The organism is Nonomuraea sp. NPDC003707, assembly GCF_053587055.1.
In genome coordinates this window covers 55832-169959 of record NZ_JBSFNK010000019.1, presented here as the reverse complement: position 1 = coordinate 169959, position 114128 = coordinate 55832, and the positions used below count along the sequence as shown (strand labels likewise).

Here is a 114128-nt window from a genome sequence, read left to right as displayed (position 1 = left end):
ACGCCACGAGGGCGGGTAGGTCGTCGACCAGCTCAGCACGGCCGTACAGCACCTCGAAGGCGCCCAGATCGCGGGTCCTGGCGGCCAGGTCGTCGTAGGCGCGGTAGGTCCAGGCGCGGAGGCGCGCGGTAGCGTAGGCCAGTTCGGCCTCCTCGGGTCCACGCCACGCTAGGTCGTCGAGTTCGTCGTCCAGGACGCCGAGCACGTCCTCCGGCGCGGTGCTCCGCGGATGCGTGCTCACCATCAGGAACACGTCGGGGTCACGCGCCTGGAACGCTCCGAAGAGCCCGCAGCCGGTCCGCGCGTCGATGGTGAGCCGGTCCTCGTGCACCAGCCTGCGAACGAGCCTCGCGCCGTCGCTGCCGGTCAGGATCGAGCTGAGCACCATGTGCGCCAGGTACTCGTGCGGGGCCTGGGCGGGGTCGGGCAGCCGATAGCCGACGGCCAGTGCGGGCAGGGGCGCGTGGGCGTCGTGATGCTCGCCGTACCGTTCAGCGGTCGGGTACGCCTCGGCGAGCGCGGGAGGCGGCGGCACGGGCCTGGCGGGCACGTCACCGAACCAGCGATGCACCCAGTCGGCGGCGGTGTCCTGATCGAAGCCGCCGGCGATGGTCAGGACGGCATTGCTGGGGGTGTAGTAGGTGTCGAAGAACGACTCGCAGTCGGCCACCGTAGCCGATTCCAGGTCTTGGGGGGCGCCGTAGCCGTTGTGCGCGTTGGCGTAGTTGGAGAAGAGCACGCCGGGGAGCACCGTCCAGGGGAATCCGCCGTAGGGGCGGTTGGCGACGTTGAGCCGTATCTCCTCCATGACCACCTTGATCTGGGTGGCAAGGGTCTCGCGGGTGAACTCGGGGACCAGCATCCGGTCGGATTCGAGGAACAGCGCCAGCTCCAGCGCCGACGACGGAACCACCTGGTAGTAGTCGGTGTAGTCCTGGTGGGTCGAGCCGTTGGCCCGGCCGCCCGCCGTCTCGATGTGCCGGAAGTGCTCCAGCCTGGCGACGTTCCTGCTGCCCTGGAACATGAGGTGCTCGAACAGGTGAGCGAAGCCCGACCGGCAAGGGGGTTCGGAGCGGAAGCCGACGTCATAGTGCACTCCTACCCCTACGACGGGCCGGTCGGGAATGGGTTGAAGGACCACACGTAAACCGTTGGGCAGTGTTATGCGATGGAGTGGATAAATCACGACGCATTTCCTTGATGACGAACCGGGTGAAGGGACGGCCTGCCGCCGTGGATTGTCCCGCCGGCAAGACAATCATGCATTCGCTAATTGCCGGTGCCGCCTCCACCGAACAGTACGGCATCATGCCATCGCCGGCGCTGTCAAGAACCGCGGTTGACGGGAGAACGCGGACATGGAAAAAAAGGTTCCCCACAGAATTCCCGTCCTGCCCCTCTGCCTTTGATTGGAGTGGCCCTGTGACCGGTGCAGCGACTCATGACCTCGCATCCGCCGCGCCGCCGGAGATTGACAGACTCGTACGGCGGCTGGGGCTCGGGCGGTTCGACGACGACGGCGGCACAGCCCCTGCCGGCAGGAACGACGCATGGACCGGCACCACAGGTGACGGCACCCGCGTCTTCGTCAAGCGTGTCGGCGACGGCTCTGACGCGTGGTTGCCGCAGTTCCGGCGGATCCTGACGTTCGGCGCACTGTCCGCGCGGCCCGAGCTGGCCGATGTCCGCATGCCCAGGCTGTTCGGCCACGACATCGAGTCCCGGCTGGTGGTGTTCGAGTTGCTGGCCGACGGCTCCTCCGGGGCGGAGCTGGCTGGCGAGGACGCGTTCGGCGCGGAGTTGTCGCGGCAGGCCGGGCGGCTGGTGGGCATGGTGCATGCCTGCCATCCCGAGGTGGCGCCCGGGTGGGTGGACGCCTCGCCGCCACCCTCGCCGGTGGTGTCCTTCCTGGATGCGCTGCCACAGCCCGTGTTCCAGGCGCTGACCGGAGCCGAGCTGGAGTTGTGGCGCATGATGCAGGCCGACGAGGCCCTGGCCGAGGCGCTGCGCGAGCTACGGCGGGCTGAGGCGACGGCGCCACACACGTTCTGCCACTGCGATCTGCGCCTGGATCAGTTCCTCCGTAGCGACGGCGTGCTGTATCTCACCGATTGGGAGGAGTTCCGGCTGGCCGATCCGGCGCGAGACATCGGTGGTTTCGCCGGGGAATGGCTGTACCGCGCCGTTCTCGGCATTCCCGACCCCGGGGGCGAGCTCACCGATCCGCTGACCCACGAGAAGGTGGTGGACCGCGGCGTGCGCAAGCTCGAACAGCTGCGTCCCAACATCCGGGCGTTCTGGGAGGCGTATCGGCTGGCCTGCCCCGACGCCGACGACGGGCTGGCCGTCCGGGCCGTGCGGTTCGCCGGGTGGCATCTGCTGGACCGGGCGCTGGCCCGCGCCGGGCAGGCGGTCAGGCTCTCGGCGCTGGACCGGGCCGGTGCGGGCATCGGCAGGAACGCCCTACTTGAGCCGGAGTCCTTCGTCTCCGTCCTGGGATTGGACGCGCCATGACCGTGCTTCGCCTCTCCCCGGCGCTCGTCGAAGCCCTGAAAGATATTAGTGTCGCGCCCGGCGGGCTCGGCGCCGCCGTCGGCGAGTGGCGCCTGGAGGCGGGTTCCGCGGTCGAGCTGCGCCGATTGCTCGCCTCCGCACTCTACGACCGCGCCCACTCAGGCGGGAACACGAGCCTTCCACGGACCGGACGCGATCCCGCGTTCGAGAAACAACTGGCCGCAGCGCTCCCACACGACACCACTCCGGTACGCGCCCGCCTGGTGGAGGCCGGCCGCGGCGTGTCGGCCATCGTGATGATCGACGGGCTGCGGGTCAGGGTGGACTCCGCTGCGTACGGCGAGGCCGTCCTCAACGAGACCGCCAGAAGCGAGACCTCCCGAAGTGAGCTGCCGCTGCGCCTGCCTGCCGCCCGGCAGTCGCTGTCTCCGGGGTTCTTCCTGGCCGACGGCTCGGCCGGCGGGATCTCCGGGCGGCCGATCCTGCGCGTGTACGTCCATATCACCGAGCCGGAGGCAGCCCCGCGAGTCTGGCGGGGGGTGTTGCGCCGTCTGGAGGCGGCGAGCGTGCCGTACCGTGCCAAAGTCGGCTCGACGCGGCAGATGTTCCCCAGGAATGACGCCCTGGTCGTGTACCTCGGCCCGGACAACTGGCACGCGGCCTCCCACGTGATGGAGGCCAGTCGGCGAACGGCCGGAGTCGGCGCGACGACGTCGGCCTTCGCGCATCCCGTGGCGCGCGGAGTGGGACTGGCGTGGGATCCAAAGGATCGCCGTCCCGGCATGAAGGGGCTGAGCTTCGGCCAGCACCGCGCATGGATCGTGGCCGAAGCCCTGGTCGCCCATGCAATGCGCGGGGACGATCGCACGCGCGAGTCGGCGCTCGCCGACGCGCTCACCGCCGCCGGCGTGGACCCGGTGCGGCCCGGCCGCGACCTCACCTCTCCTCCTCTGCCCGGATTCGGCCTGTGATCTCGTGGAAGGGAGGCTGCCATGCCACGTCCCCCGGCTCTGCCGGTCAGTGACAAATTGACCCTCGTCCTGGGGGTTCTGGCGGGCGAGTGGACGGTCGCCGAGGCCGCCAGGCGTGCCGACGTGTCCGAGCAGTCCATTCTCAATTGGCGCAAGCAGTTCATCGAAGGCGGCCGCATGGGCCTGCGGGCCGGCGCGGCCAACCGCCACACCGAGCGGGAGGCGGACCTTCTGGCCGAGGTCAACCGGCTGAAGACGGCGCTCGGCGAGACGTACCTGGAGCTGAACACCTGGCGGAAGCTGGTCCTTCACGGCAGAGGCGCGCTCGCCCCAGAAGCGGACGGCTTCAGCGCAGACCCCTACAAGAAAGAAGTTCTCGATGAGCGATTCCCATGACAGGCTGGTCCCGCCCCCGCCCGGCTTCGAAATCACGCGACTGCTCTACGTCGGGACGGGCTGCCTCTGCGTGGCGTTCATGCCCTACTGGCTCAACTGGCTCCGCATGGCCTGCCCTGGCACAGAGGTGAGGACGATCATCACCCGGAGCGCGGAGCGGTTCGTCTCCCGTGCCGCGCTGGCTGCGCTGAACAGCCGGGACATCTCTCTCGATGTCTGGTCCGACCAGCCCGAGCCTCGTGCGCCCCACGTGGAGCTGGCCCGCTGGCCGGAGGCGATCGTCGTACATCCGGCGAGCATGCATTTCGTCTCCCGGCTGGCGCTGGGCATCGCCGACACCCCGGTGCTCCTGGCGCTGCAGTGCACCGACACGCCGATCGCGGTGGCGCCGGCGCTGCCGCCGGGTGGGGTCACCTCGGCCGTCTACCGCCGTCACCGCGACGCGCTCGCCGAACGCGGTAACGTCGTCGTAGTGCCGCCGATACCTGGGTACAGCGTGACCAGCAGGACTCAGGACGCCACCGTGGCGGCGCCTCTGCCGGAGGTCCTGGCCGCGCTCGGCTCCCCTCTGGACCTGGCCGGGCAGGCGGCGGGGTCGGCCTCATGACCGGCCTGGTCGCCCGCTTCGCGACCGGATACCTGGAGACCGAGATCCATCGGGACGGCGGGGCGTACCTGTGGGTCCGCCGCGCCGGGCCGGACCGGGACGAGCCCTTCCGCGCAGTGCCCCCGCGAATCGCCGAGGCCATTGCGGCGGTCCCGACCGGGGCGGTCGCCTGGTGCTTGCCGGAGAGCGACACCCCGGTCCGCCGCTACCGCGCGCCAGGAGCACGGCTGGTCGCCGACATCGCCCTGACCCAGGAGAGCCCGGCTGTGTGGGAGCACCTGTACGGGATACTGCGCAACACCGGCCGGGCGCTGCGTGCGGTGCACGACGCGCTGACGCCGGAACCGACCGCCGAGCCGCCGTCCGGCCTGTCCAGGCTGGCCACCTGGATGGCGGGCGGCCCGGGACCGGCGGGGGCCGCGCGGCTCCGCGAGGCGGCACTGCGGCGCCTGGGTGACCGGCGCTGGGAGCGTGTGCGGAGGTGGAACAGGACGAACGGCTCCGCTGACCGTTTCCTCCACGGGGCGCCTGGCCTGGGCGGCATCGTGCTCGGCCGGGACCTCGACGCGGGCGTGCTGTTGTCGGGCGAGGAGCTGGCCCGCGGACCGGCCGAGCTGGATGTCGGCTGGCTGCTGGGCGACCTGGCCGAACTGCGCGCCCTGGGCACGGCCATACCGGCTCTGGCCTGGATGTCCGACCGGGCCACCGCCGGGACGTTGGCCGTGCTGGACGGCTACGGCCCTGGTCTCGACCCGGCGGCTCTCGGGCGGGTCGCCACCCAACGGGTCTTCACTCACGTACACGACTTCGCCGCGTTCGTGGGCTGGCAGGACCAACTCTTGGTCTACCTCGATCTCCTGGCCGGGCTCATTGACGATCAGGACGGATGAGGGCCGGCCAGGAGATGGCAGAAATCAGGCGGCGCTGTGGTAGCAGCCGATCGAGACGCAGCTTGAGATGTTCGACGGATTGCAGCAGCCGGCGCTGAAGTTGCTCGAGATCGAAATCGACACTTGGTTCGCCGGCCCGCTGAGCGCGTTGCCCAGGCTCTGAAGGTCGTACACCGACATGTGGACCATCTCCTGAAGATGAGTGGCGGCCTGACGCGGCCACCACGGTCGTATTGGTCGTCAATCACGTAGCTCTGTCACAGCGATGTTCTTCTCACCTCCCGTTCTGTCGCTGGGAGCAGGAACGGCAATGACAGGCGTCGCTTCGGCTCCGTTGTCGCCGCCTGGGCGGCGGCCAACGCCAACAGGACGCCGGCGCTGCCGGTCGCCAGGTCCATCGACAGCCGCAACGAGTGCGATCCGGGAAAAGCGATGTGACCGCGCCAATCGAGGACCTGCCAGTCGAGCCCGGCCACCTGTTCCGCCACGACTTGCGCGTCGCCGGAGCCGTGACTGGCGTTGCACAGCACCATGCCGGCGGTGCCATGGAACAATCCCGATAAGAGGTACAACGATGACCTCGTCGCCTGCAGGATCGCCGCCAGGTCCGCTTCGAGTTCCGAGTCGGGACGGCAGGCGAGATACCGGTCCAGCACGATCCCGATGCCGGCGCTTCCCCCGGCCAGATAGGGCATGCGACGAAATCCCTCGTTGACCTGCAGCGTGCCCTCCTCGTCCCGGATGCAACGCCGCAAGTCCTGACGCAGGGCGGTCTCGGCCGCGTCGAGATAGCGTATGTCACCGGTTTCCTCGAAAGCCGCCGTAAGGAACAGAGCCGGTCCCGAGGAGCCGTGCATCAAACCGGCGTAGGGCTGGCCGCCGCCGCTGGTCTCGGGGATATCGGTCACCTGCTCGAGCCGGTCCCGAATCGAGTCCGCGATCCGCAATGCCCGTCCTAGATAGCGGTCCTCGCCGGACTCCCGGGCGAAATGAAGCCAGTTCAACCCCATTCCGGAAAGTCCACTGAACAGGCTGACATCTGCTTTGTTCGCCTCGTGCTCGAGCAGTCCGTTCAGTGTTTCCAGCGCGGCTTCGCGTCGGCCCAGATCCCATAACGCGTAGGCGATTCCGTGCCGGCCGTTGTAGAAGCCGGGTGGAATGTCGCGGCGGTCCTGCATTCGGTCGAGCAACCAGCGTTCCCCGCCCTCGACGTCGTTCTCGCCCGTCCTCCGCAGGGCCCACAGCACGCCGGCCGCGCCGTATGCCATGCTCAGTTCTGCTCCCGACTCGGTGAACTGTGCGATATCTCCGGGGAAGAGTCGGTCGTTCCGTTCCGGGGTGGCACTGGCCCGGATCCCGGCGGCGATCGACGCTCTGACAGCCGGCCACCTCTTGGCGCCCGGATCGCTCACGACATGGACGATCGGCGCCCAAGGCCGCGCTCCTTCACCCAAGACCGCGACTGCGCCCGCGAGCCATTTCTCCGGCACGCCGAACCGGTCGCCGATGACCCGGGCGAGGTGTGCGGCCTTCCCCCTGTTCATGGGGATCGTCGCGGTCAACGGGGCGAAGACGGCGAGTTTGAGGGCGGCGAGCGCGTACTCGTCCACCTCCGTTCCGGTGCAGCGCGGCGGTGCCGCGAAGCCGGTGCTGGCCATCAACTGCCGGCCATCCTCAGCGACGAACCAGCCGCCCTCGAAGTCGATCAAGTAGACCTGCTCACGCTCAGCGGAGTAGAGGACATTGCTCATGTGCAGATCCCCGAACACCACGCCGCGATCATGCATGAGCCGGACGGCATCGGCGACGGATTGCCACAGTGCCATCGCCCACCGTCGATATTCGTCCACCTCCCGGCGTCCCACCGAGACCGTCGACAGCAGCGGGTTGCGAATAGCGCAAGCCTTGTAGAGCGGAAGCCCTTCGATGAACTCCTCGACCAGGAACTCGTAGTCGGCCACGCTGTGATATCCCATCAACGCGGGCACTCCCGGAAGCCCGCGCAGACGTTCCAGGAAATCTCGCTCCCGCCGCAGCCGGGTCACCGCATCCCGCCGAGCGCCGTCCAGGCCGGCGTGGGGCCGTGCCTCTTTGATGACCACCTTGGCACCGGTGTCCTTCTCCCGGCCCTCGTACACTCCACCGCCGTTGGAATAGTGCAGGGCACCGACGAACTCGACTGGCAGGTCGTCGATGTGAGTGGCATTACGACGCGCCAGGTGCGGTCGCAGGAACTCGGGCATCGATATCCATTCCGGCACTGAGAACACCGGTCCCCGCGCGTCAGGTACGAGATTGCCGTCGGCGTCCTCGACGGCCAGCACTTCGCGTCCGTCGGCTGTCGCGACCGTGCGCGCCTGGAAGGCTCCGTAGCGGACGTATACCGGCCCGTCCATCCAGCGGAGATCGCTCAATATATAGGGGCCGGAGACGCCGCGGAGCAGGTCCCCCAATTCGCGGACGAGCGTCTCCAACTGTCGCTCATCCCGTGGATAGATCGTGGCGAGCTTGCCGCTGCCCGCCCGATCCGCGTATTTCGCGTTACGCCGGTGGTGCTCCCGGCTGCCGGGAACCAGCTTGAATGTCGTGACGCGGCCAACACAATAGTCGAAGACTTTCTGCACCACCTCTTCCGCCTGTCCGATCGCCGCCGAGACGTGGATCTTCCAGCCCTGGGTAGGGATACGAACTCCTGGAGGCTGGTAATTCACCCAGCCCGCCGTCAACCTCCGCCGCCAGCCTGCCGGAGTAGCGGCCTCGCGTACGGCTGGGAACAGGCGCTCTTCCGAGACACCGAAGTCGGGCTGCTCATAGAAATCCGGATCGGCCAGGCAGAACAATTCGTACTCGGCTTCGGACGGAATCTCCATTCCGCTCCCTCCTATGATCACCAGCGCTCACACGCCCATCGCGTGAGCGCCTCCGTCCACGTGCACGATCTCGCCGCTGGTGGCGGGGAACCAGTCCGACAGCAGGGCCACGCAGGCGCGAGACACCGGCTCGGCGTCGTTCGCGTCCCAGCCCAGCGGCGCGTGCGCCGCCCAAGCCGCCGTCGTCTGCCCGAACCCCGGTATGCCACGCGCCGCCCGCGTGCTCAACGGCCCGGCCGCCACGAGGTTCACCCTGATCCCGTACGGACCCAGATCCCTGGCCAGATAGCGGGCGCACGACTCCAGACCCGCCTTGGCCACGCCCATCCAGTCATAGCCGGCCCACGCCACCGTCGCGTCGAAGTCCATGCCGACGATCGAGCCGCCCTTGCCCATCAGCGGCAGCACGGCCGCGGACACGGCCTGCAACGAGTACGTGGACACGTGCAGGGTCCGCGCCACGTCGGGCCAGGCGGTGACCAGGAAGTTGCCGCCGATGGCCTCCGGCGGGGCGAAGGCGATCGAATGCAGCACGCCGTCCAGCCCGTCCAGGTGCGTGTTCACGCGGTCGGGCAGGGTGGCCAGGTGGCGGTCGTCGGTCACGTCCAGCTCGATCACCGGCGGCGCGTCTGGCAGCCGCCGGGCAACCCGCTCGACCAGCCCGAGGCGTCCGAAGCCGGTGAGCACCAGGCTCGCGCCCTCCTCCTGGGCGAGCCTGGCCACATGGTAGGCAATGGAGGAGTCAGTGATGACGCCGGTGATGAGAAGGCGTTTCCCCTCAAGGAGACCCATGCGCCCGCCCCTCAGTGTCCCATGCCGCTGCCGCCGTCCACCGGGACGACCGCGCCGGTGATGTACGCGGCGTCGTCCCCGGCCAGGAAGCGCACCACACGTGCCACCTCGGCGGGCTCGGCGAAGCGGCGCAGCGGGATGTCGGCCAGGTAGGAGGCCTTCCTGTCCTGCGGCAGCACGTCGGTCATGTCGGTGCGGACGAATCCCGGGGCCACAGCGTTGACGGTGATGCCGCGCGAGCCGAGCTCCCGGGCCAGGGAACGGCACATGCCGATGAGCCCGGCCTTGGAGGCGGCGTAGTTGGCCTGGCCGGCCGAGCCGTACAGGGCGACGACCGAGGACATCATGATGATCCGGCCGCCACGCATCCTCATCATGCTCCGTACGGCGCGCCGCGCCACCCGGTAGGCGCCCGTCAGATTCGTGTCCATCACGGAAGTGAACTGCTGCTCCGTCATGCGGGGCAGGATCTGGTCGTCGGTGACGCCGGCGTTCACCACCACCACAGAGACAGGCCCGTGCTCGGCCTCCGCGTTGGCGAACGCCTCGTCGACCGAGGCGGTGTCCGTCACATCGCAGGGCACCGCGAACAGTCCTGCGGGTGGCGGCCCGGTCCGGTAGGTGGCGGCGACGGTATACCCCGAGGCGGCCAGTTCCCTGGCCGTGGCCAGCCCGATTCCCCGGGAGGCGCCGACGACCATGGTGGAGGCTGACATGTGTTCTGTCCCTTTCTGTTGTCAGAGATCCCGGGGAAGCCGGGCGTCCGCAGCCGCCTGGTAGAGCCGGACGTGGTCGGCGGTGCAGGCCGGCACGTTCTCGTGCTCGATCTCGACCGCCACGCCGAGGGTGAGCTCCAGGTACCCGCGCGGCCGCAGCCTGGCCCTGCGCAGCGTGGCCCCCGCCCGCACCCGCACGCCCACCCGGACGGGGGCACGGAAGCGCACGTTGTCCAGCCCGTAGTTGACGCCGAGTTCGGTCCAGTCCAGGTCGAGCAGGTCCGAAGTGAGGTACGAAATCAGTGCCAGGGTGTGGAAGCCATGCGCAACCGGGCCACCGTAAGGTCCCTCGGCGGCTCGGTCCGGGTCCACGTGGATCCATTGCCCGTCCCTGGTGAGCTCCGCGAAAGCGGTCACGTCGGCCTGGGTGACCTCGAACCAGCGGCTGTGGCCGAGGTGGCGGCCCACACGGGCGGCGTACCAGGCGGAGATGTCCTCGACGGTGACCCGGGTGCCGGGTCCGGCGCTCATGACGACTTCCCCTGCTCGGTGAGCAGGGCGTCAAGATACCTGGCGAGCGCGTCCACGGTGGGGTGCTCGAAGATGACCGGCGAGGGCAGGTCGACGTCGAGCGCGGCCAACAGCCGCCGCTGGATCATCACGCTGGAGATCGAGTCGATGCCCAACTCGATGACGTCCTGGTGCACGTCGAGCGCTTCCGGCGGGGAGATGTCCATCACCTTCGCGATGACGGCGCGGATCTGGCGGGTGAGCAGGTCGTGACGTTCGGCCGGGGTCCCGGCGGCCAGCGCGGCAGCCAGATCGCCGTGGGCCTGGCCGTGGTCGGCGGGCGGCGGGGCGACCAGGTCGGCAATGGCGAGCGCCGTACGGGTGCGGTAGGCGGCCGTCATCGCGTCCCAGTCCACGTCCGTGACGACGTGCTGGACGTCGGCACCGCCCACCACGTGCGTCAGCGCCCGGCTGGCCACCTGTCCGGGCATCAGCCTCAGCCCCCAGGCGGCGGCCTCCGTATGACGCGAGTCGCCCTCCAACCCGTCCAGCCAGCCGCCCCAGTTGACGACGTGGGCCGGAAGCCCGCGAGCTTTGCGGTCGTGGGCCACGGCGTCCACGAACGCGCTGGCGGCGGCGTAGTGGAGCAGCATGCGAGAACCAGTGAGCGCCGCGGTGGAGGAGTAGCACAGGAACTCCCGCACGTCGTGCCCGGCCGACAGCCGGTCCAGCAGGTCGACTCCAGTGACCTTGGGACGGAAGATGCCGGTCAGGATCTCGTCGGTCACGTCGGCGAGATCGGCGACGCTCTCCTCGTACGCGGCGTGGTAGATGCCGCGCAGCGGAGGCAGGTCGGCGCCGAAGCGGGCCATGAGGGCGGTCATCGCGCGCTCGTCGGCCACGTCGGCGGCCACCCCGGTAAGGGTCGCGCCGCGTTCGCGCAGCTCGGCGACCACCACGGGGACGGGCTCCGGCAGGCCGCGTCTGGAGACCAGGACGAAGTGCCGCGCGCCCAGGTCGGCGAGCCTGCGCAGCAGGTGATGCCCGATGCGGCCGGTCGCGCCGACGACGAGGTGCGCGCCGTCAGGGTCGAGCGGCGGCCGGGGGCGCGGCTCGGGCAGGGGGGCGCGCTCCAGCCTGGGCACATGCCGACGCCCACCGCGGTAGGCGGCCTGGTCGTCCCGCCCGGCGTACGCGATCTCGCGCAGCAGGAGCGTGGCCTGCTCGGCGGAGTCTCCCGGATCCAGGTCCACGATGCCGCCCCAGATCTCGGGCTTCTCCAGGACGAGACTGCGGCCGAGCCCCCACAGGGTGGCCTGCGCGGCATCGATGCGACTCTCGCCACTCACGGACTGGGCGAGCCTCGTCACCAGTCGCAGCCGGGGCGGCTTCGCGCCCATCCCGGCCAGGTGCTGCGCCAGTCGTGTCACCTGCCCGGCCAGGCCCCGGGCGGCGGCGGCACGTTCCGCTCCCCCGTCGAGCGCGCCAAGATGGACCACCTGGGTCACGCCTTCCAGGTCCTGCTCGAGCGCGGGCGCGGCGTCCGCGGGGACGACGCGGCAGCGGGCGCCATGTGCGGTCAGCAGGTCGGCGAGAGCCTGGCCGACCCCTTGCCGGTCAGCGAAGATCAGCCACCTGCCGTCGATGGCGAAAGGGATGTCCTGAAGTAGCGGCGCGGGGTGCCAGGCGAGCCGGTAGTGCCAATCGGCGGGCAGCTCGTCCGCTCCCCCGCCGCGCGGCCCGGGGACCGGCGGGCGGGCGGGCTCGCCGTCGGTCTTCAGCCAGTGCCTGTGGCCCTTCCACGGCGCGGTGGGCAGGTCGGCGAGCCGGGCCCCGGGGAACAACCGCGCGGACGGCACGTCCCGTCCCCGGCTGACGAGCGCTGCCAGCGCGCTCAACAGGCTCGCCTGCTCGTCCTGCCGCCGCCGCAACGTGGGCAGGACCAGCGGGTCCTTGACGCCGGCGTTCTTCAGTGTGTCAGCGACCGCGCGCCCCAGGATCGGGTGCGGCCCGATCTCCATGAACACGCTGTGGCCGTCCTCGGCGCAGGCGCGTACCGCCTCCATCAGCCTCACGGGCCTGCGCAGGTTGCCGGCCCAGTACGCGGGGCCGAGCAGCGGAACCGCGCGCGGGTTCGACGTCACCGTGGAGTAAAAGGGCACGTTCGGCGGCTCGGGCGTGAGGTCGACCAGCGCGGAGCGCACGTCGTCGAGCAGCGGCTCCATCAGCGGCGAGTGCGAGGCGACGAGGTTCTGCAACAGCCTGGTGTCACCGCCGTCGAACTCAGCCGTGAACCGTTCGACCGCTTTGACCGCGCCCGAGACCACGGTCGTGGCGGGACCGGACGTGACCGCCACCCCCATCTCCCCGGACAGGCCCGCCCGCTCCAGGAACTCTTCCACGTCGGCTGCGGCGGCCTGGGCCACAGCCATGGCGCCGTCGCCCGCGGCCTCGGCCAACAGCCGGGCCCGCCGGCAGATCACCCGCGCGCCGTCGGCCGGCTTCAGCGCGCCCGCGACGACCGCCGCGGCCACCTCCCCCATCGAGTGGCCGACCACGGCGGCCGGCTGCACCCCGTACGACTTCAGGACGGCGCCGATCCCGAGCTGCATCGCGAACAGCAGCGGCTGCGCATCCGCCGTCTCCAAGATCGCCTCGTCGGCCAGCGACAACGCCTCCAGCACGGAAAAGCCGGACTCCTGGGTGATCACTGGTTCCAGCTCCGCGAGCGTCTCGGCGAACGCCGGCTCGGCGGCCAGCAGGCCCCGTCCCATGCCGGCCCACTGGCCACCGTGCCCGGAGAAGACCCAGACGGGCTGGTCGGGGCCGGTCATCCCGGTCATCACGCCGGGGACGGCCGCCCCGCGCGCCAGCCCGTCCAGCCGTTCCGCCAACTCCTCGCGGGTACGCGCGACGATCGCGGCACGAGCCGGGCCCGACTGCCCGGCCGAACGACGGGCCAGCGTCTCGGCGACGTCGTCGAGCCGGGTCTGGGCACCCTCCTCGCGCAACCAGCCGGCCAGCACGGCCGCCATGTCGCGCAGCCGCTTTCCGGAACGCGCGCTGAGAGGGAACACGCCAGGCCGGTCCGTCGCCAACCGCTCCGGCTCTGGAGCGGCCTGTTCGACCACGGCATGCGCGTTGGTGCCGCCGAGTCCGAAGGAGGACACGGCCGCCCTGCGCGGGCCGTCTGCCACAGGCCACTCGCCAGCCTCGGTGGGCACGAACAGTCGTGTACCCGACGCGTCGATGGCCGGGTTCCAGGCGCGGAAGTGCAGGTTCGGCGGGACGAGACCGTGCCGTACCGCCAGGATCGCCTTGATCAGGCCGGCCACGCCCGCGGCGCCCTCCAGGTGGCCGATATTGCTCTTGACCGCGCCGACCGCGCAAGTGCCCGGCTTGCCGTCGCCGTAGACCGCCGCCAGCGCCTCGAACTCGATGGGGTCGCCGATCGGGGTGCCGGTCCCATGCGTCTCGACCAGGCCGATCGACTGCGCCGGGATGCCAGCCTGCCGTACCGCCTCGGACAGCACCGCACGCTGCGCCAGCCCACTCGGCGCAGTGATGCCCTGGGAGCGGCCGTCGGAGTTGACCGCGGTGCCGCGGATGACCGCGTGCACACGATCGCCGTCGGCGAGCGCGTCGGTGAGCCGCTTGAGGAGCACGACGCCGCAGCCTTCGCCCCGTACGAGCCCGTCGGCCGAGGCGTCGAAGCTCTTGCACCGGCCGTCCCGCGCGAACGCGTCACCCTGGGCGAGGGCGAACTGCACCTGCGGACTGATGATGACGTTCACCCCGCCGGCGAAGGCGAGGTCGCTCTCCCTGAGCCGCAAGCTCTGCACCGCTAGGTGGACTGCCACAAGCGAGGAGGAGCAGGCCGTGTCGACCGGTACGCTCGGGCCCCGCAGGTCGAGCAGGTATGCCAGCCGGCCCACGGTGATGCTGCGCAGGTTGCCGGTAACGGTGTACGCCTCCAGCCCGGCGTCCTGGACAACCGTCTGCTGGTAGTCGGTACCGACGGTGCCGGCGAAGACGCCGGTGCGGCTGCCTTTGAGCGTCGCGGGGGCGAGCGCGGCGTCCTGCATCGCCTCGTACGCCACCTCCAGCAGGATGCGCTGTTGCGGGTCCATGGCGGCCGCCTCGCGAGCCGGGATGCCGAAGTAGGCGGCGTCGAAGCGGGCGATATCGTCGAGGAACCCGCCCCACCGGCCGCTGCCGATGGCCACGGAGCGGTCGGAGTCGTTCCACGCGTCCACGTCCCAGCGGGCGGAGGGCACTTCGCCGATGGCGTCACGCCCCTCCAGCAGCAGCTTCCAGTACGCCTGCGGGCTGTTGCCGCCGCCCGGGAAGCGGCACGCCATTCCGATGACGGCGATGGGCTCCGACTCCACCACGCGTACGGCCTGTCTCGCACGAGCGGCGATGTCCGTCAACTGTGCCTGCGATAGGCGAGCGAGCCGCTCACTGATGCTTGTCACTGTGCTCCTCCGTGTGCCAGTGCGGGCCGGATTCCACGGCTTTCAGCAGTTCGTCCCACGGGTTGCCCTCGTCCGGCGCCGGCCAGGCGGACTCGGCAGAGCCACCGAGCAGGTCGGCGAGGTGCCCGGCGAGCGCCAAGGGAGTCGGGTAATTCCACAGGGTCGTGGCGGACAGCTCTACGCCGGTCACCTGGCGCAGCCGGTTCCGGATGGTCAGCCCCATAATCGAGTCGAGGCCGGACTCGGCCAGAGCGCGGGCCGGGTCGAGCTGCCCTCGGCCCAGGCCCATCTCCCTGGCGATGATCTCGATCACCTGGTCCAGAAGCAGTCGCCGTCGTTCGTGCTTGGGCATCGCCGCCCAGCCCGGGCCAGAGCCCGGGTCGACGATGAGGCGGGACACGCCGGTCCTGGCCTCGGGCGGGAGCGGCGGCAGGGCCAGCGCCCAGGACACGGCGCACCGGCGGGCGTGATCCCAGGCGAGCAGGGCATCCCTCGGCCGGGTGACGACGCCGCCGCACGGATCGCCCAGCGGCAGGCCGACGCAGGTAGCGGGCCGTCCGTCCCGCCGTACCGCGTCCGCGAGGGCTTCGGCAAAGGCCGCCTCGGCCGCGGCCTCGGCCGTCCCCTGTTCGGCCAGCGCCCCGGACGCCGGGGTCAAGAACGTCAGGAAGTCCAGAGAACGCCCGGCCAGGGCGCGTTCCACCGCCCACGCCGTGGCCAGGCGGCTCTGCAATGGCGTATCCGGCGCTCCGCCGACCACGTGGACCGCTCCCCGGATGGGAGGCCAGCCCTCCCGTTCGAGCCCACGCAGGAGATCGCGCAGCGCCTCCGGGTCATCGGTGAGGTGGTCGAGCGTGCGAACCATGACCCCGGTCCTGGCCAGTTCCCGCACCAGCCGCAGGTGCCGTCCCGGCGGGTCGTCGTCGGGCGAGTCCGGCCACGCGTCGCGGGGCGGCAGCGCGGGCGCGCCGGTGAACACCAGAAAGCGGGCGCCGCGGGCGGACAGCATCCGCGCCACCTCGTGCCGCGCCTCCAGGTCGTGCCCGGTCAGCAGGTAGGCGCCGTCGGGGCTGCAGGACAGCGGCGATGCCACCAGCGGACGGGCGACCGGGACGAGCCTGGCCTCCAGCCGTTCGCCGTCACGCAGGGCGGCCAACGGCGTGTGCTCCCCTCGCACGAGCGCCGCCAGACCGCGCGCGTCGGCCGCGTGCACGACGCCGACCGCAATGGCGGGGTGCGCAGCCTCGAATGTCCGCGCCCACCCCGCCACAGGGGCGTGGACAGGCGCGGGCGACTCGCCGGGCAGCACCAACCAAAGCCGGGGCAACCCGGCGTCGGCCACGTGCCGAGCGGCTGCGGCGACCCTCTCCAGCACGCGGTGGGCGGCCTCGCCGGCGTGCGGCGCCGTACCGCTCTCGGGCGCGACGACCACGGCCGCGACGGGGCCGTCCCCCGCGAGCCCTTCCACGACGGGGCGGTCCAGGGGGGTGCGCGCGAAGTGGACCTTCTCCGCGCGCAGATCGTCCGCCAGCGCGTCGGCCAAGGGGCCCGTGGGCTCGGCCACGAGCAGCACCGATGCGATGAGCGGCGGGGCAGGGGGCGCCGGGCCCCAATCCATCTCGTAGAGGACCGGCTCCCGGTCGCACACGTCGCCGGCGGAAACGCGCAGCCCGGTCATCGTCAGGACCGGCTCGCCGCCCCCGGAAGCGGCGGCAACGTCCGCGGCAGCGCCCGGACGCCGGGTCAGCCGGAGCGCCACGTCCTCGGCCTGCTCCGCGTGCAGGGTGAGGCGATCGATCGCGAGCGGCTCGCGTCGCGTCGCGCCCGTGACGTCCAGCATGGCCGCGAGAAGTCCCACGTCGGAGCCGGGAGCGGGTCCCGGGGCGTTGCCTGGCTCGGAGGGAAGCGTGGCCGTGAGGACGGGCAGCGGCGCACCGCCTTCCCCGGTCACGCGGGCCTCGATGCCGCCGCTGCCCGCGCTCACCTCGAATCTGGCCCCGTCTCCGTTGCGCGGCGGGCCAAGCACGCGCAGATCGGTGACGTCAGCCCTGCCGGTCAGTTCGTACGCGACGTGCAGCGCGGTGTTGAGCAGAATCTCGGTCACCGCGGCCGGCGGCTCGGCGGGCAGATCGGCCCACCACACGGTGGATCCCGCGATCTCGAAGGAGGACAAGCCCAGGAACGTCCCCGGCCTCGCGGCACTGGCGGGCTTCGGCGCGGCGGGCCGCCGTTCGGCCCAGTGCCGTGTGTGCCGCCAAGCGATCGGCGGCAGATCCCGTACCCGGCCACCCGGATGGGAGCCGGTCAGGTCCTCGGGCAGGCCGTGCGCGTGCGACTCGGCGAGCCGGGTGCGGAAGCAGTCGTTGTCGTCCAGATTGCGCAGCAAGGTGAACTGGACGAAGGGGTCCTCCACACCCGCGGTCTGAAGCGTGTCCAGGGCGGGCTGGGTGAGCAGTGGATGCGGGGAGATCTCGGTGAAGCAGGTGAACCCGTCAGCGGCCGCGGCCTCCACCGCCTCACGGAAACGTACGGGTCTGCGTAGGTTGTCGGCCCAGTACGCGGAATCGAAGGAGGGTGCCTCGCGGGGGTTGGCAGTGACGGTCGAGTAGAAGGGGATGGCGGGTAGACGACCGCGCAGTCCGGCCAGCTCTGCGCCCAGGTCGTCCAGGATGGGCACCACCTGGGCGGAGTGGGAGGCGACGTCCACCCGGACCAGCCGTGCTTCGACCCCATCGGCGGTCAGGCGCTCCATCAGCATGGCCACCTGACCCGAGTCGCCCGAGACGATCGTCTGCGCCGGAGAGGAGATCACGGCCACCTCAACGCCGGGCAGGCCCGCCAGGCGGCGGCGCAGCTCGACGGCCGGCAACTCGACGGCCGCCATCGAGCCCTGGCCCGCGATCCGGGCCAGCAGCCGGGATCTGCGGGCGATGACCGCCAGACCCTCCTCCCTGTTCAGGGCGCCCGCCACGACGGCCGCCGCGGCCTCGCCCATGGAGTGGCCGATCACGGCGGCCGGTGATACGCCATGGGCGCGCCAGAGGGCGGCCAGGCAGATCTGCAGGCCGTACAGGACGGGCTGGACCCTGTCGATGTCCGTGACCTTCAGCCCGCCCTCGATCACCTCGCGGAGTGAGAAGCCTGTCTCCTTGAGGAAGATCGGCTCCAGCTCGTCCACGGCCGCCGCGAAGGCGGGCTCAGCCCGCAGGAGGCCTCGGCCCATGCCCGGCCACTGCGAGCCCTGCCCAGAGAACATCCAGACCGGGCCGTGCCACCGGCCCGGAGACGGGGCGGCCACGCCAGGCGCCGGCTCCCCTTCAGCCAGGGCACGCAGCCCGGACAGCAGATCGGCATGAGAGGCGGCGACCACGGCTCCGCGCACGGTCCCCGGCTGCCTGGACAGCGTGTATCCGATGTCGGCCAAAGCGGGGCTCGCGCCCGCGGGTGCGTGCGCGGCGGTGGTTTCGAGCCATTCGGCCAACCGGGCGGCCTCGTCGGCGACGCGCTCGACCCGTGCGGAGGGGATCGCGAACACGCGTGCGCCGCCGGGCTCAGGAGCTGTATGGAGTGCGTCCGGGGGCGGCGCCGCGACGATCACATGGGCGTTCGTGCCGCCGAAACCGAACGACGACACGCCGGCGAGCCCGGCGCCAGACGGCCAGGGGGTGGGTTCGGTGACCACACGCAGGCCCGCCTCGGCGAAGCGGATGCTCGGGTTGGGCTGGTCGAAGTTGAGGCTGGGCGGCACCACCCGGTGCGACAGCCCGAGGATCGTCTTGATCAGCCCCGCGACGCCCGCCGCCGCCTCCAGATGGGCCAGGTTGGTCTTGACCGAGCCGATCAGTAGCGGACGTCCCGGCGGGCGGCCCTCGGCCAGCACTGCGGCCAGCGCCGACGTCTCGATCTCGTCACCCAGCACGGTCCCGGTGCCGTGGGCCTCCACGTAGTCGATGTCCAACGGCTCCACGGCGGCGTCGGCGCAGGCGGCGCGCAGCACGTCCTGCTGGGCACGGGGATTGGGTGCCATCAGCCCGTTCGACGCGCCGTCCTGATTGACGGCGCTTCCCCTGATCACCGCGAGGACGCGGTCCCCGTCCCTCAGCGCGTCGGACAGCCGCTTGAGCAGTACTACCCCGCACCCCTCGCCCCGCCCGTACCCGTCGGCCGCCGCGTCGAAGGTCTTACACCGGCCGTCGGGCGCCATGGCGCCGCTCTGCTGGAAGTTGATGGTGACGGCGGGGGAGATCAGCAGGTTGACGCCGCCCGCCATGGCGAGGTCCGATTCGCCCATACGCAGGCTCTGGACGGCCAGGTGCACCGCGACCAGCGAGCCTGAGCAGGCCGAGTCCACCACCAGGCTCGGACCGTGCAGCCCGAGGAGGTAGGAGACGCGGTTGGCGATGATGCTCAGCGACGATCCCGTGGACATCCACGGATTGATCGTCGCAAGGTCGGACATCTGGAGGTTCGCGTACTCAGCGGCGGACGCGCCGATGAACACCCCGGTGCGCGAGCCGGCCAGGACGTGCGATGGGATCGCCGCGTGCCGCAGCGCCTCCCACACCACCTCCAGGACAAGGCGCTGCTGCGGGTCCATGGCCGCCGCCTCACGGGGCGCGATCGTGAAGAAGTCTGCGTCGAAGCCCGCGATGTCGTCGAGGAATCCGCCGCGTGCCGGAACACCGCCGAGCAGGGCGGCGACCGCCGGAGATTCTTCGGCGAAGGAATCCCAGCGGCCCGGCGGCACCTCGTGGGTGGCGTCATGCCCCTCAGCCAGCAGGCGCCAGAACTCCTCCGGCCCCGCGGCCCCCGGCAGCCGGCAGCCCACGCCGACCACCGCCACGGGCTCACGTCCCAGGACCGGGGTCGGGGCCGCCAGGCCGGACGAAGACATGCCGGGCCCTGCCGTGCTCGTCGCCGTGCACCGTGCGGCCAGGGCGTTGATCGTCGGGAATTCGTAGAGCAGGCTGGCGGGAACCGTTTGGTCAAGCAGTTCCTCCAGTTCGCCCGCGAGCTGCACGGCGTCCCGAGACGTCAGGCCGTACGAGTCGAAGGTGCGCTCTGGGTCCACCTCCCCGACGTAGTCGGCCAGCTTGGCGACGAGCCACCGGCGCAGTTCAGGCATGGTGATCAAGGCCGCTCCCGACATCCGCCATCGCCGGGACGCCAGCCCGGCGCAGCGTGCCCGCCAGGTACCGGTCCCGGCACTCGGCCCGGCGGATCTTGCCGCTGGTCGTCCTGGGCAGCGATCCCAACGACACCACCACCAACTCGTCCACGCCCAGGTCGTGTCCCGCGCTGACGGCGCGGCGCACCTCGACGGACAGTCCCGGCGGCACGGTCCCCGCGATCTCGAGGGCTATGACCAGGCGTTCCCGTTCCTCGTCGTCCACGGCGAAAGCCGCCACCCCGCCGACGCGGAGGCCCACGCACGCCTGCTCGACCGTCACCTCCAGGTCCGCCGGGTAGTGGTTGCGGCCGTCCACGACGATGGTGTCCTTCAGCCGGCCGGCGATGTACAGCTCACCGTCGCTGAGGAACCCGCAGTCGCCGGTACGCAGCCAGGGCCGGCCATCCGGGTCTCCTGCCGGGTGGGCGTCGAAGATCTCGGCGGACAGTTCGGGCCGCCGCCAGTAGCCGTCGGCCACGTTCGGCCCGCGTACCCAGATCTCGCCCAGCTCGCCTTCGCCGGTGACGGTGAGCGAGGACAGATCGACGATCGACACCTCGATGCCGGGCAGCGGCGTGCCGCAGCTGACAAGTTTGCGCGCGGCGGGATCGCGCACGCAGCGCACCGCTCGGCCTCGCGACAGCGCAGCCCGGTCGAACTCGCGGACCTGAGCACCGCGCATGGCCGAGGTCACCGCCAGCGTCGCCTCGGCCAGCCCGTAGCCGGGGGCGTGGGCTATGGGGCGCAGCCCACATGGGCCGAACGCCTCCTGGAAGCGGGCCAGACTGGCGGCCCGTACCTGCTCGCTGCCGTTGCACAGGGTGTGCAGGCTGCCGAGGTCGAGGCTCCTGCGCTGTTCGGCGGAGATCCTGCGGACGCACAGGTCGTAGCCGAAGTTGGGAGTGGCCGACCAGGACGCTCTGTAGTCGGTGGCCAGGCGCAGCCACCGGTAGGGCTGCTTCAGGAACGCGGCCGCGCTCAGGTGCACGGCGTGTGCGCCTGCGGCGAGCGGCATGGCGATCCCACAGATGAGCCCCATGTCGTGGAAGTACGGCAACCAGGACAGCACCACGGAACGCCCGCCGAACACCTCGGTCTGCTCGTGGATCTGGCGCACGCCGGCCATGAGGTTCGCATGGGTGACGCGAACCCCGGTGGGGACGCGGGTGGAGCCGGAGGTGTACTGGAGATAGGCCAGGCCGGACTCGGGCGGCTCGGCCGGGCTCCAGCCGTGGCCCGCTGCCTCGGGGATTTCCTCCACACAAAGGAGCTCGCGCCCGGACAGCAGCGGGGTGACGGCCTCGCGGGCCGCGACCGTGGTCAGGACGACGGCGGGGTCGCTGTCGGCGATGATGGCCGACAGTCCGCGCTCGTCTCGGTACGGCGTCGGCACGGGCAGCGGCACGGCGAGCGTGCCGGAGTACAGGCAGGCCAGGTAGGCCACCACGAATTCAGGGCCCTGGGGGCACATGACGGCGACGCGGGCGTCCGGATCGTGCCCCTGTGCCAGCGAGGCCGCGAGCGTGGCGGCCACCGCGCGACCTCGCCTGTCCAGTTCGGCGAAGGTGAGCTCGACGGTCAGCCCCGAACGGTCGACGGTGTAGTCGACGAAGGTCAGGGCAGGGTCGTCCGGTATGGTCGCGGCCCAGTGCCGGACGGCCGCCGTGAGCGTGCCCGGCGGGTCCGGCGTGGGCGTCATCGGTCCATCACCGCCGTCTTGCCGGTGCTGCCGACCAGCATGCGGCGGGCCTCGCGTTTGTGCTCCTCGGGGATGAGGTCGACCGCCAACCCCGCTTCCGGGGCGGCCGCGGCCAGCGCGTAGTACTCGTGGCGCAGCACCGAGTAGACCGCGGCGTCGCAGTAGGCCCCGTCGAGGTAGAAGTAGTCGCGCAGGATGCCTTCCAGCACGAAGTACCCGCGCGTTGCCATCTGGATCATCTGCCGGTTGTAGAGACCGACGGGCATGTGCACGCGGTGCGCGTTGCGCTGCTGGAACAGGTAGCCGAGCAGCAGGATGTTGGCCTCCATGCCGTACCCGTGGGCCCACAGCCGCGGGTCGCCGATCCGGGACGCGCCCGTATAGCTGTCCGGATAGGCCATCGTGGTCCAGCTCACCACGCCGATCTTGCGGCCGGCGAGGGAGGCGACCATGAAGTAGCCGCTGCGGCTGCCGGCCGTCATCGGCGACTCGACGCCCTCCCTGATGCTGTCGGGCGATACAAAGACGGGCGTGCCTTGGCCCAGCACGCCGGCCGACTCCCCCGACCAGCGGGCGATCAGCTCGTAGTCCTCCTCCGACACGGGCTCCAGCGAGACCAGGTTGCCTCTCACGGGCTCTCCTTCCATTTCTTCACGACCAGGACCGCGTTGTGACCGTTGAACCCGAAGGAGTTGCTGACCGCCACCTCGACGCCCTGCTCCCTGGCCGCGTGCGGCACGTAGTCCAGGCCGGGGTCCTCCGGGTCGTCGCAGTTCACGGTGGGGGGGACCACCCCGAGGCGGACGCAGTTCACTGTCGCCACCGCCTCCGCCGCGCCCGATCCCGCGATCATGTGCCCGGTCATCGACTTGATGGAGCTGACGGCCAGTTTCGCGGCGTGCTCGCCGAAGACCGTCCGGATCACCAGGCTCTCGGTGCGGTCGTTCAGCGGCGTGCTCGTGCCGTGGGCGTTGACGTAGCTGACTCCGGAGGGGTCCACTGCGGCGTCGTCGAGGGCGAGCCTGAGCGCCCGCATAGCCTGCTTGCCGTCCGGATGCGGGGCGGTCAGATGGTGGGCGTCAGTGGTGGCGCCGTATCCGGCGATCTCCGCCAGGACGCTCGCGCCGCGTCGGCGGGCATGCTCGCTGTCCTCAAGCACGAGGATTCCAGCTCCCGCCGCCGCCACGAACCCGTCCCGGCCGCGGTCGAAGGGACGGCTGGCACGTTCGGGCTCGTCGTTGCGCCGCGACAGGGCTCCGACCTTGGACAGAGCGGCAATGTCCACAGGGTGCAGCGGGTCGTCGGCGCCGCCGGCCACGACCACGTCGGCGAGGCCGTGCCTGATCAGGCGCATGCCCTCGCCGATGCACGTGGTGCCGGTCGCGCAGGCGGTCTCCATGGCCGCCGACGGCCCGGTCGCGCCCAGGCGCAGCGCGATCTCTCCGGCTGCGCCGTCGGCCGAGCCGCTGACGGCGTAGTGCGGCGGCACGGCCCGCATGCCGTGCCGGTCCATCGCCACGGCAGCCGCCGCCGCATGGTGGTTGGGCCCGTACCCGGTGCCGACCAGCACGCCGACTCGCGGCGAGACCCGCTCGTCCACGACCAGCCCGGACTGGCCGACCGCCTCCATTGCGGCGGCCAGCGCGTACTGCGCGAACCTGTCCAGACGGCGGCTGACGGTACGTGGCATGGCCACGCCGGGATCGAAGCCCTTGACCTCACCGCCGATCCTGGTGGGCATCCCGGTGGTGTCGAACCCGGTGATCGGGCCGATCCCGCTCTCGCCACGGAGCAGGGCGCTCCAGAATGCCGTCGCTGTCACTCCGATCGGGGTCACCGCGCCCACACCGGTCACCACCACGCGCCGCACCATCACCGCTCCCTTCCACTGTCGTCACGCCCGGCGACCATCCCCTTGAGCGCGAGCAAGTCGGTCTTCCCCGTACGGCCGAGCGGCAGGCGCTCGACCACGACGATCCGGCTGGGCCGCTCATGCGGGGCCATGACGGAGCAGATGCGCCGCCACCACTCGCCCACGTCGCCTTGGGCGGGGTCCTCGACGACGTGGCAGAGCAGGTCGTCACCGTTGCGCCCGCTGATGGGGATCACGGTGATGGGCAGCCCGTGCTCGCGTCCCTTGCGTTCGACAGCGCCCGGGTAGACGGTGTGCCCGAGCCGATGTACCGCGGACTCCCTGCCGATCACGTGCAGCACCTCGTCCGCGTCGAAGAAACCCAGGTCTCCGGTCCGGCGCGGCCCGCCTGGCATGGGGGTGAACGTGCCGTCCGCGTTCAGATGGCCCGCCATCAGGTCGGGCGTGCGCACCCAGATCTCCCCCGTCTCGCCGACGGCGACCTCGACGTGCGCCGGCGATCGCACGTTCACCTCCACCCCGTCGAGGGGGCGGCCGCAGCCGTGCGGCTCGGCGGGAGTCGCCACGCAGATGTTGCCGGCCTCGGTGCTGCCGTAGCCGTCCAGCAGCGGCGAGCCGATGACGGCGGCGAAGCGTCCGGCCAGCGCGGGGTCCAGCGGCGCTCCTCCCGCGCACCACATGCGCACCGACCCCCACTCCGTCCGCAGGCTCGGCCGTCGCTCGGCCATGTTGAGCAGCGTGCGGTACGTCGAGGGCGTCGCGTCCACGACCGTCGTCCGCGCGGGCAGGGACCGCATCACCAGGTCAGGCCGCCGGTACGGAGCGACCACGAGCGCGCACCGCGACAGGTGTGCCAGCAGGACCACGGAAAGCCCGTATTGGTGGGAGAACGGCAGTAGCGGCAATATCACGTCGCTGGGCAGGTAGCCGATCCTGGCTCGGGTGCGCTCCAGGTTGTCGAGGAACGCACGCCCCGACCGGACGATGGCCTTGGGAGCGCCGCTCGTCCCGGATGTCCACATGATCAGCGCGTCCTCGCGTTCCCGCCAGGCCGCGAGGGAGAGTCCGAGGCGGCTGCGGTCTTCAGCGGACTCAGCGGCCAGCTCGCTGAAATTCTGGAGGTCGGCGAGGCGGATCGAGCTGTCAGAGCCGTCGTCAGTGATCGTCACATGTGCCCGCGCCATGCGGGCGGCCTGCTCCCGGTCGTGCGCGGGCAGGCGCGGGTCGAGCAGCGCGATGGAGACGTCCAAGTCCAGCAGAGCCAGCAGCACGAGCACGAATGCGGCCGAGTTGCCTGCGCACAGGAGCACCCGTTGCCCGGACTGGACGCCGCGTGCCCGCAGATCGCGCCGCGCCGCGGACACGCCCAGCGCCACGCGCCGCGCGTCCACCTCGTATTCCATAGTCACCAACCGCATAACTAAATTCTCCGTATCGCCGCCTCAGGGCCACCGCCCCGTTCTCATCCCAATAATTGACCGTCCGGCTCCCCAGTTTCCGAAGCAGCCTATGGACTGTCAACTCTCTTGACATGTCCGCCGATTCTTAGTGCCGTTTGATGACTACAATCCGCTGCACTGTTCAGCCATTTCGACATCCAAGGAGATCTCATGATCGAAACAACCGCGTGGGTGCTTCACCGCGGCCCGGACGACGCCATTGCAGGCGGCGTCGCCGGCGAACTCCGAATGGAGACGCTCCAACTGCCCGACCCCGTCGGCGACGAGGTGGTGGCCGAGCCTCTCTACGGCTGCTGGGAGGCGAACATGAGCCATGCGCTGGAGCGCAGCCCCGTCGACATCTGCCGGCAGCGCGGCGAGGACCGCATCGTCCTGGGCAACGCCGGAGTGGTCCTGGTCACCGACGTCGGCCCGGACGCCGTACGGGTGAAGCCGGGAGATATCTGCATGGTGGTCTGCGCCGGACGCACCGACCCCCACGGCTATATCGAGCTGGTCCACGGCTACGACATGCCGGGCTCGGTCGGCGTGCTGACCCAGCGCATGACCGTGTCGGAGCGGCTGCTCCAGCCGGTACCTCCCGCGGACACCGACCTGAGGCAGTGGGCGACGTATGCGAGGTACTGGACTGCCTGGGACAACTGGCAGGTGGCCAGAACGTGCTGGAGCAGCCAGGTCACGCCGAGCGAGCAGCCGGACGCGCTGGTCTTCGGGTGGGGCGGCGGCGTGACGTTCGCCCAGCTCACGCTGGCCCAGCGGGAGGGCTTCCGGGTCGCGATGACCGCCTCGACGCCCGAACGGCTGGAGATGCTGGCCAGAGCCGGCATCACCCCCGTGGACCGCAGGAACTTCCCCGACCTGGCCTACGACAGCGCTCGCTACCGCTCCGACCCCGACTACCGCGAGCGCTACCTGGCCTCGGAATCGACCTTCCTCGCCACGATCGCCGAGCTCAGCGACGGCCGCGGCGTGGCCGTCTTCAGCGACAACATCGGCGGCCCGCTGACCAGGGCGGCATTCAAGGCACTCGGCAGGCAAGGCGTGCTGACGACGGCGGGCTGGAAGCACGGCATGCGAATCTCCAGCGTGCGAGCGATCGAATGCATCACCCGGCACATCCACATCCACACGCATGCCTGCCGGGTCACCGAGATCCCCCGCGTCGTGGCCTACCAGGAGCGCACGGGGTGGCTGCCCGACCTCACCGGCGACCCGATCTACGACTTCGAGGACATCCCGCAGCTCGCCAAGGACTACGCCGCCGGCGACGTCACAAGTTACTTCCCCATTTTCCGAGTGAATGCGGACTAGCATTCTCCCAAAAAAGCTCCCGGCGGTCGCCGGGAGCTTTTTCATATCTTCGGATCAGCGGTCCAGGATGCTTGCCAGATAATTGGCCGGCTGCTCTCTCAGATAGGCCAGCAGAGAGCTGCGCGCCTCGTCCTTCTCAACGGCCGGCACGAGGTCCCGTCCCGACTGCCGCGCGTAATACTCCTCGCGCAGCACCGAGCAGAGCACCGCGTCGTGATATTCGCCGTCCACGAACAGATAATCGCGCAACAGCGCCTCCGGCGTCAGGTGCCCCTCGGTCACCAGCTCCATGAGGTGCTTGTTGTGCAGCCCGATTGTCATCTGCACGCGGTGGGCGTTCTTGGCATGGAAGAGGTAGTCCAGCAGGAGCAGCACGGCCTGGACCACGTTGTTGTCCCGCCACAGCTCGGGCCCGCCGATGCACATGTCGATCAGGTGGTTCTTGGCGTGCTCGATGGTGTGCCAGGTGAAGGCGCCGATCGCGGACCCGTCGCCGGCCTGCACCATCAGGCAGCTGACCCCTGGGCGGGCCAGGCTCTCCCTCGTCTCCCGTAGCGAGGTGAACGCGGTGATGCCCACGCCCTGCGTGTAAACCATGCCCTGGCTGTAGGCGCCTGTGGGAGCGAATGACCACTTGGCCAGGGACGCGTGGTCGCCTTCCGTGAGCTGCTGCAACCGTAGCTCGCCTTGAGCGTTGTCTGCCATGTTCATTCTTCCTTCCAACGATTCGTTCCGGCCGCCGCGCCCGCCGCGCCGGCGCTGTCGCCCGCCTGCCAGTGCTCGATCAGCTCGGCGTAGCGATCCGAGATGGCCAGCAGTTCCTCATGCCCGCCGATCACGGGCCCTTGTCCGTCCAGCACCAGGACCCGGTCGGCGCGCATCGCCGACGAGATCCGATGCGCTACCACCACGAGCGTGCCGGGCCTGGCGGACAGGGCGAGTTCCGCTCGTTCCTCGGCCGCCGGGTCCAGGTGGCAGGTGGCCTCGTCCAGCACGAGCACGCCGGCGCGCGACAGGTGGACCCGGGTCAGTGCCACGAGCTGCCGCTCGGCGGGGGACAGGATGAGGCCGCCCGGCCCGATCCGCGCATCCAGGCCGCCGGCCCGCTCGATCACCCGGTCCAGTCCCATCTCCAGCGCCGCCGCGTGGATCTCCTCGTCCGGGAGGTCGTGGCGCAGGTAGAGGAGGTTCTCCCGCAGCGTGCCCGCGAACAAGTACGCCTCCTGCGGGATGAGGGCGACGAGCTCGCGCACCTGCTTCAGCGGGGCCCGTGCGGGGTCGGCGCCGCCCAGCGTGACCCGCCCGGCGGTCGGCTTGACCAAGCCGGTCATCAGGTCGGCCAGCGTGGACTTGCCGACGCCGCTAGGGCCCACGATGGCCAGGTGTTCGCCCCACGGGACGGTCAGGTGGAGGCCGCGGACGATCGGCTCCCCGCTCTCGCCGTAGGCGAAGGTGACGCCCGCCAGGCGCAGGTCGAGCGGGTCCCGGGGGGCGGCCCCCGAGGCGGGCCCCGAGGCGGGCAGCGGCTCGGCCTCGGCCAGGTGGCGCAGGATGACCGACAGCCGTACGCCGGGCATCAGCACGCTGTTCACCAGCAGCCGCAGCGCCGGCTGGATGTTGACCGTCAGGTACGTGATTACTCCCAGGATCGTGCCCACGGTCAACCTCCCCTCCCGCAGGAGCGTGGGGGCGGCGAGGAGGACGAGCGCGATGGGGACGGTGCCACCGCAGGAGACGAGCAGGTCGCGGGCGGCGCCGAGCCGGCTCAGCCCGCGCGTCAGCGCCACATGCGTGGCGATGGCCCGGCTGGGGGCAGCCGCCGCCCGTTCCTCCGCGCCCAGGGAGACGATGTCACGCATGCCGGCCATCACCCGCTCGGTCGACTGTGCGATGCCCTCGTCAGCCCCCATGACCTCGGCCTGCCGGACCGCCAGGCGCCGTATGAGCAGGGCGAGCCCGCCGATCGTGAGCAGCAGCGGCACGGCGACGGGGAGGACCAGCCCGGGGGCGACGGACATCAGCCCGGCCACGGCGAAGACCACGCTGGTGACGACGTGCCGGGCGTTCAGGAGCAGCCCTGCGGCGACGTCGCGCGCCGCCTCCACGTGCTGGGTGATCTGCGCGACGGCCTTGGCATCCGCCCTGCGCGCCACCGCGCCAGCCCTGAGCAGCCCGGCTACCACCGAGGGCAGCAGCTCGTCGCGCAGCGGTTCGACGACGACGCCGAGCCAGAGCACGCAGCGCCTTGTCGCGACCGCGCCCAGGGCCATGACCAGCGCGTACGCGCCCAGCCAGGCAAGTCCCGTCCCCGGCCGCCCCGCGGCGAACCCGCGATCCACGGAGGCGGCGACGAACAGTCCCGACACCAGCGCCGGAACCCCCTCTACCGCCGACCAGACTGTCAGCGCCGCCAGCGCGCGGCGCTTGCCCCGCAGGGCTACCCGCACCGGCCGCCAGCTCATTCGCCCGCCTCCCCGGGAGCGGAAACCTCCCGCAGGGCGGAGGGCTCGCGGCAGCCGGGATCCGTCCGAAGGGAAACCTCCTCCTCCCGGTGCGCGAAGACCTCTCGGTAGGAGGGGTCCGCCCACAGGTGGAAGTGCGGGGCCAGGCCGCGCACCCGGCCGTCGTCCAGCCACACGACCAGGTCGGCCCGCGCCGCGGTCGCCCGCCGGTGCGAGACCACGATCCGGGTGTGGCCGGGCAGCGCGGTCGTCAGCGCCTCGGTGACGCGCGCTTCTGTCGCAGTGTCGAGGCTGGAGGTGGCGTCGTCGAGCACCAGCAGCCGGGGACGGCGGACCAGCGCGCGGGCCAGACCGATGCGCTGGATCTCCCCGCCGGACAGGCGCAGTTCATCGAGCCGGGTGTCGTATCCGGACGGCAGCCGGGCGAGCACGTCGTGCACGGCTGCCTCCGCCGCGGCCCGCCTGATGTCGTCGGCGCCGGCGTCGACGCCGTAGGCGATGGCCTCGGCGACGGTGTCACCGAGGAGAGCGGGCCGCTCGAACGCGCAGGCCACCGCCCGCCGCAGGTCCGCGGGGGCCAGCGTGGCGATCGGCGCGCCATCGAGCAGGGCCTCCCCATCGTCGGGGGCCCGCAGCCCGGCCACCACCTCCGCCAACGCGGACTTGCCCGCCCCCGACTGGCCGGCCAGGACGACCACCGAACCGGCGGGCACCCGCAGAGAGACGCCGTCCAGTACGACGTCGCCGTCGTCGCCCCGCACGGTCACCTCGCGCAGCGTGACGTCGCCGGGTCCCGAAGGCAGGGGCCGGGTGCCGGCGGACGGCGGTCGGATGGCCAGCACCTCCGCGGCGCGGGCCGCGCCCGCCCTGGCCCGCCCCAGGGCGGCGAGCTGGTAGCCCGTCTCGTAGAAACGCGTGCCGATGAGCAGGACATAACCCGCCGCAGCCAGGAACTGGCCGGGTGACAGCCCGCCCGCGGCGACCTCCAGCCCCGCCACGGCCAGCACCAGGACCTCGGCCGCGGCCTGCGCCACGACCGCTCGCCCGGCCAGCCTGCCAAGCGAGGTCCACCAGGCGCGGCCGTGCAGCGCCAGTGCGGGCAACGGCGTGAGCACCCGTTCCACCTCCCGCTCCACGGTTCCGGAGGCGGCGATGGTACGGATCCCGCGCACCGCGTCCACCAGCCGGGTTGACATCTCGCTCTGCACGCTCTGATAGCGGGCGATGTCCTCAGAGGTGTCGCGGACGAACGCCTGGATCAGCAGGACGCCGAGCACCAGGCACACGAACTGCACGATGGCGAGCTTGCCGTCGATGAGACCGAGCAGAATCACCCCGCCGACGGAGGTGGCCAGCCCGCCGACTACCGCGGTGACGGCGACGGTGGCGCCGCCCACGGCCGCGGCGTGACCGGTCAGCCTGCTCACCAGGTCACCGGCGGAGAACTGGCGCTGCCCGGCGACGCCCAGCGCGAGCAGCTGGGCGAGCAGCCGACGGCGCAGCCAGGCGGTGGTGCTCGCGGTGGCGTATCCGCTCAGCAGTTCCGTCAGGCTGCCGGCCAGCACCGAGAGGGCGGCCACCGCCGCCAGGAACCCGATCTGCGCGGTGATCCTGGCGCTGTGGCCGGACAGCACGGCGTCCACCGCGCCGCTCAGTGCCGCGGGCAGCCAGAGTGCGGCCACTACGGAGAGCGCCGCAACCACGACGAGCAGCATGCTCCACGGCCTGGTCAGCGCGGCCGCCAGCAGGCGGTCGCCACTCCCGAGACGTGCCATGTCCGTTCGCTCCCTCGGCTCGGCTGCCGGACTGTCCGGCAAGGGAACGGGCGCGGATCGGAGACAAAGCTGATCCGCGCCCGCTGTCAACTCCCAGATGCTCAGCAGCAGTTGCTGCTGCCGGCGCTGCTCGCCGCAGCAGGGGCCTCGAACTCAGGCTCCAGGTCCTGCAGGTCCAGAATCGTCATCGCACGTCACCTCCCTCCGGCTACTCGCCGTTCGACGTCATTCAGCAGCAGTTGCTGCTGGTGGCGCTGCTCGCCGCGGCCGGGGCCTCGAACTCGGGCTCCAGGTCCTGCAGGTCCAGAATCGTCATCACATGTCACCTCCCTCCGGCATCGGTGGTTTCGTACGTCGTTGTCGCGCTCCCCTCAAGGAAGGGCAGGAAAGGCGCGTTCGGATCGGTGGCCGCGGAGACGCAGAGCAGCACCCCCGCGGTGCCGTGAGCCAGGTCCATCGCCAGCCGGAAGTAACGCGGGAAGGCCAGGTGCCCGTGGAAGGACAGGGCGTGCCAGCCCAGCAGGCGCAGGTGCCGTCGCGATACCTCCAGCGAGCGCGGGTGCGTGCCTGGCACCCTGGCCAGCGCCGCGGCCAGGCCGGCCCGGCCGCGGAACAGGGGCGGTTCCACCACGTGCTCCGACCAGCAGGCGCGCAGAAGCGACGGCAGCCGGTCGGCGATCAACTCGTCCTCGCGGTGGCGCAGCACTTGATTGGCGGCAAGCGCGATCCCGGCGCTGCCATTCTCCACGTACGGCATCGACCGCGTTCCGCCGTCCACCTGCAGTGTGCCGTCGTCGCGCACGTGACACAGCGTCAGGTCGCGATGGATCGCCCGGACCGCCGCGTCGAGATGCACCGGGTCACCCGACCGCTCGTACAGCCGCACGAAGAACAGTGCCACGCCCGACCAGCCGCGCAGCAGCCCCGCGTCGGGTTCCTGCGCCAGCCCGGCGGCAGCGGTGCCGGCCAGGTGGGCCGGCATGTCCACGCCCTGCAGCTCACCCCGCTCCAGTGCTCGATGGAGCCGGTCGGCGACCTCGCCCGCCTGGTCCGCCAACGCGGCGTCGCCGGTGGCGTCGGCGAAGCGCAGAAGGTTGAGCCCGATCCCGGCCAATCCGTTGAACCAGGCGGCGCTGTGGACGGAGCCGGTCAGCGGCAGAGCCCGCTCCAGGAGTTCCAGGGCGGTGCCGCGGTGGCCAAGATGGTCCAGCACGTAAGCGATGCCGTGCATGCCGTCCCAGAACCCGGGACGGCCGGGCAGTCCGCGCGCCACGGCGTCGAGCAGCCACTCCTCCAGACGCGGCACCCTGCGTCCGGCCGCAGCCGACAGCGCCCACAGGGTCCCGGCGGCGCCGTAGGCGAAATTGGGCCCGTCATGCACGAACTGCTCGACGTCGCCAGGGAAGAGCCGGTCCCGTCTGCCGGGCGTGGCGCTCAGCTCGATCGCGTCGGCCATGGAGCGGCGGATCGCGGGCCAGTCGGGGTTGTCCACATCGAGCGAGACCTCCAGCGGGACGCTGTAGACCTCCTCCCGCTTGCGGTGCGCCCACGACGGCTCCTCGTGATCGTTCTCGGTGGCGGCCAGCTCGCGCGTGATCTGCTCGCCGTACCCGGCAGGCAGCCGGAAGCGTTCCTCGGCCCGCGCCATGTACGTCGTGATCTTGTTGGGGCGGATCGCCAGCATGAACGTGATCGGCATGAACAGCCAGCTGCGCAGGATCGCCAGAGCGTGCCGGTCCACGGCCAGCCCTGTCTTGGGGCGCACTGGGGCGAAGCCGGGGAAGCCCAGCGGGGGCCGGTAGCCGGCGTCGGAGGCGTCGGCCGCCAGCTCGAAGTCGACGAGCCCTACTCGCCCGTCCTCGTCGACCATCACGTTGTAGGGGTGCAGGTCGCCGTAGACCAAGCCCGCATCGTGCACGGTGGCCACCAGCTCCTCGATGCGGCCCAGCACGGCCATGGCCTCGTCGCGGTAGCGGTCGAGGTCGTCGTCGTCGGGCTCTGGATTGATGTAGGGGTAGCGCAGTGCCATCCAGGTGTAGAGGGCCGTTCCCGGCACGTTGTCCATGGCCAGGAACTCGTGCCCGGCGGTGGTGAACCGGTCGTGCAGGCGCGGGATGCCCGGGATACCGGCCAGCCGCTCCAGCGCCCACGCCTCGTGGCGCAGCCGTGCGACCGCGTCGCGTCCGTCGTCATCCCAGCCCGCATACGGCCTGGCCTCCTTGAGCACGACCCGTAACCCGTCGGACTCGCGGATGCCGCGGTAGATGCCGCCGCCGTTGGAGAAGTGCAGTGCCTTCTCCACCCGGTACGGGAAGTCCTCGGCCGCCGCGCGCCGCGTGGCCAGGTGCCCGGCCAGGAACGGCGGCACCTCGACCCACGGTGGCAGCACAAAGGACGGCTGGCGCCTGTCGGGCACCAGCAGGCCGTCAGGCCGGGCCAGCGCCTCGGCCAACTCGCCGTCGGCGGTCAGGCAGTGCCTGCGGGTGAAGGCGCCGTAGCGCACGTAGAGCGGCCCGTCCCCCCAGCGCAGGTCGCTGAGGATGTACGGCCCCGGCTCCCCGGCGAGCACCTCGGACAGCTCCTCCAGCAGTTTCTGCAGCTCCGTCACGCCGACCGGGTAGAGGGTAGCCAGCTTGCCACTCGACTGCCGGGGCGCCTGCTTGGAGTTGAGCGCGAACATCGTGCGCCGGTCGGGCAGCGTCTTGAACGCGATCCGCCGGGGCACGCAGTATGCCCACACCTCGCGTAGCACCCGCTCGGCGTTGTCGCGGCAGGCCGAGACGTGCACCTTCCAGCCCTGCTCAGGCATCGGGCGGTCGAGCGGGTGAAACTCGAGCCACAGGTCCCCGTCGACGCGCCGCCAGCCGGGCGGCGTCTTCCTGCGTGCGATCTCGAACGTTTCCTCGCCAGGGGGCCAGCGGGGCAACTCGTACCAGATGGGGTCGACGAACGTATAAAGCTGATTCCTGATCACGGCATGTGCTCCGGCGAGTTCACGGACCCGGCGCCGGCCGGTCCGGCCTGGTGGGGATCGGTCTATCAGGGTCGGCCGGCGTGGCCCAGGTAATCCCCGACCGCTTTGGAAATGAGAAGGGGTTCGGCGTGGAGTTTCCTGTGCAGCGCGGCGTAATTCGCCATCGCCCCGCGCCCGCCGAAGGGGCGGTTGCCGTGCTCCACGTCCAGCAGCGTGCATTCCACGGCGACGGTGTGCTTGGCGGCGAGCAGTTCGGTCACCTCGGTCCCGGCGCCGTAGACCATGGCGCCCATCGCGCGCTCCTCGAAGTACGGCGAGGTCAGGCAGTCGCGCAGCTGCTCCGGAGCCGAATAGCTGACCACGTTGAACACCGGGGCGAACAGCTCACTGACCGCGGGCCTGCCCTTCATCGTTCCCAGGATGACGGTCGGTTCGACAACGCCGGTCCGGAAGTCCACCCGGCCGCCGTGGACGATCCTCTCCTGGTTGCGGCGCAGGTACTCGGCGATGTGCTGCAACGCCGAGTCGTAGTACAGAGGGCCGTAGTCGGCCTGTGGGTCGACGTAGTCGCCGCACTTGAGCGAGGCCAGCCGGGCGCTGAGCTCGGCCACGAAGCCGTCGCGCACGGCCTGGTGAACCAGGAACACGTCGGGGGCGAAGCAATCCTGCCCGGAGTTGAGGAGACGGATTCTGATCGCGTCCTCGGCCGCCCGCTGTAGGTCCGCATGCTCGCCCACGACGAACGGGTTGATGCCCTGGCCGAAGAAGAGCATGAGCTGCTCCGGCCGTAGACAGGCCCGCACCTGCTCGGCGTTGCGGTAGGCCCCGGTGAACACCACCAAGTCGGCGGCGGCCACCGGCACCTGGACGAACTCCCGCTGGCTGGCGCCCGACAACTCGATCGGCAGCTGGTGCGCTGCCGCCAGCAGCTCGTGCAGGTCGCGGAACGGCTCGCGCACCACACTCGCGGGGCGGACCACGACCCGCTCGGTGTAGAGGGAGGGAAGCAGCAGGTAGAGCACGTACGAGTACAGCAGCACATTCGACGGCATGAACACGGTCAGCAGCCCCAGCTGCCTGGGCCGGTGCGCGCGCACCTCCTCGGCGGCGCCCGCCAAGGTCTCGATCGCCGAGCGGAGCTCCAACACGGCGGCCTTGTACGGAGAGATTCGCGTCAGCACGTCCAGCACCGGCTCCGGATGCTCCTCCAGGGTTCTTCTGACCGCGTCGAGCAGCGGCAGCCGCTCCGTCACCAGGGCATCCGCCCGTCTTTGCTTGATCAGTCCAATGGGCATGAGCTGCCTCTCCGCAGGCTGATTTCGAGGGGTTGTCCGTCCCGCCGGCGGGACAATCGGCGAGCGTGCCTTCCACGAGAGCCGCAGGCACCGACCGGTTCCGGAGCAGGGTTGCTTCGCATCGGCGCTCTCGCCGACGAACAAGCGCGGCTTCTCAGCAAAAGCCACCGAGCACCCGATTGGCAACCCCGTGGAGCTTTTTCAGATAATCGATTGGAAATGTTGACAAGGATGCAGATTGCGGCCACAGAATTGCCATATTCGGGTGGGCGCCCGCACTTCTGTCTTGTCCGCTTCAATGGCGGGACACGGAAACGGAGTTTTTCATGACAATGACCCAACAGGAATACCTGTCGATCCTGGCAGAGTGCGTCGAGGAGGTGGCCGGCGTGGCGGCCTCCGAGGTTCGGCCGGAGAAGTCCTTCACGGAGGACCTCGGCCTCGACTCGCTCGCCATGGTCGAAGTGTGTTTCGCCACCCAAGACAGCACCGGGGTCGAGATCCCGGATGAGGCGCTGGCCGATATCAAGACGGTCCAGGACTTCCTCGACTACGTCCAGCGCCGGTGACATCGATGCTGCGCAGGTTCGACGACTTCGACGTCCAGGTCGTGCCGAAGGCGGGGGACTTCATGCGCCCGCCGCGACGGGAGCAGCGGACCTGGCTGCTGCGGCGGGCGATCGACGAGTTCGCGGCGGACTTGTCGCATCTCAGCGCGTTGTCGGCCGACCTGGTCGCGGGGTCCGAGCGGCAGTCGCTACGCGCGGACTGGCACGACACCGGCGCCGACTACGACGGATCTCAGCTCAGCATCGACCGTCAGCAGGTGATGCAGGACTGGGAGCGCCCGCTGATGCGCACCCTGGCCCGGCAGGCCGCGGAGTCCCACGGTCACGTCCTGGAAGTGGGCTTCGGCATGGGCATCTCGGCCGGTTTCCTTCAGGAGGAGGGCGTCGCCTCGCACACGATCATCGAGGCGAACGACCAGGTGGCCGAGGAGTTCCTGCGCTGGCGGGCGGGGTTCCCCGACCGGGACATCAGGCTGGTGCGCGGCTATTGGCAGGACGTCATGGCCGACCTCGGCGAATTCGACGCCATTCTCTTCGACACCTATCCGACGACCAAGGCCGAGTTCTTCGCCCATGTCCTGCGCGGCGTCACCTACGCCGAGCACTTCTTCGAGCACGCGGCGGCCCATTTGCGGCCGGGGGGCGTGTTCACGTACTACACCGGCGAGATCGACTCGCTCAGCCGGCCGCACCAGCGGCGACTCCTGGAGCTGTTCGGCTCCGTCACCGTCGGAGTCGTCCGCGGGCTGCGCCCGCCGCCAGACTGCAATTATTGGTGGGCGGACAGCATGGCGACAGTTAGGGCAACAAAATAGCCTGAAACAGAGTGAAGAGCGGTGTCGCGGTGTCGCGGGAGCGAAGTCGCTTCCCGCGATCCGGACATACGCTCTTCGTCGCGTCCGCTGTCATCGGCTTCGGCAAGGAATGGATGAATGACTGTCGCGCTTTTACTCGGCCTCGTCGTGCTCGCGCTCCTCGACAGCACGAGCATCGGCACGCTCCTCATCCCGGTGTTCCTCATGCTCGCAGCCGGGCGTCCCTTCACGGGAAGGGTGCTCGTCTACCTGGCCACGATCGTGGTCTTCTACTTCGGGGTCGGCGTCGGGCTCATGCTCGGGCTCCGCCCGGTGCTCGACACGCTGGGAGACCGCCTCGACAGTCCAGTCGGCTACTGGATCGAGCTGGTCGTCGGCGTGGGCATGTTCCTGCTCAGCTTCCGTTTCGACCCCAAACGCCGAGCGAAGATGGGCAAGAGCAGCGACGCCTCGGACACCATCAAGAAGATCGAACAGTCCCAGAAGTCCGTCTGGGGCATGGTCCTCCTCGGCTTGACGGCCGGCGCGATCGAGCTGGTGACCATGCTCCCCTACCTGGGCGCCATCGGCCTGATGGCCGCCGAACACCTGACGCCCGTGGAGTGGGTGCCCACGCTGGCGCTCTACAACGTGGTCATGATTCTTCCCGCTCTGCTCCTGCTGCTGGTCCGGCTCGTCATACGCGGGCGGGCGGAGCGCCTGCTACAGCGTATCGGCAACTATCTGTCGCGCCACTCCGTGGCCTTCCTCGGCTGGGTCCTGGCCATCGTAGGCTTCCTGATCGCCAGGGACGGCTTCGCCCGCCTGTTCCTCTTCGACTAAGCATCCCGTTCTCGGTTGACGCTGCGGCGCCCGCCCACCCGGCTGGGGTGGGCGGGCGCCGCAGTGTTGTTATCTCTTGCGCAGGATGTCCAGCATCTCGCGGTCCAGCAGATGGCCGTGCCAGTCCTCATACGCGACGTCGTCACGCCCGGAGTCGAGCACGCCGAACGGCCCGCGCAGGTTCCACAGCGCGAACCCGATCCCGTGCTCGTCCAACTCCTCGACCACGTCCCGCAGGTAGGCCAGCGCCACGGCGTGGGGAGTGCGCCGGTAGGAGCCGATCTCCCCAGCGTGCACGCCGACCCCCTGAGCCACCAGGTCGTACCAGGGCCTGAGCGACCGCGCCAGCCGCTCTCGGTCCCACAGCACGGTACGGTCCGCGCCGCGCTCGGCCAGCCGCTCCGCCACCCACGGGTCCCGATCTCCTCCATCGTCCGTTGCGTCATCTGCTCCGGCGTCCGCGGCAGCCGGTCCCAGCGGCCAGCTCGGCACCTCGTCAGCGACGGCAAACATCTCTGGCACGTGCTCGCACCGGTAATGGGTGAGCGCGAGCGGCTGGGTGACGTGCACACTCTGGGCGACCCGCGCATCCCTGGACCACTGCGCGGACGCGGGTGCGAAGCCCCAGCCCAGGCCCTCGGCCAGGACGAGCCGCCCGGGATCCTCCTCGTGCACGGCGCGGGCCGCCGTTTCGTGGACGCGCATGATGTCGGCGTCGCTCAGCAGCGTACGCGTGGCCGGCGGCTCATTGACCAGGTCGAAGCTGAGCCGATCCGCCGAGATACCGCGGTAGCGCCGGGCCAGGGTGCGCCACAGGTGCACGAACAGGTCCAGCGAGCCGAGCCCGTCCTCGGTCCACAACGTGCCAGGCTCCGGCTCGTTGTAGGGGTACCCCAAGTTCGTGTGCCCCGGCGCCCGCCAGAGATTCAGCGACACGTGCACGTCGTAGCGGCGGCCGAGCTCCACCACCTGGTCGATGATGGCCAGCCGCTCCTCGGGCAACGATCGGCGACTGCTGTCGCCGATGAACAGCAGATACGACATCGGCACCCGGACGAAGTCGAACCCCCATTCGCTGAGCCAGCGGAAGTCGTCCTCGTGGACCCGGTGCTCCCCCATCGGCATGAGCTCGCGCCAGCGCCCGCCCAGGGCGAACATCTGGTGAAGATTGAAGCCGCGCCACGGCGGCAGCGCGGCGTGGGTCGCCGGCGTGCTGCTCAACTGGACACCTCCGTTAGGTCTGCTTCGCCGGCATGCGCGATCACGCCCGCCGGCACGTCGTGGTCGGGCGCCGGTATCCGCACCACCGCGAACGTGCCCGCCGCCGCGTGCTTCCCGGCCTGGTCCAGCGCCTGCTCCAGGTCCCGCTCGCCGTCCACCTCGCAGCCCCAGCCGCCGAATGCGGCCGCCAGGTCGGGGATGGACAAGGGCCGGGCGAATCTGGTCAGCTCGTCGGGCGCGGCCAGCTTCGCACGGAGATGGCGGGGCCAGCCGAAACCGCCGTTGTCGAAGACGACCAGGACGACCCCGAGCGCGTGCTCGGCGAGCACAGCCAGCGCGCCCACGCTCAGCCGCAACGCGCCATCGCCACAGAAGACCACGACCGGGCCGCCTGCTGTGTCACCTCCTGGACCACCTGCCGGCGCGCCCAGTGCCGCTCCCGCCGCCGCGGCCACGCCGTACCCCATCATCGTCTGCTCTCCCGGGCACACCACGGCTGTGCTCTCGGCCACCTCCAGCACCGGATAGTGGTAGCTCCACATATCGTGCAGGCCGTTCTCCTGGACGATCACCGAGGGCCGACCCAGCCGCGTCTGAACGGCCCTGATGGCGGCCCGCACGGGTGACTCGGCGTATCCCGCGTCGGCCCAGGCCTGCTGGACACGGGCGACCCGCTCCTGGACGGCCAGCCACTCTCCGCGTGGCGAGCGCCGCGCGGCGGTGAGCCTGCGCAGCAGCTCCCCGCACGCGAGCCCGGCGTCACCGACCAGCCCGACGTGCGGCTCGACCACCATGCCCAACGCGTACGGGTCGCGATCGACGTGCACGATACGGGTGCGCTCCAATGCGGGCCACCCCATCTGGACGGTCTCCTCCAAGGCGCTGCCGAGCACCAGCGCCACGTCAGCCTCGGCGAACAGGCGGTCGGCCGGCGGCGTCGTGTACAGGCCCGCCAGTCCGAACGCGCGCGGATGACGCTCGTCCACGGCCCCGCGCCCGGCTGCGGTCGTGAACACCGGGGCGCCCAGCTCCTCGGCGAGCCGGACCAGCGTCTGGCCGCCCGCGGCGGCGCTCCAGCGCATGCCGCCACCCGCGACGATGACCGGCCGTGCGGACGCGATGAGCAGGTCGGCGGCCGCGTCGAGCGCGGCCTCGTCGGGCCGTGACACAGCCGCCCGCACCGGTCCCCACGCCTGGTCCGGCACATCCGCCTCCGACTCCGCCACCTCTGCGGCGATCTCCAGGACCGCCAGGCCGCCCCTGCCGTCCAGCGCCCGTGCCACGGCTCGGCGCGCGGCCCACGTGAGCTGCCGAGGCGTCTCGACCACGTGGTGCCAGGCAGCGAGAGAGGCGATGAGCCCGCGCTGGTCGAGCTGCTGGAAGGCGCCCCTGCCCAACCGCTCGGCCGGCACGCGGGTGGTGACGGCCACGATCGGTGTGCCGAGCGATGCGGCCTCGAGCAGTCCGGGCACGGCGTTGGCGAAACTCGGCCCGGAAGTGAGCGCGAGCACCGCGGGCGAGCGCGTGGTCATCGCGTAGCCCGCCGCGGCGCAGGCGGCGATCCGCTGGTCACTGATTACGTGGACGGTCGGCCCCGGCAGGCGGGCCGCCGCGTCGAGCAGGCCCGGCTCGTCGGACGGCAGGCCGAAGACCGCGCGGCAGCCGGCGTCCGCCAGCGTGCGGGCCAGCGCGTCCCAACAGGGCAGTCTCATGAGGCGGCCAGGCGGCCCTGGCGGAGGGCGATCAGCGGATCGGAGTTGTCGTACATGCCGACCAGGCCGCCCGCCACGCTCGTGGCGTCATGGGTCGCGTAGCCGAGCAGCTTCAGCAGGTCGTCGGGCAGCTCACGCGCCACGTGCGGCGGCACCGACAACGTGTAGTTCTCCACCTGGCGCAGCCAGCCGACGCAGTAACTGAGCCCCAGGCCGCTCCTGACCCGGTCGATGGTACGGTTCGCCCCGCCGCCGTGCAGGGTGTCGCCGCGGAACATCAGCACGTCGCCCGGCTCCATCTCGGCGCGCAGCACCTGCGACGGGCTGGGCCTCCGCTCCAGCGGCCACCGGCTGCTGTCCAGCACCACGCGCGTCGCGCCCGTCTCCGTGGTGAACGGGCTCATCGCCACCATGGCGTGCACATTGAGCGGATGCTCCTCACGGGGCAACCACGGCCACCAGGAACCGGTGTCGCGGTGCAGCACCTGCGGCGACTCACGGGGGCCGATCCGGATCAGCTCGGCCACGCTGAGCAGGATCTGGTTGCACCAAGGCGAGAGCATCCTGCGGGCCCACTCGACGATCTCCTCGTTGAGGATGAGGTCGTGCGAGGCGGGCACCTTGGCCGGCAGCCCCTGGACTCGCATGGTCTTCAGCCCAAGGAACCGATCGTACTGTGTCGAGCCGGTGTCCGACGCCGTCTCACGGGGGTGCTCGGTCAGCCAATGGCTCACCTCTGAGTTGAACCTCTTCACCAGGCTGAGGTCGACCAGCCCCCGCGCGATCACCGCGCCGTGGACGCGGACCGTCTCATCGATCGTCCCCCAGTCGAAAGGGCGCCTGAATCGCGGGATGGCCGCGGTCGGCGACTCGGCGGCTTGCGCTGTCATCGTCATCTCCTTGCATCGTCGCTCTTCTTGCTCCGGCTCCTTGCCCTGCCATGGTGCGGGCCCCTCTCGCGCGCGGCGCTCGGCCGGCTCACCGCAGGCGGCGCACGACCAGCACCGCGTTGTGCCCGCCGAACCCGAAGGAGTTGCTCATCGCCACCTCGACGTCGTGTCGCTGGGCCCGCCAGGGAACGAAGTTCAGCTCCGGGTCCTCCGGGTCGTCGCAGTTGATCGTGGGCGGCACCAGGCCGGTGTTCATCGCCTCGACTGCGGCCAGGAGCTCCACCGCGCCCGCGGCGCCAAGCATGTGCCCGGTCATGCTCTTGGTTGAGCTGATCGGGATCCGGGTGGCATGCTCGCCGAGCACACGCCGGATCACCCCGATCTCGATGCTGTCGTTGAGCTTGGTGCCGGTCCCGTGCGCGTTGACGTATCCGATGTCCTCGGGGCGCGCGCCGGCCTCCTCCAGGGCCATGCGCATCGCGCGCTCCACCATCATGCCCGTGGGCTGCGGCGCCGTGAGGTGGAAGGCGTCGGTGGTGGCGCCGTAGCCTGCCAATTCGGCGTGCGCGTGCGCGCCGCGCGAGGCCGCGTGGGCCGCGCTCTCCAGCACCAGGACGCCTGCGCCCGCGCTCATCACGAAGCCGTCGCGCCCACGGTCGAAGGGGCGGCTGGCCGCCTCCGGCGGATCCTGCCTGCGCGACAGGGCAGTCGCGCGGGCCGCCGCGGCCAGGTCCAGCCGGGTGAGCGTGTGGTCCACGCCGCCCGCCACCACCACGTCGGCCCGGCCGCCGCGGATGAGCTGCATCGCCTCGCCCAGGCAGGTGGCGCCGGTCGCGCAGGCGGTGGTCATACAGTGCGAGGGGCCCTGGGCGCCGATGTGCATCGACACCTCTCCCGCCGTACTGTCGACGCTGCTGGTGGCAAAGAAGTACGGGCTGATCCCGTAGAAGCCGCGGCTGCCCAGCGCCTCGCCGGCGTCGATGACCGTCCGGGTCGGGCCGCCCGCCGTACCGATCACGACCGCGACCCTCGGCGCCATTTCAGGAGTTATCTCGAGTTTCGCCTCACGCAGCGCCTGCAAGGTCGCCGCCAGCGCCATGTGAACGGTCCTGTCAGTACGCCGGGTCAGCTGTTTGGGCAAGTATTCTGCAGGGTCGAATCCGACCAGGTCGCCACCTATGCCAACCGGAATATCGGTGATATCGAAATTGGCGAGCCGGCGAATTCCGCTCCGCCCGGCAATCATCCCGGACCAAGTGTCTGCCCAGCTCGGACCCAGTGGGGTCACAGCTCCGCGCCCCGTTACGACGACCCTGTTCGGACCCGATTGAGCGCTCTCCATCGATCCACCTCTTGAAGGTTGAATTTCCATCGCCCAGAGGGATAAAAGCATCGGGAATGGCGGATGTCAAGGCAACGCCATCCGCTGGCGCGAATTACGATTGCCTTGATTATCATCCGGTCATATCGCTTCTGAAAACTACGGAGGGACATCGGATGGCAATGCGCGCGGATTTTGCTCTGTCGCTCTCCCTGGCCGGAACCAACGCGGCGATCCGGGTCATGTCGGTGCTCGGCGACCCCCTCGCCGGGGCGGCGAACCGGACAAGATCGCGGGACCCATACCCCTTCTACGCTCGCATTCGCCGGCGCGGCACGCTGGTCCGCAGCCGCCTGGGCCCATGGGTGACGGCCTCCCACGCCGTCGCCTCACAGGTGCTGCGCAGCCCTGACTTCTGCGTCGAGGGGCCGCAGCCGAGACCGCAGGAGCCGTACGGCATCTTCAACTGGCCGGAGCGTCCCTCTGGCGTCCTGCCGCCGCTCGCGGCCTCCTTCCTCGCGATGGATCCTCCCACCCACACGCGGCTGCGGCGGCTGGTCTCGCCCGCCTTCACACCGGGCGCGCTGCGGACGCACCAGGGGCGCATCGAGGAGATCGCCCACCGGCTCATCGACGGGCTGGCGGGCGACGAGCCGTTCGACTTGATGGAGAGGTTCGCCGCGCCGTTCCCTATTCTCGTCATCTGTGAACTGCTCGGCATCCCCCACGAGCGGCACCGCCAGTTCGCCACGTGGGGGACGGTGCTGGGCAACGCGCTCGGCGGCACCTACGCAAGGCGGGACGTCGTGCGGGCCAGGCAGGCGCTGCTGGAGGTCAACGCGTTTTTCGACGACCTCATAGCGGCGCGGCGGCGCGCGCCGGGCGATGACGTGATCAGCCGGTTGATCAGCGCCGTGGACAAGTCGTCCCCGTCCGGGGATCACACCCGACTGTCTGACAGGGACGTGAAGGCGACGTGCCTGCTGCTGTTCCTGGCCGGATTCGAGACCATGGTCAACCTGATCGGCAACGGGGTGCGTGCTCTGCTCACCCAGCCGGGGCCGTGGGCGGAGCTGCGCGCGGAGCCGTCACTCGCCCCCGCCGCAGTGGAGGAGGCGCTGCGCTTCGACTCCCCGGTCCAACTGACATCGCGGGTGGCCAGGCGGGACACGGAGATCGACGGGCGCGTGGTGCGGGCAGGGGCGCAGATCTGCCTCATCCTGGGCGGCGCCAACCGCGACCCCGAGGTCTTCCCGCGGCCCGACACCTTCATCTTGTCCCGCCCTAACGCCCGCGAACACCTTGCATTGTCCAGCGGCGTCCACTACTGCCTGGGTGCGCCACTGGGTCGGCTGGAGGGCGAGATCGCCTTCCGCGCGTTGGTGAAGCGGCTGCCTTATCTGAGGCTGTGCGGTCCCGTCTCCCAGGCGCCGGCGCGATCGATGCGCGGTGTAACGCGCCTGCCCTTGCGCACTGACGCACCATCCTCTTGTCGGTAGTCGAGAGACTGATGCGCCCGAGGTGCCACCGGGTCACATCCTCCTCGCTCGACCGGCTGAGGTTCGGCACGAGTTCTGCAGGGCCCGGTGGTCCTCCGGACGTACCGACCGGCGGCAGGGTCGAACTGTGAGCTGACCGGCCGCTGCGTCCCAGAACCGAGAAACAGAGCGCCGCCGGGTACGGATCCGCAAGTCGTCCGTCTACGACCGGTTCCGGTTGTGGGTGATGAAGGATCGCCCCGCTGCTGACCGAGATCGGCGACTGCCGCGCACGCTCCCCCGCTCCCTCCTCGCCGACTTGCCTGCCCGGTCCTCACGCCACCCGCGTCCTCGCCCGGCCGTATGTGATCTGGCGCCGCCGGCAAGACAGCGTGGCTGACGATCTGGCCAGGCACGACGCCCTCCAGCAAGATCACCAGTCGATGGCCGGCACAGGACTACTCATGCCCTCCTCCGGCCTGACCATCCGCTGCGGCTCGCGCCACGGATGATGCACCCGCAACTGCGGGATGGTTCGCGGCCGGGTGTCCGTTCGTCTCTGAGGAAGGTCCTCGTGATGCCCACCTGTTCGTTGCGGGTACCGGCGCAGGCGCTGCTCCCGTACGTGCCCGGCCATGTTCCGTTTCTGCCCCAGGTCGTACAACACCCGCGACGCCGTTCTGTGAAAGGGGTACGAGATCATGCGAGGTTCCGACCTGCGAGACTGCCTGCGAAGTGGCTGTCACATCACGTGGCGCCAGGATTTCCCCGGCGGCCCGGTCGAGCACCAGCATCACCCACTCGTCCAGCGGATACCCCTCTCGGGAGGCCGCCGCCTGCCATAGATCCTGCTGCTTGAGTTCGATCTGTAACTTGAAGACCTGGGCCCTCACGGCGTTGTCCGCATCGCCGTTCGCGTTGCGGGCTCTGCGTACCTCGCGGCGTAGCATCGCCTTCGACCAGCCGAACCGTTGCGCGCGCTCCAGCCACAGGTCCTGCTCGTGCTCAGGCAGCGAAGCCACCTCGGCATGGTGCTGGAAGCTGAGCTTGTCCCGCCGGCGGGACACGGGGAACCTACGTGCGACCCAGGCGTAGTTGCGCAAGGTCTGGTAGTCGAGGGAGGTGTCCTCGATCGCCTTCCGGTATCGATTCGGATACTTGCGTTGCCCGTAGATGAGCCAATCGGCGAGCCACCATGCGGAGGCGTCGGAAATGATGGCTATCTCGTGACCGATCTCAGACCACGATTCCACGCTGAGCGTGTCCGGGAGAATCAGCGCGGCACGTCGAGTGACCGCTTTTGGGCTGACCCCCAAACGTCGCCGACTATTTTGCTTTTCGTTTGACCTCTCGTTCTCTATACCAGCTGACAGCGCAATCCCTCCTTAAATGAGGCCCATGCCCGGCTTGCCGACAGACGACATTCGCCGATGATGTGCGATAGATGCGACCTGCAATAGGGTGCGTCTGCGAATGAACGTACGCAAACAAGTGACGGCTTGTACAAATACTGACCGCAGCGACTCCGCGGCGCCCATGTATCTCCTATTCAGGCGCCGGCAAACGGGAACGCCCGCCGCAGCCCGCCAGACGCTCCCCTCAAAGCTTGCTTCAAGCTCCACCTCCGACAATGGAGATGAGGGTATTTCGACGTACAGAGAGACCGGGGCAAAAGCAGCAGGAGCTGGCACCACGGCCACGCCGCCATGCCATTTCATCTCTCCCTGTTGCGGCACACTCCGACGGAGAGAAGTATTATTCAAAAGCGAGCTCCGCCCTCATTGCTGCGCCCAGTCCAATGATCGAATAGTGAGTGGCGCGTCACAAGTGTTGATGTGTTGACTATCTGAAGAAACGCGGCGTCCGGGCCCATCGATTGAATTCGCAGAGCCATGAGGTCGTGGCTTCCTGTTACCACGGGTGCACGTTGGGAAAGCAGGTCCCGGGCAGCGGCGAGGCAGGGCCGCAGTCGTCGGGATGACTGGGGGCAGTGGGGTGACGATGGTGGTCCTGCGGGGCCGCCAGTCGGTGCGGCGGCGTTTGACCTGCAAGGCCTGGGCGGCGTCGGGGAAGGGGAGGCCGGCTGGGCTGGGTCGTGCAGCTCTTCTTCATGCGACGGGTCTTGGGGCAGCCGTGCCCGCTCGTCGCTGTGGTGGTTGGGTACGGCCGCCTGGCGCCAGGGCAGGAGTTCGAGGCCAGCGGTGGGATGTGGGCTGGTTGCCCTGGACCATGGTTCACTCGACTAGCGGTCTTTAGGCTATTCAGACGTGCCGGTGGACAGATCGTCATGCCGATGGTTGAGGGGGCAAGGTGAAGATCAAGGACCAATTGCTGGGCCCGGATGTGGAAGGTGACCCCTACCCTGCCTATGCGTGGCTGCGGGACAGAGGTCCAGTGTGTCCGGTGTATCTGCGCGATGGCGTGCGGTGCTGGGTGGTCTTGCGGTATGCGGAGGCACGGATGGCGTTAGCGGATCCGCGGTTGAGCCGAGATCCCCGGGTGGCAGGCCCGGCCTGGCGTCAGGCTGATCGTGGCCGCCCTTTGGAGGACGGGGCGGGTCTGGGAGTACATCTGCTGACCCGGGAGCCGCCTGACCATACTCGCCTGCGGCGGCTGGTGACGGCCGCCTTCACTGCACGGCGCACCGAAGAGATGCGTGGACGAATCTGGGATCTAACCCACACCTTGATCGACGCCTTCGCCGGCCGCGGCTACGCCGAGCTCATCGCCGAACTGGCCTACCCGTTGCCGACGACCGTCATGTGCGAGATTTTAGGAATCCCTATCGCCGATCAGGGCTATTTCCGGCAGTGGACCTCCAACGCTGTCTCCCTCCAACCCAGCGCCAGTGACCAACAGCCGGTCGATGCGCCCCCGCCAGGCGAGTATCTGCGTGCTGTGGTGGCCACCAAGCGTGCGGCTCCTGGCGATGATGTGCTCAGCGAATTGGTGGCCGCTGAACGAGCCGGAAAGCTCAGCGAGACTGAACTGCTGTCGATGGCCTTTCTGCTGGTAATCGCCGGACACGAGAACACCGCCGGCCTCATCGGTAACGGCGTCCTTGCGTTGATGGCTCATCCAGAGCAATTGGCATTGCTGCGTGAACGCCCTGACATGATCGAGACCGCTGTAGAGGAGGTGCTGCGATATGACGGGCCGATGGAGCTGGCGGCCTGGCGATTCGCCACCGAACCGGTGACGATCGGCGAGGTGACCATCCCGGCCGGTGAGCCGGTGGTCATCGCTCTGGCCGCGGCCCACCACGATCCGGAGTGGTTCGCCGACCCGGATCGCTTCGACATCACCCGCGCCGAGGCCGGGGCGCACATGGGCTTCGGATACGGCCTGCACCACTGCCTCGGTGCCACGCTGGGCCGCATGGAGGCGGCCATTGCGCTGGGCGCGCTGGTCCAGCGGCTGCCTGATCTGGCGCCGGCCGTACCGGTCAAGCAGTTGCGTCGCCAGCCCAGCTCGATCGTGCGCGGCCTGCATGAGCTGCCGGTCACCTTCACGCCCACAGTTTCACCAGGCGGGGCGAGCTAGCATGCGGGTCCCTGGGGTGACCGCGCTGCCGTCGAGGTAGGCACGGATGTCCCGGGCGCGAGGGTCGTCGACATCCTCATACAGTGTCAGCGCCGCCTGCCAGGCCGCTCGTGCCTCCTTCAAGCGGCCTTGCGCCTCCAGCGTGCGGCCGCGCCGGGCGAGGGCATCTGCCTCGCCCCAGCGCGAACCCGCCAGGCGTCGCGCTTGCAAGGATTGATCCAGATGGGCCAACGCCCGCTCGTGGTCACCGAGTGCGGCGTAGGTGTCGGCGATCTTCGCCAGCGCCAGTCCCTGCCCATCGTGGTTCCCGATCTCCTCGAAGATCTTCAGGGACGTCACCAGCACCTCCAGGGTGTCAGTGTGGCGCTCCCATCCGTGGTAGGCGTCGGCCAAGGTGAACAGCGCCGAGGCTTGACCATGACGGTCCCCCACTTCCTCGAACAGCGCCAAGGCTTGGCGGGCATAGTCGTGTGCGTCCTGCAGTCGATCGCAATCAATCGCCAAAAAGCCCAGCCCGGCAACCGCCCACGCCTGGCCATGGCGATCCCCTGCCGCCCGCTGCAGGACCAGACTCTGCTCGAACTCGCGTTGGGAATGTTCGTACTGGCGCAACCATCGGTACGCCTCGGCCAGGCTGGTGGTGACCCAGCCCTGAGCTCTGCAATCCTCCGCCGCGGCGGCTGCCTTTACCGCCAGCGTGGAAGTCGCCAGCCACAAGCCGCCTGAGGTACGCAGCAGCCGCAGGTAGTCGAACAGCGCGATGGCCATCTGCCAAGCCGTCTGGTGCAAGTGGTGGTCCACCGCGAGCCGGATGATCGGCACGAAGTTCGGCGCCTCCAGGTCGTACCAGGACAGAGCGGCCTGATCGGAATCGAACCGTAGCGGCGTCACTCCTGGGGACGGCGGGTCCAGCGCGAGTGGGCTCACCCGGAAGGGGGCCAGCGCCCGGCTCCCGGCCATCGTTGTGTGCAGATACCAGTCGATCAGTCGCCGGACCGCCGTGCGGCGGTCGGCCGGGGTACTGTCGGCCTCCAGTCGCTCGGCGGCATAGACACGGATCAGGTCATGGAAGTGATAGCGGCTCCGCGGTGCCGGCTCAAGCAGGTGTACGGCGCTCAACGACCCTAGCAATCGCCGCGTCTGCGCCACCGGCAGCCCGGCCAGCGCGGCCGCAGCCTCAGTGCTGATATGCGAGCCACGATGCAGACTCAGCTGGTGAAACAGCATCACCTGGTCAGGGTCGAGGTCTCGATAGGACCAGGCGAACGCGGTGCGGACCGCGATGGACTCCTCAGTTGCCAGCGCGTCTAGCCGTTGCCTTTCGCTGGCCAGTTCCTCGATCAGGTCACCGAGAGGGTGGTAGCGATGTGCCGACACTCGTTCGGCCGCGATCCGCAACGCCAGCGGCAGCCCGCCACACCAGCGCGCCAGGGTGGCCAGATCATGTGCCGCCGTGTCGGTGCGGGCCTTTCCGATCACCCGGCGAAGTACCTGGACCGACTCGCTTTCGGTCATTGGGCCCAGCTCTATCTGCTCCACCGCCACGCGCATCGCCAGGGCCGTCAGTCTCCTGCGGCTGGTTATGATCACCCCACAGGCTGACGTTCCCGGTAGCAGCGGCTCCACCTGGTGGGAGGCTCCCGCGTTGTCCAGCAGGATCAGCAGTTGCCGGGACGCCAACGCCGACCGGTACAGCCGGGCGCGCTGCTCTGTCTCCTGCGGGATGTCCTGGGCGGGCACGCCCAACGCGAGGAGAAACTCCTCCAGCACCCGCCCCGAGGCGAGAGGACTCTGATCGGGAGTGAAGCCGCGGAGATTGACGTACAGCTGGCCATCGGGATACCGCTCGGGCTCCAGCCGGAGTATGTCGTGCGCGCACCGCAGTGCCAGCGATGTCTTGCCGACACCGGGCGGACCGTCAATGGTCACGATGATCGACTCCGCTTCCGCAACGGGCTGGGTCAATGCGTCGCGGATGCGCTGCAGCTCACGGCGACGGCCCGTGAACCCACTCGGTGGCGCGGGAAGCTGGGCGGGATGACGGGTCTGCTCCGCCGCCCCTAGCGCGATCAACACGCCACCGGCTTCCAACGCCTCATCACACCTGCGCACCAGGTCGTCCGATGGCGAGACCCGACCGTTCTTGACCTTGCTCAACCAACTGGGGTCGTAGCCGACCAGCTCGGCCAGCTTTCGCCAGGACATGCGGCGGCGCACCAGGATTCGCTGTAACTCCTCCACAAACGGTGACGGCACCTGGCCGGGCGTTACGAGCATGGGGATCTCCTGAGGAAATGTCAGAAGAGAGTTTCGACAGCCTGCGCGATGGTGACCCTACCGTGCGCGTGCTCCTTCGTGTCTAAAGTTCGTCTGTGACACATTCTGTGGGCAGCTCTATCAATATGTAGTGCGACTCTTTGCACAGGCGCTGACCGGCCTCCTCCGGGAGGGCTCCTGCGCTGGAGCACCCGCAAGAGTCCCCACTGACGGGGCGCGACAGCTCTGCGTGCAATGAACCCTCCGATGCCGAACAGCAGCCCTCTGTGACATCGTTTATTACTTCAGTAGTCAACACCACAATGCTTGTCGCTCGCCACCCGCCAAACTGTGCGAATAAGTTCCGCCATCGTGACGAAAACCCGTAGCTCCTACCCACCTATTGCCGGTTGCGATTCGCCAGCGCAGGAAGTCCCGGAATGTCAATGCGACAACTCCACGGATGCCCCTGCATGAGATGGCGGGGCGTCGGTCTCAGCGTCGGCCTACGCCCCGCCACTCTCGACGCCCGTGGCCCGCCATTCGCCCGGCGACGTGCTGGAAGAGGAGAACAAGCAGCTCAAGGCCCGGATCCGGGGCTTGTATCGGTGGCGCAAGGCGCGGCGCCGGCCAGGGCGGAGCGGGCCGCGGCCGATGCCGCTCTCGCCGAGGAGATCAAGCAGATCCACGCCGCGTTCGACGGCACCTACGGCAGTCCGCGCATCACCGCCGAACTGCGCCCCCGGGGCCGCACGGTCGACCACAAAGCGGGTGGCACGCATGCTGGTCGATCGCCGACCACATGCGCACCGAGCTGGTGAGCGACGCGCTGCGAGCGGCCGCCGCGACGCAGGGCAGCCTGGACGGGGAGATCTTCCACGCCGATCACGGGGCCCAGTACACCTCGGCCGAGTTCGCCGAGGTCTGCGCCGAGCTTGGCGTGCGTCAATCGATGGGCGCCGTCGGCATCCACACCTCACCCTCGACGACAACCTGCTGCCATCGCAGAGTGCCCGATCAGCCCACTACCGCGCATCCCTAGGTCGGTGTCTCACCTTCGTCTCACGCGGAGACCCGCTCCGCCTGCGCGGGGTTAGGGACAAGAGCGCCGGCCAGCACCGACAGCACCGACATTCCAGCCAGCACACCGACAGCGCCGGTGAAAGCAGCCTGACTCCCGCCGCCCAAGTCGGTCAGCACCGAGACGGAGACAGAGACGCCCAACGCGGCACCGATGGAGAACGCGCACGACATCATCGCGGGCAGGAACGAGGAACTCTCCTTGGGAGACAGCAGGACGGCCATGCCATTGGCAGCGGTCCCTGCGAACCCGTGAAATGACGCACCCACCCCTGCCGCGCAGATGATCACGACCCACGACACCGGCAAGAAAACGGTCAGCACGATCATTCCAGCGACCATCCCGACCAGGCCGAACAGCAGCAGGCGACGCCATCCAACCTTCAGGGCGATGCCGCCCGCGATCGGCGCGCAAACGCAGTTGACGACTGAGGAGGGAACGCTGACCAACGCGGCGAACTCCAGCGCGGACATGCCAAGGCCGATCTCTGAGTTCTGTCCGTACAGCGGCAACACGAAGACCGTAAGACCGAACAACGCACCCATCGCGAAAATGGGCACAAGCAATAGGGGCCAGGTACGACGTGAGCGTAGGTGACCTACCCAGATCATCGGCCGGGCAGTGCGCTTTTCGACCGCGACGAAGACAGCGAGCAGGGCCAGCCCGCCGACGAGCGCGCCGAGCGTCCTGAGTGAAGCCCAACCCCAGGTGCTGCTGTTGGAGATGCCGGTCAGCAACGACACAATGGCGAGGGCTAGGACGATCATGCCGGTCCAGTCCGGGTGGCGGGAGCGGTCGGGCGTGTCGGCGGGTAACAGGCGGGCGACGGTGATCACGGCCACGACCTGGACGACAAGCATGATCCAGAAGATGATCCGGTGGCCGTAGGCGTCGGCGAGCCACCCGGCCAGAAGGGCGTCGACTCCGCTGACACCCAGGTTGACCATGCTGAGCAGGCCAAGAGCCCTGCCGAAACGTGCGGGAGGCAGGTATTGATGGGTGAGAATATTCGACAACGGTAGGGCGACCACTCCGAAGCCCTGCAGGATACGGCCGACGGCGAACAGGCCAGGTTCGGCAGCGAGCGCACATACCAGCGCGCCGAGCGCACCCATGACCAGCGCAGCGAGCAGGTAATTGCGACGGCCGAACCGGTCCGACAACGGCAGGAAGACCGTCCCGAGGGCGCCGGCCAATGCGAACAGAGCCTGTGCGAGGCCGATCGCGCCGGTGTCACCGCCATGACCGGCGATGATGGCCGGTAGCGCCGGAATGGTCATGGTGAGGGCGAACTGGAAAGCCGTGACGGCGAGAATCAGGGTCGTCAAGAGGGAGGCCGGAGAAATCCGGCCAGTGGTATTCATCATGGACTCCGGATCCGTATCTAGGGCAGCGGGATTCATTGTCGGAGCAATGGCTACGGTAAGGTCCGAGCACCCTGCTGCGCTATCCGAGCGAAGGCTCTCGATAATGTGCCATCAGGCCAACTCTGCGGTGCCCGATGATTTCCCCGTGCAGCTCCAAGCGCAACTTTACACCGGACCCTATCGAACAACCCAACGGGTCTCAACCAATTCGCCGGACACTTCCAGTGCTGGACGATAATTTGGATGTAGCATAAAGACGTCTCGCGTACGTACTCGTGCAAGATTCCGCCGCGCCAGTCTTCTAATCCGCAGGTTCCGAGTTCGAGCCCGGGGTACCCTCCGCCGCCTCGTGATTGCGGGCTGTGTCACCCGGCAGTGGAGTGATCGCGCCCTGCGAGCTTCCCTTCAAGACCAATTCGCTTGATACAGCGCCCTCACCGAGCACTCCGCGAGAACTGCTCAACGATAGCCCGGCCCGTTGAGAGCCAACACTCGTCAGGACCTGCCTGCTCTGGAGAATCGCGGTCATCGCCCCCGACAGGTTCCCGATCCTCTGCCACCTCGCCATGCACGACAGTAGGTTCCTGACCGGAAGCCCGGCGAATCTGGGACATCAAGAGCTCATAACTGCCGATCAAAGCGGCGCTCGGCCAGGCCGCAATGATGCGACCGATCAGGCTTGGCGACGGCGATGTTAGCCTCGAGGCTGGCCAGGCTACCGACCAGCGACATGGCCCACGCCAGCAACCCACGTCAGGAGCCGTGCCGGTTGGCCAAGAGGATGACATCGAGGCGACGACGATTGCACCGTCGAATGCGAGCGGGATTTCTACCTTTCCCTGGGCGCAGCACTGACATGTGACACACAGCTTGTTGATCCACAGCCGAACATCGCGCACCTGGATCTTGTCGAGCCGCTTCGCTCCCAGGTAAGGCTCGATATAAAGCCAGCGAGGAAAGCTGTGCGCGCGATACGCGATGTCGGCCATCACCTTTTTAGCCTTGGAAATTTCACCGAGGCTACCGGTACCCGTCGTGCAGCGGCAAGCAAGCGTGTCTTTATCTCCAGCCTTATCAAGGAGCACGTCGGAGGCATATCGCTTAATTCTTCACCCACCCCGACCAATTCCCTATTGCTGCTAAATGAGCGGCATTGGCATCAGGTGCAAATTCTGAAAGAGATAACTCGACATTTCGTCATTAAGCGACCTAACATGGCGGCCATCCAAGGTGCCGCGTCTGCCGGACAGGTGGCGGGATGAGTGCCGCAGGCGCCTGGAGGTGGCATCGGCCCTGGAACCCGTACCGGATGCGCTGGTCCACGGCGACCTGGGCGGCGCCAACGTGCACTGGGGCCGGGACGGCAGGTTGGTCGGCGTCCTCGACTGGGACCAGGCCCATCTGTTCGACCCCGCCGTCGACGCGGCCCTGATGGCCTGGCACGGCTGGGACACGATCAGGCTGGCTGTGGACCCCGAGACCTACCGGCGCGCCCGCGCCTACGACGCCCCGTTCGGGGTCGGGCATCTCGTCGGGATCCTTGACGGCCGTCCGCTGGTGAACGTCGACGGGTACGTGCGCAGCATCGTCGCCTGGCTCGAGACGCCATCCTAACGTTCTGTTATTTTGCGGTCACCATAGAGTCTCTTGGTACGGTGAGTACGTACAAGTGACCCAAGGAGAATTCAAGTGCCGGCCGGATCCGACCCCCGCGCGTTGTACGAACGCGTCGCGGACACCCTGCGCACGTCGATAGAGCGAGGCGAACTGGCGCCAGGAGACACGGTGCCGCCAGAGCAGGAATTGGCAGAGAGACATGGTGTGTCGCGTCAGACGGTGCGACAGGCGTTGCAGCAGCTCACCAACGAGGGGCTGCTCAGCAGCGGGCGGGGCCGCGGCCGTACCGTGCGCTCGCAGGCGCGCCTGCGCTGGCACCTGTCCCACTTCGAGCACCGGGGAGGCCACAGTGCCGACGCGGACGCGTGGGCGACCGAGGTCCAGGACCAAGGCCGCGTCCCCCTGCAGGAGGTGAGCGTCGGCCTGGAGATCCCGCCGAAAGCGGTCGCCGAGCGCCTCAACCTCGATGCCGAGAGGGACATCGTGATGGTCCGGCGCAGAGTGCGGTACGTGGACGACGTTCCCTTCCAGGTGGCCGACAGCTACTTCCCGGAAGACCTGGCCAGGGGGACGGCGCTGATGCAGCCGAAGAGCGTGAGCGCCCCCGGTGGCCTGCTCGCGTCCATCGGTCACCCTCAGCAGCGGCTGGTGGACGAGATCCAGGTCCGGATGCCCACCAAGGACGAGTCCGCCCGGCTGGGGCTGCCTGCGGGCACGCCGGTGGCCGAGCACATGCGTACCGGCTACGACGCCGAAGGCCGGCCGGTGCGGGTGATGGTCACGGTCGCACCGGGAGACCGGCACACGCTCGTCTACGAACTCGATGCTTCATGACCGTGGCCGAGGCCGTGGACCTTTTCCACAGCGACCCCATGACGCAGCCGCTGACCTACCCGGGACACACCCCCACCACCTCCGGCGTGCTGGTGGACGACACGTACCTGCAGCTGCGCTTAGAGGAGGCCGCCCCGGCGGACGACTGGCAGGCCGGAGCCGAGACGCTGGGCGAGCTCCTGGCGCGGCTCGACCGCTCCCCGATGTCGGAGCGCCATCCGGTCGTCGCCGTGGGCTCCAATGCCTCGCCCGGTCAGATGCGCCGCAAGTTCGCCGGCCATGGGATCCCGCCGGTCATCCCCATGACACTCGCCGAGGTGGACGGCATCGCTCCGGGCTTCTCCGCGCACGTCAACCGGTGGGGTTACGTGCCGGCCGTGCCGGTGGAGGCCCCGGGCGAGACCTCGCGGCTCTTCGTGCTCTGGCTCGACGAACGCGAGCTGGCCGCGCTCGACCTCACCGAACCGAACTACTGGCGTCGCAGCCTGCCCGCCGAGCGCCATCCCGTGACGCTCGAATCCGGAGCTCTGCTCCCGCACTGCTTCGTCTACGTCGGCCGGCACGGGTGCCTGGTGGACGAGACCGGTGAGGCCAGACGGCTCGCGGATCAGCGGGCGCTCATCCAGTGCCTTCTGGACGAGTCCCCTGAGCTGCGTCGTCTGTGCGGGAGCACGGCTGAGGAGTTCGTCGCGTCCGTACGGGACGAGGCGCTCCGTGACACGATCTACCGGCTCTTCCCGACGGAGCGACGCACGATGTCCCAGCCCGGCCTGGTGGACCTGCCGTCACGTTAGCCGGCCCCCGATGACCAGTGCAGGAGTCCCGTCGCTGCGTTTGCTCGCCGCCACGGTCTAAGGTTGCGCCGTGCTCGCCAAACCCCCCGGATGGCCATTACTGACGGCGTTTTCCCTCGCGGCTCTGGTAGCCCTGTGGTGGGCCAGCGCTCCCTACGTATACGTCGAGTTCAGGCTTTGGGTGTTCTTCGTCGGCGGCGCGCTTGCCCTCGTCTGGACCGTACGTGCCGTCGTCGCGCTCATCGGCGATGCCGATGCGATCCGGGACCGCAAGCTCCGCTGGTTCATGCCGTGGCTCATCGTCTGCGGCGTTGTTGTGGCCGTGGCTCTCGATGCGCCGTTCCGGGTGCGGTTCGCGTTGTCGGAGCCCGCGTTGATCGCCCATGCCCAGGCCGTGGCCCGGAGCGGCACCGTCTCGTGGGAGTGCCATCAAGTGGGCCTCTACCCCACCTGCTGGTCGGAGGCGACGCCCGGCGGTGGAGCGAGGTTCACCGTCGATGACCCGGGGGTGCGCACGTCCGCCGGTTTCATCTGGAGTCCAGCGGGCCAAATGCCCGACGGCGATGTGGAGCAGTTCGATCCGATCTCCGGCCCCTGGTACGCCTACTCGGGATGGGACAAGTGGTGACTGGCCCGGCACGCCGGCCGCCCCGACCCCTCGCAATCGTCTGCAACGACAAGTCCCGCGCTGGCAGGCCCACCAGATCGCGCTGCCCGCCCGTCGCGTCTCATCGGTTTCGGTCTGATCAGCCATAAGCAGATTTATTGGCTGCTGGTGGGCTATGCCTCCTACTGTGTCGCCGTGAAAACAACGCTGATCACAGGTGGCGCGAGTGGCATCGGGTTCGCGCTCGCCAAGCGGCTGGTCGCCGACGGGCAGGCGGTTGCCGTCACCGGCCGCGACGAGGCCAAGCTCGCCCAGGTGCCCGGCGTGTTACGCCTGCCGGGCGACGCCACCGACTATGACGCCGTACGGGATGCCGTGACGGCGACCGTCAAGGAGTACGGCAGGCTCGACCACGTCGTCGCCAACGCCGGCTTCTCCACCCACGGCCCGCTCACCGAGACCGACCCGGACCGGCTGCGCGACATGGTCCTCACCAACGTGCTCGGCCCCGCCCTGCTCGTGAAGGCCGCGTTGCCCGCGCTGCGCGAGACCCGCGGCCGGATCGTGCTGGTCGGCAGCGTCGCCGGGTTCATCCACTCGCCGGGCAACATGTACTCGGTGACGAAGTGGGCGGTGACCGCGCTCGCCGAGAACACCCGCATGCTCGTGACCGGCGACGGCGTCGGCGTGACGCTGATCGCGCCCGGCCGGGTGGACACCTCGTTCTGGCCGGACGGCCGTCCCGCCGGGCCGCTGCTCAGCGCGGACAACATCGCCGACGCCATCGCCTGGGCGCTGGCCCAGCCCGAAGGCGTGGACGTGAACACGGTCGTCGTGCGCCCCACCGGCCAGCCCACCTGACGCCCGCAGGCTGGCCGGGCTGAGCGCGACGGCGTGTTCGCCATGGCCATGACGCTGCTGGGCCTGGAGTTGCACGCGCCGGTGGTCGAGGCCGTGCATCACCAGGCCCCGTCTGGGAGAGCGGCGCCCTCGACGCGGAGCACGGACTGTGGCAGGCGCTGGTGCTGCTCGCCTACTTCATGAGCTTCCTGAGCCTCGGCAGCTCGGCGAGTACATCAACTGCAGCTTCTTGTGCAGTACCCATTAGGGCAGGCCGGAGAGGTCATCGCCGAACGACATGTGCTCGGTGACAATGCCAAAAACGTACAGCAGAGAGCGCAGGGAGTCATCGGCAAAGATGCGACGAGTACAGATGACCTTTCGGACCTGGTCCGGTGACACGACGTTTCCTGTAGCGGCGTTGATCCAGACAGTTATTTGGCGGTGGAGATCAGCGTCTTGAACATGGGGGACTTCGGGTAGTGGAGCGTCGTATGCCTCGGCGTGGTGGCCATTGAGATACAGCTCCCAGTGAGTCCGGCCGTCGACCGCCCCCATCACGTGCGCAAAGTCGCTGTCCAATACAAAGGCCAACAGCGCGTGCCCGCTCGTCTTCGCCAAGATGGCTTCGGGATCCCCGACCGCCAGAATCTCCGTCTCGGCGACCGACCATCCTGGGGCAACCGCTCCCTCCCATCGATCCGGACCCCAGGAATCGCCGGCAGGGAGGATCCTCTCGGCGTCACTCGATGCCTGGCAGGCGAGGTAAGCGGCCCAGGTGCCCACGGAATCCCCCAACGTCGAAGATGTGCACAGGCTAGCGAGCGTGGTGCTCGGATGGCGGTCGTCACTGAGATCGCCCGGCCAACCATTTCGGCTGGCATGCTGTCGATGAGGAATGCCTCGCCGACAGAGCGGAAAGAGGGAATGGTCCTTGAGCATCAAGATGGGCGGCAGAACTCGACGCGCACTGCATCGCTCTCTCCTGACACTTGGCGCAGTCGCCATCGCTTTGGGCGTAGGAGGGTCGCTCTTCAACTTATCCTTGGACAGAATCGTAGAACAGGGAAACAAATCAAGGGAGCATTGCGTCGCCGCGGCGAAGAAGGATAACGAAGCCTTACTGAGGGCCACCCGCGACCTATTTCCGAAGAACAGTGTCAGCAACGTATACGACTCCGATTCGTGCGACTCCGCAGAGGGCGGCCGGGTCGGTCTTGACGTATTCTCCGACACCAAGAAAGAAGCCCTCAAAGGTTTTTACGCGGCAGGATGGTCCGAGGTTCCCCCAGGGGATCAGGCGTGCGAGGGCTGGGAGTGCTTCGCCGGGGCCATGAAGTCCGTCGACGGGCGAGTGATGTATGTCCTTCTGACCCGCCAGTACCAGAACAAGATCGAAGCCACACTCGTCTACTGGTGAGAACGAACCCCGCCAAAGGAGCATCACCCATATGTCGCTGGATTCGACGGTCGAGCAGCGCATCGCCCAGGCGCTGACGGACAATGCCGGCGTGTTGGACCTCAGGAATCTACGGCTCGAACGGGTTCCGGAGTCCGTGAGGGAGCTGACCGGCATCACTCAGCTGCTCTTACCCTTCAATCAGATCGCGGAAGTCCCGGATTGGCTGGGAGAGCTGCGCTCCTTGCGCGAGCTCAACCTGACCGGAAACCGGCTCCGCGACCTTCCTGACCCACTCGCGAGCCTCGCCTCCCTGCGAGAGCTCAGTCTGGCCGGGAACGCCTTCGCATCCGTCCCGCCCTGCCTGCGGAGCTTCGGCTCGCTCAACGTGCTCGACCTGAGCGACAACCACATCACCCTGGTTCCCGAATGGCTCGGCGAGTATCCGTCACTCACGCTTCTCGACCTCCACGGGAACCTCCTGGAAAGCCTCCCGGCCTCCCTCGGCGACCTGTCGTCGCTGACGCGCCTGGACGTCGCGGACAACGAGCTGGGGGAACTGCCGGAAAGCCTGGCGGGCCTGACTTCGCTGGAGGAGTTGGACGCCTCCGGCAACAACCTGGACGGGGTCCCGGCATGGGCGCTGCACCTGGTCGGGGAGGACTGGGACGAGGACGACGAAGAGGAGGACTAGGGAGCGGCGACTCGCCAGGCGAGCACGCGGCCGTAGTGGGACTGGCCGTACACGTGCAGGCTCCCGCGGATGATCGTCGCCGCGACGGAGCGGACCGGGCGGGCGAACGCGCCCAGGACGGCCAGGCGGCGCTGGGAGGCGGCGTCCCAGAGGGTCACCGTGCCGTCCTCGGTCCCGGACACCAGCAGGACCCGGTCCCCGTGCTCGGCCAGGCTCAGGCAGGTGACGGTCGAGGTGTGCGATATCCACTCGCGGCGTTCCCAGGCGGTGGTGTCCCACAGGTGCACGTACCTGCCGCTGGCGACGGCGAGCACGTCGCGGTCGGCGATCCGGCCCATGGCCAGCCCCTCGCCGGTGTCGTCCACGTCGAGCACCTGGAGATGGCGGCCGGTCAGCGGATCCCAGAGATCCACCTCGTTGTCACGCCGGGTGGCCAGCACCGGCTGGTCCCCGGCCCTGCCGAAGGCGCTCTCGCTCAGCGCGAACCCCCACCTGGGCAGCCTGGCCACGCACTCCTGCGTGACCGGGTCCCACACCTCGGCCCCGGCTGCGAGCAGCACGCGGCCGTCAACTTCGCCGAAGGCGAGAGCGGTGGGTGAGGCGTGGCCGCTGGTGCCGAAGGTGACCCGGCCGCCCGTGGCGTCGTCCTTCCGCGCGATCCCGCGGGTCTTGCTCAGCGGGTGCCACAGCATGGTGCCGTACGCGGCGCAGCCGCTGCTCGCGAGGTACGGCCGACCGGCCGCGTTCCCGGCCGCGAGCCCTCGGCAGCAGTGGTCGTACGGCGAGAGGTCGCAGTCGTGGCCGCGGCCGCTCTGGCGGCAGCCCACCGAGCCGATCTTCTCTCCGCTCACCGCGTCCAAGACAAGCACGGTGTCACTGTGCGTGCCGACGGCCAGGGCGGGCGCGCCCTGCGCCGTGGTGAACAGCGCCAGCCCCGACCCGCCGTAGCCGATCCGCCGGTGCCGGTGCGGCGTCTGCGCGTCCCAGAGCTGCACCGTCCCGTCGAGCCCGGCCGTGGCCAGGCAGAGGCCGCCCTCCAGGCTCCCGAACGCGGCCGCCGTGATCAGGCGGGTGTCCGCGTCCAGATGGACGTCCGTCCCGTCGCCCGCGTACGTGATCACGGCCTTCGCGGGCCGTTCCCACGCCCGGCCGGTGTCGGTGTGGTTCGCCACGAGCATCACGTTCTGCCTGGCGTGGGTCGTCATGGCCACCGGACCCTGGTCGCGGTCGAACCCCCGGCCGCGGGCCTGGTCGCCGAGGTTCTCCAGTTTCAGGTAGACCGACTCGCGGCTCTGCACCGTGTAGTCCGGCGGGTGTTCGATCCGAACCACCACGCCGATCTCGGGCCGCCCGTTCCACATACCCACGAGCAGGGGCGGAGCGAACCCGTCGTTCTCCAGGTCCGGCCAGACATCGTTCAGTCCGGCGGTGCCCAATCGCTCGCCGCTGGCCGGGTCCCACACGTACAGCGTGTCGTAGCCCAGGGAGGCCAGCACCGTACGCTCGCCCAGCTTCGCCACCGCGAGGTCGAGCACCGTTTCGTCCCACTCCGCACGCAGCTCGCGTACGAGCTCGCCGGTGACCGGGTCCAGTAGGTCGACGCGCCCGTCATGGTCGGCGGCCAGGATCTCGTCATCGTCGTACCCGATCGCCACGGCGAGCAGCACCCGCCCGCTCTCGGCGGCGACGAAGGCCAGGGCCGACGGGTGGCCCGCGGTCGTCTCGCGGGCGAACCCGCGCGCTCCGGTGAGCGGGTCCCACGTACGGATGGTGCCGTCGTGATCGCCACCGGCCAGCACCGGGCTGCCGTTCACCACGCCGAACGCCAGGGCGCGGACGCTCGCCGTAAGGCCCTCCAGGTCCGGCCCCGACTGGTCGAACGCGTCGCGCAGCCGCACCACGTGGTCGTCGCCGCCACTGGCCACGAACGTACGCCCCCCGAACTCGCCCACCGCCACCGCCCGGACCGGGCCGTCATGCCGGGCCGGGCATACGTGGAAGGCCGTGGGCCGCTCGCCGGTCTCCCACGCCAGGGCCCACGTCCCCGGCCCTGCCGCGGCCAATGCCGCCAGGGCCTCCGGCTCCTCGGCCGCGGCGGTCGCGCGCAGGAACTCGAGCCGTTCGGAGCCGGGGAGAGCGAGGAGGCGCGGGAGAGCCCGGCGGCAAGCGCGGAGGACGGCCGGTGGCCATGGCCCGCGGAGCGCGCCGCGCAGGAGCTCCGCCTCGTGCAGTGCGGTGAGATCGAGCGGCATCGGGCGCTGTTCCTCTCCTCGCGCTCGGTCAGAACCTAGTGATCGTGATCACTGAGGCGCGGCGCGCTTCGCCAAATCGTGATCTGGCCGGCCGGGAGCGAAGGAGATATTCTAAGATTCCTTAGAACATAAGAAGGAGTGGACATGTCTTACCCCGAGCCCCGATACCTGGCAGAGTCCGGCGAGCACAGTGGTGTCCTGCGCACGGCGGACACCCCGCCCGACCTGTCGATGGCCAGCGGCACGCAGGTGCACTACCTCGGCACGGGCGGCTCGACGAACGGCGCGTTCGGCCTGTACCGATGGGAGATGGGCCCGCGCCCGTCCGGTCCCGGGGCGCACTTCCACCGCACGATGACCGAGTCGTTCTACGTGTTGTCCGGCACCATCAGGCTCTTCAACGGCGAGAAGTGGGCCGAGGGGAAGCCCGGCGACTTCCTGTACGTGCCCGAGGGCGGCGTGCACGCCTTCCGTAACGAATCGGGCGAGCCGGCCTCCATGTTGATCCTCTTCACCCCGGGCGCGCCTCGCGAGGCGTACTTCGAGGAGCTCGCCGACATCTCCAACACCGGCCGCGAGCTCGGCCCCGAGGAGTGGACCGAGCTGTACCTGCGTCACGACCAGTACATGGTCTGATGTCCGAGTCCCCGGAGGAGCCGATCTACCAGCAGCTGGCCCGCATCGGCAAGGCCCTGGCCAGCCCGGTGCGGCTGCGCCTGCTGGACGTGCTCGGCCAGCGCGAGCACACGGTCGAGGAGCTGGCCCAGGCGGCGGGGGTGGCGCTCAAGAACACCTCCGCCCAGCTCCAGCAGCTGCGGGCCGTCCATCTGGTGACCAGCAGGAAGGACGGCCAGCGGGTCTACTACCGGCTGGCGGACGAGCGGGTGTCGCGGTTCCTGGCGGAGTTGCGGGGGTTCGCGGAGGGGCGGCTGGCCGAGCTGCGCGACGCCGTACGGACCCGGCTCGGGCCCCTTGAGGGGGTGACCGCCGACGAGCTGGCCTCCCGCCTGGCCGACCCCGGCACGCTGGTCGTGGACGTGCGCCCGGCCGCCGACTACGCGGCCGGGCACGTGCCGGGGGCGATCTCCCTGCCCATGGCCGAGCTGCGCGAACGCCTGGACGAGCTGCCCAGGGAGAGGGAGATCGTGGCGTACTGCGGCGGGCCGTACTGCGCGGTGTCCTCGGAGGCCGTACGCGTCCTGAGCGAGCACGGCTACGCGGCCCGCGCCCTCGACGGCGGCTATCCCGGCTGGCAATGGCGGTGAGGCGTGGTGAGCGTGCGGTGAGCACGCGGTGAGGCGGTGCCGCCAGGGTTGAGCCATCGCCGGATCCGCACCGAGGACCGGCCGCTGGCAAGGAGCAGAAGATGGGCGTTCTGGCGGGCAAGACGGCGCTGGTCACGGGCGGGTCGCGAGGCATCGGGCGGGCGGTGGCGCTGCGGCTGGCCGCCGAGGGCGCTCTGATCGCCGTCCACTACGGCGGGAACGACGTGGCCGCCAAGGAGACCGTGGGCCGGATCGAGGAGGCGGGCGGCCAGGCGTTCGCCGTCCGCGCCCGGTTCGGCGAGGCGGGCGCGGTGGACGAGCTGTTCGAGGGGCTGGCCGCCGGGCTCGCGGGACGAGGGCTGGACGTCCTGGTCAACAACGCGGGTATCGGCCCGGCCAAGCCGATCTCGCAGACCACCCCGGAGGAGCTGGACCGGGTGCTGGCGATCAACGTCAGCACGCCGTTCTTCGTGATCCAGCGCGCGCTGCCGCTGCTGAACGACGGCGGCCGCATCATCAACATGGGCTCGACGGCCAGCCGCTTCGCGGTCACCACGCAGATCGGCTACACCATCAGCAAGGCGGCGCTCGCGTCGATGGCCCCGACCCTGGCCAACGAGCTCGGCAGGCGCGGGATCACGGTGAACACGGTCGCCCCCGGCGCGGTGCGGACCGACATGACCGCGGGCTACACCTCGATCCCCGAGGTGGTTGCCGGGCTGGAGTCGATCACGGCGCTCGGGCGGCTCGGCGAGCCGGAGGACGTCGCCGACGTCGTCGGCTTCCTGGCGGGGCCGCAGGGCCGGTGGGTGACCGGCCAGACCATCGACGTGTCCGGCGGCACGTACCTCGGCCCTCTCACCTGACCTGGCGTTTCAACCACTCGAGTTCTCATGAGCCAGAACATCACGCCCCCGCTGGGCCGCCGCTACGAGGTCGGAGGCAGGCAGCTGTTCCTCGACCGCGGCGGCACCGGCTGGAGCGGCCCCACCCGGCTGCCGCGCACCGCCGACGAGCTGTACGACCTGCTGCGGGTCGCCGGCGTTCCGGGGCCGTACGTGCTGGTGGGGCATTCCCTGGGCGGGCTGCACGCGCGCCGCTGCGCCCAGCTCCACCCCGACGAGGTGGCCGGGCTGGTCGCCCTGGACATCCTTTACGAGGAGTGGGACGCCTACGTGCCCGAGCCGTTCCGGCTCACGCAGGCGCAGGCGCTCGACGAGACCGTCACCGAGATCCCGGCCGAGCTGGTCGAAGGCGCGCGGGCCCTGCTCAACGGCATGTTCGCGAGCTGGCCTGCGGACATCCGCGAGGCCCTCGTCGCCCGGCATCTGGACCCCGCCGCGTTCGCCGACGGCATGCGGGAGCGCGCGAACCTCGCCGACCTGGCCGCCTCGGTCTCCCGCGGCGAGAACCGCGTGCTGGAGAACGCCTCGCACAGCTGGATCCACATCGAAGGGGCCGACGTCGTCCTGAAGGGCATCCAGGACCTGATCGAGAAGGTCTGAACCGTCACTGCGCCTCGTGCGGCAGCTCCTCCGGACGTCCGTGTAATCGCCCGAGGATCACGGGGGCACGACGGAGGTCCGCCCGCATCAGGCGGTGCCGGCGGCGGGCACCGCACACGTACCCCCAGGCGCAGCCCACGAGCGCCACGGCGGTGAACGCGGCCAGCCGGAGCAGGTCGTCGGTTCCGAAGGCCAATTGGCCTTGGGGATGCGCCAGAAAGCCCGTTGCGAAACACCACGACATCGCGCCCGTCGCCAGTGCGGCGAAATAACGCCGCACCCAGGCGCCGAACACGCCGACCGCCACCGCCATGACGATGATGCGTGCCGTGGCCTCGGAGAAAGCCAGCGCGGCGACGACGCAAGCGCCGACCGCCCACACGAACCCGGCCGGAAGCAGCATCTCCACAGGACGCCCGCGCATCGACCATCCTTTCTGTGGGAGCAATTTCATAAAACCCGCCCGGGCCCGCGGGGGCGATATCTTCTACGGCATTACTTCGCACACGCCACGGCCGTTGACGCGTTATTCACGCGGTGCGGCGGCCGGTCGGGAGCGCGGCGAGGAGCAGTCGTGGCTGCCCGCCGTGGTGTCCTGGGCGGGGGCGCGCGGCGTGGTCCCGCTGGCCGCCAGGCTGTCCATCCCGCTAGCCGACGCGGCCGCCTCCCCCACCGTGCTCGAACGCGTGCGCCACTCCCTGCACATCCGCATGGAGCCGGAGCGACTGAAGCCGCCGCCTATGGTCAGCCCACGTGGACGCGCGGCCGCAGCTCCGGGTCCGACTCGGCCTGGCGCAGCACCTCCCTGGTCACCGGCGGCACGTCGCCGCCGCCGAAGACCAGGTACCGCAGCATCGCCACGGCCGGATTGCCCTCGGTCCAGTGGAAGTAGATGTGCGGCACGGAGCCGGTCCGGTTGCGCAGATGCAGCAGCAGCGCGGCCAGCGCGTTCGGCACCGCGGAGGTCTCGACCGACAGGATCTTGTGGCCGTACCGCTCCTCCCCCTTGACGTGCAGCTCCGACTCGAACTCGGAGGCGTCCGGCACCGTCGCCTCCACGAACAGGACGGGCTCCGCGGGACGCAGCCGGTGGGTGACCCACGCCTCGCGCAACTTGTCGTTGTACTCGGCCTGGTCCCGCTCGTGCGGCTCGTTGGCGATCACGTGGATCTCGCCGCACGCCGCCTCGTTGACGAACTGCTCGGCCAGCGGGTCCAGGTGGACCGCCGTGACCCGCAGCTCGGTGGAGCGGGTGGCGCGGGAGATCAGCGAGAGGCCGACGATGCTCGCGATGAAGAACGAAGCGATCTTGACGCCGTCCGGCCGCTCGAAGACGTTGTCGATCAGGGTGTAGGCCAGGACGAACGAGATGAGCGCGAACCCGGCCATGGCCTTGTGCTGGCCCTGCTTCCCGGCCGACAGCGTCACCGCGACCGCGGCCGAGAGCATGAGTACGAGCACGCCGGTGGCGTACGCGCCGCCCTGGGCGTCCACGTCGGCGTCGAAGATGATCGTGATGGCGAACGCGATGACCGAGAACACCAGCACCAGCGGCCGGATCGCGCCCGTCCACTCCGGCGCCATGCCGTACCGGGGCAGGTAACGCGGCACCAGGTTGATCAGCCCGGCCATCGCCGAGGCCCCGGCGAACCACAGGATCGCGATCGTGGAGATGTCGTACACGGTGCCGAACCAGTTGCCCAGATATTCGTGCGCCAGATAGGCCAGCGCCCGGCCGTTCGCCTTGCCGCCGGGCTCGAACTCCTGGTGCGGGATGAGCACGGTGGTGACGAAGCTGGAGAAGATCAGGAAGACGCTCATGATCAGCGCGGCGGTGGTGAGCATCCGCCTGGTGCCCTTGATCCGCTCCTGGATCTCGCCCTTGACCACCGGCATCACCGCGACACCGGTCTCGAACCCGGACAGGCCCAGCGCCAGCTTCGGCATGACCACGAGAGACAGGCCGATCATGGCCAGCGGGCTGGAGAAGTCCAGGCTCAGCGCGCGTTTCCAGTCGACGACCACCTGAGGGGCCTCCAGCACGTGCACGATGGCCGTCGCGACCACGACCGCGTTCAGCGCCAGGTAGACGAAGACGAGCACCACGGCGATGCCGATCGCCTCGGTGAAGCCCATCAGGAACACGCCGCCGAGCAGGGCCAGCAGCACGAGCGTCACGATGACCCGCTCCCCGGCCAGGAAGCCCGGCACGAACGGGTTCTCCAGGATGTGGGCGGTCGCGTCCGCCGCCGACAACGTCATCGTGATCACGAAGTCGGTGGCCGCGAAGCCGAGCAGGACCAGCACGAACAGCTTGCCCCACCACTGCGGCGCCAGCTTCTCCAGCATCGCGATCGAGCCCTGCCCGTACGGGCTCTCGACCGCGACCCGGCGGTAGACCGGCAGCGCGCCCAGCAACGTGAGCGCCACCAGGAACAACGTGGCCAGCGGCGAGAGCAGCCCGGCCGCCAGCGCCGCGATGCCCGGCTGGTAGCCCAGCGTGGAGAAGTAGTCCACGCCGGTCAGGCACATCACCCGCCACCACGAGTGCTTCACATGAGGACCGTGCTCGATCTGCTTCCGGTCGGTCTGCAAACCCTCCAGCAACCAGGAACGCAGCGTCCCTTCCGTGGGGGCCGGCTTTTTCGCCAGCACCATAACGGTCACCCCTCCGAAATGGCCGCATAAATATGCATCGCACACTATCCAGGCCAAAGAGGTGATTAGCCTGGTCAGGGCGTCAAGAAAACGTATAAATCGGAGACCGACCAGTACAGTCTCGGCACTATCGGCCCGGCCGTAACAAGATGCCCGGTTCGTGACGAGGTCATGCCCGGCCGGTGATCACGTCTCTGGTTGGGCAGGCCGCTGACCAGCAGAGTTGCACTCAGTCGATGTGAAGGAGTCGTCATGGGTGCCCTGCTCCAGCGCCGGGACTTTCGCAAGGCCACGTCCGCGTGGCATGGTCCGCTCAGCTACTGCGCGGCGGCGATGGCAGTGCTGGCCGTCGGCTGCGCGATCGGGCTCGCGGTGGACGGGCGGACGCTGATGGGCCAGGGGGTGTGGCTCAAGCCGATCAAGTTCGCGATCTCCCTCGGGCTCTACGCGCTCACGCTGGCCTGGATGATCGGCCAGGCCCGGCGGTGGCGGCGGACGCTGTGGTGGCTGGGCACGGTGACCGTGGGCGGCTTCCTCCTCCCGGAGATCACGGCCATCACCTTCCAGGCGGCACGGGGCGTGCGCAGCCACTTCAACTTCGCCACCGGGCTGGACGAGACGGTGTTCATGATCATGGGTGGCGCCGCGTACCTGGGCTGGCTGCTGACCTTCGCGATGGGGATCCTCCTGATGGCGCAGCGCCGCCTGGACCGGGCGATGGCGTGGGCGATCCCGCTGGGGCTGGCCATCTCGCTCGCGGGCATGTCCGTCGGCTACCTGATGACCGCTCCCACCCCCGGCCAGGCGGAAGGGCTGGCCAGGGGGCTGAGCCTGACCACGATCGGCGCGCACAGCGTCGGCGCGCCCGACGGGGGCGCCGGCATGGCGGTCACCGGGTGGGAGACCGGCGCGGGCGACCTGCGGGTGGCGCACTTCGTCGGCCTGCACGCCCTGCAGGTGCTCCCGCTGGTCGCGATCGGCCTGCGCCTGCTCGCCCGGCGCTTTCCGGTCCTCGCGGGCGCCGGCACCCGTACCGCGCTGGTGGTCGTCTCCGCGCTCGGGTACGCGGGGCTCACGGGGCTGGTGCTGTGGCAGGCGCAGCGCGGGCAGGCCCTCGTCCACCCCGACGCGTCGACGCTCGGCGCCGCCGCCGCTCTCGCCGGGCTGGTCTCGGTCTGCGCGGCCGCCGTCCTGGCCGTCTCCGCCCGCAGGCCCAGGGCGTCGGCCGGGCGGCGCGTCCCCGCCGCCGCGGTCGGGACCTCCGCCTGATCCCCGGCACCCGACGTCTCCTAGGCTGCTCGGGTGCACAAGCGGGCGATGCTGATCGTTGTCGTGGTGTTCGCGGGCTTCGCGAGCATCTACGTGGCCGCCGGTTCGCCCCTGGCGCTGGCCGTGTTCGGGGTGCAGGTCGCCTTCGCCCGGTGGCGGTCGTGGTGGCTGGTCCCCCTCCAGGCCGTCCTGGCGTACGGGTCGGTCCTGCTGTCCGGCTCCTCCGTCGGCGTGCTCGGCTTCGTCGGCGGGACGTTGCTGCTGACCCGGCTCTGGCCGCTCGCCCTGGCGGTGGCGGCGAGCGCCGCGCTGCTCGGCCCCGCCGACCCGGTGATCAGCATGGTGCTGATCTCCCTGGTCGTCTACGGCCTGACGAAGATGATCGACCGGATCGACGAGGTGAACGCGGCCAGGCTCGCGCTGGCGGTGACGGCGGCGGCCGAGGAGCGGCTGCGCATCGCCGCCGAGCTGAGCGCGGGCCTGGGCAGGGCGCTGGCCGCGATCGCCGACGGCGCCCGGTCGGGCGAGCCCGACGTGGAGACCGCCCGCCGCTCGCTGGCCGAGGCCAGGGCCGCGGCGGCGAGTTACCGGGCCATGTCCCTGGCCCCCGAGACCACCACCGCCAAGGCCATGCTGACCGCCGCGGGCGTCACCGTGGACGTGCGCGTCGGGCACGCCGAGCCGCTGGGTCCCGCGGGAGCGCTCCTGGCGGCGGTGCTCCGGGAGGCCGTGACGGAGATCGTACGGCGGCGCACGGCCACCACCTGCCGCATCGAGACCTTCACGGAGGCGGGCACGGTACGGCTGCGCGTCTCCCACGACGGCGCGCGCACCGCCGGCGACGAGAGCCTGGGCGACCTGCCGGCCCAGGTCGAGGCGGCAGGCGGCACGCTCACCGTCGGACTCACCGACGAGGCCCTGGTGACGGTGGAGGCGAGGCTGCCCGCCACGGTCACCGAGCCCGTGCCCGACCCGGGTGGCAGCATGCTGCCGATGGCGCTGCTGGCGGCCGTGCTGGTGGGGTTCTCGGCCAAGGCGCTGCTGGTGGCCGGCTCGCCGTGGCCGGCGATCCCGCTGGCCGTCATCGTCTTCATGCAGCTGCGATCGGTCGAGGGGCGGCACCCGGTGGCGCTGTCGATCATGGCGGTGCTGACGTTCGCGCCGATCCCGCTGTTCGGGCAGGCGTGGCTGGGAGTGGCGGGGTTCCTGGCGGGGCCGATCCTGCTGGCCTTCCCGTGGGCGGCGGCGCTGCCGCTGGTGGCGGCCATCGTCGCGGTGGTCGCGGCGGCCGGCGTGCTGCTCGGCCTGCCGGTCCCGCTGATCGTCAACTACCCGATCAGCACGGTCGTGACCGGCCTGGTCGTGTACGGGCTGTTCAAGCTCGCCCAGCTGGCCAGGGAGCTGCACGAGTCGCGGGACGGCCCGGCCCGCGCGGCCGTCGTCGAGGAACGCCTGCGCGCCGCCCGGGACCTGCACGACCTCCTCGGGCACACCCTGGCGGCGATCCTGCTCAAGTGCGAGCTCGCCCGCCGCCTCGACGCCGGGCGGGCGCGCAAGGAGCTGGACGACGTCCTGTCGATGACCGAGCAGGCGATGCGGGACCTGCGGACGGTGTCGGGCGGGCACCGGGAGCTGTCCCTGGCCACCGAGGCGGAGTCGGCCCGTTCGCTGCTGGCGACCGCGGGCATCGACGTCCTGCTCGACCTGGGCCACGACACCCTCGCCGGGGAGGCCGACACCACGCTCGGCATCGTGCTCAGGGAGGCCGTCACCAACGTCCTGCGGCACAGCTCGGCCCGCCGGTGCACGATCACGACGTCCGTACGGGACGGCGCCGTACGGCTGAGCGTGCGCAACGACGGGGCACGGGCCGCGGAGGGACGCCGCGGCTCGGCCGGGATCGGCAACCTCACCACCCGGCTGACGGCCCTCGACGGGCGGCTGGCCGTGTCCCAGGAGGACGGCTGCTTCGAGCTGACCGCCACGGTCCCGATCTAGATCCAGCCCGCCTCGGTGGCGATGCGTACGGCGTCGGTGCGGTTGCGGGCGTTGAGCTTGGCGACGATCGCGGTGATGTAGTTGCGGACGGTCCCCGCGGTCAGGAAGAGCTGGCTCGCGATCTCGGTCGCCTCGGCGCCCGCCGCGACCAGCCGCAGGACGTCGGCCTCGCGCGAGGTGAGTGGGTTGTCTGCCAGGTTCCACGCGGTGCTGGCGAGCGAGGGGTCGAGAACCCGTTCGCCCCGCGCCACCTTCCTGATCGCGCCCGTCAACTCCTCCGGCGAGGCGGTCTTCAGGATGAAGCCGTCCACCTGGGAGGCGAGCGCGCGGCGAAGGTGGCCCGGCTTGCCGTGGCCGGTGAGCATGAGCGTGCGGCAGCCCGGCAGCTTCGCGCGCAGCTCGCCGGCGGCGTCGAGGCCGTCGATCGCGCCGGGCATGTCGATGTCCAGGACGGCCACGTCCGGCTGGTGGACCAGGGCGGCGGAGACCACCGCGTCCCCGGACTCGACCGCCTGGACCACCTCGATGTCGGACTCGATGCTGATCAGGGCCACGAGTGCCTCCCTGATGACGTGCTGGTCCTCGGCCAGGAGAATGCGGATCACCTGACCATTATGTCCGGATCATGATGAGGTCATGGCGGGGTGGTGACCGGCTCTCTGGTGGCTGAAAGCGCAGATCAGCAGGCTTGAGGCATGACAGAGGCAGTGCGGTTGGACGCGGTGAGCAAGGTGTACGGCAGAGGCCGGAGCGCGGTGGCGGCCCTGCGCGAGGTGTCGATCGCCATCCCCCGGGGCACCTTCACCGCCGTCATGGGCCCCTCGGGCTCGGGCAAGAGCACGTTCCTGCACTGTGCGGCCGGGCTCGACGTCCCGAGCTCGGGATCGGTACGGCTGGGCGGCACCGACCTGGCGGGCATGGACGAGAACGCGCTGACCGAGCTCCGGCGGCAGCGCGTCGGCTTCGTGTTCCAGGCCTTCAACCTGGTCTCCGCGCTGACCGTGACGGAGAACATCACGTTGCCGCTCATGCTGGCCGGCGCCCGGGTCGACCAGGGCTGGCTGCGGGAGGTCGTGCACCGGGTGGGCCTCGACGGCCGTGCCGGGCACCGCCCGGCCGAGCTCTCCGGCGGCCAGCAGCAGCGCGTGGCGATCGCCAGGGCGCTGGTGACCAGGCCGGAGGTGGTGTTCGGCGACGAGCCGACCGGCGCGCTGGACACGATGACCGCCCGCGACGTGCTGACCCTCCTGCGGGAGGTGGTCTCCGGGCTGGGCCAGACCGTGGTGATGGTCACCCACGACCCGGTGGCGGCCTCGTACGCCGACAACGTGCTGTTCCTGGCCGACGGCCGGATCGTGGACGCGATGGCGGCTCCCACCGCCGAGAAGGTGGCCGGGCGCATGACCGGGCTGGGGGCGTGGAACTGATGATCTCCTTCGCGTTGAGGATGCTCCGCCACCGCAAGGCCGGGTTCGCCGGCGCGTTCGTGGCCCTGCTGTGCGCGGCGGCGCTGGTGACGGCGTGCGGGATGCTGCTGGACACGGGCCTGCGCGGCGGGGTGGCGCCCGAGCGGTACGCCGGCGCCCCCGTGATCGTGGCGGGCGACCAGTACGTCCGGCAGGCCAAGGAGAGCGGCAAGGAGAAGGCCAAGCTCCTGTCCGAGCGCAGGTGGATCCCGGCCTCCCTGGCGCAGGATCTCGCCCGCGAGCCCGGCGTGACGAAGGTGGTCACCGAGGTGGCCTTCCCCTACGCCGGGTTCACCGCCCACGGCTGGGAGTCGGCCGCGCTCACCCCGTTCACGCTCGCCGAGGGGCGCGCCCCCAAGGCCGCGGACGAGGTGGTCGTGGACGCCCGCCACGCCGGCCGGGCGATCCCCGGCCACCGCGTGGTGGGGGTGACCGCGCAGGCGCTGCCCGGCCAGGACACGATCTTCTTCGCCACCGGCGAGGCCCGCCGCCTGGCCGGACGTGAGGGCCTGGTGACGGCGATCGGCGTCTGGCCCGGGGCCGAGGTCGCCGTCAAGGGCGCCGTGGCCTACACCGGCGACGAGCGCGGCGCGGTCGAGTTCCCCGAGGCGGAGAACGCCCGGGTCAAGCTCATCAGCCTGGGCGGCGCGCTCGGCGGCACCTCGCTGCTGGTGGCGATCCTCGTCGTGGTGGGCACGTTCGCGCTGTCCATGCAGCAGCGCCGGCGTGAGATCGCCCTGTTGCGGGCCGTCGGCGCCCTCCCCGGGCAGGTCAGAAGGCTCGTCGGCGGCGAGGCCCTGCTCATCGGCGCTGTCGCCGGGGCGCTCGGCTCCGGGGCCGGGATCCTGCTCGGGTTCTGGCTGCGGTCCAGGTTCGTCGACCTGGGCGCGATGCCGGCGAACCTGCGGCTGGTGGTCAGCCCGTTCCCCCCGATCGTCGCGGTCCTGACCACGCTGGTGGCCGCGTGGGTGGCGGCGCGCGTCTCCGCCCGCCGTACGGCGCGGATCAGGCCGGTGGAGGCGCTGGGAGAGACGGCGATGCCCGCCGCCGGGATCCCGCCGGTGCGGCTGGTCGCGGGCCTGCTCGCCCTGGCCGGCGGCGTGGTCCTGACGATCGTGCTGTCCGGCCTGAACACGGAGGCGGCCTCCAGCCCGGTCACCATGCTGACCGCGCTGGTGTGGACGATCGCGGTCGCCCTGCTCGGGCCGGTGGTCGCGCGGGCGGTGACGGCGCTGCCGCTGCGCGCGCCCGGCGTGGCCGGCTACCTCGCGCGCAAGAGCCTGCGCGCCGGCACCGGACGGCTGGCCTCGGTGATCGTGCCGCTGACCCTGATGACCGCGATGACGTGCACGATCCTGTTCGTGCAGACCACCATGGGACACGCCGCGCAGGGCGAGCTGAGCGCCGGCGTCAGGGCCGACCACGTGCTCGGGCCCGGCGCCTCGGCCGCCGCCGCGCGCCAGGTGCCCGGCGTGCGTGCCGTCACGGAGGTGCTGCGCACGTCGGTCAGGATCGACCTCGAGAAGTACGCCGTCCAGGCCGTCACGCCTGTCGGCCTGGACCGGACGATGGACCTGGACGTGGTGGCGGGCTCGCTGGACGGGCTCGGCGACACGTCGGCGGCGATCAGCCGCACCGCCGCCGACCGCCTGGACGCCGGCCTGGGAGACCGGCTGAAGCTGGTGCTCGGCGACGGCACCCCCGCCGAGGTGCGGGTCGTCGCGATCTACGCCCGCGGTCTCGGCTTCGGCGACCTGACCCTTTCCCGGGAGCTCGTCGCGGGCCACGTGGACGACCCGCGGGGCACCGTCCTGGTCTCCGGCGGGGACCGAGAGGCGCTCAGGCAGGCGTCCGGCGTGCCGGTGCTCGACGGGGCCGGGACCGCGCAGGTGGAGAGCCCCAACGCGGCGGTCACGTACGTCGCCATGGGCCTGATCATCGCCTTCTGCGCGATCGCCGTGGTCAACACCCTGGCCATGTCCACCCTGGCCAGGTCCAGGGAGCTCGCCCTGCTACGGGTGGTGGGCACGACGCGGCGGCAGGCGGCGCGGATGCTGCGTGCGGAGACACTGACGGCGACGGTCGTGGCGGTGGCCCTCGGGACGGCGATCTCGCTGGTGACGCTGGCCGCCTTCAGCGCGGGGATGACGGGGTCGGCGCTGCCGTACGTGCCGCCGGTCGCGTACCTCGCGGTGGTCGCCGCCGTGGCGGCCCTGGCGCTGGTGGCCACGGCCGTCCCGGGCAGGTTCGCGCTGAGCTCCCGTCCGGCGGACACTCTCGCGGCGCGCGAGTGACGGGCCTCAGCCGGGCGGATTTCAGGCGGGCAGCCAGCGGAGCCAGCCGCCGTGCATCGCGGAGAAGGCGACGGGACGCCCGTCGAGCGCGAGCGCGTAGGTGAGGACGTCCGCCGGCGGCCGCTCACGGAGATGGGCCTCCACGTCGGGTAGGACGCCCGGGTCCTCCTGGGCGATCCAGTGGCCGGCGAGCCGTCGGACCTGCTCCACGAACATGGCGCGCTCGTCGTCCGGCACGTAGTAGAGGACCGCGGTGTGGTAGACGACGAGCGTGGCGTACTCGGGCGCCTGGGCGGCCACCTCGCCGACCAGCGCGTTGAGGTCTCCCCGCACGATGCGGGGCGGATCCCGGCGCGCCACGTCGATGGCGGTGTCCAGGCGCCGCAGGCGGTCGTGCTGTCCGGGCCAGACCAGCGTCCTGAGCCACCGGACGTCGTCGGGGTCGGTGACGTCGAGGGGGTTGAGGTCGATGCCGGCCCGCCACGCGACGGTCACCTCACCGAGCGGATCGGCGAAGCGCGACTCGCCCTCGGTGCGGCAGCGCAGCCGCACCGGGCTGTCCACGTCCCCGGCCAGGCGTCCGTCGTAGTCGTAGCCGTAGCGGTCGGGCAGCAGGCACAGCCCGGCCGACGCGCCGACCTCCAGCAGCGCCAGCGGCTGCGGGAGCGAGGCGAGCAGCGGGTAGAGAGCGGCGCACCGGGCCGCCTCGTTGGTCTGGGTACGGCGGGCGAGCATCGTGGCGACGACCGCGTCGCGGTGGTCGAGCACGGACCGGCGGAACTCCTGGTAGCCGGCGGGCGTCCCCGCGACGTACCGGGCGGCGGCGAACAGCAGGTTGGGCTGCCGCTTGGCGGGCGGGAGGCCGGACAGCAGCGCGATCAGGTCGGGGTCGCCGGCCACCCCGGAGGCGAGCTGCTCGTACAGCGGCGACGAGCCGCGGGCCTCCCTCGACGCGAAGTGCCGGTACTGTTCCGCGGTCGTCGGCTCCATGATCGACACTCTAAGGAGGCGGCCCGCCCCTGGGAACAGGGCGGGCCGGTGGGGTGGGTCACTTGCGATAGATGTGGATGTTCTTGAGGTAGTTGTCGCTGCGCGCCGACATCCCTGCCCGGCCGTAGAGGCCGGCCTTGAAGTAGTGGGTGGCCGCCCCGCGGTCGTTGAAGCTGGTGCGGTACTGGCGGTTGACGAAGATGTGGATCTTGCCGATGCCGGTCTCGTGGACGACGTTGAGCCGGATGTACTTGTCGTACACGGGGGCGTAGATCTGCGTCGTGGAGTCGTAGTAGTTGATGCTGTCGGTGTTCATGGCCAGCGTCATGAACGCCGTCGCCGACGTCGCGCCGCCGAAGACCTGCATGACGCACATCCGGTGGGTGCCCGCCCCGATCTTCATGTCGCACTCGAACTGCGCGTCCCCCGAGGTGTAGTCGTTGTGGAAGCGCAGCTCGCTACGCGGGCCCGAGTCCTGGCCGGGGAAGGTGCTGGGGTCGGTGTCGTACACCCAGAAGTGGTGCTCGCCGGTGGCGGCGTCGTACGTGTGGCGGGTCCTGTCGGGCGGCTGGTGGACGGAGTAGCTGGGGAAGATCTCCGTCCAGCCGGAGCCGATGGGGCCCGCCGCCTGGGCGGTGGCGGCCCGGGCCGCCGGGGCGCCGCCGAGGAGCGGGACGGCGAGGCCGGCCATCGTGCCGCCGAGCAGCGCGCGGCGGCTGGGTGCGTGATCCATGCGTTCCTCCTAGATGTTGAGCCGGAGTACGGCGGAGTGGGTGTGACCGCGGGTGCCGCCGACGGCGACCGAGACGGCCCACCGGGCGGGCCCGTCGGCCGTCCGGACCAGCCGCACGGTGTCGTCGCCGCTCTCGACCGACTTGACCGGCCAGGGCAGCGTGACGGACACGGTCTGCGCGGTGCGCGAGGGATCGGAGAGCGCGACGCGCAGGGTCTGGCCGTGGCGGCGGATCAGCAGTGAGCACGGGCCGTCCGCGGTGATCGGGCCGTCGGGGGTCCGGACCGTGCCCGCCTGCCAGAAGTTGACCGCGTGCAGCCGCAGCCGCCCGCACCGGACGGCCTGCGCCTGAGCGGTGTTGGCCAGCACCTCGACGTCCGGCCCGGCGGCGTAGCGGGCGGTGGCGGCGGCGGAGTCGACGGCGGCCACCTTCGCGGCGAAGTCGGGGTCGCCCGGGTCGAACGCGCCGCCCGCGATCATGCCGGTCCACCGCAGGCGGGCCGCGTCGAAGGCGTCCTCCGCGCGTGCCGGGGCCGCCAGGCCCAGGGTGGCCGCGGCCGTGGCGGCGGTGAGGAAGGTGCGGCGGGTGAGGGCCATGTAGAGTCCCCCAAAGGGATTTGCGAAAGGTTGCGAAACATCAACCTGCCGGAAACGTAGGCGAAACGTCGGATGTCGTCAAGGGCTTCTCCGAGACGGCAGACTTAGGGGACGGGAGGATGTGAACAGTGGACGACATCACGACGGAGCGGCGGAGCACGATGGCCGACATCGCAGCTCAGGCCGGCGTCTCGGTCTCGACCGTGTCCAAGGTGCTACACGGGAGGTCGGATGTCTCCGCGAAGACCAGGGGCAAGGTCCAGCGGCTGCTCGGCCAGCACGGCTACACGCTGCCCGGCCGCTACGAGCATCCCGGCGGCCTGATCGAGTTCGTCATCAACGAGCTGGACAACCCCTGGGCGGTGGAGCTGATCCGCGGCGCCGAGGAGGCGCTGCAGGCCGAGGGCATGGGCCTGGTCGTCTCGGCCGTGCACAAGCGGAGCAACCTGGCCCGCCAGTGGCTCGACGACCTCGGCACGCGCGGCTCGCTCGGCGCGATCCTGGTCATCTCCGAGCTCTCGGCCGACCAGGAGCGCGAGCTGCGGCGGCTGGGCATCCCGTTCGTGGTGGTGCAGCCGTCCGTGGACGAGGGCCCCGACGTGCCGTCGGTCGGCTCGACCAGCTGGAACGGCGGCTTCACCGCGACCAGGCACCTGATCGAGCTCGGCCACCGGCGGATCGCGATGATCACCGGTCCCGCGCACCGGCTGACCTCGCGGGCCCGGCTCGACGGCTACCGCGCCGCGCTCGACCAGGTGGGCATCGAGGTCGACCCCGCCCTGATCCGGCACGGCGACTACAGCCACGAGCCGGCCTACCACCACGCCATGGAGCTGCTGGACCTGCCCGACCGCCCCACGGCCGTCTTCGCGGGCAACGACATCCAGGCGCTGGCGACGTACCGGGCGGCCCACGCGCGCGACCTGCGCGTGCCGGAGGACCTGAGCGTGGTCGGGTTCGACGACCTGTCCTTCGCGCAGTGGATCGCCCCCACGCTCACCACCGTGCGCCAGCCCCTGGCCAACATGGCGGCCATGGCCGCCCGCATGCTGATCCAGCTCATCAACGGCCAGGAGCCCGACACGCCGCGGGTCGAGCTGGCGACCAGCCTGGTGATCCGTGAGAGCACCGCGCCGGCGCCTGGTTAGCGGCCTGCGGGTGGCGCGTCAGAAAAAAAAGCGAAAATCCGGTGTCTGGTCTGTCGATCCGGCCCAGGGGAGTTCGACGCGTTGGCGAGAGACCTCGTAGGAAGGAAACGCCATGCAGAAGATCACCACGTTCCTCTGGTTCCACGACCAGGCCGAGGAGGCCGCCGGATTCTACACCTCGCTCTTCAAGGACTCGCGCGTCCTCGAGGTCACGCCCGGACCCACCGGGGCGGCCATGGTGGTGACGTTCGAGCTGGCCGGGCAGCGGTTCATCGCGCTGAACGGCGGCCCGGAGTTCACGTTCACCGAGGCCGTCTCGCTCTACGTCGACTGCGACTCGCAGGAGGAGGTCGACGAGCTGTGGGCGAAGCTCACCGAGGGCGGCGAGGAGTCGCAGTGCGGCTGGCTCAAGGACAGGTACGGCCTGTCCTGGCAGATCATCCCGCGCCGCCTCCAGGAGCTGATCGGCGACCCCGACCCGGAGCGGGCGCAGCGCGCCGTCAAGGCCATGATGGGCATGAGGAAGATCGACGTCCAGGGCCTGGAGGACGCGGCCAACGGCTAGGCGCGTGGGCGGGCCGTCCCGGTCCGCCCACCGCCGGGAAAATGCGGTGCGGGCAGGGCGATCACTGAAGTAGCGTCGGCGGCCATGAGCCTCTCGCGCGTACGCCCTCCCGCCGTCGCAGACGAACGTACCCAGCTCATCGGCTGGCTCGACCTGCAGCGCGCGCTCGTGCGGTGGAAATGCGAGGGCCTGTCGGAGGAGGACGCCCACCGGCCGGTCCTGCCGACCTCGCCGCTCATGACGGTGGCGGGCCTGGTCTCCCACATGCGCTGGACCGAGCACTGCTGGTTCGAGGTCCTCTTCCTGGGCCGCGACTCGGCCCCCAACCCGCAGTTCGACGAGACGGCGGAGGACCTCGACATGCAGGTCAAGGGCGTCCCGCTGGCCCGGCTCCTCGACGAGTTCGAGCAGCAGTGCGCGGTCTCCAACGAGATCGTCGCCGCCCACTCGTTCGACGACGTGGGCGAGTTCCCTGGCTTCAGCTCCAACGCCGCCACCCTGCGCTGGATCCTGATCCACATGGTCGAGGAGACCGCCAGGCACGTCGGCCACCTCGACACGGTCAGGGAGCTGCTCGACGGCGCCAAGGGCTACTACTGAGCCAGCGGCTTCTCGTAGCAGCGGGTCAGCGGGGCGTCCACGTACTTCCCGTACGGCTCGATCGGCCGGTACGCGCACCGCTCGTACAGCGCGATGGCCTCGGGCTGCCGCAGCCCGGTCGCCAGCCGCAGCCGCCGGTAGCCCAGGTCCCAGGCCAGCCCCTCCAGCGCGCCCAGGATCGACGTGGCGATGCCGCGCCCGCGATACCCGGGCAGCACGAACATCCGCTTGAGCTCCCCGGTGAGGTCGTCCACGGGCTGCACGGCGCCGCAGCCGACGGCCCGGCCGTCCACCGACGCCACGAGGAACCTCGCGCCGTCCTTGACATGTGAGCGCCCCTCGGGCCCGTAACGCGCCACCAGCTCCGCGAACGCCGCGTCGAGCAGTTCGGTCAGCTCGCCGTCCTCGGCGGCCCGCTCTTCGATCAGCATGCCGATATGGTAGAGATCGCCCCTTACAGGCCGAGCATCTGGGCGGGCTCGGCGATGACCTGCTGGATGATCAGCCCTGCCGCGCCCAGCACGGCGGCGTCCGCGCCGATGCCGGAGACCACGAGAGCGGGCGGCGTGCCCCGCATGTGGCCCAGCCGGGTGCCCAACCCCTCCGCCACCGGCCCTTCGAGCCAGGGGAAGAGCGGCGCGTAGATCCCGCCGAGCACGATCCGGCCCGGGTCGAGCAGGTGCACGGCCGAGGTGAGCGCCACGCCGAGCGCGTGCCCGGCCCGCCCGCACGCCTCCAGCGCCCGGCGCTCCCCCGACTCCAGCCGCGTGACCAGCTCGGACACCGAGGGCAGTGGCCCCAGAAGAGCGTCCTGACCGGCGTACACCTCCAGGCAGCCCCGCCCGCCGCACCTGCAGGCGGGCCCGTCGGGCACCACGACCACGTGGCCCAGCTCGCCCGCCAGCCCGAACGTCCCCCTGAACACGGTGCCGTCCACCACGAGCCCGGCCCCGATGCCGATCTCGCCGGACACGTAGAGGAAGTCCGTCTCCCGCGAGCCGAACCACAGCTCGCCGAGCGCCGCCAGGTTCGCCTCGTTGTCGATGACGAAGGGCAGGTCGACGAGGTCCGGCACGCGTACGTCCCGCCAGCCCAGATGCGGCGCGTTGCGCAGCACCTCGCCCTCGACCGTCCCGGGCACGGCCAGGGCGGCGCCGATGACCCGCAGCCCGGCCAGCTCGGCCTCGGCCGTGGTCTCCTTCACCAGGTCGCGCAGGCTCCCGAGGATGTCCACGGGGTCGGAGTTGCGGTTGTCGGCCGGCCGGGTACGGCGCAGCCGCACCTCCCGGGTCAGATCGACGACGCACGCGGCCAGGTAGTCGATGTTGATCTCCAGCCCCAGCGTGGCGACCCGGTCGCCGCTCAGGCTCACGGCCACGCCCGGCCGCCCCCGCTCGCCGCCCCGCACGGCCCCGCCCTCGGCCACCGCTCCCGCTTCGATCAGGTCGGACACGAGGCTGGACACGGTGGTCTTGGTGAGCCCCGTCATCTCGGCGAGCGCGGCCCGGGTGTGCGGTCCTGATCGGTGGATGGCGCCCAGGACTACGGCCAGGTTGCGGGCGCGCATGGAATCATGCCGGACCCCTCTTGACGCCGCCATGCCTGCCTCCTCAGGATTATGTACAGATTATGGACTAATCCCGAGGAGCGCACACAAATGACCGATTTCATCCCAACCCCGACTGACCAGTTCACCTTCGGCCTCTGGACGGTCGGCTGGCAGGCGCGCGACCCCTTCGGCGACGCCTCGCGGGCGCCGCTCGACCCGGTGGAGACCGTCCACAGGCTCTCGGAGCTGGGCGCGTACGGCGTCACGTTCCACGACGACGACCTGCTCGCCGTCGAGCCCGACCGGGACAAGGCCATCGCCGCGTTCAGGAAGGCCCTGGACGAGACCGGCATGAAGGTCCCGATGGCCACCACGAACCTCTTCACCCACCCGGTCTTCAAGGACGGCGCGTTCACCAGCAACGACCGCGACGTCCGCCGGTACGCGCTGCGCAAGGTGATCAGGAACATCGACCTGGCCGCCTCGCTCGGCGCCAAGACGTACGTGTGCTGGGGCGGCCGCGAGGGCTCGGAATCGGACTCGGCCAAGGACGTCAAGGCCGCGCTCGACCGCTACAAGGAGGGCCTGGACATGCTGTGCTCGTACGTACGCGAGCGCGGCTACGACCTCCGCTTCGCCCTCGAGCCCAAGCCGAACGAGCCCCGCGGCGACATCCTCCTGCCCACGATCGGCCACGCCCTGGCGCTGATCAACGAGCTGGAGCACCCTGAGATGGTGGGCCTCAACCCCGAGGTCGGCCACGAGCAGATGGCCGGGCTCAACTTCGTGCACGGCATCGCCCAGGCGCTGTGGCACGGCAAGCTCTTCCACATTGACCTCAACGGCCAGCACGGCCCCAAGTACGACCAGGACCTGATCTTCGGCCACGGCGACCTCAAGAGCGCCTTCTTCCTGGTCGACCTGCTGGAGAACGGCGGCTACGACGGCCCCCGCCACTTCGACTACAAGCCGCTGCGCACCGAGGACGCCCAGGACGTGTGGGACTCGGCGGCCGCGAACATGCGCACCTACCTGATCCTCAAGGAGAAGTCGCGGGCCTTCCGCGCCGACCCCGAAGTGCAGGAGGCCCTGAGCGCCTCCCGCGTGGACGAACTCGCCCAGCCCACGCTTGCGCCGGGCGAGACCTGGGCAGACCTGGCCAAGGACGACTTCGACCCCGAAGTGGCCGCCGCCCGCGGCTTCCACTTCACCCGGCTCAACCAGCTCGCACTCGAGCACCTCCTGGGGGTACGCGGATGACGAAACCGATCAGTGTCCAGCTCTACACCGTCAGGGACGCGCTGGCGGCCGACCGCGACACGGTGCTGAGCCGGATCGCGGAGATCGGCTACCGGTCCGTCGAGCCCTACGACCCCACGACGGACCCCAAGGGCTTCCGCGAGGTCGTGGACGACCTGGGGCTGACGGTGTCGAGCACGCACGCGTACGCGCTGCTCAGCAAGGACCCGTCGGAGGTCTTCGACGCCATCGCCACGGTCGGCACCGACCTGGTGATCATCCCCGGCGGCATCGAGCACGAGGAGTTCACCACGCGCGACGGCCTGTCGCGCACGGCCGATCTGCTGAACGGCTTCGCCGAGCAGGCGGCCCGGTACGGGATGCGGATCGGCTACCACAACCACTGGTGGGAGATCGAGCCCGAGATCGACGGCCGGCACGCCATCGAGGTGCTGGCCGACCTGCTCGCTCCCGAGGTGTTCCTGGAGATCGACACCTACTGGGCGGCGGTGGGCGGCGCGGACGTGCCGGCCCTGCTCGGCCGCCTCTCCGAGCGCGTCCTGGCGCTGCACGTCAAGGACGGCCCGGTGGTCAAGGGCGAGCCGCACACCGCGGTGGGCCGCGGCGTCATGGCGGTGCCCGAGATCCTCGACGCCGCACCCGACGCCTGGCGCATCGTCGAGCTCGACGAGTGCGCGACCGACATCTTCGCCGCTCTCGCGGACAGCCACGCCTACCTCACCTCCCTGGAGAGCTCTTGAGCAACGGCCCCATCGGCGTCGCCCTCATCGGCGCCGGGAACATCAGTGGCCAATACCTTCGAAACCTCACCTCCTTCCCCGACGTCCGCGTGCTGGGCCTCGCGGACATCGACACCGAGCGGGCCGCCGCGGTCGCGGCCGAGTACGGCGTCCCCGTGTCGGGCACCCTCGCCACCGTCCTGGCGGTGCCCGAGGTCGAGATCGTCGTCAACCTCACCGTCCCGTCCTCGCACGCGGCCGTCGCACTGGAGTCGCTGCGCGCCGGCAAGCACGTGTACGGCGAGAAGCCGCTGGCCATGAGCGTGGACGAGGCCGCCAAGGTCGTGGCCGAGGCCGCCAACCTGGGCCTGCGGGTCGGCGGCGCCCCCGACACGTTCCTGGGCGCCGGGCTCCAGTCGGCCCTGCACGCCCTGCGCTCCGGCCTCATCGGCGAGCCGGTCGCCGTCACGTCCGCCATCCAGAACCTGGGGCCGGAGTCCTGGCACCCCAACCCCGAGTTCTTCTACCAGCCGGGCGGCGGCCCGCTCTTCGACCTCGGCCCCTACTACCTGACGGCCCTGGTGTCGCTGCTCGGGCCCGTCACCCGGGTGGCGGCCGACACCCGCAAGGCGCGGCCGCACCGCGTCGTCGGCTCGGGGCCCAAGGAGGGCCTGGTCTTCCCCGTGGACGTCCCGACGCACGTCAACGCGCTGCTCGACTTCCCGGGGACGGCGACGGCGACGGCCACGTTCAGCTTCGACTCGCCGGTCCCCCGCCGGATGATCGAGATCATCGGCACCGAGGGCGCGCTGTCGCTCCCCGACCCCAACACCTTCGAGGGCCCGCTGCTGGCCCGGGGACCGCGCGACGCGGACTGGCGCGAGCTGCCGGTGTCGGGCACCACGGCCGGGCGCGGCATCGGCGTGCTCGACCTGGCCAGGTCGCTCCGGGCGGGCACGGGGCACCGGGCGTCGGGGGAGCTGGCGTACCACGTGCTCGAGCTCATGTGCGCCATCTCGGAGTCGGGCGAGCGCGGGGAGTTCCTGCCCATCACCTCCACCTTGACCGCTCCGGACCCGCTCCCCGCCGACTGGGACCCGCACGCGGCGACCCTCTAGCGACCCCGCTTACCCGCCGCCCCGCCGCTCGTCGGCGGTGGGGCGCGGGCCGTCCGGGACTGGCGACACGGAGGGTTTGGATGGTAACGCGTTGGCTTGGGTGACGCGGAGCCGCAAGAATGGCGCGATGGCGGAAAGTGCCGAGACCGACTGGGTCTCCAGGTTCGCGGACGAGGTCATCACCGAGGCGGAGCGGCGCGCGCCCGGCAAACCGATCGTCTGCGCCTCGGGCCTGAGCCCGTCGGGCCCCATCCATCTGGGCAACCTGCGCGAGGTCATGACCCCTCACCTGGTCGCCGACGAGATCCGGCGACGCGGGGTCGAGTGCGTGCACCTGCTGTCCTGGGACGACTACGACCGCTTCCGCAGGGTGCCCGCGGGCGTCAACCCGTCGTGGGCCGAGCACATCGGCAAGCCGCTGACCTCGGTGCCCGCCCCTCCCGGGAGCTCGTACGCCAACTGGGCCGAGCACTTCAAGGCGCCCATGATCCAGGCTCTGGAGGAGCTGGGCGTCGAACACCGCGGCATCAGCCAGACCGAGCAGTACACGCGCGGCGCCTACCGCGAGCAGATCCTGCTGGCCGTGCGCGAGCGCGCGAAGATCGACGCCGTGCTCTCCCGCTACCGGTCGAAGCAGGTGGAGGAGTACTTCCCGTACAAGCCGTACTGCGACCTGTGCGAGCGCGACCTGACGACGGTCACCGCGTACGACGACGCGACCACCGAGCTGGCCTACACCTGCGAGTGCGGCTTCGGCGAGACCGTACGCCTGGCCGAGCACGACCGCGGCAAGCTCGTCTGGAAGGTCGACTGGCCGATGCGCTGGGCCTACGAGGGCGTGGTCTTCGAGCCGTCGGGGGTCGATCACCACTCTCCCGGCTCGGCGTGGATCGTCGGCGACCAGATCGTGGGCGAGGTGTTCGGCGGCCGGCAGCCGATCGGCCCCATGTACGCGTTCGTCGGCATCACCGGCATGGCCAAGATGAGCAGCTCCAAGGGCGACGTGCCGACTCCCGCCGACGCGCTGGAGATCATGGAGGCGCCGGTGCTGCGCTGGCTGTACGCCCGCCGCAAGCCCGCCCAGTCCTTCAAGATCGCCTTCGACCAGGAGATCCAGCGGCTCTACGACGAGTGGGACACCCTGGGCCGCAAGATCGCGGAGGGTCAGGGGCAGCCCGCCGAGCTGGCCGCGTACAGGAGGGCGGTGGGCACGGCCGCGGGCCCGCTGCCCGCCACCCCGCACCCGGTCCCGTACCGGACGCTGGCCTCCATCGTGGACGTCACGACCGGCGACGCCGAGCAGACCCTGCGGATCCTGCGCGACCTCGACGCGATCGAGACGCTCGACGAGGCCCGCCCCCGCCTGGACCGGGCACAGCGCTGGGTCGATGCCCACGTGCCCGCCGGCGAGCGCACGCGTGTGCGCGAGGAACCGGACGAGGAGCTGCTCGACTCGCTCGGCCAGACCGAGCGCGAGTCGCTGCGGCTGCTGTCCGACGGCCTGGACGACTGGTCGCTGGACAGCCTCACCACGCTCGTGTACGGCGTGCCGAAGCTCCAGGCGGGCCTGCCGGCCGACGCCAAGGCGACACCCGAGCTGAAGGCGGCGCAGCGGGCCTTCTTCGCCCTGCTCTACAGGCTGCTGGTCGGCCGCGACACCGGCCCCAGGCTGCCCACGCTGCTGCTGTCCATAGGCGCCGACCGGGTGCGGAAGCTCGTCGGCACGTGAACGGCGCCGTCCTGATCACCGGCGTCTCGGCCGCCGGCAAGTCCACCGTGGCGCAGGCACTGGCGGAGCGGCTGCCGCGCTCCGCCCACGTGCGCGGCGACACGTTCCGGCGCATGGTCGTGGGCGGCCGCGCCGAGATGACCCCCGGCCTCGACGGCGAGGCGCTCCGCCAGCTGCACCTGCGTCACCGGATAGCGGCGAACACCGCGGACCTGTATTTCGATGCCGGATTCACGCCAATAGTCCAGGACGTTATTCTTGGCCCGGACTTGGAACGGTTTACGAAATTGATTCATACTCGTCCTCTTCATGTAATCGTCCTGGCACCCGATCCGGATGAAGTGGATCGCCGCGAACGTGCCCGACCCAAGGTCGGGTACGGCTCCGGCTGGACGATTGCCCAGCTAGACGAGTCGCTGCGGACCGAGACCCCGCGCATTGGCCTATGGTTGGACACCACGTGCCAGACCCCCGGGGAGACCGTCGAGGAGATCATCGAGAGGGCCGCGGAGGCGCTGGTCCGATAAATGACGGACCAATGCAAGGCAGTGTCAAGTGACTTGCATGTGTGGGGAGTCATCTTGATTCCATGAACAAGCAGCCTTTCGCCGCCAGCGTCAGTGTCAGTGTCATCGTCCCCGCGATGAACGAGGCCGAGAACCTTCCCCACGTCTTCGCGACGCTGCCCGACTGGATCGACGAGGTGATCCTGGTCGACGGCAACTCGACCGACGACACCATCGCCGTAGCGCGCAGGCTGCGCCCCGACCTCCGGGTCGTCGTGCAGAGCCGGCGCGGTAAGGGCAACGCCCTCATCGAGGGCTTCCAGGCCGCCCGCGGCGACATCATCGTCATGATCGACGCCGACGGCTCGACCGACGGCCGGGAGATCCACTCCTTCGTCTCCACCCTTATCAACGGCGCCGACTTCGCCAAGGGCTCCAGGTACGCCCCTGGTGGCGGCTCGGACGACCTCAGTCCGATCCGCTCGCTCGGCAACAAGGTCCTCACCGGGATGACCAACCTGCTCTACGGCACCCGCTACACGGACCTCTGCTACGGCTACAACGCCTTCTGGGCCCGTCACCTCGACTCCCTCGAGCTTGACTGCGACGGCTTCGAGATCGAGACCCTGATGAACGTCCGCGCCGCCCAGGCCGGCCTCATCATTCACGAGGTCCCCAGCCACGAGCGCTCCCGCATCCACGGCGTGAGCAACCTGAACGCGGTGCGCGACGGCTGGCGCGTGCTCAAGACGATCATGCGGGAGCGTACGCGGGGGGCCGGCGTGCCGGCGCAGGCCCAGGTCGCCCTCGCAAAGTGACATCCTTGGACAATGCGCTACATAGTGATCGGGGCCGGAGCAGTCGGCGGAACCATCGGTGCCCGCCTCCACCAAGGCGGGCACGACGTTCTCCTCGTCGCGAGAGGCGCCCACTACGAGGCACTCAAGCGTGACGGCCTGCGCCTGATCACCCCCGAATCCACCGAGACCCTCGACATCCCCGTCGCCGACGGCCCTGTCCCCGCGCGTGACGACGACGTGCTGATCCTGGCCACCAAGTCCCAGGACACCGTCTCCGCGCTGGCCGGCTGGCCGTCCGACCTGCCCGTGGCCTGTGCCCAGAACGGCGTGGCCAACGAGCGCATGGTCCTGCGGCGGTTTGACCGCGTTTACGGCATCTGCGTGTGGCTGCCGGCCCAGCATCTGGAGCCCGGCGTCGTCGCCGCCCACGGGCACCCGTACTCGGGCCTGCTCCACGTCGGACGTTATCCCCAGGGTGTGGACGACCTCGCCGAGCAGATCGCCGGCGACCTCGGCAAGCACGGCCTGGTGGGCCTGACCCAGACCGACGTCATGCGCTGGAAGCACGGCAAGCTGCTCAGCAACCTGGGCAACGCCGTGGAGGCGCTCGTGGGCCACGTTCCCGGCAGGGACAAGGTCGTCGAGGCGGCCAGGACCGAGGCCAAAGCCTTGCTCGACCGGGCCGGGATCACGTACTCCACGCCGGAGGAAGAGGCGAGCCTGCGCGGCCACCAGGTGGACGTCCGGCCCATCGAGGGCATCGTCCGCGGCGGCGGGTCGTCGTGGCAGAGCCTGGCCAGGAGCAGTGGCTCCATCGAGGCCGACTACCTCAACGGCGAGATCGTGCTGCTCGGCCGCCTGCACGGCGTGCCCACCCCGGTCAACGAGGTGCTGCGGCGCGAGGCCAACACGTTCGCGCAGGAGAAGCGGCCGCCCGGCTCAATGCCGTTGGAGACCCTGCAGGCCCTCATCGACGGGCGTTGCGCAGCCTGATCCCGCTGAACTCCAGCGTGCTGGCGATCACCTCGTCCCAGAACGGCCACAGGCTGGGCAGCACCCTGAGCTGGATCCCCGCCTCCTCGTGCAGCTCGAACAGGTCGCCCACGCGTTCCGGCGGGCCGAGCGGCGTCACGGCGACCGTGGACACCACGGCGGTCGGCGGGTCGCCGATGGGCGCGAAGCCGTCCGCCGGCAGCCGGTACGCGTACAGCCGGACGTCTTTGAGCGCCTGGAGCCAGCCGTACTCGATGGCGTGCACGCGATCGCCGCACCCCACGCCGATGATCCGGGCCGCGTCCTCCTCGGTGGTGCGCGGCCCGACCCAGGCCATGGCCCGCGGGCAGGCGCGCGGGAACCAGTAATCGGGGCAGCGGTCGCGATCGACGGCCCACACGTACGACTCCGTCAAGATCGAGGTCGGCGCCACGTGCGGGACGAACCGCTCGATCGTCGGGTCCTCGGAGAAGTGGAGCACCTGCCCCGGCTCGGGTCTCATGATGGCAATCTTGGTGCATACCTCATCCCCGACAGGGCAGTGGAAACGGGCTCTTACGACAAGGGGTGAGTTGGATGATTCTGCTTGGAGTGCTCTTGGTTCTCCTCGCCGGCAGCGCCGTGGCCCTCGTCCTGACCGAGGAGAGCGCCAGGTACATCCTGTTCGGGTACACCTTCGAGCCCAATCAGGTGGAGATGTTCCTCGCCGGGGCGGCGGTCATGGCCGTCCTGGCGCTGGGCCTCTGGCTGATCGGCTCGGGCTCGCGCAGGTCCGCCAGGCGTCGCCGCCGGTTGCAGGGTGCCAGGGCCGAGGCCTCCGACCGGGTGGCCCGGCTGGAGGACGAGAAGCGCGAGCTGGAGAAGCGCCTGCGGCACTCCCCCGAGCCGGGCGACCGACTGGTCGCGCGCGACTCGGAGGAGGCCAGGCCGTGAGTCACTGGCGCGAGGGCACCAGCTTGCCCTCGCGCCAGAGCGCGAACCCCGTGATGAGCGCGCCGAGCCCTTCCCAGAGCCCGACGCCGAAGAACTTGGCCGGCGCGGCCCCGGTCAGCACCAGCGTGGTGAAGACCGCGAACGTCACGAGCCTGAACGGCACCGTCCACCGGAAAAACGGCGTGTAGTCGTGAGAAGCCGCGAAAACGTAATAAACGCCCATGTTCACCGCCGCCATTGACGAGGCGGCCATATAGACCAGCGTGTAGTCACCGGCGGGACGGACGTCGAGCACCTCGAAACCCAGCATGGCCAGCAGCGAGTCGGGTGAGACCAACCCGAGCAGGCCGAGCGCGAAGGCGAGGAATCCGAAGACCGCGATGGTCCAGCCGGAGAAAGAACGCGGAAGACGCACAGAAATCCTTCCAAAGGGGGGTGTACTCTGCGAGGCGATCTCATCTTGCACCCGGAGGTCGCATGCCCCCCACGCGTGGCCGCCCCATCGCCGTGAAACTTCTCGTCCTCCTGTTCGTCCCGCTGCTGTCCCTCGTGGGCCTGTGGGCGTTCGCCGCGGGCCTGACCGGCGGCGATGGCATGCGCCTGCTGTCGATCAAGGACTTGGCGACCAACCTGGCCGACCCGTCCGAGCGCGTCAACATCGAGTTGCAGGACGAGCGGCTGGTCTCCGTGGAGTTCCTGGTCAGCGGGCAGGGCGCCGCCAAGATGGCCATGCAGCGCGGCGAGACGGACCAGGCCGTGACCGCGTTCCGTACGCTCGCCAAGAACCAGCGTGACCTGTCACCGGAGATGACCGCGCAGCTCGTCACGCTCAACACCAAGCTCGACCAGCTCGCGGAGGTCCGCCGCGAGGTGGACGGCACGACCGTGGCGCCGCTCGACGTGATCGACGGCTACAGCCAGATCGTGGACGCGTCCTTCCGCATGTACGACGCCATGGTGCTGGTGCCCGACATGGCCCTCTACAAGCAGGCCAGGGCGGTGACCATGCTGGGCGAGGCCAAGGACGTGCTGTCCAGGGAGCGGGCCATGGTCGCGGTCGTGCTGGCCAGGGGCCGGGTCGAGCCCGCGGAGCACGAGGCGTTCACGGGGATGGTGGCCACCAGGCGGCTGCTGTTCTCGCAGGCGCTCTCGCACCTCGACCGCGACCTGCGCGGCCCGTACGCGCGGCTGGCCGAGTCACCGGTCTACAAGGAGTTCCTGGACGCCGAGGACGCCATCCGGGGCCAGGCGGCCACGAACGGCCTGCCCGTCACGGCCGCCACCTGGCCCGTCGACGGCCAGAACCTGTGGGCGGCGGTCGAGCGCAACCAGGCCCTGGCCGTCAAGAGCCTCGTGAGCCGGGTGACCCCGGCGGCCATCGGCATGCTGATCAAGATCGGGGTCGCGGGCGGTCTCGGCCTGATCGCCGTCATCGCGTCGATCATGCTCTCGCTGCGCTTCCGCAAGCGGCTGGTGCGCGAGCTGGCCGGGCTCCGCGACGCCGCCACGGAGCTGGCCGAGGTGCGGCTGTCCGGCCTGGTCAAGCGGCTGCGCACGAACACCGCCCCGCCCACCGCCGACGAGGTCGCCCCGATCGAGGTCAAGTCCCACACCTCCGAGGTACGCGACATCGTCCAGGCGTTCAACGACGTGCAGTCCACGGCCGTCGCGGCCGCGGTGAGCCAGGCCCGGCTCCGGCACGGCGTCAGCCAGGTCTTCGTGAACCTGGCCAGGCGCAACCAGTCGCTGCTGCACCGGCAGCTGCTCCAGCTCGACAGCATGGAGCGGGCGACGGAGGAGCCCGAGGCCCTGGCGGACCTGTTCAAGCTCGACCACCTCACCACGCGCATGCGCAGGCACGCCGAGAGCCTCATCATCCTGTCGGACCAGGCGCCCGGGCGCGGCTGGCGCAACCCGGTGCCGATCCTCGACGTGCTGCGCGCGGCCGTCGCGGAGGTCGAGGAGTACGAGCGGGTCGAGATCCTCCAGCCGCCGCCGGTCGCGCTGCACGGCGCGGTGGTCACGGACGTGGCCCACCTGATGGCCGAGCTGATCGAGAACGCCACCCTCTTCTCGCCGCCCCAGACCAGGGTGGACCTGCGGACCTCGACCACCCCGCACGGTCTGATGATCGAGGTCGAGGACCGCGGTCTCGGCCTGGTCAGGGCCGAGCTGGACGAGCTCAACGAGCGGCTGGCGAAGATGCCGGAGTTCGACCTGGCGCAGAGCGACCGGCTCGGCCTGTTCGTGGTGAGCAGGCTCGCGGCCAGACACGGCATCAAGGTCACTCTCGCGCCCTCCCCGTACGGCGGCCTGACCGCGATGGCCTCCCTGCCCTCGTCGCTCCTGGCCGATCAGCCGGTCATGAGCGGGCGGTAGCCCCTACGACACGACCTGGAGCAGCGCCTGGTTCTTGGCCTTGGCCGGCTCGGCCAGCCGCTGGATCTCGTTGCCCGCGCTGTCGAACACGACCAGCGTGTTGTGGGCGTGGCCGGCCGCGTGGGCGGCCGTGTGGCCGCCCGCGTGCCCCGGCTGCGCGGGCGCGGCGGCCATCCGCATCACGAGACGGCCGTCCGGCAGGTAGTACGCGCCGATCGCGTTGCCCTTGGCCGGCAGCTTCAGCCTCTTGCCCGTCGGGACCTCGACGATGACCGGCTTGAACGTGGTGGGCCAGGTCCTGGTGCCGGACGCCTGCGCGCCCTCCGGGAACGCCACGACCGCCTTGCTGCCGTCGGGCGACAGGCTCTGCACGTGGTTGATGGACTTGACGTTCTTGACCATGGCGGTCTTGCCCGTCTTGGTGTCGAGCCGGTAGAGGGCGTCGCCGGTGCTGGTGTAGCCGGCGAGATAGCGCCCGTTCCCCGCCCAGGCGAGGTGGCAGACGCCCTTGGACACGCCCAGCTTGTGCGGGGCGTTGCTGCCGTCGGCCCGGACGGCGTTGATCGTGCCGTTCGCGCTCGGGTAGGCCACCTTGGTCGAGTCGGCGGACCAGACCGGGGTGAGGCACGGCGTACTGCCCTGGAGACCGCTGACGATCGTGCTGGTCTTGCCGCGCTGCCTGATGTTGAGGTTGCCGCTCTCAGTGATCCAGGCGGCCTTCGTGCCGTCGGGCGACGCGGCGAACTGCGTGGCTCCGAAGCTGGCGAGCGGGTGCCACTCGCCGGCGGCCGTGTATCGGCTGAGCTGGTTGTCTGCCGCCGCGTAGACGGCGGCTCCGGACAGATCAGGCGTGGGCGCCGCCCACGCCGCCGACGGGACGACCAGAGCGGCGCCGAGTGCGGCACCAGTCACAATGCGTATCTTCATGATTACACATCGTGCCTGGAAAACGTCACAAACGCAGGAACGGCTCGCCGAAGTGAGCGGTCGCGAGAATCGCGCGCTCGGCCCTGAGCGCCGCGAGCACCTCCGCCCGCGTGCGCGCGGCCGCCTCCTGATCGTCGTCGTAGGCGTACCGGATGGCCGGGTCGTCGAGCTGCACCGGGTGGAGCACGAGGTCGCCGGTCATGGCCACGTCGCCGACCCTGGCGATCTGGTGGCCCGGCGTGTGCCCGGGCGCGTGATGCACGTGGACACCCGGTGAGACCTCGGCGTGGCCCTCGACGACGTGCAGCTGGCCCTTGATCGGGGTGAGGAGCCGGTCGAGCACGAGGCCCTGCGCGGCGTCCACCTCGGCCTGCTGGAGGACGTACCGGGCGTTCTCGAACGCGGGCCTGCCGTCGGTCACCACACCGCTGGCGTGGTCGCTGTGCAGGTGCGTCAGGACGACGGTGCCGATCTCGGCGGGCGAGACGCCCGCGGCGGCCAGCTCGCCGGCCAGGGTGCCGGGAACGGGGGCCCAGCTCGCGGCCGGTGAGTCTTCGTCACCGATGCCGGTGTCGACGAGGGTCAGCCGACCGGCCGCGTCGCGGATCAGATAGCAGTGGAAGTGCAGGACCCAAGGCTCGTCCTGGAGCCCGGAATCGGGGAACATCTCGGCGAGCGGGCGGCGGATCGCCGCTCCCATGGGACCTACGGCGTCGCAGAGCGGTGTCACCTCGACGCCGGACACTGTTATAGATGTATGCGGCACTCGCCCAGATTAGGCGGCTACGGCTACCTGCTGCTGGCGCGGAACGAACTCGTTCTCGATGTCGGCCGCGTAGACGGCGCGGCAGCAGTGCGCGCACCTGTACATGATCGGGCCCTCGTCGAGCTCGTGGTGGCACCGCGGGCAGTGGTTGACGGTCTTCATGGGTGCTCCCCCAAGGAGTTTCTGTTGGTTCTATGGAACCCTCACCGAGTTGCAGGGGTCCTGCATGTCACTTGACACGATGGCGCTGCTTCGACGGGGGCCCTATGCCCTCCGGCACACCGGGTGCGGTAATTTTCCTCGCAGTACGGTGCCGAGAAGAACATTGTCACGCCCCCCTGCCCGCGTCCGTGGGAGAAACTCCGAGAACGGTCCGGGAATAGCCCAAGAGGGCTAGGCGTTGACTGGACCAGATGGTGTGGTATCTTGCCACCAGGCGTCGAGCTTCGGCTCCGCTGATCTTCATCTGAGTCTCGCCCCGGTTCTCTCGAGGGGCCCGGCTTCCTTTCTTTTCGCACCGCGCCCGACCGCTTTCGGGCTGGTCCGGCGCATTCCCCCAAAGGGGTTTCACCATGTCTGTACACATTCCTGAGCAGCGTGCGGACGTGCCCGTCCGCCAGGTCGAGGGCCTCCTGGACGTACGCGAGAAATCCGCGTTCCTCCGGGCCGGGCACCTCCCCGGACCCGGCGACGTGCGCCTCACGCCCGACAAGGTACGGCAGTTCGACCTGCGGCCCGGCGACCACGTCGTCGCGTCGTTCGCCGGCAGCAAACTCGTCGGCGTCACCTCGGTCAACGGCGCCGCGCAGTGGCGCGACCGGCCCAGGTTCGCCGAGCTGACACCCGTACATCCGACCGAGCGGCTCCGCATCGAGACCGAGTCGCTCAGCACGCGCGTCATCGACCTCTTCGCGCCCATCGGCAAGGGGCAGCGCGGCCTCATCGTCGCCCCGCCCAAGGCCGGCAAGACCATGGTCCTGCAGGCGCTGGCCGCCGGGATCACCCGCAACCACCCCGAGGTCCACCTCATGGTCCTCCTCGTGGGCGAGCGGCCCGAGGAGGTCACCGAGATGCGCGCCACGATCTCCGGCGAGATCTTCTACTCCACCTTCGACCACCCCGACCGCGACCACACCGCCGTCGCCGAGCTGGCCATCGAACGCGCCAAGCGGCTCGTCGAGTCCGGCCAGGACGTCGTGCTGCTGCTCGACTCGCTGACGCGGCTGGGGCGGGCGTACAACAACCTGGCGCCCGGCGGCGGCCGGGTCCTCACCGGCGGCATCGACGCCGGGGCCCTGTACCCGCCCAAGCGTTTCTTCGGCGCCGCCCGCAACGTCGAGGGCGGCGGCTCCCTCACCATCCTCGCCACCGCGCTGGTGGACACGGGGTCGCGGATGGACAACAACCTGTACGAGGAGTTCAAGGGGACGGGGAACATGGAGCTGCACCTCGTCCGCGAGCTCGCGGAGCGGCGGCTCTTCCCGGCCGTGGATCTGGACGCCTCGGGAACCCGGCGGGAGGAGATCCTGCTGCACACGGAGGAGCGGCAGGTGGTGTGGCGGCTGCGGCGCATGCTCACCTCCCTGGAGAAGCGGCAGGGGCTCGAGATCCTCGTCGACAAGCTCCGCGCCACCCCCTCCAACGCCGCCTTCCTCCTCGAAGCCACCACCGCCGCCTGACCCCACACCCCGGCGCGCCACCTCTCAACGGAACCGCCGACGCGCACCCTTACCCAACGCACGCTCCGATCGGCGCTGTAACGCCCCGCCCTGCGCGCCCCCAAAGGACGCACGCCACCATCCATCGCCCGCGCCCTTCAACGCGCCGCGTCGGCGAGCAGGCGGCGGAGACCGGCGGAGTGGTGATGCGTACGTCAGGAGCCAAGCCCCGCCCCGTGGGAAGGGTCCCGGGGTGGTGGACGAGAATGGGCGGCATGCTGGCCGATATCGTCGAATACCTAGCGTGTCCCGTCTGCCGAGCCACCCTCCGGCTCGACGCCGGCGCGCTGCGGTGCGCCCAAGGGCACGCCTTCGACATCGCCAAGCAGGGCTACGTAAGCCTCCTGGTCGGCAACAAACCCCCGGGAACGGCCGACAGCCCCGAGATGGTGGCCGCGCGGGCGCAATTTCTCGACGCGGGCCACTACGCGCCACTGCACGACGCAGTAGCAGAAACTGTACGAAAGTACGCGTGCAGCAAGAACGTTCCAGCAAAACGTGAGTACTCCACCGAAACGAATGACGGCACGGGGCTGAGGGCGTACCGTGGGGCGGGAGTGGAGGCCGGTTACGGCGCTGGATCAACGGATCCCGCGTACGAGCCGGAAATCGACGGTGATCGTCGCGCGGAGGGCAGGGCCGCGCCGTTGATCGTCGACGCAGGCGCGGGCACCGGGCACTACCTGGCGGCCGTGTTGGACGCGGTGAACGATGGCATCGGGATGGCGTTCGATGTGTCGAAGCACGCTGTACGCCGGGCGGCGCGGGTGCATCCCAGGGCAGGGGCGTTCGTGGCCGACGTGTGGCGTCCGCTCCCCATCAGGGATGGGGTGGCCGATGTGGTGATGGACGTGTTCGCGCCCCGGAACGGGCCCGAGTTCGGGAGGATCCTGAGGCCCGGCGGCGTCGCGGTGGTCGTGACCCCGGCGGCGCGGCATCTGAGCCCGCTGGTCGAGGAGCTCGGGCTGCTCTCCGTGGACGACGAGAAGGAGCGCAGGCTGGCGCGGAGCCTGGAGGGCTTCGCCGAGGTGGAGCGACGTTCGGTCGAGTTCGAGATGGAGCTGGGGCATGACGGCATCGCCCAGGTGGTCGGGATGGGCCCGAGTGCGTGGCATACCGACCCGGCCGAGCTCGACAGGCGAATAGCGGGATTTATCTCCCGAAATGCCATGAACAGACAGCAAAAAGTAGTAACGCACGCAGCGTTTCACCTGTCTATCTTCGAGCCCGTACCCCGATCAAGACCCGTTCCTTGACGGGCATGTGGGACTGGTGTTACTGATGGGGCATTTAGTCCGAAATTCCCCCACATTCCCTGAGTTTTTCCCCGGAACACGCGCAATACTGGACGGCATCCCGCGCCCGGAGGCACGGGACATCAATGGGAGGGGGCGCACCGGATGAAGGCGGAGGAACGCTGGCAGGCCAGGTTCCGCGCGTCGCGCATGACGCTGCCGTCCTGGGCACGCCAGGCCCCCAACCGCTCCATCTACCGCTCCAACGCCACCGGCACCTGGGAGGTCTACGCCTGGGACCGCGTGAGCGGCGCCGTCCGCCAGGTCACCGACCGCCCGAAGGGCACCGCGTACGCCGCCATCGACCCCACCGGTCAGTGGATCTACTGGTTCGCCGACACCGCCGGCGACGAGTTCGGCGTGTGGTGGCGCCAGCCGTTCGCCGGCGGCCCCAACGAGCCGGTCGCCCCCGACCTGCCGGCGGGCCAGCCCGGCGGCCTCGCCCTGTCCACGACGGGCGTCGCGGCGATCAGCATGGCCAGCGAGGGCACGTTCAGGATCCATGTCGTCCGCGTCGGCGGCCCGGCGAGTCTCCTGTACGAGCACAGCGAGGCCGCCTGGGTGGCCGACATGTCCCTCGACGGCTCGCTCATCGCGATCAACCACGGCGAGTACGGCGACTTCCGCCACCCCGCGCTCCGCGTCGTCCGCCCGAGCGGCGAGACGGTGGCCGAGCTGTACGACGGGCCCACCAAGGGCGTCACCGGCCTGCACTTCGCCCCCGTCGTCGGCGACCGCCGCCTGCTGGCCCTGCACGAGCGCCGCCAGCGCCACGAGCCCCTGGTCTGGGACCCGGTGAGCGGCGAGCAGCGCGAGATCTGGCTGAGGGACCCCGGCGACCTGAACGCCGAGTGGTACGACGACGGCCGCGGCCTGCTCATCCTGCGCGACCACCGCGCCCGCTCGTACCTGCACCGCTACGACCTTGCGGGCGGCGGCCTGACGCTCATCGACACGCCGCACGGCGTGATCGAGGAGGCGTCTCCCCGGCCCGGCGGCCACGTCGAGTACTCCTGGTCCAGCGCCTCGCGCCCGCCGGTCATCCGCTCCAGCAGCGGCCAGGTCGTGGTCAATCCCGGCGGCCCGCCCGCCCCGCCGAGCGTCCCCGTCGAGGACATCGACGTCGACGGCGAGGGCGGCCGCATCCACGCGCTGGTCTCCAAGCCCGAGACGGGCGTCGCCCCGTACCCGGCCGTCTTCCTGCTGCACGGCGGCCCGACGGCGCACGACCGCGACGCGTTCTCGCCGGAGGTCGCGGCCTGGGTGGACGCGGGGTTCGCGGTGGTGCGGGTCAACTACCGGGGCTCGACCGGGTACGGCTCCGCCTGGCGCGACGCGCTGCACGGCGACGTCGGGCACATCGAGCTGGCCGACGTGGCCGCCGTACGCCAGGTCGTGGTCGATCGCGGCATCGCCGACCCGAACCGGATCGTGCTGGCCGGCGCGGCCTGGGGCGGCTATCTCACGCTGCTCGGCCTCGGCACCCAGCCGGAGCTGTGGGCGGCCGGCATCGCGGCGGTGCCGATCGCCTGCCACCAGACCTCGTACGAGGACGAGGCGGAGAGCCTGCGCGCCTACCACCGCGCGCTGCTCGGCGGCTCACCCGACGAGCAGCCGGAGCAGTACGCGGCCAGCTCCCCCATCACCTACGTCGACCAGGTCAAGAGCCCGCTGCTGATCCTCGCGGGCGAGAACGACACGCGCTGCCCGCTGCGCCAGATCGAGAAGTACGTGGCCAAGCTGGCCGAGCACGGGGGCGAGCACGAGGTCTACATGTACGACGCCATCGGCGGCTCGCTCGTGGTGGCGGAGCGGATCGCGCAGACCGCCCTCCAGCTCGAATTCGCCAGGAAGCACCTGGATCACAGTGACATTTGACACACTGTAAGAAGTTTCCCGACTGATCGACTTGACCGTCAGACTCTCCCGGTGACAGCATGTGCCGACGCTGTCACAGGGAGGCGTTGTTGAGCGTGTTAGCGGGCGCGCAGCACCACGATGGCCAGGTCGTCCTGGCTCGGCTCGGAGGCGAACTCTGCCGCGCCCCTGCGGATGCGCTCGGCCACCGCCCTGGCCGACAGCCCGGCGCATTCGGCCAGCAGCTTGGCCAGCCCGCCGTCGTCGTCGAGCAGCCGTCCGCCCGAGCGCCGCTCCGTCACCCCGTCGGTCACCGCCAGCAGCACGTCGCCGTGCTCAAGATGCACGGTGTCGGCCTCGAACATCACCTCGTGGAAGACCCCCAGCAGCGACTGCGGCGTGGTCACGGCCTCCACCTTGCCGCTCGGCTTGAGCCGCAGCGCCTCGGGGTGCCCGGCCGACACCAGGCGCACCTCCAGCCCGGTCGCCACGGGCGTGATGTCGCCGTGCAGCAGCGTGAGAAACCTGGCGCGCTCGCCCTCCTCCAGGATCGCCTGGTTGAGCCGCCCGAGCACGGCCGCCACGCCGTACCCCTCGCGGGCCAGCAGCCGCAGCGTGTGGCGGGCGAGCCCGGTCACGGCGGCGGCCTCGGGGCCCGTGCCGCACACGTCGCCGATCGCGAACCGCCACGAGTCGTCGCCCGCCTTGAACAGGTCGTAGAAGTCGCCACCCACCTCGTTGGTCTCGCCGGCGGGCTCGTAGATGACGCCGTAGTCGAGCCCGGGGACCTCGGGCTCGTTGGGCGGCAGCAGGCTGCGCTGGAGCGCCCGGTTGGCGGCGGCCTGCTGGGCGTAGAGCCGGGCGTTGTCCATGGCCAGCGCGGCACGCCTGCCGATGTCCTCGGCGAACTGGATGACGTCGTCGGGAAAGCGGTCGGGCCGGCCCAGGCACATCATGCCGAGCCCCCGCCCGCGCGCCGTGAGCGGCACCGCGAGCACCTGCGAGTCGGCCAGGTGGACGGTCGAGGTGATCCTGGTGTCGGCGGCGGCCACGTCTATGTCGGCGAGCTGCTCGCGCAGCCCGTCGATCTTGGCCTCGTCGGCGTGCCAGAGGTAGACCAGCCGCATCGGCCCGACGGAGTTGTCGGAGGTGTAGACGGCGCACCAGCTGGACAATCGCGGGACTACGACCTGGGCGACGAGGGCAGGTACCATGTCCGGGTCGAGCGTGCCCGCGAGCAGGTCACTCGCATCAGCGAGGAACCCGAGCCAGTGCGGACCTCGGGCGCTCTCCTCCAGCCATTCGGCGGCGACCCTGTCCGGGGAGCCAGGTAGCGTGAGCCTAGCCCAATGGACACGGGAATCGCCCGTGAAGGTGACGCCCCACTCTTCGACGTTCGCGGAAGGAGCTTTCGGATCACCCTGTGAGAGGCTTCGCTGCCTCAGTTCGACCTGTACGGCATCCCCGAGATGCTTCCAGATCACCTCAAACGGCTCGTCAGCGACCTGTTCGGCCAAATCTCCCGCGACTTGTTCGGCGGTATGGAGCACTCCGCCGGTGGCCCACGCGGTCATCACCTCGCGCGTGAATCTCATCGCAGCCGTCACAGCGGTCTCGCCCGGCGCGAAGGTCGCAGCGAGCACGGCATGGGGAGAAGCAGTCATCCCACCGTGCCTACCACACTTCCAGCTGACTTGGGGTAAATCCAAGGGCAGGACTCAGAGCTACTCATCGTGACAGACTTGTATCACTCGCCGGAGCCCGCCGCGAGTGAAGGAGGCCCCATGACCACGGCCAAGGCCGCGCCAACCCCGGAGGAGAGGACCTACACCGAGTCGGATCTCATTCCCATCCTTGAGACCCTTTTCTCTTGGCGTGATGGTGATTTCCGGCGTCGTGTCCCCCACGCGCCTCCCGGGATCCTCAGCGAGGTCCGGCTGCTGCTCAACGAAGTGGCCGACCGCCGCGAACACCTGGCGAACGAGCTGGTGCGCGTTCGCAAAGAGGTCGTCAAGGAAGGGCGGTTCGGCGAGCGGCTGACGCCCGGGCCGGGCGTCGGCGCGTGGGCGGAGAGCGTCGAGTCGGTCAACCAGCTGATCGACGCCCTGGTGAGCCCCGTGAGCGGCGCGGCCGACGTGATCGACGCGGTCGCCAAGGGCGACCTGTCGCGCCGGATCGACCTCGACCGGTCCGCCAGGGGCGAGGTGCGGCGCCTCGGCAAGGCCATCAACGGCATGGTCGACCAGCTCGCGCTGTTCAACAGCGAGGTGACCAGGGTGGCGCGCGAGGCCGGCACCGAGGGCCGGCTGGGCGGCAGCGCCAACCTGCGTGGCATGTCGGGAAGCTGGCGCGACCTCACCGAGGCCGTCAACACGATGTCGTCCCGCGTGGCCGCGCAGGTGCGCGACATCGCGGTCGTGACCACCGCGGTGGCCAAGGGCGACCTGAGCCGCAAGGTGACGGTCGACGCCGTGGGCGAGATGTTCGAGCTGAAGAACACCGTCAACACGATGGTCGACCAGCTCTCCGGATTCGCCGAGGAGGTCACCCGAGTCGCCCGCGAGGTGGGCACCGAGGGCCAGCTCGGCGGCCAGGCCCAGGTGACCGGCGTCTCGGGCGTCTGGAAGGACCTCACCGACAACGTCAACTTCATGGCCAACAACCTGACCTCCCAGGTGCGCAGCATCGCGACCGTGGCGACGGCGGTGGCCCAGGGCAACCTGTCGAAGAAGATCACCGTCGATGCGCAGGGCGAGATCCTGCAGCTCAAGGACACCCTCAACACGATGGTGGACCAGCTGTCCTCCTTCGCCGACGAGGTCACCCGAGTCGCCCGCGAGGTGGGCACCGAGGGCAAGCTGGGCGGCCGGGCCGAGGTGAAGGGCGTGTCCGGGGTCTGGAAGGACCTGACGGACAACGTCAACTCGATGGCCAACAACCTGACGTACCAGGTGCGCAACATCGCCCAGGTGACCACGGCCGTGGCCAACGGCGACCTCACCCGCAAGATCGACGTGGACGCCCAGGGCGAGATCCTCGAGCTCAAGTCGACCATGAACACGATGGTCGAGCAGCTGTCGTCGTTCGCCTCCGAGGTGACCCGAGTCGCCCGGGAGGTGGGCACGGAGGGCCAGCTGGGCGGCCAGGCGCAGGTGCGCGGCGTGTCCGGGGTCTGGAAGGACCTGACCGACAACGTCAACTTCATGGCCAACAACCTGACCTCCCAGGTGCGCCAGATCGCGGCCGTGTCGTCGGCGGTGGCCCAGGGTGACCTGTCGAAGAAGATCACCGTTGACGCGCAGGGCGAGATCCTGCAGCTCAAGGACACCCTCAACACGATGGTGGACCAGCTGTCGTCGTTCGCCGACGAGGTCACCCGAGTGGCGCGCGAGGTGGGCACGCAGGGCCAGCTGGGCGGCCAGGCCCGGGTGACCGGCGTCTCGGGCGTCTGGAAGGACCTCACCGACAACGTCAACTTCATGGCCAACAACCTGACCTCCCAGGTGCGTAACATCGCCGAGGTCACCACGGCCGTGGCCAACGGCGACCTCACCCGCAAGATCGACGTGGACGCCCAGGGCGAGATCCTGGCACTGAAGACCACCATCAACCGCATGGTGGACCAGCTGTCGTCGTTCGCCTCCGAGGTGACCCGAGTCGCCCGGGAGGTGGGCTCCGAGGGACAGCTGGGCGGCCAGGCCCGGGTCGAGGGCGTCGAGGGCACGTGGAAGCGGCTCACCGAGAGCGTCAACGAGCTGGCCGGCAACCTCACCACGCAGGTGCGCGCCATCGCCACCGTCACCAGCGCCGTGGCCCGCGGCGACCTGACCCGCTCGATCGCCGTCGAGGCGCAGGGCGAGCTGATGGAGCTGAAGGACAACATCAACTCGATGGTGGCCAACCTCCGCGAGACCACCCAGGCCAACCAGGAACAGGACTGGCTCAAGTCCAACCTGGCCCGCATCTCCAGGCTCATGCAGGGCCACCGCGACCTGCTCGAGGTGGCCAAGCTGACGATGAGCGAGCTGACGCCGCTGGTCTCGGCCCGCTACGGCGCCTTCTACGGCATCGACCCCGAGGGCGACCACGAGCTGATACTGATCGGCGGGTACGGCGTGCGCCCCGACCGGGGGCCGCGCCAGCGGTTCGCGATCGGCGAGGGCATCGTCGGCCAGGCGGCCGCCGAGGGCCGGCACATCATGCTCGACGACGTGCCGCCGCAGTTCATCACCATCGACAGCGGGCTCAGCCAGTCCACGCCCGCGCAGATCGTGGTGCTGCCGATCCTGTTCGAGAGCCGGGTGCTCGGCGTGCTCGAGCTGGCCTCGTTCACGCCGTTCGGCGAGGTGCACCTCGACTTCCTGCGCCAGCTCGTCGAGACCATCGGTGTCACCATGAACACGATCATCGCCAACTCCCGCACCGAAGACCTGCTCACCGAGTCGCAGCGGCTCACCAGGGAGCTCCAGGAGCGCTCCGACGAGCTGCAGCGCCAGCAGGAGGAGCTGCGCAGATCCAACGCCGAGCTGGAGGACAAGGCGGCGCTGCTGGCCAAGCAGAACCGCGCGATCGAGATCCAGAACTTCCAGATCGAGCAGGCCCGCCGCACGCTGGAGGAGCGCGCCGAGCAGCTGGCGGTCTCCTCGCGCTACAAGTCCGAGTTCCTCGCGAACATGTCCCACGAACTGCGCACGCCGCTCAACAGCCTGCTGGTGCTGGCCAAGCTGCTGACCGAGAACGCCGAGGGCAACCTGACCTCGCAGCAGGTGGAGTTCGCCCGCACGATCCACAGCGCGGGCTCGTCGCTGCTCCAGCTCATCAACGACATGCTCGACCTTTCCAAGGTCGAGGCGGGCCGGATGGACATCCACCCGATCCAGGTGTCTCTGCCGAAGATGGTGGACCTGCTGGAGGCGGCGTTCACGCCGCTGGCGCAGGACAAGGGGCTGTCGTTCAGCGTCGACGTCGAGAACGACGTGCCGAAGGAGCTGCGCGCCGACGAGCAGCGCCTGCAGCAGGTGCTGCGCAACCTGCTCTCCAACGCGGTGAAGTTCACGCCGCGGGGTGAGGTGAAGCTGCGCGTCTCGATGGCGCCGCCCGGGGTCGACTTCGACGACGACACCCTGCACGGCGCCGACGACCTGCTCGCCTTCCAGGTGATCGACACCGGCATCGGCATCGCGCCCGACAAGCGGGATGTCATCTTCGAGGCGTTCAGACAGGCCGACGGCACGACGAGCCGCAAGTACGGCGGCACGGGCCTGGGTCTCGCGATCTGCCGGGACATCGCCAGGCTGCTCGGCGGCGAGATCCACGTGGACAGCGAGCTGGGCAAGGGCAGCTCGTTCACGCTCTACCTGCCGGCCTCCTACACCGGCCCGCTGGCCGCCACCGACGGCGGCGTGGCCCGCCGCCAGCTGATGACGACGTCGGCGGAGGAGTCGGCCGCCGCGGTCGCGCCCGAGCCGCCGCTGCCGCTCGACCTGCCGATGCACGAACTGGTCGAGCCGGTGGAGACCCCGGCCCAGTGGCAGGGCGACGACCCGCTCAGCGGCGCCAAGATCCTCATCGTGGACGACGACATCCGTAACGTGTTCGCGCTGACCAGCGTCCTGGAACGACACGGTTCCACGGTCGTCTACGCTGAAAACGGTCGGGAGGGGATCGAGCAGCTCGAACGAAACGAGGACGTCGCGCTCGTGCTGATGGACATCATGATGCCGGAGATGGACGGCTGGGCCACCACCTCCGCCATCCGGCGCATGCCTCAGTTCGCCGACCTGCCGATCATCGCGCTGACCGCCAAGGTCATGCGGGGCGATCGCGAGAAGAGCATCGCCTCCGGCGCGTCCGACTACGTCCCCAAGCCGGTGGACGTGGACCGCCTGCTCGAACGCCTGCGCGGCTGGCTGAGCCGCGGGCGCGGGTCCATGTCCGACTCGTCAGCCTCAGCAGCCGAAGGGTCGTGATCGATGCCAGATCGCGCCAAGATTCTCCTCGTTGACGATCGCGAGGAGAACCTGATCGCCCTCGAAGCCATCCTCAGCTCCCTCGACCTGGTGCCGGTGCGCGCCAGGTCGGGCGAGGAGGCCCTCAAAGCGCTGCTCAACACCGAGTTCGCCTTGATCCTGCTGGACGTGCGCATGCCCGGCATGGACGGCTTCGAGACGGCCGCCCACATCAAGCGGCGGGAGCGGACCAGGAACATCCCGATCATCTTCCTGACCGTGGTGGACAGCGCGCCCGACTACGCCTTCCGCGGCTACGCGGCCGGGGCGGTCGACTACCTGACCAAGCCGTTCGACCCCTGGGTCCTGCGGGCGAAGGTGTCGGTGTTCTCGGAGCTGTACAACATGAACAAGCGGCTGGCCGAGCAGGCGTCCCTGCTCCGCGACCGCGTGAGCGGCGAACTCCCGCCGGGGGTCGGCGACCACGCCTCGGTGCTGCCCGAGCTGTCGCGACGGCTGACGGCGGTGGAGGACGAGCTGGCCCGGGTTCGGGAGCTGGCCCGCAAGGCCCAGGACCCGGCCCTCACCGTCCCCCTGTCCGACCTCACGGACCGCCTCAACCACCTCCGCGCCGGCTTCGACGCCCTCTCCTGACCCCGCCCCGCCCCGCCGGGCATGACGGCGGGGCATGGAGGCGGGGGCATGGCTGCCGGGCGCGACGGTGGTCGGCGCGTCGCACCGACGACGTGCGGCAACTCGAGCGCAGGCACCACCACGTAACCGCCGCCTCCCAAGCGCCGCGTCGGCGAGACGTCGGTGGGTGGGAGCGACCGCTCGGCCAGGAGTCCGGAGGGGCGCGTAACGGGAAGCGCCGTAACCGGGATTCCTGTAGTGAGGGGTGGGGCGGCCGAGGAGCTCCTGGCCGGAGGGTCGCGTGGTGAACGAGGCGACAAGGCTGGAGCGACGGGGCCGGCCGACGAAGTGACAAGGCGATAACGACGGGGCCGGCCGACGAGGCGACACGGCGATAACGGCGGGGCCGGCCGATGAGGTGGGGAAGTGACCGGCGGGGCGGGATCGGCTGGGGGTGAGTCAGTGACGGGCGCGTTCCAAGGCGTCCCAGAAGCCGCGTCTCAGCGCGTGCCGTACCTCGTCATGCAGCAGGAAGTCGATCGGCAGGGAAGACCCCTGCAGCAGCCGCGCCTCCAGGTCCGAAGGCATTCGCGGCTTGCGCGCCAGCACCGCCTCCAGCCACAGCGCGGGCGCGTCGCGCGCCACGGACTCGCCGAAGTCGTGCCCCTCCCGGTGGGCGGACTTGACCGCGTCCGCCAGCGTGGTGGCGCCGGCGGTGGCCGCGGACGGCGGGGTGACGGGCGCGGGCTGCGGCCCCGTGTACGGCCCCAGCTGGGCCGGCTGGTAGGCGCCGCTGGACGACGGGCTGGCGAACTGTCCGGTGCTGGGCGACTGCGACTGGATGGGCCCGGTCGCCGGAGCGGCCGGCGGCACGGGTGTGACCGGCGGCTGCTCGGGCTGGTAGCTGGCGTACGTCGGCAGCACGGGCGGCGTGGACGACTGCCCGCGCCCGGACGAGGACCCGTTGGACGAGGACGGCGTGGAGGAGCCGGCGGCGTGGCTGCCGCTGGACGGCGGCAGCGGGGGCAGCGACGGGGGCAGGGCCGGCTGGGCGGGCGGCAGCGAATGGGCGGCCTGCCCGTTGCTGATCGGCTGGTGCCCGTTGGACGACTCCGCGATGCCCGCGACGAGGCTGACGTAAGGGCGCAGGTGGACGGCGCCCAGCTCGACCAGGTCGTCGCATTCCTGGCGCAGCGACCGCGACACGGCCCAGCCGCCGTCGGCCGCGATGTGGATCACGCTGACCCTGATGCCGAGGTCCTGCGCGTCGCACACGACCTGGGCCAGGTCCTCGTCCCCGCTCACGACCACCGCGTCGCAGATGGCGTTGTTGCGGGCGAGCGTCATGAGGTCGCGGTGGACCTGGGCGTCGACGCCTTCGCGCCGGCCCGGCCGGATGCGCGACAGCCTGAGCTTGAGGCCCGGTATGTCGGCCAGCGCGTCGTGCTCCGGCGTGCGACGGCCTTCGACCGTCGCCTCGTACCAGTAGCACCTCAGCAGCGGCAGGCCGGTGCGCTCGCGCGACAGGCTGGTCATCAGCTGGAGCAGCCCCGGGTAGTCCCAGGCAACCGCTTCACGATGACGCGTGCCGTGCACGGCCATCGCGCCATCTGCCAGCAGATAGCCGGCGTCCACGAACAGCGCACAGCGATCCACTTAGCACCGCCCCTTTCCTGGTGGTCCGTCCTGGCTGGCTCTGCACCGTCAGAGACCGGACTCGGCGGCCCTCTCTCAGGGTAATGAAAGCTGGTGATCGCGCGAGGGTTAATCCCGACGATTCGGCATCGACCCGCTGCCACCCCGGAGCATTCAGGCAGACCGTACCAGTTTGTCCCGTTCACAGTCATGATCGCGCTCGGACGCTCAACGCGGCCACCCCGAACAGCACGACATCCTTGTCCGTCGCGATCGTCAGCCCCGGATCCACCCCGAGTTCGGCCCCGACCGTGTCGACGTCGACGCCGAACGTCATCTCCGCCGCGCCGGTCGAGGACTCGTCGAAGACGTTCGACGCGTCCCGATCGCCGCCCTCGGGGGCGAGCGCGCCGGACCCGAGCGAGACCTTGTCACCCTTGAGGTCGGCGTCGCCCTCCCACGTCACCAGCTCGACCCTGGCGGGCGAGGCGGCCGGGCTCAGCCCGCCGAGCGGGATGCGCACCCGTCCTGCCGACCCGCCGACCACGGTGGCCGCGTCGAGCACCATGGCCTGGCTGTACGGCTCCGCGGGATCCGTGACGATCAGCACCAGGCTCCATCCGGCATGCCGGGACACCCCTTCTTCCATGGGCATGTCGGCCGCCCACCACGTGCCGTTGCGGTCGGAGGCGGAGACCAGCTCGCTGACGTCGGCGTACGCCTGGTAGACGGCCCCTGACGGCAGCTCGCGGAGCGCCACGTCGTCGGGTTTGACCAGCGTGTACTGGCGCCGCCCCGGCGGTCTGACCTTGATGGGCCCGGCCGTCGTCGCGCTCGCGGACCAGTAGAGGCCGGCCCACACGACCTTGCTCCCCTTGGGCAGGCTCAGCGCGGCCCCGCTGGACGCGCCGGTGCCGGAGCTGCCGTCCTGGTCGAGCGCGGTCATCGGCCAGAGGTCGTTGTCGCGCTGGCCGCGCCGGCGCTTCCGGGCCTCCGCGCAGCCGTCCGCCGTCTCGGGGCAGGTCAGCAGCGAGTTGCCGATCGCCCTGACGGCCACCTTCCCGTCGGTGGCGAACCTGGCGGGCGCCCCGGTCGTCCGTACGCCGTCCTCGGCCTGCGCCGTGACGTGCAGCGGGCCCGAGTCGATCCGGACGGCCGGGCCCGCGCCCTCCGGCGCCTCCGCCGCCACCCGTACCCGCAGGAACAGCGCCGTGCCCCGCCCCGCCGCCAGCGGCGCCCTGGCGCACCGCGCGTCGTGCCCGGAGGGGCGGCACGCCCACCCGTCCACGGTGCCCACGGTGTCGCGGTCGTCGCGCCGCGCGGGCGGGACGAGCGTCACGCCGGAGGGCAGATCCACGAACGCCGTCAGCTCCTCGCTGGGCGCCTCGCCATAGTTGCGCAGGCGCAGGCCGACGATGCCGGGCCGGGCGCGTACGAGCGAGCCCAGCGCCTCGACGGTGGCACGCAGCCGCGCCTTGCCCGGCTCCCCGCTCGCGACAGGGTTCTTGCCCGGGCTCCTGGCCGGCGGCCGCACCCGCGTGGGCTCCTCGCTCTGCAACGGCACGGGCACCGGCACCGGCATGGGCTCGCCGGCGAACGGCGGCGGCCCCGCGACCGGCACGGCGGCGGTGGGCCTCGCGATCGGCTTCTCGTCGGTGACCAGCAGCAGCCCGGCCGCCACGGCCACGGTGACGGCCATGCTGCCGGCCATCGCGGCCAGCTGCTGCCTGGGCCCCCGCCACAGCCGGCGGAACGCCCGCAGCAGCCCGCCCGCGCCGCCGCCCGCGGCCGACTTCGCCAGCGTCGTCGCATACCCGCCGAAGATCGGCCCCGCGACCAGCGGACCGACCATGACGCGCAGCCCGCGGTTGACGTCGGTCAGCTCCAGCAGGACCCCGTTGCACTCCTCGCAGGCGCCCACATGCTCGTCGACCACCTTGGCGTCGCGCCTGGTCAACCCGTCGCGGACGTACGCGCCCATCTTGCCCAGGACGGGCCGGCAGTCGTGCTTCGGCGGCGAGCCCAGGTGCATCTGCAGGTACGCCTGCCGCAGCCCCTCCCTCGCCCGGTACGCGAGCGCCGCCACGCCGTTGGGCGACAGACCCAGCAGCGGCGCCACCTGGGCCGGTTTGCACCGTTCGACCTCGATGTGCCAGAGCACCGCCCGCCACCGCTCGGGCAGCGACAGGAACGCCTTGGCGATCAGCGACTTCTCCAGCTCCACGAGCGCCGGATCGACGAACGGCACCCCCGGGTCGTACTCCTCGATCTCGCCCGTGGCCACCTGACGGCTCTCGATCCTGGAGCGGTCGTAGACCGTGCGCCGCACCACCGTCAGCAGATAGGTGCGGAAGCCGGACTCGGGCCCGCCGCCCCTGCCGACCAGGTCGAGGATCTTCGTGAACGACTCCGCGACCACGTCCTCGACCTCGGAGCGCCGGACGAGCTGCCTGGCCAGCGCGCGGGCGGCGGCGGCGTGGCGCTCGTAGAGCTGCCCGTAGGCGGCGGCGTTGCCCTCTCTGACCGCCTGGAGAAGCTCTGCGTCGCTTTGCGGAGTTCCGCCACCCATAGTGACCTCACGATTACACGGGGTTGCCTCGCGCATTCATTCCGCACTCCCCGCCGGGACTAAACCGCACCCGCGCCTTTACCTTCGAGAGGTTTCGAGGGCGCCGCGACGGGCCCTCCGGCCGGAGCCATAAGCTTGGGCGCATGACGGATCGCGACAACCTGCTGGCCGAGATCAAGAGCAAGGCCGTCGTCCACGGCAAGGTCATCCTCTCCTCCGGCATGGAGGCCGACTTCTACCTCGACCTGCGCCGCATCACCCTCGACGGTGTGGCCGCGCCGCTCGTCGGCCGGGTGATGCTCGACCTGACGGCCGACCTGGAGTTCGACGCGGTGGGCGGGCTCACGCTGGGGGCCGACCCGGTCGCGGGCGCGATGCTGCACGCGGCGGCGGCGCGCGGGCGCACGCTCGACGCGTTCGTGGTGCGCAAGGCGCAGAAGCAGCACGGCATGCAGCGCCGGATCGAGGGGCCCGAGGTGAAGGGACGGCGCGTGCTGGCCGTCGAGGACACCTCCACGACGGGCTCCTCGCCGCTGACGGCCGTGGAGGCGCTACGCGAGGCGGGGGCCGAGGTGGTGGCCGTGGCCACGATCGTCGACCGGGGCGCGCGCGAGCGCATCACCGGTGAGGGACTGGAGTACCGCTCGGTCTTCACCCTCGGCGACCTCGGGCTCTGAAACTCCGGAGCCGCCGAGCGTCAGCCGCCGGACGACTTGACGGTGAACGCCTCCCGGGCGCCGGCCTTCCCCTGCTCGCGCGGCTTGCCGTTCTCGGTGACGCGGACGGTGCCCGCGTCGCTGAGCACGACGTCGAGCTCCGGCTCGTAGTAGCTGACCTCCTCGCCCCTGCTCATCTCGCGATACTGCAGCACGTCGCCGCCCGGCACGCGTACGGTGACGATGGGGCAGGCATCGACCAGGCACTCGATGTGCACGGTCGGCACCCGCGCGGTGGTCTCCGCGGCGGGGCCGGGCGTGACGGCCGACGCGCGCTCGCGTTCGGGCGGCGTCGCGCCGAACGAGCCGAACAGCGCGCGGCCGCCGATGACCAGCAGCGTCACCACGGCGCCCGCGGCGAGGACGGCGAGCGCCATACGGGCGACGCCCATCGGATCTGACCTGTGGCGTCCCACAGGGGGCAGCGTACCCCGGGTAACCCCCGGTTTTCGGCTCAGAACTGGGTGTCGGTCGGCACGCGGTGGTGTTTGCCGTTGGGCTCAGGAAGGCTCTTGTGCTCCCTGCGCTTCTTGATCACCTCGACGATGATCGGGATCAGCGAGATGAACACGATGACGAAGACGCCCGGCAGGATGTACTTGTCGATCTGCTTGGGGTCGACCTTGCTGCCGAGGAAGTGGCCGAGCAGGAGCAGGCCCTCGACCCAGACGACGCCGCCGACGACGTTCCACAGGAAGAAACGCTTGGCGGGCATCTCCAGCACGCCCGCGACGGGATTCATGAACGTGCGCACGATCGGCACGAACCTGGCCAGAATCACCGCCCTGGCCGGACCGAACTTCTGGAAGAACTCCTCGGCCCTGACGACGTGCTCCCTCTTGAACAAGCGCGAATCAGGTTTCTCGAAGAGCCTGCGGCCGAACCTGGCCCCCAGGAAATGCCCGAGTTGGGCGCCCGCAATGGCGCACAGAGGCGTGCCGATCAAGAGGACGGGAAAGGAGAGCGGCTCGATGCCCATTCCCTGCGCCACCGAGGCCGAGCTGAAAATCCCCGCGGCCACCAGCAGCGAGTCGCCGGGGAGGAAGAACCCGAGCAGCAAGCCCGTTTCGGCGAAGATGATGGCGAGAACGCCGATCGTCGCGAAAGCCCCCAACACGGTCAGCCACCACGTCGGGTCGAGGAGATTCCAGAGCCAGTCCACGCCGAGAGCCTACCTGTAGAGGCGACAAACGCGTTGTGTCTACCACACGGGGTAGTGAGTCGGGATACTGGGCCTGCGCGAAGCCGTTACTTCTCAGGGAGATGAATCATGCCTATTGCGACTCCAGAGGTCTACGCTGAGATGCTCGACCGGGCGAAGGCCGGCGGATTCGCCTACCCGGCGATCAACGTGACCTCATCGCAGACGCTGAACGCCGCTCTGCGGGGCTTCGCCGAGGCCGAGAGCGACGGCATCGTCCAGGTCTCCACGGGCGGCGCCGAGTTCCTGTCCGGCGCGACCGTCAAGGACATGGTCACGGGGGCCACGGCGCTGGCCGAATACGCGCGGGTGGTGGCCGCCAAGTATCCCGTGACGGTGGCGCTGCACACCGACCACTGCCCGAAGGACAAGCTCGACGGCTTCATGAGGCCGCTGCTCGACATCTCCCTGGAACGGGTCGCCAAGGGCCTCGACCCGCTCTTCCAGTCCCACATGTGGGACGGCTCCGCCGTGCCGCTGGAGGAGAACCTGGAGATCGCCAAGGAGCTCCTGGAGAAGTCCGCCAGGGCGCGGATCATCATGGAGATGGAGATCGGGGTCGTCGGCGGTGAGGAGGACGGCGTCGTCGGGGAGATCAACGAGAAGCTCTACACGACTCCCGAGGACGCGCTGGCCACCGCAGAGGCCGTCGGGATCGGCGAGAAGGGCCGCTACCTGCTGGCCGCCACGTTCGGCAACGTCCACGGCGTCTACAAGCCGGGCCACGTCAAGCTGCGCCCGGGCGTGCTGAAGGACATCCAGGAGGCGGTCGCGGCCAAGTACGGCAAGGACAAGCCGTTCGACCTGGTCTTCCACGGCGGCTCCGGCTCGTCGCAGGAGGAGATCCACGAGGCGATCTCGTACGGCGTCGTCAAGATGAACATCGACACCGACACCCAGTACGCCTTCACCAGGCCGATCGCGGACCACATGTTCCGCAACTACGACGGCGTGCTCAAGGTGGACGGCGACGTGGGCAACAAGAAGACGTACGACCCCCGTTCCTACGGCAAGAGCGCCGAGGCCGGCATGGCCAAGCGCGTCGTGGAGGCGTGCGAGAACCTCAAGAGCGCTGGGACGAAGATCTCCTAGCCAGTTTCATGGCCCGGCGGGTATGACTTGTCCTATGGATAACCTTCTCGCCGGGCCGCCCCCGACTCAACTGCCGGATCTGCCCGAGGCCAGGGAGGCGCTCGACTCCGGAGCCAAGGCCGCGGACGTGGCCGCCCGTTTCCCCGCTTACCCGGCGGCCTGGGCAACGCTCGCGGAAGAGTACTTCGCGCAGGGGCACGCCGTCACTTCCTACGCCTTCGCCCGCACGGGCTACCACCGCGGGCTCGACGCGCTCCGCCGCAGCGGCTGGAAGGGACACGGGCCCATCCCCTGGGAGCACGAGCCCAACCGGGGCTTCCTGCGCTGCCTGTACGCCCTGTCCAGGGCCGCCCAGGCGATCGGCGAGAAGGACGAGGCCGAGCGATGCGCACAGTTCCTCAGGGACAGCGCCGAGACGGGCTACGAGGCGCTCGCCAAGGGTTAGCCCTCGTTGTCTTGGGACGAATAGGCACGTTCGGGTAGTCTCTCTACGCAAGAGCCCCTGTCGCGCTTGCGCCAGGGGTTTTCGTTTTGTGCACGGGAGACTGAACCATGCCGGCTGCCGTTCTCGTAGGCGCCCAGTGGGGCGATGAGGGCAAGGGCAAGGCCACCGACCTGCTCGGTGGCGACGTCGACTACGTCGTCCGCTATCAGGGTGGCAACAACGCGGGACACACCGTGGTCATCGGGGACCAGAAATACGCGCTGCACCTTCTACCGACGGGAATCCTGTCGCCCGACGTGGTCCCCGTGATCGGCAACGGCGTGGTCATCGACCCCGGCGTGCTGCTGAGCGAGATCGACGGGCTCGCCGCGCGCGGCATCTCCGCCGAGCGCCTGCTGATCTCCTCGAACGCGCACCTGATCATGCCGCACCACAAGGCCCTCGACAAGGTCACCGAGCGCTACCTCGGCAAGGCCAGGATCGGCACCACGGGCCGCGGCATCGGGCCCGCGTACGGCGACAAGATCGCCCGCATGGGCGTGCGCGTCCAGGACCTGCTCGACCCCGGCATCCTGGCCAAGAAGATCGAGGTCGCCCTGGGCGAGAAGAACCAGGTGCTCACCAAGGTCTACAACCGCCGCGGCATCGACCCCACGGCGGTCCTGGACGAGTACCTCGCCTACGCCGAGCGCCTCAAGCCGCACATCGCCGACACCTCGCTGGTGCTCTCCAAGGCGCTGGACGAGGGCAAGTTCGTGCTGCTGGAGGGCGGTCAGGGCACGCTGCTGGACATCGACCACGGCACCTACCCCTTCGTCACGTCCTCCTCGCCGACCTCCGGGGGCGCCTGCGCCGGGGCCGGGATCCCGCCGAACCGCCTCACCAAGATCATCGGCATCCTCAAGGCGTACACGACCCGGGTCGGCTCCGGCCCCTTCCCGACCGAGCTCACCGACGAGGTCGGCGAGTGGCTGCGCCAGACGGGCGGGGAGTACGGCGTCACCACGGGCCGCAACCGCCGCTGCGGCTGGTTCGACGCGGTCATCGCCCGCTACGCGACCCGGATCAACGGCATCACCGACTACTTCCTCACCAAGCTGGACGTGCTGTCGGGGCTGGAGCGGATCCCGGTGTGCGTGGCGTACGACGTGGACGGGGTGCGGCACGACGAGATCCCGATGACGCAGACGGACTTCCACCACGCCGTGCCGATCTACGAAGAGCTGCCGGGGTGGCAGGAGGACATCACGAGCGCGAAGGACTTCGACGATCTGCCGCCGAACGCGCAGGCGTACGTGCGGGCGCTGGAGGAGATGAGCGGCGCCCCGGTCTCGGCCATCGGCGTGGGCCCCGGCCGCGACCAGACCGTGGTGGTGCGCTCGCTCGTCTGAGAGCAGGCGCCGGGGTCCGGCGGGACCGGACCCCGGCACACCGCGAGGCCAGGTGGTGCCTCGGCCTGCCTGGCCTCATATGGTTGGGGTATGCCTCGTTTCCGCCACATCCTGGACACCATGGCCGCCTACAAGCCGGGCAAGGTCGTAGCGACCCCCGACGGCCGGTCGTTCAAGCTGTCCTCCAACGAATCCCCGTACGACCCGCTGCCGTCCGTGGTCGAGGCGATCGCCGAGGGGGCGCGGCAGATCAACCGCTACCCCGACCCCGGCGCCGTCGGGCTGACGGAGGCCATCGCGGAGCGGTTCGGGGTGCCGGCCGACAACATCGCGCTCGGCGCGGGGTCCGTCACGGTGGCGCAGCAGCTGTTCGAGTCGATCGGGGAGCCCGGGGTCGAGGTCGTCTACGCGTGGCGGTCGTTCGAGGCGTACCCGCTGCTGGCCGACCTCGCCGGGGTGAAGTCGGTCATGGTGCCGCTGGCCGGGGAGGACCACGACCTGGACGCCATGGCGGAGGCGATCAACGAGCGCACGCGCATGGTGTTCGTGTGCAACCCGAACAACCCGACCGGCACCTCGATCCGCCGGAGCGCGCTGGAGGCGTTCCTGGACCAGGTGCCCGAGCACGTGCTGGTGGTGCTGGACGAGGCCTACCGGGAGTACGTGCGCGACGAGGACGTCCCCGACGGCCTCACCCTCTACCGCGACCGGCCGAACGTCTGCGTGCTGCGCACGTTCTCCAAGGCGTACGGGCTGGCGGGCCTGCGGGTCGGCTACCTGGTCGCGCACGAGCCCGTGGCGACGGCGATCCGCAAGACGATCATCCCGTTCGCGGTCAACCACCTCGCCCAGGTGGCGGCCATCGCCTCGCTCAAGGCCGAGGACGAGCTGCTGGAGCGGGTCGAGCACGTGGTCAAGGAGCGTACGAGGGTCCGCGAGGCGCTCATCGCCCAGGGCTGGACGGTGCCGCCCACCGAGGCCAACTTCGTCTGGCTCAGGCTCGGTGAGCGCACCCTCGAATTCGCGGCCGCCTGCGCCGTGGAGGGCGTGGCGGTGCGGCCGTTCGCCGGGGAGGGAGCGCGGGTGTCCATCGGCTCCCCCGAGGCGAACGACGCGTTCCTCACCGCCGCCGCGGCCTTCCGCGGCTGATCAGCGGCTGATCAGCGGCGGGGCTGCCAGTTGAGGTAGGCGACCGACAGCAGCGTGGAGCCGTACTGCGACTGGACGGCGTGGTCGGCGTAGACCGCCAGCGCGTGCGTGAACAGGGCCGGGTCCCACTGGGCCACCGGCATGTAGCGCGGCGCCTGGAGGTACTGCCCGGCGGCGGCCAGGCCGCCGGTGCCGTCCACCCGCAGGAACGTCGTCGCCACGCCGTTGTCGGTGGTGGCCATGTTCTTGGTGTAGCTGCGGGCGAAGCGGCCCATGTCGGCGTCGGTGAAGGCGAGGCCGAACCGGTGCGCGGCGGCGGCGAACTCGACGTCGATGCCGCCGTGGCTGAGGTCCTCGATCTGCTGCCCGCCCTTGGGCGGCGTGCCGAAGGACGGGGTCCACTCGGAGACGCCGTCCGCCTTGGTGTAGCCGCTGTAGAGCTTGCCGAAGCTGGGCCAGTACGGCCAGTAGTAGGCGTCCTTGTCGTTGGTCTTGAGGTCGCGGGCGAACGTGGCGGCGAGCCGGCGGGTGCGGTCGCGGAAGAACGGGTCGCGGGTCGCCGCCGCCAGCTCCGCGTACGTCTGGCCGAGGGCGACGCTCTGGTTGATCGGCTGTTCGACGCCGTCGTAGGGGACGGGCATGCCCTTCGGCCAGATGTAGTAGCCGCCCGCCACCCATTCGGGGTCGTGCGCGGCAGCGGCGTCCCGGCACGCCTTGAGGTATTCGGCGGCCTTGGCCCGGTAGCGGGCGTTGCGCAGGAGGCGCGGGTCCCGGCGGACGATCCGGACGAACGACGCGAGCGGGTAGGTGATCATGCCGGTGTGCACCGAGAAGATC

Annotated in this window: 95 protein-coding genes and 1 pseudogene (2 of these 96 running past the window's edge); 49 read left to right on the top strand and 47 right to left on the bottom strand. The window is 70.1% G+C overall.

Features of this window, described 5'->3' with window-relative positions:
• Positions 1 to 1141: the 5' portion of a M16 family metallopeptidase gene (locus ACWDRB_RS39355; protein WP_449902583.1), read on the bottom strand. It extends 116 nt beyond the left edge of the window; only the first 1141 of its 1257 coding nucleotides appear in the window; it begins with the start codon at positions 1139 to 1141; its stop codon lies off the left edge, out of view.
• A 281-nt stretch (positions 1142 to 1422) separates the two neighbouring features.
• On the opposite strand from ACWDRB_RS39355, the gene lxmK reads away from it, so the two are divergent.
• Genes lxmK through ACWDRB_RS39330 form a run of 5 tightly spaced genes read left to right on the top strand, consistent with a single transcriptional unit; the run spans position 1423 to position 5378 of the window.
• Complete coding sequence (lxmK, locus tag ACWDRB_RS39350; RefSeq protein ID WP_449902581.1) at positions 1423 to 2514, top strand: class V lanthionine synthetase subunit LxmK; 1092 nt, start codon at positions 1423 to 1425, stop codon at positions 2512 to 2514.
• Positions 2511 to 3485 (top strand): T3SS effector HopA1 family protein, encoded by a 975-nt coding sequence (locus ACWDRB_RS39345; protein ID WP_449902579.1) that lies wholly within the window; start codon positions 2511 to 2513, stop codon positions 3483 to 3485. The genes lxmK and ACWDRB_RS39345 overlap by 4 nt, the downstream gene beginning before the upstream one ends.
• A gap of 21 nt (positions 3486 to 3506) precedes the next feature.
• A complete protein-coding gene (locus ACWDRB_RS39340; RefSeq protein ID WP_449902577.1) occupies positions 3507 to 3881 on the top strand; it encodes a transposase in 375 nt (124 codons plus the stop codon).
• On the top strand, positions 3865 to 4488 hold the full coding sequence (locus ACWDRB_RS39335) for a flavoprotein (protein ID WP_449902575.1): 624 nt from the start codon (positions 3865 to 3867) through the stop codon (positions 4486 to 4488). Before ACWDRB_RS39340 ends, ACWDRB_RS39335 begins: the two co-directional genes overlap by 17 nt.
• Positions 4485 to 5378, top strand: a complete 894-nt coding sequence (locus ACWDRB_RS39330) for a hypothetical protein (protein ID WP_449902573.1) — start codon at positions 4485 to 4487, stop codon at positions 5376 to 5378. The genes ACWDRB_RS39335 and ACWDRB_RS39330 overlap by 4 nt, the downstream gene beginning before the upstream one ends.
• Before the next feature lie 24 nt (positions 5379 to 5402).
• Here ACWDRB_RS39330 and ACWDRB_RS39325 read toward each other — a convergent pair whose 3' ends face one another.
• From ACWDRB_RS39325 to ACWDRB_RS39275, 11 genes are all read right to left on the bottom strand, one after another.
• Positions 5403 to 5558 carry a hypothetical protein gene (locus tag ACWDRB_RS39325; protein ID WP_449902571.1) on the bottom strand — a complete coding sequence of 52 codons (156 nt, stop codon included), beginning with the start codon at positions 5556 to 5558 and terminating at the stop codon, positions 5403 to 5405.
• Positions 5559 to 5635: 77 nt separating this feature from the next.
• The gene (gene lanKC, locus ACWDRB_RS39320) at positions 5636 to 8248 is read right to left on the bottom strand and encodes a class III lanthionine synthetase LanKC (protein WP_449902569.1); all 2613 of its coding nucleotides are present in this window, start codon (positions 8246 to 8248) and stop codon (positions 5636 to 5638) included.
• A gap of 27 nt (positions 8249 to 8275) precedes the next feature.
• On the bottom strand, positions 8276 to 9040 hold the full coding sequence (fabI, locus tag ACWDRB_RS39315) for an enoyl-ACP reductase FabI (RefSeq protein WP_449902567.1): 765 nt from the start codon (positions 9038 to 9040) through the stop codon (positions 8276 to 8278).
• An 11-nt stretch (positions 9041 to 9051) separates the two neighbouring features.
• Entirely contained in the window at positions 9052 to 9756 is a 705-nt protein-coding gene (fabG, locus tag ACWDRB_RS39310) for a 3-oxoacyl-ACP reductase FabG (RefSeq protein ID WP_449902565.1), read from the bottom strand.
• Positions 9757 to 9777: 21 nt separating this feature from the next.
• Entirely contained in the window at positions 9778 to 10287 is a 510-nt protein-coding gene (locus ACWDRB_RS39305; RefSeq protein WP_449902563.1) for a MaoC family dehydratase, read from the bottom strand.
• Positions 10284 to 14744, bottom strand: a complete 4461-nt coding sequence (locus ACWDRB_RS39300) for a type I polyketide synthase (RefSeq protein WP_449902560.1) — start codon at positions 14742 to 14744, stop codon at positions 10284 to 10286. The genes ACWDRB_RS39305 and ACWDRB_RS39300 overlap by 4 nt, the downstream gene beginning before the upstream one ends.
• Positions 14728 to 19869 carry an acyltransferase domain-containing protein gene (locus ACWDRB_RS39295; protein ID WP_449902661.1) on the bottom strand — a complete coding sequence of 1714 codons (5142 nt, stop codon included), beginning with the start codon at positions 19867 to 19869 and terminating at the stop codon, positions 14728 to 14730. The genes ACWDRB_RS39300 and ACWDRB_RS39295 overlap by 17 nt, the downstream gene beginning before the upstream one ends.
• Positions 19862 to 21613, bottom strand: coding sequence for a fatty acyl-AMP ligase (locus ACWDRB_RS39290; RefSeq protein ID WP_449902558.1), 1752 nt, complete (start codon positions 21611 to 21613; stop codon positions 19862 to 19864). The genes ACWDRB_RS39295 and ACWDRB_RS39290 overlap by 8 nt, the downstream gene beginning before the upstream one ends.
• Positions 21610 to 22245, bottom strand: coding sequence for a GNAT family N-acetyltransferase (locus tag ACWDRB_RS39285; RefSeq protein ID WP_449902556.1), 636 nt, complete (start codon positions 22243 to 22245; stop codon positions 21610 to 21612). The genes ACWDRB_RS39290 and ACWDRB_RS39285 overlap by 4 nt, the downstream gene beginning before the upstream one ends.
• Positions 22242 to 23486, bottom strand: coding sequence for a beta-ketoacyl-ACP synthase II (gene fabF, locus ACWDRB_RS39280; RefSeq protein ID WP_449902554.1), 1245 nt, complete (start codon positions 23484 to 23486; stop codon positions 22242 to 22244). The genes ACWDRB_RS39285 and fabF overlap by 4 nt, the downstream gene beginning before the upstream one ends.
• Positions 23486 to 24904, bottom strand: coding sequence for a class I adenylate-forming enzyme family protein (locus tag ACWDRB_RS39275; RefSeq protein WP_449902551.1), 1419 nt, complete (start codon positions 24902 to 24904; stop codon positions 23486 to 23488). The genes fabF and ACWDRB_RS39275 overlap by 1 nt, the downstream gene beginning before the upstream one ends.
• Positions 24905 to 25096: 192 nt before the next feature.
• Here ACWDRB_RS39275 and ACWDRB_RS39270 point away from each other — a divergent pair, with 192 nt between their 5' ends.
• Positions 25097 to 26257: a hypothetical protein gene (locus ACWDRB_RS39270; protein WP_449902549.1), complete on the top strand. Its 1161-nt coding sequence runs from the start codon at positions 25097 to 25099 to the stop codon at positions 26255 to 26257.
• A 54-nt stretch (positions 26258 to 26311) separates the two neighbouring features.
• Here ACWDRB_RS39270 and ACWDRB_RS39265 read toward each other — a convergent pair whose 3' ends face one another.
• The 6 genes from ACWDRB_RS39265 to ACWDRB_RS39240 form a co-directional block, all read right to left on the bottom strand.
• Positions 26312 to 26962 carry a GNAT family N-acetyltransferase gene (locus tag ACWDRB_RS39265; RefSeq protein WP_449902547.1) on the bottom strand — a complete coding sequence of 217 codons (651 nt, stop codon included), beginning with the start codon at positions 26960 to 26962 and terminating at the stop codon, positions 26312 to 26314.
• A 2-nt stretch (positions 26963 to 26964) separates the two neighbouring features.
• Positions 26965 to 28719 carry an ABC transporter ATP-binding protein gene (locus tag ACWDRB_RS39260; protein ID WP_449902545.1) on the bottom strand — a complete coding sequence of 585 codons (1755 nt, stop codon included), beginning with the start codon at positions 28717 to 28719 and terminating at the stop codon, positions 26965 to 26967.
• Entirely contained in the window at positions 28716 to 30494 is a 1779-nt protein-coding gene (locus ACWDRB_RS39255; RefSeq protein WP_449902543.1) for an ABC transporter ATP-binding protein, read from the bottom strand. Before ACWDRB_RS39255 ends, ACWDRB_RS39260 begins: the two co-directional genes overlap by 4 nt.
• A gap of 229 nt (positions 30495 to 30723) precedes the next feature.
• Positions 30724 to 30810: a class III lanthipeptide gene (locus ACWDRB_RS39250; RefSeq protein ID WP_449902659.1), complete on the bottom strand. Its 87-nt coding sequence runs from the start codon at positions 30808 to 30810 to the stop codon at positions 30724 to 30726.
• Between the two features lie 6 nt (positions 30811 to 30816).
• A complete protein-coding gene (gene lanKC / locus ACWDRB_RS39245) occupies positions 30817 to 33468 on the bottom strand; it encodes a class III lanthionine synthetase LanKC (RefSeq protein ID WP_449902540.1) in 2652 nt (883 codons plus the stop codon).
• Positions 33469 to 33533: 65 nt separating this feature from the next.
• Positions 33534 to 34763 (bottom strand): aldehyde dehydrogenase family protein, encoded by a 1230-nt coding sequence (locus tag ACWDRB_RS39240; protein ID WP_449902538.1) that lies wholly within the window; start codon positions 34761 to 34763, stop codon positions 33534 to 33536.
• A gap of 326 nt (positions 34764 to 35089) precedes the next feature.
• Between ACWDRB_RS39240 and ACWDRB_RS39235 the strand changes: the two genes are divergently transcribed.
• From ACWDRB_RS39235 to ACWDRB_RS39225, 3 genes are all read left to right on the top strand, one after another.
• Positions 35090 to 35332: an acyl carrier protein gene (locus ACWDRB_RS39235; RefSeq protein WP_449902536.1), complete on the top strand. Its 243-nt coding sequence runs from the start codon at positions 35090 to 35092 to the stop codon at positions 35330 to 35332.
• Between the two features lie 5 nt (positions 35333 to 35337).
• Entirely contained in the window at positions 35338 to 36147 is an 810-nt protein-coding gene (locus tag ACWDRB_RS39230) for a class I SAM-dependent methyltransferase (RefSeq protein WP_449902533.1), read from the top strand.
• Positions 36148 to 36264: 117 nt separating this feature from the next.
• Positions 36265 to 36969 carry a GAP family protein gene (locus ACWDRB_RS39225; protein ID WP_449902531.1) on the top strand — a complete coding sequence of 235 codons (705 nt, stop codon included), beginning with the start codon at positions 36265 to 36267 and terminating at the stop codon, positions 36967 to 36969.
• Positions 36970 to 37038: 69 nt separating this feature from the next.
• Here the strand turns inward: ACWDRB_RS39225 and ACWDRB_RS39220 are convergent, their stop codons facing one another.
• From ACWDRB_RS39220 to ACWDRB_RS39205, 4 genes are all read right to left on the bottom strand, one after another.
• Complete coding sequence (locus ACWDRB_RS39220; protein WP_449902529.1) at positions 37039 to 38190, bottom strand: glycoside hydrolase family 5 protein; 1152 nt, start codon at positions 38188 to 38190, stop codon at positions 37039 to 37041.
• Positions 38187 to 39902: a thiamine pyrophosphate-binding protein gene (locus ACWDRB_RS39215; RefSeq protein WP_449902526.1), complete on the bottom strand. Its 1716-nt coding sequence runs from the start codon at positions 39900 to 39902 to the stop codon at positions 38187 to 38189. The genes ACWDRB_RS39220 and ACWDRB_RS39215 overlap by 4 nt, the downstream gene beginning before the upstream one ends.
• A complete protein-coding gene (locus ACWDRB_RS39210; RefSeq protein ID WP_449902524.1) occupies positions 39899 to 40792 on the bottom strand; it encodes a phytanoyl-CoA dioxygenase family protein in 894 nt (297 codons plus the stop codon). Before ACWDRB_RS39210 ends, ACWDRB_RS39215 begins: the two co-directional genes overlap by 4 nt.
• Positions 40793 to 40880: 88 nt before the next feature.
• A complete protein-coding gene (locus ACWDRB_RS39205) occupies positions 40881 to 42134 on the bottom strand; it encodes a beta-ketoacyl-[acyl-carrier-protein] synthase family protein (protein ID WP_449902521.1) in 1254 nt (417 codons plus the stop codon).
• Between the two features lie 155 nt (positions 42135 to 42289).
• Here ACWDRB_RS39205 and ACWDRB_RS39200 point away from each other — a divergent pair, with 155 nt between their 5' ends.
• Complete coding sequence (locus tag ACWDRB_RS39200) at positions 42290 to 43612, top strand: cytochrome P450 (RefSeq protein WP_449902518.1); 1323 nt, start codon at positions 42290 to 42292, stop codon at positions 43610 to 43612.
• A gap of 437 nt (positions 43613 to 44049) precedes the next feature.
• Here ACWDRB_RS39200 and ACWDRB_RS39195 read toward each other — a convergent pair whose 3' ends face one another.
• Entirely contained in the window at positions 44050 to 44907 is an 858-nt protein-coding gene (locus tag ACWDRB_RS39195; RefSeq protein WP_449902516.1) for an LmbU family transcriptional regulator, read from the bottom strand.
• Positions 44908 to 45901: 994 nt separating this feature from the next.
• Here ACWDRB_RS39195 and ACWDRB_RS39190 point away from each other — a divergent pair.
• The gene (locus ACWDRB_RS39190) at positions 45902 to 47134 is read left to right on the top strand and encodes a cytochrome P450 family protein (RefSeq protein WP_449902513.1); all 1233 of its coding nucleotides are present in this window, start codon (positions 45902 to 45904) and stop codon (positions 47132 to 47134) included.
• On the opposite strand, the gene ACWDRB_RS39185 is transcribed toward ACWDRB_RS39190, so the two are convergent.
• Positions 47114 to 49411 carry a tetratricopeptide repeat protein gene (locus tag ACWDRB_RS39185; RefSeq protein WP_449902511.1) on the bottom strand — a complete coding sequence of 766 codons (2298 nt, stop codon included), beginning with the start codon at positions 49409 to 49411 and terminating at the stop codon, positions 47114 to 47116. The two genes, ACWDRB_RS39190 and ACWDRB_RS39185, sit on opposite strands and share 21 nt — an antisense overlap.
• 465 nt (positions 49412 to 49876) lie before the next feature.
• On the opposite strand from ACWDRB_RS39185, the pseudogene ACWDRB_RS39180 reads away from it, so the two are divergent.
• Positions 49877 to 50357, top strand: a pseudogene (locus ACWDRB_RS39180) (DDE-type integrase/transposase/recombinase); the annotation flags it as partial.
• Positions 50358 to 50452: 95 nt separating this feature from the next.
• Here the strand turns inward: ACWDRB_RS39180 and ACWDRB_RS39175 are convergent.
• Positions 50453 to 51838 (bottom strand): MFS transporter, encoded by a 1386-nt coding sequence (locus ACWDRB_RS39175; RefSeq protein ID WP_449902509.1) that lies wholly within the window; start codon positions 51836 to 51838, stop codon positions 50453 to 50455.
• 434 nt (positions 51839 to 52272) lie between these two features.
• A complete protein-coding gene (locus tag ACWDRB_RS39170; RefSeq protein WP_449902507.1) occupies positions 52273 to 52923 on the bottom strand; it encodes a hypothetical protein in 651 nt (216 codons plus the stop codon).
• A 145-nt stretch (positions 52924 to 53068) separates the two neighbouring features.
• Between ACWDRB_RS39170 and ACWDRB_RS39165 the strand changes: the two genes are divergently transcribed.
• The 5 genes from ACWDRB_RS39165 to ACWDRB_RS39145 all read left to right on the top strand — a co-directional run bounded on the left by ACWDRB_RS39165 (position 53069) and on the right by ACWDRB_RS39145 (position 56551).
• Entirely contained in the window at positions 53069 to 53452 is a 384-nt protein-coding gene (locus ACWDRB_RS39165; RefSeq protein ID WP_449902505.1) for a phosphotransferase family protein, read from the top strand.
• 75 nt (positions 53453 to 53527) lie between these two features.
• The gene (locus ACWDRB_RS39160) at positions 53528 to 54289 is read left to right on the top strand and encodes a GntR family transcriptional regulator (RefSeq protein WP_449902502.1); all 762 of its coding nucleotides are present in this window, start codon (positions 53528 to 53530) and stop codon (positions 54287 to 54289) included.
• The gene (locus tag ACWDRB_RS39155; RefSeq protein WP_449902500.1) at positions 54286 to 55083 is read left to right on the top strand and encodes a hypothetical protein; all 798 of its coding nucleotides are present in this window, start codon (positions 54286 to 54288) and stop codon (positions 55081 to 55083) included. The genes ACWDRB_RS39160 and ACWDRB_RS39155 overlap by 4 nt, the downstream gene beginning before the upstream one ends.
• Positions 55084 to 55153: 70 nt before the next feature.
• Complete coding sequence (locus ACWDRB_RS39150; protein WP_350732693.1) at positions 55154 to 55711, top strand: hypothetical protein; 558 nt, start codon at positions 55154 to 55156, stop codon at positions 55709 to 55711.
• A 174-nt stretch (positions 55712 to 55885) separates the two neighbouring features.
• Positions 55886 to 56551, top strand: a complete 666-nt coding sequence (locus ACWDRB_RS39145; RefSeq protein WP_449902498.1) for an SDR family oxidoreductase — start codon at positions 55886 to 55888, stop codon at positions 56549 to 56551.
• Between the two features lie 243 nt (positions 56552 to 56794).
• On the opposite strand, the gene ACWDRB_RS39140 is transcribed toward ACWDRB_RS39145, so the two are convergent.
• Positions 56795 to 57316 (bottom strand): hypothetical protein, encoded by a 522-nt coding sequence (locus ACWDRB_RS39140; RefSeq protein ID WP_449902495.1) that lies wholly within the window; start codon positions 57314 to 57316, stop codon positions 56795 to 56797.
• Between the two features lie 148 nt (positions 57317 to 57464).
• On the opposite strand from ACWDRB_RS39140, the gene ACWDRB_RS39135 reads away from it, so the two are divergent.
• Both ACWDRB_RS39135 and ACWDRB_RS39130 read left to right on the top strand, forming a co-directional pair.
• A complete protein-coding gene (locus tag ACWDRB_RS39135) occupies positions 57465 to 57950 on the top strand; it encodes a hypothetical protein (RefSeq protein ID WP_449902493.1) in 486 nt (161 codons plus the stop codon).
• 31 nt (positions 57951 to 57981) lie between these two features.
• The gene (locus tag ACWDRB_RS39130) at positions 57982 to 58623 is read left to right on the top strand and encodes a leucine-rich repeat domain-containing protein (RefSeq protein ID WP_449902490.1); all 642 of its coding nucleotides are present in this window, start codon (positions 57982 to 57984) and stop codon (positions 58621 to 58623) included.
• Here ACWDRB_RS39130 and ACWDRB_RS39125 read toward each other — a convergent pair.
• Positions 58620 to 60875 carry a WD40 repeat domain-containing protein gene (locus tag ACWDRB_RS39125; protein WP_449902488.1) on the bottom strand — a complete coding sequence of 752 codons (2256 nt, stop codon included), beginning with the start codon at positions 60873 to 60875 and terminating at the stop codon, positions 58620 to 58622. The genes ACWDRB_RS39130 and ACWDRB_RS39125 overlap by 4 nt on opposite strands.
• 144 nt (positions 60876 to 61019) lie before the next feature.
• Here ACWDRB_RS39125 and ACWDRB_RS39120 point away from each other — a divergent pair, with 144 nt between their 5' ends.
• From ACWDRB_RS39120 to ACWDRB_RS39105, 4 genes are all read left to right on the top strand, one after another.
• The gene (locus tag ACWDRB_RS39120; RefSeq protein ID WP_350732684.1) at positions 61020 to 61511 is read left to right on the top strand and encodes a cupin domain-containing protein; all 492 of its coding nucleotides are present in this window, start codon (positions 61020 to 61022) and stop codon (positions 61509 to 61511) included.
• Entirely contained in the window at positions 61511 to 62140 is a 630-nt protein-coding gene (locus ACWDRB_RS39115) for an ArsR/SmtB family transcription factor (protein WP_449902485.1), read from the top strand. Before ACWDRB_RS39120 ends, ACWDRB_RS39115 begins: the two co-directional genes overlap by 1 nt.
• A gap of 101 nt (positions 62141 to 62241) precedes the next feature.
• A complete protein-coding gene (locus ACWDRB_RS39110) occupies positions 62242 to 63006 on the top strand; it encodes an SDR family NAD(P)-dependent oxidoreductase (RefSeq protein WP_449902483.1) in 765 nt (254 codons plus the stop codon).
• A gap of 27 nt (positions 63007 to 63033) precedes the next feature.
• On the top strand, positions 63034 to 63645 hold the full coding sequence (locus ACWDRB_RS39105; protein WP_449902481.1) for an alpha/beta fold hydrolase: 612 nt from the start codon (positions 63034 to 63036) through the stop codon (positions 63643 to 63645).
• Between the two features lie 4 nt (positions 63646 to 63649).
• Here ACWDRB_RS39105 and ACWDRB_RS39100 read toward each other — a convergent pair whose 3' ends face one another.
• Both ACWDRB_RS39100 and ACWDRB_RS39095 read right to left on the bottom strand, forming a co-directional pair.
• Positions 63650 to 64069, bottom strand: coding sequence for a hypothetical protein (locus tag ACWDRB_RS39100; RefSeq protein ID WP_355202770.1), 420 nt, complete (start codon positions 64067 to 64069; stop codon positions 63650 to 63652).
• A gap of 320 nt (positions 64070 to 64389) precedes the next feature.
• Positions 64390 to 66303, bottom strand: a complete 1914-nt coding sequence (locus tag ACWDRB_RS39095) for an amino acid transporter (RefSeq protein WP_449902478.1) — start codon at positions 66301 to 66303, stop codon at positions 64390 to 64392.
• 252 nt (positions 66304 to 66555) lie between these two features.
• Between ACWDRB_RS39095 and ACWDRB_RS39090 the strand changes: the two genes are divergently transcribed.
• On the top strand, positions 66556 to 67572 hold the full coding sequence (locus ACWDRB_RS39090) for a hypothetical protein (protein ID WP_449902476.1): 1017 nt from the start codon (positions 66556 to 66558) through the stop codon (positions 67570 to 67572).
• Between the two features lie 48 nt (positions 67573 to 67620).
• Positions 67621 to 69570 (top strand): histidine kinase, encoded by a 1950-nt coding sequence (locus tag ACWDRB_RS39085; RefSeq protein WP_449902473.1) that lies wholly within the window; start codon positions 67621 to 67623, stop codon positions 69568 to 69570.
• On the opposite strand, the gene ACWDRB_RS39080 is transcribed toward ACWDRB_RS39085, so the two are convergent.
• A complete protein-coding gene (locus ACWDRB_RS39080; protein WP_449902470.1) occupies positions 69567 to 70175 on the bottom strand; it encodes a response regulator transcription factor in 609 nt (202 codons plus the stop codon). The two genes, ACWDRB_RS39085 and ACWDRB_RS39080, sit on opposite strands and share 4 nt — an antisense overlap.
• Positions 70176 to 70265: 90 nt before the next feature.
• Here ACWDRB_RS39080 and ACWDRB_RS39075 point away from each other — a divergent pair, with 90 nt between their 5' ends.
• Positions 70266 to 70997 carry an ABC transporter ATP-binding protein gene (locus ACWDRB_RS39075; protein ID WP_363977028.1) on the top strand — a complete coding sequence of 244 codons (732 nt, stop codon included), beginning with the start codon at positions 70266 to 70268 and terminating at the stop codon, positions 70995 to 70997.
• Positions 70997 to 73330 (top strand): FtsX-like permease family protein, encoded by a 2334-nt coding sequence (locus ACWDRB_RS39070; protein ID WP_449902657.1) that lies wholly within the window; start codon positions 70997 to 70999, stop codon positions 73328 to 73330. The genes ACWDRB_RS39075 and ACWDRB_RS39070 overlap by 1 nt, the downstream gene beginning before the upstream one ends.
• A 21-nt stretch (positions 73331 to 73351) precedes the next feature.
• On the opposite strand, the gene ACWDRB_RS39065 is transcribed toward ACWDRB_RS39070, so the two are convergent.
• The 3 genes from ACWDRB_RS39065 to ACWDRB_RS39055 are packed head-to-tail and all read right to left on the bottom strand — an operon-like array spanning position 73352 to position 75650.
• Entirely contained in the window at positions 73352 to 74320 is a 969-nt protein-coding gene (locus tag ACWDRB_RS39065; RefSeq protein ID WP_449902467.1) for a DUF2332 domain-containing protein, read from the bottom strand.
• A 58-nt stretch (positions 74321 to 74378) separates the two neighbouring features.
• Positions 74379 to 75053: a polysaccharide lyase family 7 protein gene (locus ACWDRB_RS39060; protein WP_449902465.1), complete on the bottom strand. Its 675-nt coding sequence runs from the start codon at positions 75051 to 75053 to the stop codon at positions 74379 to 74381.
• A gap of 9 nt (positions 75054 to 75062) precedes the next feature.
• Positions 75063 to 75650, bottom strand: coding sequence for a polysaccharide lyase beta-sandwich domain-containing protein (locus ACWDRB_RS39055; protein ID WP_449902463.1), 588 nt, complete (start codon positions 75648 to 75650; stop codon positions 75063 to 75065).
• A gap of 128 nt (positions 75651 to 75778) precedes the next feature.
• Here ACWDRB_RS39055 and ACWDRB_RS39050 point away from each other — a divergent pair, with 128 nt between their 5' ends.
• From ACWDRB_RS39050 to ACWDRB_RS39040, 3 genes are all read left to right on the top strand, one after another.
• Positions 75779 to 76798 carry a LacI family DNA-binding transcriptional regulator gene (locus tag ACWDRB_RS39050; RefSeq protein WP_449902461.1) on the top strand — a complete coding sequence of 340 codons (1020 nt, stop codon included), beginning with the start codon at positions 75779 to 75781 and terminating at the stop codon, positions 76796 to 76798.
• Positions 76799 to 76910: 112 nt separating this feature from the next.
• Positions 76911 to 77363 (top strand): VOC family protein, encoded by a 453-nt coding sequence (locus ACWDRB_RS39045; RefSeq protein ID WP_449902458.1) that lies wholly within the window; start codon positions 76911 to 76913, stop codon positions 77361 to 77363.
• Between the two features lie 84 nt (positions 77364 to 77447).
• Positions 77448 to 77963, top strand: a complete 516-nt coding sequence (locus ACWDRB_RS39040) for a DinB family protein (RefSeq protein WP_449902455.1) — start codon at positions 77448 to 77450, stop codon at positions 77961 to 77963.
• On the opposite strand, the gene ACWDRB_RS39035 is transcribed toward ACWDRB_RS39040, so the two are convergent.
• The gene (locus ACWDRB_RS39035) at positions 77957 to 78394 is read right to left on the bottom strand and encodes a GNAT family N-acetyltransferase (RefSeq protein WP_449902453.1); all 438 of its coding nucleotides are present in this window, start codon (positions 78392 to 78394) and stop codon (positions 77957 to 77959) included. The genes ACWDRB_RS39040 and ACWDRB_RS39035 overlap by 7 nt on opposite strands.
• Before the next feature lie 23 nt (positions 78395 to 78417).
• The gene (locus tag ACWDRB_RS39030) at positions 78418 to 79563 is read right to left on the bottom strand and encodes an ROK family protein (protein ID WP_449902451.1); all 1146 of its coding nucleotides are present in this window, start codon (positions 79561 to 79563) and stop codon (positions 78418 to 78420) included.
• A 57-nt stretch (positions 79564 to 79620) separates the two neighbouring features.
• On the opposite strand from ACWDRB_RS39030, the gene xylA reads away from it, so the two are divergent.
• The 7 genes from xylA (at position 79621) to ACWDRB_RS38995 (ending at position 86637) form a co-directional block, all read left to right on the top strand.
• Positions 79621 to 80772, top strand: coding sequence for a xylose isomerase (xylA, locus tag ACWDRB_RS39025; RefSeq protein WP_449902448.1), 1152 nt, complete (start codon positions 79621 to 79623; stop codon positions 80770 to 80772).
• Entirely contained in the window at positions 80769 to 81512 is a 744-nt protein-coding gene (locus ACWDRB_RS39020; protein ID WP_449902446.1) for a sugar phosphate isomerase/epimerase family protein, read from the top strand. Before xylA ends, ACWDRB_RS39020 begins: the two co-directional genes overlap by 4 nt.
• Positions 81509 to 82609: a Gfo/Idh/MocA family protein gene (locus ACWDRB_RS39015; RefSeq protein WP_449902445.1), complete on the top strand. Its 1101-nt coding sequence runs from the start codon at positions 81509 to 81511 to the stop codon at positions 82607 to 82609. The genes ACWDRB_RS39020 and ACWDRB_RS39015 overlap by 4 nt, the downstream gene beginning before the upstream one ends.
• A 127-nt stretch (positions 82610 to 82736) precedes the next feature.
• A complete protein-coding gene (gene lysS, locus ACWDRB_RS39010) occupies positions 82737 to 84338 on the top strand; it encodes a lysine--tRNA ligase (protein ID WP_449902443.1) in 1602 nt (533 codons plus the stop codon).
• Positions 84335 to 84865 (top strand): AAA family ATPase, encoded by a 531-nt coding sequence (locus ACWDRB_RS39005; protein ID WP_449902441.1) that lies wholly within the window; start codon positions 84335 to 84337, stop codon positions 84863 to 84865. The genes lysS and ACWDRB_RS39005 overlap by 4 nt, the downstream gene beginning before the upstream one ends.
• Before the next feature lie 62 nt (positions 84866 to 84927).
• Entirely contained in the window at positions 84928 to 85662 is a 735-nt protein-coding gene (locus tag ACWDRB_RS39000; RefSeq protein ID WP_397369038.1) for a glycosyltransferase family 2 protein, read from the top strand.
• Positions 85663 to 85674: 12 nt separating this feature from the next.
• A complete protein-coding gene (locus ACWDRB_RS38995) occupies positions 85675 to 86637 on the top strand; it encodes a ketopantoate reductase family protein (protein WP_449902437.1) in 963 nt (320 codons plus the stop codon).
• Here the strand turns inward: ACWDRB_RS38995 and ACWDRB_RS38990 are convergent.
• Entirely contained in the window at positions 86612 to 87139 is a 528-nt protein-coding gene (locus tag ACWDRB_RS38990) for a DUF6886 family protein (protein WP_449902435.1), read from the bottom strand. The two genes, ACWDRB_RS38995 and ACWDRB_RS38990, sit on opposite strands and share 26 nt — an antisense overlap.
• Before the next feature lie 74 nt (positions 87140 to 87213).
• On the opposite strand from ACWDRB_RS38990, the gene ACWDRB_RS38985 reads away from it, so the two are divergent.
• The gene (locus ACWDRB_RS38985) at positions 87214 to 87570 is read left to right on the top strand and encodes a hypothetical protein (protein ID WP_449902433.1); all 357 of its coding nucleotides are present in this window, start codon (positions 87214 to 87216) and stop codon (positions 87568 to 87570) included.
• Position 87571: 1 nt separating this feature from the next.
• Here the strand turns inward: ACWDRB_RS38985 and ACWDRB_RS38980 are convergent, their stop codons facing one another.
• The gene (locus ACWDRB_RS38980; protein ID WP_313044104.1) at positions 87572 to 87985 is read right to left on the bottom strand and encodes a hypothetical protein; all 414 of its coding nucleotides are present in this window, start codon (positions 87983 to 87985) and stop codon (positions 87572 to 87574) included.
• A gap of 62 nt (positions 87986 to 88047) precedes the next feature.
• Between ACWDRB_RS38980 and ACWDRB_RS38975 the strand changes: the two genes are divergently transcribed.
• Positions 88048 to 89949: a sensor histidine kinase gene (locus ACWDRB_RS38975; protein WP_449902430.1), complete on the top strand. Its 1902-nt coding sequence runs from the start codon at positions 88048 to 88050 to the stop codon at positions 89947 to 89949.
• A gap of 3 nt (positions 89950 to 89952) precedes the next feature.
• On the opposite strand, the gene ACWDRB_RS38970 is transcribed toward ACWDRB_RS38975, so the two are convergent.
• The 3 genes from ACWDRB_RS38970 to ACWDRB_RS38960 all read right to left on the bottom strand — a co-directional run bounded on the left by ACWDRB_RS38970 (position 89953) and on the right by ACWDRB_RS38960 (position 91804).
• Positions 89953 to 90876 (bottom strand): TolB family protein, encoded by a 924-nt coding sequence (locus ACWDRB_RS38970; RefSeq protein ID WP_449902428.1) that lies wholly within the window; start codon positions 90874 to 90876, stop codon positions 89953 to 89955.
• Between the two features lie 25 nt (positions 90877 to 90901).
• Positions 90902 to 91576, bottom strand: a complete 675-nt coding sequence (locus ACWDRB_RS38965) for an MBL fold metallo-hydrolase (RefSeq protein ID WP_449902426.1) — start codon at positions 91574 to 91576, stop codon at positions 90902 to 90904.
• A 75-nt stretch (positions 91577 to 91651) separates the two neighbouring features.
• Positions 91652 to 91804, bottom strand: a complete 153-nt coding sequence (locus tag ACWDRB_RS38960) for a hypothetical protein (RefSeq protein WP_387572230.1) — start codon at positions 91802 to 91804, stop codon at positions 91652 to 91654.
• A 410-nt stretch (positions 91805 to 92214) separates the two neighbouring features.
• Here ACWDRB_RS38960 and rho point away from each other — a divergent pair, with 410 nt between their 5' ends.
• From rho to ACWDRB_RS38945, 3 genes are all read left to right on the top strand, one after another.
• On the top strand, positions 92215 to 93321 hold the full coding sequence (rho, locus tag ACWDRB_RS38955; protein WP_449902423.1) for a transcription termination factor Rho: 1107 nt from the start codon (positions 92215 to 92217) through the stop codon (positions 93319 to 93321).
• 245 nt (positions 93322 to 93566) lie between these two features.
• Complete coding sequence (locus ACWDRB_RS38950; protein WP_449902421.1) at positions 93567 to 94616, top strand: putative RNA methyltransferase; 1050 nt, start codon at positions 93567 to 93569, stop codon at positions 94614 to 94616.
• Between the two features lie 144 nt (positions 94617 to 94760).
• Positions 94761 to 96533: a S9 family peptidase gene (locus ACWDRB_RS38945; protein WP_449902418.1), complete on the top strand. Its 1773-nt coding sequence runs from the start codon at positions 94761 to 94763 to the stop codon at positions 96531 to 96533.
• Between the two features lie 98 nt (positions 96534 to 96631).
• On the opposite strand, the gene ACWDRB_RS38940 is transcribed toward ACWDRB_RS38945, so the two are convergent.
• A complete protein-coding gene (locus ACWDRB_RS38940; RefSeq protein WP_449902416.1) occupies positions 96632 to 97726 on the bottom strand; it encodes a PP2C family protein-serine/threonine phosphatase in 1095 nt (364 codons plus the stop codon).
• A 570-nt stretch (positions 97727 to 98296) separates the two neighbouring features.
• Here ACWDRB_RS38940 and ACWDRB_RS38935 point away from each other — a divergent pair.
• A complete protein-coding gene (locus ACWDRB_RS38935) occupies positions 98297 to 102481 on the top strand; it encodes a HAMP domain-containing protein (protein ID WP_449902413.1) in 4185 nt (1394 codons plus the stop codon).
• A gap of 3 nt (positions 102482 to 102484) precedes the next feature.
• A complete protein-coding gene (locus ACWDRB_RS38930; RefSeq protein ID WP_449902411.1) occupies positions 102485 to 103114 on the top strand; it encodes a response regulator in 630 nt (209 codons plus the stop codon).
• A gap of 438 nt (positions 103115 to 103552) precedes the next feature.
• On the opposite strand, the gene ACWDRB_RS38925 is transcribed toward ACWDRB_RS38930, so the two are convergent.
• Positions 103553 to 104749 (bottom strand): NYN domain-containing protein, encoded by a 1197-nt coding sequence (locus ACWDRB_RS38925; protein ID WP_449902409.1) that lies wholly within the window; start codon positions 104747 to 104749, stop codon positions 103553 to 103555.
• A gap of 187 nt (positions 104750 to 104936) precedes the next feature.
• Positions 104937 to 107297, bottom strand: a complete 2361-nt coding sequence (locus ACWDRB_RS38920) for a sigma-70 family RNA polymerase sigma factor (RefSeq protein WP_449902406.1) — start codon at positions 107295 to 107297, stop codon at positions 104937 to 104939.
• A gap of 143 nt (positions 107298 to 107440) precedes the next feature.
• Here ACWDRB_RS38920 and pyrE point away from each other — a divergent pair, with 143 nt between their 5' ends.
• The gene (pyrE, locus tag ACWDRB_RS38915) at positions 107441 to 107974 is read left to right on the top strand and encodes an orotate phosphoribosyltransferase (RefSeq protein ID WP_350732624.1); all 534 of its coding nucleotides are present in this window, start codon (positions 107441 to 107443) and stop codon (positions 107972 to 107974) included.
• 20 nt (positions 107975 to 107994) lie between these two features.
• Here the strand turns inward: pyrE and ACWDRB_RS38910 are convergent, their stop codons facing one another.
• Together ACWDRB_RS38910 and ACWDRB_RS38905 are read right to left on the bottom strand one after the other, a co-directional pair.
• On the bottom strand, positions 107995 to 108405 hold the full coding sequence (locus ACWDRB_RS38910; protein WP_364253940.1) for a hypothetical protein: 411 nt from the start codon (positions 108403 to 108405) through the stop codon (positions 107995 to 107997).
• A 62-nt stretch (positions 108406 to 108467) separates the two neighbouring features.
• The gene (locus ACWDRB_RS38905; protein WP_350732620.1) at positions 108468 to 109175 is read right to left on the bottom strand and encodes a DedA family protein; all 708 of its coding nucleotides are present in this window, start codon (positions 109173 to 109175) and stop codon (positions 108468 to 108470) included.
• Between the two features lie 108 nt (positions 109176 to 109283).
• On the opposite strand from ACWDRB_RS38905, the gene fbaA reads away from it, so the two are divergent.
• The 4 genes from fbaA (at position 109284) to hisC (ending at position 113291) form a co-directional block, all read left to right on the top strand.
• The gene (fbaA, locus tag ACWDRB_RS38900) at positions 109284 to 110306 is read left to right on the top strand and encodes a class II fructose-bisphosphate aldolase (protein WP_364253943.1); all 1023 of its coding nucleotides are present in this window, start codon (positions 109284 to 109286) and stop codon (positions 110304 to 110306) included.
• Positions 110307 to 110340: 34 nt separating this feature from the next.
• Positions 110341 to 110751: a DUF3151 domain-containing protein gene (locus ACWDRB_RS38895; protein ID WP_449902402.1), complete on the top strand. Its 411-nt coding sequence runs from the start codon at positions 110341 to 110343 to the stop codon at positions 110749 to 110751.
• Positions 110752 to 110858: 107 nt separating this feature from the next.
• Positions 110859 to 112142: an adenylosuccinate synthase gene (locus ACWDRB_RS38890; protein WP_355202845.1), complete on the top strand. Its 1284-nt coding sequence runs from the start codon at positions 110859 to 110861 to the stop codon at positions 112140 to 112142.
• Positions 112143 to 112232: 90 nt separating this feature from the next.
• Entirely contained in the window at positions 112233 to 113291 is a 1059-nt protein-coding gene (gene hisC, locus ACWDRB_RS38885; RefSeq protein WP_449902400.1) for a histidinol-phosphate transaminase, read from the top strand.
• Positions 113292 to 113302: 11 nt separating this feature from the next.
• On the opposite strand, the gene ACWDRB_RS38880 is transcribed toward hisC, so the two are convergent.
• Positions 113303 to 114128: the 3' portion of a hypothetical protein gene (locus ACWDRB_RS38880; RefSeq protein WP_449902397.1), read on the bottom strand. 698 nt of this gene lie beyond the right edge of the window; only the last 826 of its 1524 coding nucleotides appear in the window; its start codon lies beyond the right edge, outside the window — the gene reads right to left on this strand; its stop codon occupies positions 113303 to 113305.

Excerpts from the sequence above, each read along its gene's own strand:
- ACWDRB_RS39345 (WP_449902579.1), top strand. The coding sequence starts at position 2,511 with ATGACCGTGCTTCGCCTCTCCCCGGCGCTCGTCGAAGCCCTGAAAGAT.
- ACWDRB_RS39340 (WP_449902577.1), top strand. The coding sequence starts at position 3,507 with ATGCCACGTCCCCCGGCTCTGCCGGTCAGTGACAAATTGACCCTCGTC.
- ACWDRB_RS39335 (WP_449902575.1), top strand. The coding sequence starts at position 3,865 with ATGAGCGATTCCCATGACAGGCTGGTCCCGCCCCCGCCCGGCTTCGAA.
- ACWDRB_RS39330 (WP_449902573.1), top strand. The coding sequence starts at position 4,485 with ATGACCGGCCTGGTCGCCCGCTTCGCGACCGGATACCTGGAGACCGAG.
- ACWDRB_RS39325 (WP_449902571.1), bottom strand. The coding sequence starts at position 5,558 with ATGTCGGTGTACGACCTTCAGAGCCTGGGCAACGCGCTCAGCGGGCCG.
- lanKC (WP_449902569.1), bottom strand. The coding sequence starts at position 8,248 with ATGGAGATTCCGTCCGAAGCCGAGTACGAATTGTTCTGCCTGGCCGAT.
- fabI (WP_449902567.1), bottom strand. The coding sequence starts at position 9,040 with ATGGGTCTCCTTGAGGGGAAACGCCTTCTCATCACCGGCGTCATCACT.
- fabG (WP_449902565.1), bottom strand. The coding sequence starts at position 9,756 with ATGTCAGCCTCCACCATGGTCGTCGGCGCCTCCCGGGGAATCGGGCTG.
- ACWDRB_RS39305 (WP_449902563.1), bottom strand. The coding sequence starts at position 10,287 with ATGAGCGCCGGACCCGGCACCCGGGTCACCGTCGAGGACATCTCCGCC.
- ACWDRB_RS39295 (WP_449902661.1), bottom strand. The coding sequence starts at position 19,869 with ATGCCTGAACTGCGCCGGTGGCTCGTCGCCAAGCTGGCCGACTACGTC.
- ACWDRB_RS39290 (WP_449902558.1), bottom strand. The coding sequence starts at position 21,613 with ATGACGCCCACGCCGGACCCGCCGGGCACGCTCACGGCGGCCGTCCGG.
- fabF (WP_449902554.1), bottom strand. The coding sequence starts at position 23,486 with ATGGTGCGGCGCGTGGTGGTGACCGGTGTGGGCGCGGTGACCCCGATC.
- ACWDRB_RS39275 (WP_449902551.1), bottom strand. The coding sequence starts at position 24,904 with ATGCGGTTGGTGACTATGGAATACGAGGTGGACGCGCGGCGCGTGGCG.
- ACWDRB_RS39270 (WP_449902549.1), top strand. The coding sequence starts at position 25,097 with ATGATCGAAACAACCGCGTGGGTGCTTCACCGCGGCCCGGACGACGCC.
- ACWDRB_RS39265 (WP_449902547.1), bottom strand. The coding sequence starts at position 26,962 with ATGGCAGACAACGCTCAAGGCGAGCTACGGTTGCAGCAGCTCACGGAA.
- ACWDRB_RS39260 (WP_449902545.1), bottom strand. The coding sequence starts at position 28,719 with ATGAGCTGGCGGCCGGTGCGGGTAGCCCTGCGGGGCAAGCGCCGCGCG.
- ACWDRB_RS39255 (WP_449902543.1), bottom strand. The coding sequence starts at position 30,494 with ATGGCACGTCTCGGGAGTGGCGACCGCCTGCTGGCGGCCGCGCTGACC.
- ACWDRB_RS39250 (WP_449902659.1), bottom strand. The coding sequence starts at position 30,810 with ATGACGATTCTGGACCTGCAGGACCTGGAGCCCGAGTTCGAGGCCCCG.
- ACWDRB_RS39240 (WP_449902538.1), bottom strand. The coding sequence starts at position 34,763 with ATGCCCATTGGACTGATCAAGCAAAGACGGGCGGATGCCCTGGTGACG.
- ACWDRB_RS39235 (WP_449902536.1), top strand. The coding sequence starts at position 35,090 with ATGACAATGACCCAACAGGAATACCTGTCGATCCTGGCAGAGTGCGTC.
- ACWDRB_RS39230 (WP_449902533.1), top strand. The coding sequence starts at position 35,338 with ATGCTGCGCAGGTTCGACGACTTCGACGTCCAGGTCGTGCCGAAGGCG.
- ACWDRB_RS39225 (WP_449902531.1), top strand. The coding sequence starts at position 36,265 with ATGACTGTCGCGCTTTTACTCGGCCTCGTCGTGCTCGCGCTCCTCGAC.
- ACWDRB_RS39215 (WP_449902526.1), bottom strand. The coding sequence starts at position 39,902 with ATGAGACTGCCCTGTTGGGACGCGCTGGCCCGCACGCTGGCGGACGCC.
- ACWDRB_RS39210 (WP_449902524.1), bottom strand. The coding sequence starts at position 40,792 with ATGACAGCGCAAGCCGCCGAGTCGCCGACCGCGGCCATCCCGCGATTC.
- ACWDRB_RS39205 (WP_449902521.1), bottom strand. The coding sequence starts at position 42,134 with ATGGAGAGCGCTCAATCGGGTCCGAACAGGGTCGTCGTAACGGGGCGC.
- ACWDRB_RS39200 (WP_449902518.1), top strand. The coding sequence starts at position 42,290 with ATGGCAATGCGCGCGGATTTTGCTCTGTCGCTCTCCCTGGCCGGAACC.
- ACWDRB_RS39185 (WP_449902511.1), bottom strand. The coding sequence starts at position 49,411 with ATGCTCGTAACGCCCGGCCAGGTGCCGTCACCGTTTGTGGAGGAGTTA.
- ACWDRB_RS39175 (WP_449902509.1), bottom strand. The coding sequence starts at position 51,838 with ATGATGAATACCACTGGCCGGATTTCTCCGGCCTCCCTCTTGACGACC.
- ACWDRB_RS39155 (WP_449902500.1), top strand. The coding sequence starts at position 54,286 with ATGACCGTGGCCGAGGCCGTGGACCTTTTCCACAGCGACCCCATGACG.
- ACWDRB_RS39130 (WP_449902490.1), top strand. The coding sequence starts at position 57,982 with ATGTCGCTGGATTCGACGGTCGAGCAGCGCATCGCCCAGGCGCTGACG.
- ACWDRB_RS39125 (WP_449902488.1), bottom strand. The coding sequence starts at position 60,875 with ATGCCGCTCGATCTCACCGCACTGCACGAGGCGGAGCTCCTGCGCGGC.
- ACWDRB_RS39120 (WP_350732684.1), top strand. The coding sequence starts at position 61,020 with ATGTCTTACCCCGAGCCCCGATACCTGGCAGAGTCCGGCGAGCACAGT.
- ACWDRB_RS39115 (WP_449902485.1), top strand. The coding sequence starts at position 61,511 with ATGTCCGAGTCCCCGGAGGAGCCGATCTACCAGCAGCTGGCCCGCATC.
- ACWDRB_RS39110 (WP_449902483.1), top strand. The coding sequence starts at position 62,242 with ATGGGCGTTCTGGCGGGCAAGACGGCGCTGGTCACGGGCGGGTCGCGA.
- ACWDRB_RS39105 (WP_449902481.1), top strand. The coding sequence starts at position 63,034 with ATGAGCCAGAACATCACGCCCCCGCTGGGCCGCCGCTACGAGGTCGGA.
- ACWDRB_RS39100 (WP_355202770.1), bottom strand. The coding sequence starts at position 64,069 with ATGCGCGGGCGTCCTGTGGAGATGCTGCTTCCGGCCGGGTTCGTGTGG.
- ACWDRB_RS39095 (WP_449902478.1), bottom strand. The coding sequence starts at position 66,303 with ATGGTGCTGGCGAAAAAGCCGGCCCCCACGGAAGGGACGCTGCGTTCC.
- ACWDRB_RS39090 (WP_449902476.1), top strand. The coding sequence starts at position 66,556 with ATGGGTGCCCTGCTCCAGCGCCGGGACTTTCGCAAGGCCACGTCCGCG.
- ACWDRB_RS39085 (WP_449902473.1), top strand. The coding sequence starts at position 67,621 with ATGCTGATCGTTGTCGTGGTGTTCGCGGGCTTCGCGAGCATCTACGTG.
- ACWDRB_RS39075 (WP_363977028.1), top strand. The coding sequence starts at position 70,266 with ATGACAGAGGCAGTGCGGTTGGACGCGGTGAGCAAGGTGTACGGCAGA.
- ACWDRB_RS39070 (WP_449902657.1), top strand. The coding sequence starts at position 70,997 with ATGATCTCCTTCGCGTTGAGGATGCTCCGCCACCGCAAGGCCGGGTTC.
- ACWDRB_RS39065 (WP_449902467.1), bottom strand. The coding sequence starts at position 74,320 with ATGGAGCCGACGACCGCGGAACAGTACCGGCACTTCGCGTCGAGGGAG.
- ACWDRB_RS39060 (WP_449902465.1), bottom strand. The coding sequence starts at position 75,053 with ATGGATCACGCACCCAGCCGCCGCGCGCTGCTCGGCGGCACGATGGCC.
- ACWDRB_RS39055 (WP_449902463.1), bottom strand. The coding sequence starts at position 75,650 with ATGGCCCTCACCCGCCGCACCTTCCTCACCGCCGCCACGGCCGCGGCC.
- ACWDRB_RS39045 (WP_449902458.1), top strand. The coding sequence starts at position 76,911 with ATGCAGAAGATCACCACGTTCCTCTGGTTCCACGACCAGGCCGAGGAG.
- ACWDRB_RS39040 (WP_449902455.1), top strand. The coding sequence starts at position 77,448 with ATGAGCCTCTCGCGCGTACGCCCTCCCGCCGTCGCAGACGAACGTACC.
- ACWDRB_RS39035 (WP_449902453.1), bottom strand. The coding sequence starts at position 78,394 with ATGCTGATCGAAGAGCGGGCCGCCGAGGACGGCGAGCTGACCGAACTG.
- ACWDRB_RS39030 (WP_449902451.1), bottom strand. The coding sequence starts at position 79,563 with ATGGCGGCGTCAAGAGGGGTCCGGCATGATTCCATGCGCGCCCGCAAC.
- xylA (WP_449902448.1), top strand. The coding sequence starts at position 79,621 with ATGACCGATTTCATCCCAACCCCGACTGACCAGTTCACCTTCGGCCTC.
- ACWDRB_RS39020 (WP_449902446.1), top strand. The coding sequence starts at position 80,769 with ATGACGAAACCGATCAGTGTCCAGCTCTACACCGTCAGGGACGCGCTG.
- lysS (WP_449902443.1), top strand. The coding sequence starts at position 82,737 with ATGGCGGAAAGTGCCGAGACCGACTGGGTCTCCAGGTTCGCGGACGAG.
- ACWDRB_RS39000 (WP_397369038.1), top strand. The coding sequence starts at position 84,928 with ATGAACAAGCAGCCTTTCGCCGCCAGCGTCAGTGTCAGTGTCATCGTC.
- ACWDRB_RS38995 (WP_449902437.1), top strand. The coding sequence starts at position 85,675 with ATGCGCTACATAGTGATCGGGGCCGGAGCAGTCGGCGGAACCATCGGT.
- ACWDRB_RS38990 (WP_449902435.1), bottom strand. The coding sequence starts at position 87,139 with ATGAGACCCGAGCCGGGGCAGGTGCTCCACTTCTCCGAGGACCCGACG.
- ACWDRB_RS38985 (WP_449902433.1), top strand. The coding sequence starts at position 87,214 with ATGATTCTGCTTGGAGTGCTCTTGGTTCTCCTCGCCGGCAGCGCCGTG.
- ACWDRB_RS38975 (WP_449902430.1), top strand. The coding sequence starts at position 88,048 with ATGCCCCCCACGCGTGGCCGCCCCATCGCCGTGAAACTTCTCGTCCTC.
- ACWDRB_RS38970 (WP_449902428.1), bottom strand. The coding sequence starts at position 90,876 with ATGAAGATACGCATTGTGACTGGTGCCGCACTCGGCGCCGCTCTGGTC.
- ACWDRB_RS38965 (WP_449902426.1), bottom strand. The coding sequence starts at position 91,576 with ATGGGAGCGGCGATCCGCCGCCCGCTCGCCGAGATGTTCCCCGATTCC.
- ACWDRB_RS38960 (WP_387572230.1), bottom strand. The coding sequence starts at position 91,804 with ATGAAGACCGTCAACCACTGCCCGCGGTGCCACCACGAGCTCGACGAG.
- rho (WP_449902423.1), top strand. The coding sequence starts at position 92,215 with ATGTCTGTACACATTCCTGAGCAGCGTGCGGACGTGCCCGTCCGCCAG.
- ACWDRB_RS38950 (WP_449902421.1), top strand. The coding sequence starts at position 93,567 with ATGGGCGGCATGCTGGCCGATATCGTCGAATACCTAGCGTGTCCCGTC.
- ACWDRB_RS38945 (WP_449902418.1), top strand. The coding sequence starts at position 94,761 with ATGAAGGCGGAGGAACGCTGGCAGGCCAGGTTCCGCGCGTCGCGCATG.
- ACWDRB_RS38940 (WP_449902416.1), bottom strand. The coding sequence starts at position 97,726 with ATGGTACCTGCCCTCGTCGCCCAGGTCGTAGTCCCGCGATTGTCCAGC.
- ACWDRB_RS38935 (WP_449902413.1), top strand. The coding sequence starts at position 98,297 with ATGACCACGGCCAAGGCCGCGCCAACCCCGGAGGAGAGGACCTACACC.
- ACWDRB_RS38930 (WP_449902411.1), top strand. The coding sequence starts at position 102,485 with ATGCCAGATCGCGCCAAGATTCTCCTCGTTGACGATCGCGAGGAGAAC.
- ACWDRB_RS38920 (WP_449902406.1), bottom strand. The coding sequence starts at position 107,297 with ATGGGTGGCGGAACTCCGCAAAGCGACGCAGAGCTTCTCCAGGCGGTC.
- pyrE (WP_350732624.1), top strand. The coding sequence starts at position 107,441 with ATGACGGATCGCGACAACCTGCTGGCCGAGATCAAGAGCAAGGCCGTC.
- ACWDRB_RS38910 (WP_364253940.1), bottom strand. The coding sequence starts at position 108,405 with ATGGGCGTCGCCCGTATGGCGCTCGCCGTCCTCGCCGCGGGCGCCGTG.
- fbaA (WP_364253943.1), top strand. The coding sequence starts at position 109,284 with ATGCCTATTGCGACTCCAGAGGTCTACGCTGAGATGCTCGACCGGGCG.
- ACWDRB_RS38895 (WP_449902402.1), top strand. The coding sequence starts at position 110,341 with ATGGATAACCTTCTCGCCGGGCCGCCCCCGACTCAACTGCCGGATCTG.
- ACWDRB_RS38890 (WP_355202845.1), top strand. The coding sequence starts at position 110,859 with ATGCCGGCTGCCGTTCTCGTAGGCGCCCAGTGGGGCGATGAGGGCAAG.
- hisC (WP_449902400.1), top strand. The coding sequence starts at position 112,233 with ATGCCTCGTTTCCGCCACATCCTGGACACCATGGCCGCCTACAAGCCG.